72 protein-coding genes (2 of these 72 only partly in view) are annotated in these 115343 nt (G+C 41.3%); 35 read left to right on the forward strand and 37 right to left on the reverse strand.

Annotated features, from left to right (window positions below):
* A protein-coding gene (locus K348_RS0102280) for a hypothetical protein (RefSeq protein WP_029902501.1) crosses the window boundary here: on the forward strand, positions 1–213 show its 3' portion. It extends 69 nt beyond the left edge of the window; only the last 213 of its 282 coding nucleotides appear in the window; the start codon falls outside the window, past its left edge; the stop codon is at positions 211–213.
* A 54-nt stretch (positions 214–267) separates the two neighbouring features.
* On the opposite strand, the gene K348_RS0102285 is transcribed toward K348_RS0102280, so the two are convergent.
* The 3 genes from K348_RS0102285 to K348_RS0102295 form a co-directional block, all read right to left on the reverse strand.
* Entirely contained in the window at positions 268–951 is a 684-nt protein-coding gene (locus K348_RS0102285) for a hypothetical protein (RefSeq protein ID WP_029902503.1), read from the reverse strand.
* A 169-nt stretch (positions 952–1120) separates the two neighbouring features.
* Positions 1121–2680 carry a RagB/SusD family nutrient uptake outer membrane protein gene (locus tag K348_RS0102290; protein WP_029902505.1) on the reverse strand — a complete coding sequence of 520 codons (1560 nt, stop codon included), beginning with the start codon at positions 2678–2680 and terminating at the stop codon, positions 1121–1123.
* A 26-nt stretch (positions 2681–2706) separates the two neighbouring features.
* Entirely contained in the window at positions 2707–5880 is a 3174-nt protein-coding gene (locus K348_RS0102295; RefSeq protein ID WP_156032731.1) for a TonB-dependent receptor, read from the reverse strand.
* 761 nt (positions 5881–6641) lie between these two features.
* On the opposite strand from K348_RS0102295, the gene K348_RS0102305 reads away from it, so the two are divergent.
* Entirely contained in the window at positions 6642–7010 is a 369-nt protein-coding gene (locus K348_RS0102305; protein ID WP_029902511.1) for a DUF6463 family protein, read from the forward strand.
* Positions 7011–7108: 98 nt separating this feature from the next.
* Here the strand turns inward: K348_RS0102305 and K348_RS0102310 are convergent, their stop codons facing one another.
* Positions 7109–7426, reverse strand: coding sequence for a DUF493 family protein (locus tag K348_RS0102310; protein ID WP_029902514.1), 318 nt, complete (start codon positions 7424–7426; stop codon positions 7109–7111).
* A gap of 94 nt (positions 7427–7520) precedes the next feature.
* Positions 7521–9122: a DUF6377 domain-containing protein gene (locus K348_RS0102315; RefSeq protein WP_029902515.1), complete on the reverse strand. Its 1602-nt coding sequence runs from the start codon at positions 9120–9122 to the stop codon at positions 7521–7523.
* Between the two features lie 245 nt (positions 9123–9367).
* On the opposite strand from K348_RS0102315, the gene K348_RS0102320 reads away from it, so the two are divergent.
* Complete coding sequence (locus K348_RS0102320; protein ID WP_029902517.1) at positions 9368–11656, forward strand: TonB-dependent receptor domain-containing protein; 2289 nt, start codon at positions 9368–9370, stop codon at positions 11654–11656.
* Between the two features lie 39 nt (positions 11657–11695).
* Positions 11696–13891, forward strand: a complete 2196-nt coding sequence (locus tag K348_RS0102325; RefSeq protein WP_029902519.1) for an alpha-galactosidase — start codon at positions 11696–11698, stop codon at positions 13889–13891.
* An 81-nt stretch (positions 13892–13972) separates the two neighbouring features.
* On the opposite strand, the gene K348_RS0102330 is transcribed toward K348_RS0102325, so the two are convergent.
* Positions 13973–14536: a YdeI family protein gene (locus K348_RS0102330; protein WP_029902521.1), complete on the reverse strand. Its 564-nt coding sequence runs from the start codon at positions 14534–14536 to the stop codon at positions 13973–13975.
* Between the two features lie 1306 nt (positions 14537–15842).
* Here K348_RS0102330 and K348_RS0102340 point away from each other — a divergent pair.
* Together K348_RS0102340 and K348_RS18695 are read left to right on the forward strand one after the other, a co-directional pair.
* A complete protein-coding gene (locus K348_RS0102340) occupies positions 15843–17699 on the forward strand; it encodes an FISUMP domain-containing protein (protein ID WP_029902525.1) in 1857 nt (618 codons plus the stop codon).
* 1206 nt (positions 17700–18905) lie between these two features.
* Positions 18906–20780 (forward strand): FISUMP domain-containing protein, encoded by a 1875-nt coding sequence (locus K348_RS18695; RefSeq protein ID WP_051697523.1) that lies wholly within the window; start codon positions 18906–18908, stop codon positions 20778–20780.
* 210 nt (positions 20781–20990) lie between these two features.
* On the opposite strand, the gene K348_RS0102355 is transcribed toward K348_RS18695, so the two are convergent.
* From K348_RS0102355 to K348_RS0102375, 5 genes are all read right to left on the reverse strand, one after another.
* A complete protein-coding gene (locus K348_RS0102355; RefSeq protein WP_051697524.1) occupies positions 20991–24278 on the reverse strand; it encodes a glycosyl hydrolase in 3288 nt (1095 codons plus the stop codon).
* Between the two features lie 145 nt (positions 24279–24423).
* Positions 24424–26358: a RagB/SusD family nutrient uptake outer membrane protein gene (locus K348_RS0102360; protein ID WP_029902535.1), complete on the reverse strand. Its 1935-nt coding sequence runs from the start codon at positions 26356–26358 to the stop codon at positions 24424–24426.
* Positions 26359–26369: 11 nt separating this feature from the next.
* Positions 26370–29771 (reverse strand): SusC/RagA family TonB-linked outer membrane protein, encoded by a 3402-nt coding sequence (locus K348_RS0102365; RefSeq protein ID WP_051697526.1) that lies wholly within the window; start codon positions 29769–29771, stop codon positions 26370–26372.
* A 428-nt stretch (positions 29772–30199) separates the two neighbouring features.
* The gene (locus K348_RS0102370; protein ID WP_029902539.1) at positions 30200–31168 is read right to left on the reverse strand and encodes a FecR family protein; all 969 of its coding nucleotides are present in this window, start codon (positions 31166–31168) and stop codon (positions 30200–30202) included.
* Between the two features lie 52 nt (positions 31169–31220).
* Entirely contained in the window at positions 31221–31805 is a 585-nt protein-coding gene (locus K348_RS0102375; RefSeq protein WP_029902540.1) for an RNA polymerase sigma factor, read from the reverse strand.
* 180 nt (positions 31806–31985) lie between these two features.
* On the opposite strand from K348_RS0102375, the gene K348_RS0102380 reads away from it, so the two are divergent.
* On the forward strand, positions 31986–34943 hold the full coding sequence (locus K348_RS0102380) for a hypothetical protein (RefSeq protein WP_029902543.1): 2958 nt from the start codon (positions 31986–31988) through the stop codon (positions 34941–34943).
* Between the two features lie 23 nt (positions 34944–34966).
* The gene (locus K348_RS0102385) at positions 34967–35386 is read left to right on the forward strand and encodes an SMI1/KNR4 family protein (RefSeq protein ID WP_051697528.1); all 420 of its coding nucleotides are present in this window, start codon (positions 34967–34969) and stop codon (positions 35384–35386) included.
* A gap of 13 nt (positions 35387–35399) precedes the next feature.
* On the opposite strand, the gene K348_RS0102390 is transcribed toward K348_RS0102385, so the two are convergent.
* The 14 genes from K348_RS0102390 to K348_RS0102455 all read right to left on the reverse strand — a co-directional run bounded on the left by K348_RS0102390 (position 35400) and on the right by K348_RS0102455 (position 56101).
* Positions 35400–36224, reverse strand: coding sequence for an FAD:protein FMN transferase (locus K348_RS0102390; RefSeq protein ID WP_029902546.1), 825 nt, complete (start codon positions 36222–36224; stop codon positions 35400–35402).
* Positions 36225–36383: 159 nt separating this feature from the next.
* Complete coding sequence (locus K348_RS0102395) at positions 36384–37991, reverse strand: RagB/SusD family nutrient uptake outer membrane protein (protein ID WP_197027616.1); 1608 nt, start codon at positions 37989–37991, stop codon at positions 36384–36386.
* Positions 37992–38002: 11 nt separating this feature from the next.
* Positions 38003–41101, reverse strand: a complete 3099-nt coding sequence (locus K348_RS0102400; RefSeq protein WP_197027617.1) for a TonB-dependent receptor — start codon at positions 41099–41101, stop codon at positions 38003–38005.
* Between the two features lie 469 nt (positions 41102–41570).
* Positions 41571–44300, reverse strand: coding sequence for a heparinase II/III family protein (locus K348_RS0102405; protein WP_051697530.1), 2730 nt, complete (start codon positions 44298–44300; stop codon positions 41571–41573).
* Between the two features lie 43 nt (positions 44301–44343).
* On the reverse strand, positions 44344–45633 hold the full coding sequence (locus K348_RS0102410; RefSeq protein ID WP_029902554.1) for an amidohydrolase: 1290 nt from the start codon (positions 45631–45633) through the stop codon (positions 44344–44346).
* A 6-nt stretch (positions 45634–45639) separates the two neighbouring features.
* Positions 45640–46854, reverse strand: coding sequence for an Nramp family divalent metal transporter (locus K348_RS0102415; protein ID WP_029902556.1), 1215 nt, complete (start codon positions 46852–46854; stop codon positions 45640–45642).
* Positions 46855–46867: 13 nt separating this feature from the next.
* Positions 46868–47923 carry a dihydrodipicolinate synthase family protein gene (locus K348_RS0102420; RefSeq protein WP_029902557.1) on the reverse strand — a complete coding sequence of 352 codons (1056 nt, stop codon included), beginning with the start codon at positions 47921–47923 and terminating at the stop codon, positions 46868–46870.
* 211 nt (positions 47924–48134) lie between these two features.
* The gene (locus K348_RS0102425) at positions 48135–49163 is read right to left on the reverse strand and encodes an NAD(P)-dependent oxidoreductase (RefSeq protein WP_029902560.1); all 1029 of its coding nucleotides are present in this window, start codon (positions 49161–49163) and stop codon (positions 48135–48137) included.
* A gap of 22 nt (positions 49164–49185) precedes the next feature.
* Positions 49186–50361, reverse strand: coding sequence for a hypothetical protein (locus K348_RS0102430; protein WP_029902561.1), 1176 nt, complete (start codon positions 50359–50361; stop codon positions 49186–49188).
* A 12-nt stretch (positions 50362–50373) separates the two neighbouring features.
* Positions 50374–50625, reverse strand: a complete 252-nt coding sequence (locus tag K348_RS0102435) for a hypothetical protein (RefSeq protein ID WP_029902562.1) — start codon at positions 50623–50625, stop codon at positions 50374–50376.
* 11 nt (positions 50626–50636) lie between these two features.
* The gene (locus K348_RS0102440) at positions 50637–51941 is read right to left on the reverse strand and encodes a Gfo/Idh/MocA family protein (protein WP_029902563.1); all 1305 of its coding nucleotides are present in this window, start codon (positions 51939–51941) and stop codon (positions 50637–50639) included.
* A 29-nt stretch (positions 51942–51970) separates the two neighbouring features.
* Positions 51971–53368, reverse strand: coding sequence for a putative oxidoreductase C-terminal domain-containing protein (locus K348_RS0102445; protein WP_029902564.1), 1398 nt, complete (start codon positions 53366–53368; stop codon positions 51971–51973).
* A gap of 19 nt (positions 53369–53387) precedes the next feature.
* A complete protein-coding gene (locus tag K348_RS0102450; protein ID WP_029902565.1) occupies positions 53388–54713 on the reverse strand; it encodes a sugar MFS transporter in 1326 nt (441 codons plus the stop codon).
* 47 nt (positions 54714–54760) lie between these two features.
* Positions 54761–56101 (reverse strand): Gfo/Idh/MocA family protein, encoded by a 1341-nt coding sequence (locus K348_RS0102455; RefSeq protein WP_029902566.1) that lies wholly within the window; start codon positions 56099–56101, stop codon positions 54761–54763.
* 577 nt (positions 56102–56678) lie between these two features.
* On the opposite strand from K348_RS0102455, the gene K348_RS0102460 reads away from it, so the two are divergent.
* The 12 genes from K348_RS0102460 to K348_RS0102515 all read left to right on the forward strand — a co-directional run bounded on the left by K348_RS0102460 (position 56679) and on the right by K348_RS0102515 (position 72016).
* On the forward strand, positions 56679–57833 hold the full coding sequence (locus tag K348_RS0102460; RefSeq protein WP_029902567.1) for a DNA-binding transcriptional regulator: 1155 nt from the start codon (positions 56679–56681) through the stop codon (positions 57831–57833).
* A gap of 292 nt (positions 57834–58125) precedes the next feature.
* A complete protein-coding gene (nagA, locus tag K348_RS0102465) occupies positions 58126–59316 on the forward strand; it encodes an N-acetylglucosamine-6-phosphate deacetylase (protein ID WP_029902569.1) in 1191 nt (396 codons plus the stop codon).
* Between the two features lie 12 nt (positions 59317–59328).
* On the forward strand, positions 59329–60087 hold the full coding sequence (locus K348_RS0102470; protein WP_029902571.1) for a glucosamine-6-phosphate deaminase: 759 nt from the start codon (positions 59329–59331) through the stop codon (positions 60085–60087).
* Between the two features lie 28 nt (positions 60088–60115).
* Positions 60116–61126, forward strand: a complete 1011-nt coding sequence (locus tag K348_RS0102475) for a Gfo/Idh/MocA family protein (protein WP_029902573.1) — start codon at positions 60116–60118, stop codon at positions 61124–61126.
* 165 nt (positions 61127–61291) lie between these two features.
* Positions 61292–62548, forward strand: coding sequence for a Gfo/Idh/MocA family oxidoreductase (locus tag K348_RS0102480; protein WP_029902575.1), 1257 nt, complete (start codon positions 61292–61294; stop codon positions 62546–62548).
* A gap of 42 nt (positions 62549–62590) precedes the next feature.
* On the forward strand, positions 62591–65389 hold the full coding sequence (locus tag K348_RS0102485; RefSeq protein ID WP_029902577.1) for a DUF1080 domain-containing protein: 2799 nt from the start codon (positions 62591–62593) through the stop codon (positions 65387–65389).
* Positions 65390–65578: 189 nt separating this feature from the next.
* Positions 65579–66727, forward strand: coding sequence for a porin (locus K348_RS0102490; RefSeq protein WP_029902578.1), 1149 nt, complete (start codon positions 65579–65581; stop codon positions 66725–66727).
* 30 nt (positions 66728–66757) lie between these two features.
* On the forward strand, positions 66758–67339 hold the full coding sequence (gene nrfH, locus K348_RS0102495; protein WP_029902579.1) for a cytochrome c nitrite reductase small subunit: 582 nt from the start codon (positions 66758–66760) through the stop codon (positions 67337–67339).
* Between the two features lie 22 nt (positions 67340–67361).
* The gene (gene nrfA, locus K348_RS0102500; RefSeq protein WP_029902580.1) at positions 67362–68861 is read left to right on the forward strand and encodes an ammonia-forming cytochrome c nitrite reductase; all 1500 of its coding nucleotides are present in this window, start codon (positions 67362–67364) and stop codon (positions 68859–68861) included.
* A gap of 356 nt (positions 68862–69217) precedes the next feature.
* Positions 69218–70480, forward strand: coding sequence for a cytochrome c biogenesis protein ResB (locus K348_RS0102505; RefSeq protein WP_231496726.1), 1263 nt, complete (start codon positions 69218–69220; stop codon positions 70478–70480).
* Complete coding sequence (gene ccsA / locus K348_RS0102510; RefSeq protein WP_029902583.1) at positions 70467–71249, forward strand: cytochrome c biogenesis protein CcsA; 783 nt, start codon at positions 70467–70469, stop codon at positions 71247–71249. The genes K348_RS0102505 and ccsA (K348_RS0102510) overlap by 14 nt, the downstream gene beginning before the upstream one ends.
* Positions 71250–71329: 80 nt before the next feature.
* A complete protein-coding gene (locus K348_RS0102515) occupies positions 71330–72016 on the forward strand; it encodes a Crp/Fnr family transcriptional regulator (RefSeq protein WP_029902585.1) in 687 nt (228 codons plus the stop codon).
* A gap of 5 nt (positions 72017–72021) precedes the next feature.
* Here the strand turns inward: K348_RS0102515 and K348_RS18275 are convergent, their stop codons facing one another.
* Positions 72022–72585, reverse strand: coding sequence for an RNA polymerase sigma factor (locus tag K348_RS18275; RefSeq protein ID WP_036930037.1), 564 nt, complete (start codon positions 72583–72585; stop codon positions 72022–72024).
* A 255-nt stretch (positions 72586–72840) separates the two neighbouring features.
* Here K348_RS18275 and K348_RS0102525 point away from each other — a divergent pair, with 255 nt between their 5' ends.
* From K348_RS0102525 to bglX, 5 genes are all read left to right on the forward strand, one after another.
* Positions 72841–73824, forward strand: coding sequence for a FecR family protein (locus K348_RS0102525; protein WP_029902587.1), 984 nt, complete (start codon positions 72841–72843; stop codon positions 73822–73824).
* Between the two features lie 111 nt (positions 73825–73935).
* Positions 73936–77172: a TonB-dependent receptor gene (locus tag K348_RS0102530; protein ID WP_081852489.1), complete on the forward strand. Its 3237-nt coding sequence runs from the start codon at positions 73936–73938 to the stop codon at positions 77170–77172.
* Positions 77173–77185: 13 nt separating this feature from the next.
* Positions 77186–78712 carry a RagB/SusD family nutrient uptake outer membrane protein gene (locus K348_RS0102535; RefSeq protein ID WP_029902591.1) on the forward strand — a complete coding sequence of 509 codons (1527 nt, stop codon included), beginning with the start codon at positions 77186–77188 and terminating at the stop codon, positions 78710–78712.
* A 133-nt stretch (positions 78713–78845) separates the two neighbouring features.
* On the forward strand, positions 78846–81251 hold the full coding sequence (locus tag K348_RS0102540; RefSeq protein WP_051697534.1) for a hypothetical protein: 2406 nt from the start codon (positions 78846–78848) through the stop codon (positions 81249–81251).
* 31 nt (positions 81252–81282) lie between these two features.
* Positions 81283–83499, forward strand: a complete 2217-nt coding sequence (gene bglX / locus K348_RS0102545) for a beta-glucosidase BglX (protein WP_029902596.1) — start codon at positions 81283–81285, stop codon at positions 83497–83499.
* 89 nt (positions 83500–83588) lie between these two features.
* On the opposite strand, the gene K348_RS18700 is transcribed toward bglX, so the two are convergent.
* Together K348_RS18700 and K348_RS0102555 are read right to left on the reverse strand one after the other, a co-directional pair.
* Entirely contained in the window at positions 83589–84416 is an 828-nt protein-coding gene (locus K348_RS18700) for a GLPGLI family protein (protein ID WP_197027618.1), read from the reverse strand.
* An 18-nt stretch (positions 84417–84434) separates the two neighbouring features.
* Positions 84435–87095: a hypothetical protein gene (locus tag K348_RS0102555; protein ID WP_156032733.1), complete on the reverse strand. Its 2661-nt coding sequence runs from the start codon at positions 87093–87095 to the stop codon at positions 84435–84437.
* A 348-nt stretch (positions 87096–87443) separates the two neighbouring features.
* Here K348_RS0102555 and K348_RS0102560 point away from each other — a divergent pair, with 348 nt between their 5' ends.
* The 9 genes from K348_RS0102560 (at position 87444) to K348_RS0102600 (ending at position 99821) form a co-directional block, all read left to right on the forward strand.
* Entirely contained in the window at positions 87444–88517 is a 1074-nt protein-coding gene (locus K348_RS0102560) for a mechanosensitive ion channel family protein (protein WP_029902602.1), read from the forward strand.
* A 93-nt stretch (positions 88518–88610) separates the two neighbouring features.
* On the forward strand, positions 88611–89153 hold the full coding sequence (locus K348_RS0102565) for a GNAT family N-acetyltransferase (protein WP_029902603.1): 543 nt from the start codon (positions 88611–88613) through the stop codon (positions 89151–89153).
* A gap of 10 nt (positions 89154–89163) precedes the next feature.
* A complete protein-coding gene (locus K348_RS0102570; RefSeq protein WP_029902605.1) occupies positions 89164–89703 on the forward strand; it encodes a GNAT family N-acetyltransferase in 540 nt (179 codons plus the stop codon).
* A gap of 290 nt (positions 89704–89993) precedes the next feature.
* A complete protein-coding gene (locus K348_RS0102575) occupies positions 89994–92282 on the forward strand; it encodes a TonB-dependent receptor (protein ID WP_029902607.1) in 2289 nt (762 codons plus the stop codon).
* A gap of 22 nt (positions 92283–92304) precedes the next feature.
* Entirely contained in the window at positions 92305–93723 is a 1419-nt protein-coding gene (locus K348_RS0102580; protein ID WP_029902609.1) for an HmuY family protein, read from the forward strand.
* 90 nt (positions 93724–93813) lie between these two features.
* Positions 93814–98100, forward strand: coding sequence for a cobaltochelatase subunit CobN (locus tag K348_RS0102585; RefSeq protein ID WP_029902611.1), 4287 nt, complete (start codon positions 93814–93816; stop codon positions 98098–98100).
* 69 nt (positions 98101–98169) lie between these two features.
* Positions 98170–98874: a hypothetical protein gene (locus K348_RS0102590; protein ID WP_029902614.1), complete on the forward strand. Its 705-nt coding sequence runs from the start codon at positions 98170–98172 to the stop codon at positions 98872–98874.
* A gap of 9 nt (positions 98875–98883) precedes the next feature.
* Complete coding sequence (locus K348_RS0102595; protein WP_029902616.1) at positions 98884–99486, forward strand: MotA/TolQ/ExbB proton channel family protein; 603 nt, start codon at positions 98884–98886, stop codon at positions 99484–99486.
* Positions 99483–99821, forward strand: a complete 339-nt coding sequence (locus tag K348_RS0102600) for a DUF2149 domain-containing protein (protein ID WP_029902618.1) — start codon at positions 99483–99485, stop codon at positions 99819–99821. The genes K348_RS0102595 and K348_RS0102600 overlap by 4 nt, the downstream gene beginning before the upstream one ends.
* A 69-nt stretch (positions 99822–99890) precedes the next feature.
* On the opposite strand, the gene K348_RS0102605 is transcribed toward K348_RS0102600, so the two are convergent.
* Complete coding sequence (locus K348_RS0102605) at positions 99891–101936, reverse strand: beta-L-arabinofuranosidase domain-containing protein (RefSeq protein WP_029902621.1); 2046 nt, start codon at positions 101934–101936, stop codon at positions 99891–99893.
* 218 nt (positions 101937–102154) lie between these two features.
* Between K348_RS0102605 and K348_RS0102610 the strand changes: the two genes are divergently transcribed.
* Positions 102155–102640, forward strand: a complete 486-nt coding sequence (locus tag K348_RS0102610) for a Dps family protein (RefSeq protein WP_029902623.1) — start codon at positions 102155–102157, stop codon at positions 102638–102640.
* A gap of 81 nt (positions 102641–102721) precedes the next feature.
* Here K348_RS0102610 and K348_RS0102615 read toward each other — a convergent pair whose 3' ends face one another.
* The 8 genes from K348_RS0102615 to ccsA (K348_RS0102650) form a co-directional block, all read right to left on the reverse strand.
* The gene (locus K348_RS0102615; RefSeq protein WP_029902625.1) at positions 102722–105088 is read right to left on the reverse strand and encodes a TonB-dependent receptor; all 2367 of its coding nucleotides are present in this window, start codon (positions 105086–105088) and stop codon (positions 102722–102724) included.
* Positions 105089–105183: 95 nt separating this feature from the next.
* Positions 105184–105540 carry a hypothetical protein gene (locus tag K348_RS18950; protein ID WP_081852490.1) on the reverse strand — a complete coding sequence of 119 codons (357 nt, stop codon included), beginning with the start codon at positions 105538–105540 and terminating at the stop codon, positions 105184–105186.
* 166 nt (positions 105541–105706) lie between these two features.
* Positions 105707–107980 carry a glycosyl hydrolase gene (locus K348_RS0102625; protein ID WP_029902627.1) on the reverse strand — a complete coding sequence of 758 codons (2274 nt, stop codon included), beginning with the start codon at positions 107978–107980 and terminating at the stop codon, positions 105707–105709.
* A 223-nt stretch (positions 107981–108203) separates the two neighbouring features.
* Complete coding sequence (locus tag K348_RS0102630; RefSeq protein WP_029902629.1) at positions 108204–109271, reverse strand: sensor histidine kinase; 1068 nt, start codon at positions 109269–109271, stop codon at positions 108204–108206.
* Positions 109272–109273: 2 nt separating this feature from the next.
* The gene (locus K348_RS0102635) at positions 109274–110311 is read right to left on the reverse strand and encodes a histidine kinase (protein ID WP_051697538.1); all 1038 of its coding nucleotides are present in this window, start codon (positions 110309–110311) and stop codon (positions 109274–109276) included.
* 33 nt (positions 110312–110344) lie between these two features.
* Entirely contained in the window at positions 110345–112702 is a 2358-nt protein-coding gene (locus K348_RS0102640) for a carboxypeptidase-like regulatory domain-containing protein (protein ID WP_029902633.1), read from the reverse strand.
* A gap of 108 nt (positions 112703–112810) precedes the next feature.
* Positions 112811–113674 (reverse strand): CPBP family intramembrane glutamic endopeptidase, encoded by an 864-nt coding sequence (locus K348_RS0102645; RefSeq protein WP_029902635.1) that lies wholly within the window; start codon positions 113672–113674, stop codon positions 112811–112813.
* 191 nt (positions 113675–113865) lie between these two features.
* Positions 113866–115343 carry the 3' portion of a cytochrome c biogenesis protein CcsA gene (ccsA, locus tag K348_RS0102650; RefSeq protein ID WP_369793883.1) on the reverse strand. Its footprint extends 883 nt past the window's final position, so the window shows 1478 of its 2361 coding nt (coding positions 884–2361); its start codon lies off the right edge, out of view — the gene reads right to left on this strand; the stop codon is at positions 113866–113868.

The raw sequence follows: 115343 nt of genomic DNA on the forward strand, positions 1-115343 counted from the left end.
AAATACGCGGAAGAAGATCTGCAGAAAGTAAAAGACAGGCTTAATGAAATAGACAGCCATATTGAATTAGAGGAAATCGGAAACTGCCCCGATTGCAATAACCCTAAAATAAAGGTCACATATCTTGAGGAAGAAGACAAGAACGAGCTGGAACGAACGATAGTGGATACGTTTCAGTTTTCGAAATTGTGGAGAGAATGCATATCAGAATAATGTGCCTTATACGGTATTATTCTGATATACTGCATTTTCAGGAACTACGATAGTTTACACATCGTATATTTCGTTATTCGAATCGGTGTGCCGTCTTATAGTATCTGACAACTGGCTTTTTACATAAGCCTCGATTTCGTTTCTCAGGAATACATTCCAATCAAGTGTTTTGCCTGTCCTTTCCAATATGGCAGGAAACAGGTTGAACAGTTCCGCCTCGTCCGGAAAGTCTTCGAGTTGCGACTGCAGTTTCTGATCGTTGAGGCTAGTTATGAAATCATCGATCCTGTTCATCATATCATCCCTGCTGAAAGGTTCGAAACGGATATAGTTGTCCCACTGGGTATAGTTGAGCCCAAACTCGTCGATCATATCATCGTTTTGCTCGGCATATTCAGAATCGGACATGCCGAGAGTGCCCTCATCGGCAACCTGTTCTATTTCCAGCGTTTCGGGGTTAAGGAAGCATACGTATCCGTTGAAAACAGATTCTGTTATTTGCTCCACTATACTCTCGTATTCAAACGGTATCTCCAAAGCTTCATTGCGGTTCTCATTTATGCTGAGTGAATCATCCAGATCATCCAAGTCGTCTGTATTATCCTGTGGAAGCTCCCCGTAATACTGGTCTACCTTTCTGTCGGTAATGCTCTGTGCCCCTGCTTGAGTATTATCTACTGTGTCGGGTGAAGTCGTACCCGGCATATTCTCCGGGGTTTTATCTTTATCTGCTGACATAATCCTGAGTTTAATTATTAATACTATAATAACTGTAAACCAAGATGACTACGTAAAAGTTTTAAAATCGAATGTTAATAAAAGATGATAATTACAATAAATAAGCAGAGGGGGAAGAACCCTCTTTTGCGAAGATCTTCCCCCTACTCCCAGTATAAACCCTTCTTTATTAATAACCCGGATTTTGTGTCAAATCTTTATTTATATTCATTTCCCTGTAAGGTATTGGGAACAACAGATAAATATTTTTGAAAGCATTTGCCGGAAGTTCAAATCTATCCGACGGAGCATAGTTTGCAATATCATTTTTCAGTTCCACTGCATATGCTTTGATCGTTTCTTCTGCATTGCCGTATCTCAACAGATCGTACCAGCGATGATTTTCAAATGCCAGTTCGCGGCGGCGCTCGGCAGCTACCGATTCTGCAGTAGGTGCAACCGGATCCAGACCTGCTCTGGCACGTACTTTATTCATGTGAGGTTGTGCCTCTCCGGCTTTGCCTTGTTCAACCAGACATTCCGACAATAACAATAGCGCATCGGCATAGCGATAAACCGGCCAGTTGTCGTTGTTGTTGAATTCCTTCAATTGCTTATGCAGATACTTTCTGATGAACGGCCTTGCAATTTCGCCTGCATTAAGCGGATCTCCCAGATTACCAACTCTGTCGTATACCATAGCATCGTTGGCATCTACCGGCGTACCTATAATAATTCCGATAGTCGCGTTGAGGCGCTTGTCGGCCGGATCATATGTTCTTATCAATGACTGAGTAGGGGTATTCCATCCACCTCTTTCTTTGATATCTCCTTTGTCAGGGATATTAGTTGCAATAGATGAATTGCTGGTTCTTGGCAGGAATTCGTAAATGATATCATTTTGCAGGCTAACATCACCGGCCAGATATTGTACTTCGAATATAGACTCTATACCGTTTTTCTTATCCGGATCGAATGCATCTGCATATTCAGGCATCAGGTCGTAACCCATAGTAAGGATGTCTTTCAGTTGCTTTTCGGCTTCAGCGTAGTCACGCGTAGGTTTTGTCATCAGCACATAAGCGTAAAGCATCTTGGCTGCACCTTTTGTAGCATGCCCCGATTGTTGTTTGATGTCGTTGAATTTAACTACCGGCAAATAATCTACTGCAGTTTTAACGTCATCGATAATCGCTGCATATACGTCGTCCACAGATGCGCGGCCTCTGAAAGCATTTGTTGAACTGGTAACCTGTGTAAGCTGTAATGGAACACCACCGTAAAGCTGTACCAGATGGAAATAATAGAAAGCCCTTAGAAACTTAGCCTGACCTATTATCGATTTTTTAAACCCATCAGATAATGCGGCTCCGTCGATATAGTCCAGAATAGCATTTGTACGGGCGATACCTTCATAGCATCTTGTCCACATAGTAGCAACCCTATCATTTGCATCATTCAGCATAAAGTCGGCTATTTCTTTGCGATAGAAGTTTGCATGTCCCTGATCAGTGGCGTAGTACATATAATGAGCATTATCGGAATGCATTTCCAACATTACATAAGCTTTGTTGTCAGATCCGTACAACGGGCGCAATGTAGAATAAGCTCCGTTGATGGCCTGCGTAAAATCAGATTCGGTTTTGTAAAATGATGAGCCTGTTATAGAATCTTCGGGAAATTTATCCAAAAAATCAGAGCACGAACCGAATATGAGTGAAATAATAAATATTGTGATTATTTTTTTCATGTTCAAAATATTATTGATTTATACACTTAAAACGTAATATTACAACCCAGACTGAATGTACGCGGCACAGGATACGTAGTTCTGTCTACCCCCATTCCGTTCCACTTCAAATCGTTATTGGTGCTTATTTCAGGATTGGTACCCGGATAATCGGTAAAGATAGCTACTTGCTGAGCTGAGAAATAAAGACGCGCTTTGCTGATATATTTATTAGGCTTTAGAGGCACATTGTATCCGAATGTGATATTCTTAATAGCCAGATGTGAGGCGCTGTATACCCAGTCGGATTGATTTGCTCTGGACAGTTCTGTAGTGTTTTTTTGAGTGCTCGGTATTTTGCCGTTACCCGGATTCTCAGGAGAACGCCAGCGGTCTTTCACTACTTTCAATACATTGAATACCCCGTCGAGATTGAGTGTATTCTGATATGCAGCAAGGAAAATATCACCACCGATTTGTCCTGTCAATAATACGCTAAGATCAAAATTTTTCCATTTGAATTCATTAGTTATACCAAAAGTCACATCCGGGTTAGGATCACCTATTACCGTCATGTCATTCTTGTCTATTATTCCGTCAGGCACACCGTTAGGTCCACTGATATCTTTCATACGCGCAGTACCCACTTTCGATTTACTGTGTTTTGGCTGGCTGTCGAATTCCGCCTGATTCATATATACACCATCGGATATATAACCCATAAATACTCCTATAGGACGACCAACTTCCAATCTGTTGAACTGACCCCATTCATCATATCCGCCAATAGGCGTATTGTTTGTACTTAGTTCTAATACCTCATTTTTAGGTATTGTTACATTCAAATTCGTTTTCCATGTGAAATCGCCTACAAGATTGCGTGATTCCAAAGTAAGTTCATGTCCCCATGCTTTGAATTTTCCCAGATTCGCTTTTATCTGACCAAATCCGGATGACCACGGAATATCGATCTGATAAAGCATACCGTCTGTTGTCTTAGTATAATAGTCGTACATGAAGAACAGGCGGTCGTTGAAGAATCCGAAATCCAGACCTAAGTCGAATTGTTTAGTTTCTTCCCATGTCAGTTCACGGTTTCCAATATTAGTAGGAACCTTACCCGAAGCAATGGCGCCGTTGAAAACATAATTGCTGTTACCTATCTGGGTTATATGTTCGTAGTTTCCGAATTCATAGTTACCGGTGATACCGTAACTGGCCCTGATTTTAAAATAGTTCATTGTTCTGCTCAACGGTTTCATAAACGATTCTTCTGAAACGAGCCATCCTGCCGATGCAGACGGGAAGTTTGCCCACTTACTTCCGGCACCGAATCTCGAACTACCGTCGCGTCTGATATTACCCTGAATCATATAGCGGTCTTTGAAGCTATAGTCTACACGGCCGGTCAATGAAGATACTGTCCATGCAGTTACACCTGTGTCACCTGTTCGGGTAGCTGCGGCATGTACCCATTTTACAGCATCGTCCGGATAATCGCTACCACTCAGTGCTCCTCTTTCCCAATGATATTCCTGTGCAGAATAACCGGCCAACAGGCTCAGGCTATGGTCGCCGAATGTTTTATCATAAGTTAAAAGGTTTTCCATATTCCAGTTGTAGTAAAACTCAGTGTTGTACTGTCCGCCGGGTTTTCCCGGAGGTGCTGAATTCCACCCCCCTGCCGAAGTAGAAGGTGTCCATACGTTTTGCTGTCTGTTGCCCAAATCGATACCTATCTGAAATTTATACTTAATACCGTTCCAGATATCTACATCGGCAAAAGCATTAGTAAGTAAAGTAAATACCCTGTATTTGTCTTCATATTCGTTTACTCTTCTTAGCCAGTTCACCTGGTCGAACATTCCCGGAGAATATAGCGCTATTTTAAGATCGCCGTTATCATCGTAAGGAGTCTGGCAAGGGTCGGCTATAAGGGCACCACTCAGGATATTTCGGTCACCATCGGTATTCCCATTGCGATAGAGTTGCAGCATAGGAGCTACATTCAGTCCTATCTTAATTTTATCATTTACTTTATAGTCGTTATTTGAACGAAGTGTAATACGTTGGAATTGTGAGTTCTTAACAATTCCTTTCTGATTGAAATATCCAATTGTAGACATGCTGGTAAACTTGTCTGTACCTCCGGTTATACCTACACTGTATGACTGTATAGTTCCGGTTCGCGTCATCAGCTTATACCAGTTAGTACCTTCGCCATATTCCTCGGGATTCTGATACATTTCAGGAATTCCGTCACTAGCCGGCCTGTCTCCCCACTTTATTGCATCTTCGTAATATTCTTTTTTGAATTGTGCAAATTCGCGTGCATTCATTACATCCATTTCCTTAGTGCCTGACAATGACTGAATACCATAGCTGGCATTTAAAGTCACAGTTGTTTTCCCTACCTTACCTCTTTTGGTTGTGATCAGGATAACACCGTTAGCCGCACGTGAACCGTAAAGTGATGTTGCAGCGGCATCTTTCAATACAGAGAAGCTTTCGATTTCATCAGGGTTGATGTTATTCAATCCTGTAGAGAAAGGCATTCCGTCGAGAACAATCAAAGGCTGGCTACCACTACCCAAGGAAGCAGCACCACGAACCCTGAAAGCCATTCCCTGACCGGGTATACCCGAAGCCTGGCTTACCTGCACTCCGGCAATCTGTCCTTGTAGCTTTTGTGCAACCTGTCCTACAGGCAAATCAGCCAAAGCATCAGCTTTGATATTTGTTATAGCGCCTGTTACTTTACTTTTCTTCTGTGTACCATAACTCACCACAATTACTTCATCGAGCAGTTGCGCGTCTTCAGCTAATGTAACATCAATTGTAGTTTGTGATCCCACAACAATTTCCTGAGTCTTAAACCCAATAAATGAGAAAACCAATATGGCATTATCATTCGGAACTGTTATTCTATACTGTCCGTCTACATCGGTAAGAACACCTGTTGTAGTGCCTTTTACAGTAACGGCCACACCGATTACGGGCTCTCTGTTACCATCGACAACTACACCGGTAATTGTTTTCTCTTGCTGTTCTGATTTTTCACCGGAAGCAGTCGTCACATCGTTGGTATTATTAGAATACGCAGCGACCGGAATGCCCATTAAACCGATAAAAACAAGTATACATGCGATTCTCATAGGTAAAAAGAGTCGTCCTGTTCTCTTTCTGATGAAAGAGAAAAAATTAAGTGAAATAATTCTCATACTTTTGATTTTAGGGTTAAAAGATTTTTTGTTCGTTAGTTTGAATTTTCATTGTGATTTGATTTTCATTTGGTAGTACGATTTTTCATAGAGATTGTTTAGTTTAAAAAATAAAAAAAGCCGCATAGGCATTTACGTCGTGTAAATACCTATGCGGCTTTTTTTTCTTAATTATTATATCTAATTTAGCGCGCTCTTTGCCCGGCCTGTTTTTGGGGGTCTTATTTAATGGATAGTATAGCTGTCGGTTGTGTGTGTTCTCTCTCTCTCTCTCTCTCTCTCTCTCTCTCTCTCTCTCTCTCTCTCTCTCTAGCAAAATAAGTCTAACTGCCAAATTTTCAGAAGAAAAAGAAGCGAAAAAGTTAAAATTATTTTGTGCAAATGTGAACATTAAATACGTGTTATTTAAGATTAAAATACATTAACAAAAGTAAGTGATAATATTTAGTACGGATTGTAAAAAATGATATTAAAGTTTAAATATTTGATAGTAATTTCAGATAACTCCTTTTTCTCAGAAAGAACATAACTATTTACATACCAATACATTAAATTAATTTTCAAGAATAAAAATTATAAAAAACACTACTTTTAAATCATTGATTGACAAATCAATGCGTCAATTTGAACCCTATAATTTAGGGCATGTATATTAACAGTATTTTCCATAAACAGTATAATTTTCTTAATTATTGTAATGAAAAAGTTCCGAATTTTTGTAGCTTTAGAGAATTGGTTACATACCTATTATTATATACAATATGAAAATCTGGAAATACAGCGGAATATTTTTGATTATCACAGGGATAATCCACACGGCAGTGGCTATCCTTTTAGGAAAGGACAGCTATACTGAGATGATAAAGGGAGGATTATATAACAGTGTAAACGATGATTTTACACGGGGTTTTGCTTTCTGGTTCTTTATCTGCGGCCTGTTGGTTATGATGCTCGGATATCTGGCTCATATATTTATCAGGGAAACAGGGAAGCCGTTACCTGCGTTTTTAGGTTACTTCCTGCTTGTTGCATCTATTATCGGTTGCATTATCGAGCCGGTTTCAGGCTTCTGGCTGTTCTTACCGCAGGCATTAATTATAATCATAGCTGCAAGAAAACGGGCAAACTAGAATATCTGTTTTATATAAAGACACAAACGCTTCCGGATATAAATTCGGAAGCGTTCATTGTTTATTAATTAAAATAAATAATTAATAGCGGTAATATTTTAAAGCATCATAACTCCGTTGATAGAAGAAACCTGCCTGTAATAAATTACAACATCGTCGGCATCGTTTACCGGAGTCTTTATCGTAACGCTGGTATACTTGCCATTCCTGCTGTCTTTTAATGAAAAGCTGGCGTTTGCATTATCAAATATTGAATACAGTTTTGCGATATTCTTTTCTTCCGAAGATAGAATAAATTTAAAAATGTAGTCACTGGGAAATGTATGTATTTCCTGTAATTTTTCCTTAAAGTTCAGATAAAAATCATCTACATGCTGATTCTTATCATTTTCTATAATTTCAATTTTTCCATTCATGACTTATCTAAAGCAAATAACGAACCATAATTATACTGATGCCAATCTGTCATAAAAAGCCTAGTCTTTAGGCATTGAAGAATAATCGAAAATATCATATACCTATATCCATCACATTCTTCTCGAAATTATCCCTGTCCTTTGCTTTATTTCTGACTTTCGTGCGGTTGTTATAAACAGTTTGCGCCGAGTAGCGCATAAAGGAGGCTATACGCGAACTATCGTCTATGCCCAGCCTGATGAGGGCGAATATGCGTAGCTCCCTGTTCAGCAGTTCATTCTTTTTAGGCAGAACCTTTTCGTCGGGCAGAAGCAGTTCGTTAAACTCGTCTATAAAAGTCGGGTATAATTTGAGGAAAGCATTATCGAAGCTGTCGAAGAAATCGTCGAGTTCCATCTCGATATTGCGCGTCGAATTCACCATCTTATACAGGTCATAGATCTGTTTGGCAATCAACTTGCGCTTCACCATTTCGCGATATTTATCCAGCTTGTCGATGTAGGAAGAGCAAAGGTCGATAAAGAGGCTTACATATTCTTCTTTCGTATGGTTTGCCTCATTCAGCTTATTATTCATCTGGCTAAGTTCCTTATTGAGCAACTCTACTTCTTTTCTGTTTCTCTTTACCAGTTTCATCTGTTTGTATACCCATGCCAGCAAGGCGATCGTAATAAGGGACAATAGGCTGATAGCAACAAGTGCGAAAGTAATTTTCGATTTCTCCCTTTCGATTTTTGCCTGATAAGCCTCTACAATGATAGGCAGCTTTTCGGATATCTGCACAATACGCAGGCGGTTGTTATAAAAGCGGGCGTCTTCCATCGAGCATTGTATATAACGGTATGCCCTGTCGAGGTCGTCCGGCTTGTTGCGGAAAAGATACAAGGCGAGTTCCTGTCCTGCAAGATTTTCTTTCAACGGGTTCACCTGATCGGATATAGCGGCCATTATCAGGAATTTCTCGTATAAATCCTGACTACCGAAACGGTTGTAAATATTGGCTATATCATAGGTAATGATGGCATACAAACGGCTGTCTTTTCTCATTGTAGGATAAGTCGAAAGAAATATATTCAGTGCATCTTCGAGTTTTCCTTCCTGCAATAGCTTTTTACCTTTATAATAATTATATCTTTCCGTACCTTTTTCGAGTACCGAAAAAACAGAATCGGTATACATCCTTTCTACTCTCCTGTACTCTGGTGCATAGAGGCTGTCGTTGCTGTACTCTCCGGCTTCGTAATACGTCCATTCCGATATATAGTAGTATTCGTGGAGCAGTGAACTATCGAGACGGCTACGGTCGATCTTCCGCAAGTTATCTATAGACTCCCTATACATGCCTGTAGTAGAGAGCAGCATGGACATATTTATGGCGGTTTCGTCCTTATATTTTTGTATACCCGTTTTGTCTGCTAGCTCCTTGTTGTAGAAAACGTAACGCATGGCCGAGTCGCAGCGGTAAGTATTATATTCCTTATATATCTGGTTATTGATAAGATACCGTTCTTCCATGGATAAACCGGAATTGAGCAGGCTGCGCAAGCTGTCGATACGGTTTTCTTTCTTATCCATATAGAACCGGCGCATTTCTATCGCTTTATCAAGTTCTTTCAGCAAATCGTCGCGTTCATTCCCGAAACAGTAAGCGGTAAATAATAAGTGAAGTATGATAAATGAAATAAGTGCTTTCATAGTCGTCGTAATTCTATTGCCCGTTCTTCTTGTCCCGAATATACAAATAATTTTCTACTTACCAACAAAGAGCATCTACCTGACAGCTAAAAACGCATAATTTTAACTCACTTATATACAGACCAATACAAATAGCTACTATTTCTCAAAGTCTACCTGATTACTACCTGACAAAAAATAGGCCTCATATTGCCCGTAGTTTTGCACAGAACCAACGATCATCCATTGAAATACTTTTTTGAACCATGAAAACAATACTTACATCAATCGTTATATTCCTGATGCTTACATTATCACTTATTGTAAACGCACAAGAAACACATCCGGCAGACACCACCAAAACCAAACCTGCCGAAAGTGACCGCAATGTAATGCTGAACGCATCGAATGCAAACGGACCGCGCCAGATATCTATCGGCTTGCCGAGTGAAGACGTGAGCGTATACGAAAACGGATTGCCCGTAGTCTATTCATCTGCCGTACAGGGATTATCGACTCACTGGCGCAGCGATGCCAGTCTGCGGCGCGTAGGGCTGATGCAAATAAACGAAACGGCAATTGCTACCGGAAATATTGCTTATGCCGTCAATTCATTCTCCAATATGGGAACGGAAACCTTTCAGGGAATACTGAACTATAATACGAATCACTTCGGCTTGCAACGTTTCGATCTGGGTATGTCGGGCGCTGTGAATAAGGACTGGCAATTCGCAGGAAGCATCTACCAGAATTTCGATCCGGGTAGTTTCAAACTGCGTTATACAAATTATGTGGATAAAACCCAACTGTATAAAGCTGCCATTACCCGCAAGCTGGGCGAGCGCGGCACCATCAGCCTGCAATATAAATACTCCAATTCACGCCGTCTGGAACAAATCGTGGAAATGGCACCGTTTATCTATGTAGGCGACGGCAGCGTGCAGGAAGTTCCGGGATTCTCACTTGGAACGAGTTCTTATTCTCCCATAGGCGGACGATATACAACTATGGATATGCGAAACGGGCATGTAAAAGAATCAGGCTTGAATGACGAATCACAAAACCATGGCAATGAACTGATGCTGAATATGGACTATACTTTCGACAACGGTCTGCAATGGAAACTCAATGCCAAAGCTATGAAATCATTCAATAGCTATGTATGGATAGGCGCTCCGTCCATTAATATGGTAAATAACGGTATCGAAGAAGGAACGGAAGACGACCCGGATGCAGCGGTTTATTATATCGACGGCACTGACGAGCGTTTCACCGGAATGAAGCAAAACCGTATTGCCAGTTTCCACTACGGGAATATAAAATCAGCTATGCTTACATCCGAATTATTCAAAAAGATATCCGATCATAAGCTACGTTTAGGTCTGAACCAATGGTATTACAATGCAGAATACTGGTCGAACACCATACGCTTCGACCATGATGTAACGGATTATCCGACCATGCTTTCACACACCGTAAATGGAAAAACACTGACAAACTACGCCTTTAATTACGGTGGCTCAGAATACTACGACGGCAACGAAAACAAACTGGCTCTATATATGACCGACAACTGGGATATTACAGACAAACTGAATGTCTATCTTGGAGTGCGCGCCGAATATTACCGCTACAGAGGTAAAAGCCTGCCTTTCGCCCGATTCGACAATTTCCATGTGGGTGCAACCATTCCCGGTACAGACGAGAAAGTTACTCCGGTAGATTTTAAAGGAGATTACTTTAACTACGCGCTTGCAGCAACAGCCACCTATAGGTTGACCGACAAACTTGGATTAAGCGTAGACGGCACAATGGTAACCCGCCGCCCGCGCCTCGAAGACTATGCCACACCCGATTATCCGTCCACAGCGCAAACAATGATTAAACTGGGACGTGCCGGAATATTCTTCAATAACGACTGGATAAATCTTACTTCGCTGGTTTCGTATATCGGCAAAACAAACAACCGCACCGTAGTGAATATCAGCCACCCCACACCCGGCAACAGTGAAACAATGGCCTCGGCTTTCAATTACGATATAAAAACAATCGGTTGGACTACAGATGCGGTGATAAGACCATTTAAAGACTTTAATATTCATTTTTTATTCACATATCAGAAGCCAACCTATGAAAAGTTCGAAACAACTGTTACTTTTACAGACGGAATGAGCAAGAGTATTAATGCCACAGGAAATAATGTTACCGAAATACCTGAAATGCTGATTGAAATAGACCCGAGCTATACGATTGCAAACCGCCTGAATATATGGACTAGTTTCCGTTATTTCAGCAAGACGTATGCTAATCTGAGCAATGCCTTATATTTCAACGGGCATTGGGAAACATTTGGGGGTGTCAACTTTAAGGTGAATGAAAAACTGTCTGTCGGCGCTACCGTCATCAACTTCTTCAACCAGTCGGGTGCAACCGGAACGATTGCAGGCTCGGAACTGATACAGAAGGACGAAGCCGGACGATTCAAAAATACATGGATGGCGGGTAAATACCTGCGTCCGTTTACAATGGAGTTCAGCGCTTCGATTAAATTTTAAATCAATATCAAATACAAATCATAAATAAACCATGTAATCATGAAAAACGTTTCGATTTTATTTTTATTAATCATTGCATCTTTTATGAATGTAAGTGCGCAGCAGACTGTGATAAAGGTCTCTACAAATGAAACTGACCTCGTTCTGAAAACCTCCCCTCTCGGCAGGATTTATCAGGCCTACTTCGGTGAAAAACTGCTCAACGAAAGTGAAATTCAGGCACTCTCCCACTTCATTGCACGTCCGTCATCCGACGGTTCGGTAACGCCGCGCGGATGGGAAGTATATCCCGCATCGGGCAACGAAGACTATTTCGAACCGGCATTTGCCATACAGCACAACGACGGCAACATGACTTCGTACCTGTATTATAAATCTCATGAAGTAAAGAATATAGACAGCAACGTAAAAGAAACGATTATACGTCTGGCCGACGATAAATATCCGGTTGAGGTAACGTTGCACTACATGTCTTTTGCTAAAGAAAACATTATCAAGACATGGACAGAGATAAAGCACAATGAAAAGAAACCCGTAAACATCAGCAAGTACGCTTCTGCGATGCTTTATTTCGAAAGTCCGGCCTATTATCTGAATGAATACAGTGGCGACTGGTCGAAAGAAGCACAACTAAGCACACAGGAACTGAAGTTCGGCAAAAAGATGATAGACACCAAACTCGGTTCACGTGCAGCTATGCATGCCTATCCGTTTTTTCAGATAGGATTGGGAGAAGAAGTAAAGGAAGATAAGGGTAAAGTATTTGTAGGTACTATCGGCTGGACAGGTAACTTTCGCTTTACATTCGAAGTGGACAACGTTAATAACCTGCGCGTCATTTCGGGTATAAATCCGTATGCTTCGACTTACGAACTGAAACCGAATGAAATATTCACAACACCAGAATTCATCTTTACCTTATCATACAACGGAGTTGGAAAAGCAAGCCGCGACCTGCATGCATGGGCACGCAACTACCAACTGAAAGACGGTAAAGGCGACCGCCTGACATTACTCAACAACTGGGAAGCAACAGGCCCCAACTTCAACGAGGAAATATTAGGCGAATGGATGCACGAAGCCAAGAAACTGGGCGTAGATATGTTCCTACTCGATGACGGCTGGTTCGGCAATAAATATCCCAGATTCGACGATAAAAGAGCATTAGGCGACTGGGAACCTACCCGCGAAAAGCTGCCGAACGGCGTACAGGGACTTGTAAAGAAAGCTAAAGAAGCCGGCGTGAAATTCGGGCTTTGGGTAGAGCCGGAAATGGTAAATCCGAAAAGTGAACTGTTTGAAAAGCATCCCGACTGGGCGATAAAACTACCAAACCGCGAAACCTATTATTACCGCAGCCAGCTGGTGCTGGACCTTAGCAATCCGCAAGTGCAGGATTATTCTTTCGGCGTAGTGGATAAGATATTAAGCGAGAATCCCGATCTGGCTTATTTGAAATGGGATTGCAACAGCCCGATAACAAATATATACTCGCCATACCTGAAAGAAAAGCAGAACCACTTGTATATCGACCATGTACGCGGATTCTATAATGTAATAAAACGTGTAACGGATAAGTACCCGCATGTGGAAATAATGATGTGTTCGGGCGGCGGGGCAAGATGCGATTACGAAGGGCTTAAATATTTCAGTGAGTTCTGGTGCAGCGACAATACCGATCCAGTAGACCGCCTTTATATCCAGTGGAATTTTTCTCAGTTCTTCCCGATTAAGGCAATGGCTGCGCATGTGACAAGCTGGAACAAGGCTGCTAGTATCAAATTCCGTACCGATGTAGCTATGATGTGTAAATTCGGATTCGATATCAGCCTGAAAGAAATGAATGCCGACGAACAGAAATTCTGCACCGAAGCCGTTGCCAATTACAACAGGTTGAAAAGGGTAATCCTCGATGGGAATTTCTTCCGCCTTGTTTCTCCTTACGACGGTAATCATACATCGGTAATGCATGTAGGCGAAAGCAAAGACAAAGCCGTACTCTTTACCTACGATATCAATCCGCTGTATAAAGAAAAGTATTACCCTATCAAACTGCAGGGCTTAGACCCGATGAAGAAATACCGTATCAGGGAAATCAACCTGATGCCGGGTGCAACTTCGCGACTGGCAGAAAACGATAAGGTATATTCGGGCGATTACCTGATGAAGATCGGTATAGACGCATTTACTGCTACACGCTTGAACAGCAGGGTAATTGAATTGACAGCCGAATAATAATACATGATATATTTAACGATAAAAGACTACCTCTTGGGGTAGTCTTTTGTCTTATATATTTATATGAATTCTATATAGTTACCCCATTAGCTTTCTATTTTCCTCGAGCAGGCGGACTATTTTCTCTAGCCTTTTCTGACGTGTTTCTTCTCTTTTTGCTTCGAAATAGAATCCTGTAAATTGCTTTTGTGTAGACGGGGACATCGCGCAATAGTTCTTAAATGCCTTGTCGTAGATTGCTAGTTTGCTTTCGAACTCAGACTTTTGTGTTTCAGAAATACTTCTGTCGTGTACTTTATGCCATTGCCCGTTCTTTTTCGCTTCTTCGATCACCTGCAGGCCGAATTCGGTCATTTTGTTTTCGGCAATGAGTTTTTCGGCAAGTTTCCTGTTCTTATCCGACCAGTTGCTGACTTTTATTCTTCGTGAAAAATATTTCCTGTACCTATCCTTGTCTATGGAAACAATCAGGCCGTCGATCCAGCCGAAACATAATGCTTCTTCCAATGCTTCATGTGCCGATAATGTCTTTAACACATCGGTTTTACCGAATATCAGCCAGATGCCTTCACTGGTTTGTCCGTTGTTTACCAGCCATTTACGGAAGCTATCCCTTGTTTCGAAAAATAGTTCTTTATTCATAGTCTGTGCCTTTAATATATTAGGTGCTATTATTTGTAATTTGAGCAGCAATTAAGTTAAATAATAAATATAAGAAATAATAAAAATTCGATAAATAATAGTATAAAAATTATTGAATGAATTAAATATTGCTTATTCAAAATATCAATAATGTGATATTTATAAACTCAATACATAGATTTAAAACCCAAAATTATCATTTAACGTATATTTTTTAAAATTATGAATTCAAGCCCATTTATTCCATATTCGTGTAAATGTCACTTTTCCGTTTTTATATTACCGAAATTTAATTATAAATTTGTACCCAAACAAATTCCCAGAACTAACAGTGCAAACACAACAAAAAATATCAACTTTCTACTCAACTTTTCTCCCTGAAAATTTGGAAGTTAGCTGCGCTTTGTTAGAGAGAGAGAGAGAGAGAGAGAGAGAGAGAGAGAGAGAGAGAGACTCATAAACTAACCCCAAATCTTTCATTTGCATTTATTTGCTTATGCGCATACTCAGGCGCATACCCCTGCATACATGCCTGTACATGCGTAGGAGATAACCATATCTTAAAAAAAATACAAGTCCTGTCTGTTTTTTTCAAAAAAAAATCGGACAGCATCCTTTTATGGCTTACAGCCTGCAATTCCGCATTGTTTTATTTGCTTTCAGCAACTTTACATCTAAAAGAATCAGCACTTCATATATGCACCCCGCTCAGGCCGGTATACCGGCTAATGGACTCACTGTTTTCGCACAAATATATCAATCAACAAACAACCGCAATTTGTATGAAACTAAGAATTAACCCAACGTATGTTTATAACCTGAAAATTAATAACCCGGATGTGCCGGAATATTACGACAGAATATCAAACCCAAATATTGTTGCAATGAGAGTATAAAAAAGACTTTCTGTCCTTACACACCAAACTTTATTGAGACGAGTGTTTTTCTATGAGATCAGATTAACGGAAAACGATGAAACTTGTCAGCAGTATAGCTTTCCAGCCTTAATATAAACGACAAACTACCCTGTTACAAAACTTAACAGATGAACCCCAAAATATATATGATCTTTTTACTGACAAACGAAACAAACAGATTGTACAAATTCATTAAAAATAAAGCAAAGCCATTGAGTGTAAAACTCATAAGTAGGGAATATCCGATTTGTCTTTATTTGTCTTCATCTTTATTATTCTGTTTGGGAAAATAGATAATAATACGCATAACTAGGTATTCCCTACGGCTTTACATTATAGAAGACAAGCAAATAAAGGATTTTAAAGAAACATTAAAGTAATATACAATTATGAAGACTAACAAACAAGCAAAACGAAAATTAATCGGTATCACACTCGCCCTGCTGCTGGTCATCGGCGCCCATGCACAGGTGACGATAGGAATGGGCAAGGAACCCAATCAGGGAAGCCTGCTAGACCTGAAAGAAAATGACCCTGACGGCAATAACGTAACGGCAAAAAAAGGACTGCTGCTTCCTCGTGTCAATCTGACTAAAAAATATACACTGGAAGACATCGATCCGTCCAATAGCGTCCGCCCCAATGAAGAAGCGCATACGGGGCTGACTGTGTACAGCATCAACAAGTGCGACCTCGATGGCGACGGGGTATATGTGTGGATGGGAGACCAGTGGCAAAAACTGTCTTCGGCGAGTACAGTGCCGTCAGTAAATGCTGACAAAACATTCTTCGATTTCCCCAGCGGACGAGACCTGCGTACACTTTCTGCCCAGACGCTGAATATGACATGGGGCAATGGAATGTCGCCCAATCCGCCTACATGGAAGATAATAGCGGGAGAATTAGGTAATAACTTAAGCCTTTCTCAACCGTCAGGCAGTACAGGAACGCTCACCACAAGTCCGCAGGCTATCAATCTTTTACCGCCTGCAATGACGGCTGGCGAGATAGCTGCTAATCCATATTTGGCAAAAGACCTCAAAATCCTGTTCGAATATGATATGACAGGGTGTAAGAAAACGGAATCGGTGCATGTAAGACAGGTTAATAAAGCGCTGCTGATTGATGGGAAAACGACTATCCCTCAACGAACTTATAATACTTCCGCCAATGGTCTGGAGCTGAATGTAGCCAGTAATGCCGAATGGAAACTAATTATTAGTCCGGCTACAAATACTGCTATCAACGGGCTATCTCCTGCTGCCGGAACCATACAGGGAGAAGAAAAAAATGACGGAAATTCTGCTGATGTCAAGCAAAAATACAATGTGGCCTCTGACGGTTACAAGCAACGCTATAATTTTCTGACCTTTACGGATGCACAGACTCCTAAACGTTTCGAAGACATTACACAGACTATTATCCAATGTTCCATCGAGCAGGAAATGACCCTCGCAGAATGGAAAGATATATGGGAACAGTTCTACGGTCTCGATCCTAATAGCGACGAACCGGATTCGGACGGCGACATTTCAAAAAATAAAAACAGGGTACAATGGCACCGCGATCAAAGCAACGGAATCTTCTTCTCCGCGATGTTCGGTAACCAGCGTTGGATGATCAACAATCTGGCAGCAACGAATTATGCAAGTAATACACCCGTGAAACCAAACCTGATATTTTCATATGCATCAACGTCTACTGCTGCCCACTGCGGATATCCAAATCTAAGCAATTCAAATGAAAGCCCCACCTCTAAAACCATGTTTAATAAAAGGGAACGAATAGGGATGCTTTATAACTGGTATGCGGCTACGGGCAATCAAAACACTGCGTCCACTCCTGATCAGTCTACTCTGGATCTAAAAATACAGGGAATTTGTCCTAACGGCTGGCATCTGCCAAGTCAGAAAGAATATATGGAACTGAAAGACGAATTAATTGCTCACTATTACAAATATTCGGACAATACTGACGGAAATCATTACTGTAATACAACCAAAGACATATGTGAAGGAAATAAAGAGGGCAAATCTTTCGACCCGCTTGCCGGTGGATTCAATATCCTGTATGCAGGCGTTTCATACGGAGAACCCGGACTTTTCGGTACAGATGCCTTTATCTGGATGTCCACTAACCTCTCGGCCAATAAAGCACGCTTGCGGGTGAGCGGTAGCCATCCGGCATGGAATATAGAAGGGAACGCCCCATCGGGCATGTTCTCGGTAAGGTGTAAGAAAGACTGAGAATGCATACAAAAGCGTAACAGTTAAATATCATATTATCAGCAGGCTGTGCGATTATTCGTATAGCCTATCTGTGTTTCTCCAATAACATATTCCAACCTTTTTATTACGGATTTGTGGAAATGTTAATATTCCATTTTTATATTACCGAAATTTAATTATAAATTTGTACCCAAACAAATTCCCAGAACTAACAGTGCAAACACAACAAAAAATATCAACTTTCTACTCAACTTTTCTCCCTGAAAATTTGGAAGTTAGCTGCGCTTTGTTAGAGAGAGAGAGAGAGAGAGAGAGAGAGAGAGAGAGAGAGAGAGAGAGAGAGAGAGAGACTCATAAACTAACCCCAAATCTTTCATTTGCATTTATTTGCTTATGCGCATGTCCGAGCGCATACCCCTGCATACATGCCTGTATATGCGTAGGAGATAATCATATCTTTAATAAAATACAAGTCCTGTCTGTTTTTTTTCAAAAAAAATCAGATAAAGTTTATTTATGGCTTCCGGCCAGCCATATCCCATTACTTTATCTGCTATTAACAATCTCGCTGCTAAAAAAAATAGCGCGACAAATATACTCTTTGAGTAAGCTGATATCAAAGTTTAAGGATTTACTTCTTCCGAAAAAACATATCAATCGACAAACACACAAAATTGGAATCATGAAATTTAGAACCGACCAAACGGAGGCTTTCGATTTGAAAATTAAAAGTAAAGCTTCCTCTAAAAAACTGTTCGTGCCGGAATATTACGACAGATCATCAAACCCAAATATTGTTGCAATGAGAGTATAAAAAAGACTTTCTGTCCTTACACACCAAACTTTATTGAGACGAGTGTTTTTCTATGAGATCAGATTAACGGAAAACGATGAAACTTGTCAGCAGTATAGCTTTCCAGCCTTAATATAAACGACAAACTACCCTGTTACAAAACTTAACAGATGAACCCCAAAATATATATGATCTTTTTACTGACAAATGAAACAAACAGATTGTACAAATTCATTAAAAATAAAGCAAAGCCATTGAGTGTAAAACTCATAAGTAGGGAATATCCGATTTGTCTTTATTTGTCTTCATCTTTATTATTCTGTTTGGGAAAATAGATAATAATACGCATAACTAGGTATTCCCTACGGCTTTACATTAAAGAAGACAAGCAAATAAAGGATTTTAAAGAAACATTAAAGTAATATACAATTATGAAGACTAACAAACAAGCAAAACGAAAATTACTCGGTATCACACTCGCCCTGCTGCTGGTCATCGGCGCCCATGCACAGGTGACGATAGGAATGGGCAAGGAACCCAATCAGGGAAGCCTGCTAGACCTGAAAGAAAATGACCCTGACGGCAATAACGTAACGGCAAAAAAAGGACTGCTGCTTCCCCGTGTCAACCTGACTAAAAAATACACACTCGAAGACATCGATCCGTCCAATAGTGTGCGTCCCAATGAAGAAGCGCATACGGGGCTGACTGTGTACAGCATCAACAAGTGCGACCTCGATGGCGACGGGGTATATGTATGGATGGGAGACCAGTGGCAAAAACTGTCTTCGGCGAGTACAGTGCCGTCAGTAAATGCTGACAAAACATTCTTCGATTTCCCCAGTGGGCGCGACTTGCGTACCCTTTCCGAGCAGACACTGAATATGACATGGGCTAACGGAATGTCACCTACACCGCCTACATGGTCCTTAGCGCCGGGTGACCTGGCGAGTAATAACCTCAGTTTTTCAAAACCTTCGGGTACTACAGGGTCGCTGGCTACAAGTCCGCAGGCTATACAACTATTACCGCCTGCGATGAGTGTCTCGGAGATAGCTAATAATCCTTTTCTGGCAAAGGATATAAAGATATTATTCCAATATGATATGGGTGCCAATGGCTGTAAGAAATCGACATCGGTGCAGGTAAGGCAAACAAATAAGGCGCTACTTATAAACGGCAGCACTTTTATTCCGCAAAAAAGCTATACTACGACGACCAATGGAGAAACGTTTTCTGTTACAAGCAACGCCCAATGGAAACTTTCTATTTATCCTGCAGCCAACTCAGCCGTAAGCGGCCTGGTACCTGCTTTGGGGAGCGTACAGGGAAAAGAACTTTACGACGGTACTGCCGACACTCCTGTCACACAAACATTCAATGTAGCTTCCGACGGCACCAAGAAACGTTACAACTTCCTGATATTTTCGGATGTACAGACTCCTAAACGCTTTGTGGACGTTACCCAGAGTATTATCCAATGTTCTGTGGAGCAGGAAATGACAATGGAAGAGTGGAAAGACATGTGGGAAGAGTTTTATGGTCTCGATCCTGCTCAAGAGGAACCTAATTCGGATGGTGATATATCTAAAAATAAAAACAGGGTGCAGTGGCACCGCGACCAGGACGGAAATGCATTCTTCTCGGCAATGTTCGGTAACCAACGCTGGATGACGACTAACCTTGCAGCGACCAGCTATGCGCCGGATAGCCCGAACAAACCGCCATTGACCATTACATACGATGAATCTTACAACGATGCCCACATAGGCTATCCGAACCCTGTGAATACGCCTTCTGCACTCGCCGGTTCGAAGACGTTCTATAATAAGAGACAACGTTTGGGGATGCTTTATAACTGGACTGCTGCTTCAGGTATTTCGAACGCTGCTAATATCGATCAGGGGAATATTAATCATACTCCTCTACAAGGTATCTGCCCTACGGGCTGGCATCTGCCGACTCATTGGGAATGGCTTCAATTAATAGAAGAATTAAAGGATAATCCCACTAAATACTCAGACAATGCAGATTATGAAAAAACCGGCATTACTGCAAAAGATATATGTGAACCGGGCCTTCAAGGCAAATCCCTGGATCCGCTCGCCGGAGGTTTTAACGCCATGCTTATCGGCGCTGCCGGGGATGGAAAAATGATTCAAGAAGGACAGATCTCCTTTTTCTGGTCATGCAGTATCAATTTGCCAAACAGATACTACTGTCGCCTGGATGCGTACTCTAACAAACTTGTTATGAATTCTAATTCGCCAGCAACTATGTTTACCGTAAAGTGTGTAAAAGACTAATTATGAATACAAAAACGTAGTAGTTAAATATCATATTATCAGCAGGCTTTGCGAAAATAATCGCACAGCCTGTTAACATAAATAAAAGCATTTTTAATCCTGTACTGCGCACAATCAAAATTATTTACGTCCTTTTTAGCCAAAACAAAAAATACCTGAGAGCCAAAAATCAGCCCTCAGGTATCTAATCAAAAACCCTTTTATCAATAATTATTCAATTATCTTCAAATTCACTGCGCCCCATATTCCTGACGGGCTTAATTCATCGCTACCGCTATAGAACATATAAGAAATCTCACGTTCCTCAGCAGGCTTTTTATTCTGTTCTATAATCTTATTACGCCACGAAGTGCTCACATTTACTTCCACTTGGTTCTTCCCCTGTCTTAGATAAGGAGTGACATCTATCCTGTATGGTTTACACCATACTTCCCGATCAAGTTTCTTCCCGTTAATCGAAACAGAAGCTGTTTCATACAAATTTTCGAAAGAGAGGAAAACATTTTCTTTCGGCAGAGAACCGGATATCTCGAAATCATTCGTATAAGTTATTATTCCGGAGAAGTGGCGCATGCGGCTGTCATCCGATTTCGCCCAGTTTTCCAGTCCGTGCTGCTTCAGTTCTATCTTTTCTTTTATCCATTTATTGAAGAAAACAATATCCCATGTATTGTCGAGGGTGGCAATCGTTCTTTCCTGTGGCACTTTTCCGTCGCCCGGTACTGTAGTCTTTTCACTGAATACGATGAAACAACTTTCAAAACCGTCAAAGGTTACAGGAATAATTGTCTTTCCATCTTTAAATGTATAGTTATCAATCTTACGCCGTGTACCGTCTACAGGATTCCACAATTCCGGGCGGTAGCCTGTCGTGTTGAATGTAACGTCTACGGTCATCAACGAATCCTTCTGGTTTGTAAGGAAAAAGATATTCCCGTCATTCAAGGCGCGCTGTTTCCATAATAGCGGTGCAGACTGGTCGTAGCTGACAGCTTCCGATGTACCGATTTTCTCCAATACAGTATTTATATGTATATTACAGAAAACATTACCTTTGCCAAACTTCTTTTCTATCTTCTCCTTTATATTATAATCCGCACTCCCCCATATTTCCTTAGATAAGTTCTGCACCTCGCGGTCACACTGCGGATAGCCAACCATACTCGGTGATCTCTCCAGTGGGCTACCCAGTATATTTGCACCCTGACTGATAAGTTCTTTAATGCTTTTCAATACTTCGGGACGTATGGTATTCAGCGGCGGGAGAACCAAAAGCGAGTAACTAACACCGGACGGGAGAACTAAGCGTCCGTCTTTCACCTTAATAACATTCTGTATAACATCCGAATTGATAAAGTCATAATCATATCCTTTCCGCAGGCTCTCGTCAATCCAGCCGCTCATCTTCGGAGATTCTTCACTGATAAAATAGCATACATCGGCATGATGCCTGCCCTGTTGCAGCATATAGCAGCAACGGCGCTGGTAATCTATCCATGCTTTCGACTGGTCGAACCATGTATTATGCCTGTTATACTCTATGCCGAACCATGAATTTACACCGGGCACGCGGTCTTCGTAAGGCTGATGAATACACAAGTGCATGATACACTGATTGATTCCTTCGGCGTAACTTTTATCCCCGAATTCCTTCAAATTTCCGGGATAATACGTAAAACTATGGTTAATCGTAGTATACGATTCGGCATATACCACATTCTTACCATACATATGCGCCCCCGACGAAGCCAGACGGCACTCGATATTATCGCCATGGTTTGTCCAAAACTCGCCACCAATAGCAGGTGAATATTTACTGTAAAGTATAAACTCGGAAGGGAAACCATCCCAGCCATAGTTTTCGAGCCAGAGCGAAACACCGTTCTTCTCGCTTATCTCCCGCATTCCACCTACAAATTCGGAGGCAACACGTTCGGCTATTAAACGGCGCATATCCCACAAAAAGCGGTTCGATTCGTCTGCCGAGCCAACAATCTGTCCGGTCAGTACAGCCATCCACGGGTAAGGGTCGTAACCGTATCTGTTGACAAAAACAGTATCGAATCCGTCTGTCCAATTCTCAGGGCCTGTTTCGTAACTGTCGGCTATGATACGGTTGAATGATTTAAGGTCGCTTTTGGACATGCCATTTACAATGCGGCCAACATACGAATTATAGTGGTTTTGAATAGGGCGCCTGTTCATTTTATCTATTTCCAGTCCGCGGGCTACAGGCGCAGCAGGCTGGTTAGTCGTATTGGTAGTAGTCATACCTATGCGGAGTACTTTCCATTTGCCTTTTGGTACTTTCCAGTAGAGGGTATCGCCTTTCAGATGCTTGGAGATATTTTGTATTTGTTTTTCCGTTACCACTCCGACAGTACTTATCTGCTCCTGATTAGGCCATATATGAGCGAACCAGTCGGGCGTTGCCTTGCTCGGTATTTTAATGAGCCACTTTTCGGGATAGTTTTCCAGTATTGGTTTTGCCGATAAGTCCAATTCGCGTATTTCAAATCCTTCCGGCACATCTTTCATTATAATCCTGAATTCGTCCGAAGTAACTTCACCGAGTGATAAAGCCAAAGGCGCCGAGGGGTCTGCCCCCATGCGTACCTCCCTGTTTATACGGTCGAAAGAATGCGATTTGACAGTCACAAATTGTCCGTTTTTTTTCATCAATACTTCGCAATTCATCTGGAAAGACTGATCGCCGGGCTTCATGTAGAGGCTTCTTTTGGTTTCGGGCTTCCGGTATTTAATATCTATTTGTACAGGCTCATCTCTCTTATTGGTAAATTTACAGATCGTACCAAGGTCTGAGTCTGTGAGATTATTTAAAGCAGATGTTTCCGGCATCGATTTGATTGTCGCTGTCTTCGAAGATTTATCTTCCAGCAATACGGGATAAGCAATTACGGAAACATCCTGAAAAAAATCTTTAGGCTTACCTATATATTGACTGATTGTTTTAGGACCTTCAACTTCTACTTCGGAATATACCAGATAGCGCATCGCATCTTCGGGTTTTACCCACGGGCCGCCCGACTGGCTCCAGCCCGGACAATTGAAAAGACTCACATTTATCCCGATACGGCTTCCTTCGCGTATAGCATGGCGCATGCATTCGAGCCATTCATCGCTGAGAGTCTTAACGGTTCCTTCTCCCCCGCCCCAATAGATATTGCCGATATATACCTCTCCCATTCCCTTGCTGTGCAGGGCTTCGAGGTCTTTAGTAATTCCTTCTTTCGATACGTTTTCGTTGAGCCAGTACCAGTAAGTGCCAAGCTTGGTAGAATCGGGAAGATTTACAAAGCCTTCATACATCTTATCTATATTGTTGCTGCGTAGAGGATTGTCTTTTATATTTTTATCTGTCCTTAAAGCGAAAAGAAGTACCGGCGCACTAAGTAAGAGGCATACTATCCCCCACCGGACAAGCTTTTGCGAAAACAATCTGGGCATGTTTTCAAGAATATTATTATACTTTTTCATATGTATTTGTTAAAATATCGATACGGTTAAGCACGACAAAGGTATAAAGAGTGTGATACTCAATTATATTGATTTTTGATTTTATAGATTTAAAAAATGACAGAATGTGGCAATTTACATTTACCACATTCTGTTAAACAGTCAATTACTGATCAGCAGCTGCCAATTCGTCGAATGTACTGATCGGCGGCTGGTTGTTTCCATAACCGGAATATCCGTAATTCTGGTTTATCCGTCCATTCAGGTTAGCATCGATATAGCTTTGCGTGATCGGCCAGAAAATATTATGTTTCCCCATCCTGTACTCGTCGCCATGCAGTGTCTGCACACCTTTATTATAATAATTATTATACTTGGTAATACGGTGCCACCAATAGCTATTGCTACTTTCGTCAGCCAGACTCTTAGGCGACTGGTATGTGCCTTCCTCATTTGCCTTAATAAATGAAACGCGCACGAGTTCTATGTGGCGGAATTCTTCATATAAGAGTTCGCGCCCTCTTTCATCCATAATCACATCGAGTCCGTCAAGTCCGCTAAGATCGGAAGCATTGAAAAAAGTAGTACATTTTGCACGCTTCCTTATTGTATTCACATCTTCGGCTGCTTTCGCGTAATTCTTCGCCCAGTAATAGGCCTCTGCCCTTAAAAGATAGGCTTCTGCCAGACGATAGAGGTACATATCGCCGGGGCCACCTATATATTGTGTACCTGTATATCCGTTGGATACTTTACGGTCGATATCTTCCACCCACAATTTATAATAAGGAAAATCGAACCAGCAGCGGATAGAATCCCTGCACAACAATGTACCGTCATCCGCAAACTTCTGTATCGGTTTCATATAGTATTGTTCATCGGCAGTGCCGACAAGGTCTACATTATTATATTTGAGGTTTTCCATTACAAACCAGTTGCCCGTTTCTTTGCTGTGGCGAAGATCATTCTTATCCGTCCACATGCCATTTTCGGTGAAATAAGTAGGGCGGGCAAATGCTTCCCCTGTTCCGAATATTTCCCTGTAATCCATATAACCGGGATATTGCGTCATCATTTCCGGTGTGCCGGCACGCTTACTCATTCCCAGATTCGATTTACTAGGCGTGAGGATACCGCGGTTAGCATCGGCCATACTCCAGAATGGGGTAAAGTTGTTAAGCAAGAGAGTATTCATACGGCTTTCTTCGTTATCGTAACGATTGACCATGGTCATAATACTTTCCTTGTTAGGGGGAATGGACTTATTTACAGGGCGGTGCAAATCCCAAATCACATTGCGTGTAACAGGATTGTCGTCAGGAAATGGGTTGTCGAATGTGCCGAACGGTTCTTCCATCAATTCATAGCCACAGTCATTGATAAGGATATTAGCCGCATTTATTGCCTTATCGAATTGCCCGTCAGCAATATAGAATTTGATTAACAGCATCAGACATGCGCCTTTATTTTCTTTTCCGTAATCGTCACGCAAAGCGATATGATCAACGGCATACTCAAGGTCTTTCACCATCTGATCTACGATCAGTTCCATTTTTGTGGAACGGAAGTCAAGCTTAGGCGATGTCACTTCTTTAGAAACCAGCGGGATATCACCGAACTGGAACATAAGATGATAATAACGCCATGCACGCTGGAAATAGGCACGCGAAAGCATCTGTTCTTTAACGGACTGATCCATTTCCAGATCGGGAAGACGCGAAATCACGGTATTTGCAAAGGCAATCCCCTGATAACCTATATTGTAAAACCAACCGGACATATTAGAACCGAACCAGTAATTATTTGATATCGGAGTGAGTTGTGTTACCCAGTCCTGCGCACCGCTGAGGTCGGAAATAGCCGTTACAAACATATCCGAGAAAATCATCTCTGAGGAAAATCCAGAGCCCTGTTCAAACCAGTAATAACGTATCTGACGTGTGCAGGTGGTAAGGCTGGCCTCGAGTCCTTCCCGCGTGGTAAAGGTTATATCCGGTTCGTAAAAAGAAAGTGGTTCCGGATCCAGCCAACTCTCGGAACAGGAAGATAACAGGCAAACGGCTGCTGTGATATATAATGATTTAAATAAATTCTTTTTCATGATAGTAAAAATTAAAAAGTTATAGTTGCACCTAATGTGAATATACGCGGAATGCTTCCTCCGGTTTCCGGATCCCAGTAATCCCAGTCTTTAGCAAATGTGAGTACTGCTACATTACGGATAGTTCCGTATACCCTGATATCCTGTGCCTGCAACATATTTGTAATTTTTTTAGGGACTTTGTATCCGACAGAGATATTTTCGAGACGAATAAAGTCTTTGCGTATTACTTTCTTAGGCTGGGCATTCGATACCAATGTGGATTTTAATCGTGCATACGAATTCGATTTATTTTCAGGCGTCCAGTAGCCACGCACATACGTATTCCTGTAATCTCCTTCGTGATTGAAAAAGTTCAGATATTCGGTAGTAGCCTGTTTATGCCCTGTTTGAGCATACAGGTTGAATGAAATATCCCAGTTTTTGAATACTGTAAAATCATTACGCAACGACCATCTGAATTTAGGCCTTTCCTGTCCTAAAAATACTTTATCTTCCTGCCCTATTTTATAGTCGTTATTCACATCCCTTGCGCGTGCATCTCCAGGCTTTTGTCCGTATTTTGCAGCCTGTTCGGCTTCATCTTCCTGCCATATGCCGACGAATTCGAAATCCCATATTGTAGATATGTCTTTGCCTACAAACCAGCCTTTGCCAACGTCATCCTTTTCTTTCGAACCTATCACGTTTCCATTTTCGTCTATTACATCTTCATAGGTATAGTATAGATGTTTGATACGGTTCCTGTTGTGCGACAGGCCGAAAGTAGTAGACCAACTGAAATTTTCCTTATCTATATTCCTTGAATTTATAGATATTTCAAAACCGTCGTTTGTAACCCTACCCAGATTTGTTACTACTTTATCATATCCGGAGACATTCGGCAGTGTACGATCCATCAAAAGGTCTGTAGTAGGCATATAATACCACTCGACACTACCGTTAATACGATTATCCAGGAATCCGAAGTCAAGCGCTGCATTCCATGAGGCGGTACTTTCCCACTTCAAGCCTTTATTAGACATGCGCTCAATTTGTAAAGAGCCGATTTCATACAGGTTTCCTGTCTGGGTAAGATAGGAATATTTTCCTGACGTACCTCCGTACAATTGCGACAACGCCTGATAGATACCGATATCCCTGTTCCCGTTTTTACCCCATGAAAGGCGCACTTTACCGTTACTCATCGGTTCCCAATTGAAGAACTTTTCGTTGGAGAAGTTCCATGCTCCTGCCAGAGCGGGAAAAGTTGCGCGCGGGTTTGAACGTCCGAAAGCTGAATATCCGTCGCGACGTATAGATGCCGTAAGCATATAGCGGTTGTCATACGAGTAGAACAGACGCGCCATAAGTGCATCACCTGTATATTTTTCATCATTCGAACTGATTTTCTTATCGGTCGCAACTTCCATATAATGCCATTGCAGTACATCGGACGGAGAGAAATGAGAACCGGTCATGCTTTCGCTCCAGTATTCAAATTTCTCGGCGCTTTGTAATAAGGTCACATCAAAGAGGTGTTTCTGGGCAAATGTATAATTCCATTTTATCATATTATCCAATGTCCATACAATGGAACGGGCAGTACTTCTTGATGCTGTGCCTTTCTCTGTATCGAACACGCTTTGCGAACTGTTCCAGTCCCTGTTCTGCACCCAGCTGTAACGCGGGGCGATAGTAAACTGATAAGAAATATTATAGGGCAATTTCAGTTTTGCATACAGGCTGCTGGTAACGTTCTGCGTGCCGGAACTTTTCGACTTCATGGAATTGTTATACCTGCTGTTTACTCCGCTCACCGTACGTTGCTCTCCCATAGGCCACGGGTTCAGGGAACCGTCTTCATTATATGGTGTCGAAAATGGAGAATTAGCCGATTGCCCACCTGTATCTACTCCTATAAAACCTTCATCGCGACTCTGTAAGAAGAGGTTTATACCCGCTTCGAGGAAATTGGTTGCACTGGCTTCGAGTCGCACGCTTGTACGGTAATTTTTGAAACGGTCTCCTACCGTATTTCCTTCATTGTCCATATAGCCTAACGACCAAAAATAGTTCATATTGGAAGTCTGCCCGGAAAGGCTTAGGTTATAATTCTGCTGTACTCCTGTCTGCCACGAATCATCGTACCAGTCGAAGGTATTTCCCGCAAAGTAATTCTTCTTTTCCAAATCTCCCAAGCCGATGCGTTCTACCCATACCTCTTCCGACCCTTTCGAACTTTGACCGATTGCATCATAATTGCGCCATTGCTCTTCGGTGAGATTGTATTTCTGCAGGTTTTCAGCAGTAGGCTTTACGTAATAGCCTTGGTTTTGGAAACCGTTACTGCTTGCCGCATAGTCTGAGCGGTATTGCAGATAACCCTCAGGGTTGTATACTTTGCGGTTTGCGCCCATAGTGGCGAAGGCAATACTGCCGTCGAACTGGATAAGCGGCTTGTTGCTCTTTCCTTTCTTAGTGGTAATAATCACTACCCCATTTGCAGACTTGGCACCGTAAATAGCTGCAGATGAAGCATCCTTCAATACATCGATAGATTCGATATCTACCGGATTGATTTCCGAAAGGTCTCCGTTGAAGAGTATTCCGTTTAATACAATCAATGGACTATTATCGGCTCTCAGAGAACGGTCTCCCCGGACAGTTAATTTGGCATTATTCTTAGCACTACTCGAAGACGGTTCAACGATCAGTCCCGGAGCGGTGCTTCGCAAGAGATCCTGCACAGTGGTCGGCCTTTCGTAAGCTAATTTTTCAGCATCGATATGGCTGATCGATCCGGTAAGGTCTTTCTTCTTCATTGTACCGTATCCCACCACAATTACCTCATCTAGCAGGCTGGTATTTTCCCGAAGCGTAATATTGTATACATCCTGATCAGAAGCATTAAATACTTCTTCGGTATAGCCGATATAGGTTATCTGAATGACACTGTTAAATGTAATAGATAAGCTGAAGCTACCATTTGCATCTGTCATTACACCATTTGTCGTTCCTTTTTCGACTACACTGGCTCCGACAATAGGCTCTCCGTATATATCCGTCACGACACCGGAGATTTTCTTCGTCCTGATATTATCTGTATTTACTACAACTGGTTTATCCGAAATAACGATAGACTTCGGCGAAACAATGCTGTAATTCAGATTTTTCCCGACAAGTACGTCATCCAATATGGAAGAAACTGTTGTGTTCTTTTTTTCAATCGTGATATTTTTCGTATCGTCTATCACAAGATCACGATAAGAAAAGCGGTAAGTAGTTTGTTTTTCGATAGCACGGAAGACTTCTTTTAATGAAGCATTTTTGAGATTAACCGTTATCAATTTTTCCTGCGCATATATAAATGAGGAAAAAAAGAATAGCAACGAAATCAATGTGAGCAGCTTAAGCCGGGCATGTTTGTTCATTTTACTATAATTTTTAATTAGACTTAAAGTAGCCCTCTTGGGCAGTTTAGAAGTAATGACAAGTATATTTAAAGAAAGTACCGATAGAAAAATGTGTTGTAAAACATAAAACTTATATAATTGAATTTAAATGCTCAATTATTTAATAAACTTTTTTCTTGATAAAAAAGTTACATAAAATCAAGGCTGCAACCCTCGCAGACCCACCAACGACTTGCCGGCTGAAAGTGACAAACGGGCTATTGCCCCCGTCCTTTTCTTCGCCGTCTTCGCCGGACAGGAACCCGCCTTGGGTACTAATGCACGGAGGGCTGACGCACTAATAAGGCAATGAAAAAAATATCATATTTCTCTACTGATCAAAAGATGTAATAAAAAACTGCTTTCCTAACGGATGCGGTTTGATATTTGTTATAATAATATATTTTTTACCTCATTATTATCTTCTTACCGTTCAGTGTAGCTTTCAGGTGATATGATTGTTCTAGTACTTCGAGTACTTCATTCAGGTCATTTATCGGCAATGTCCCGGTAAAGCTATCTTTAAGGCAGTCTTTGCATTCTACTGTCATCGCTACATCATAACTTTCTTCGATAGTGCGTATAACTTCCGATAATTCAGTATTACGGAATATCATATCGCCACGCCGCCAGGCCGACATCTCATTCACATTTTCATCGTCGAAGACTGTTATCTGGCCTGTAGCCTGATCCAGTATGGCTTTCTGGTTCTTTTTCAGAATTACTTTCTGGTTGTTTTGTACCGATAGTAACGACACACTGCCCTCTTCGAGCGTCAGTATAGCCTGATTATCGGTATCGCGCACATAGAGATTGAAAGTAGTGCCGAGTACTTCTATATGCAATCCCCGTGCATCGATAAGGAAAGGAACATGCTGATCGCGATGTACCTGAAAATACCCTTCGCCATTGAAATCGATCTTCCTTTCTTTCTTATTATAGTCTTTAGGCATATATTTCAATGCCGATTCGGCATTCAGCGACACTATCGTTCCGTCGGGCAGGGTAATGGTTGCACGCTCGGCCTTCCCGGTTGTTACCAGCATTTCGTTGGAGAGGATCAGGCTGTTTTCATGATACAGATAGATTGAGAATGCAATGAACACAGGCAATAAAATTGCTGCTGCAATCTGCGCCCAACGGGCAAATGAAGATAAGTTAATCCGCTTTTTGCCGATAGCCTGATCGCAATTGGTCTTGATCCTCTTTATCATTTCCTCATCTACGGCAGAAGTATCTATATCTTCACCCAGCCAGATATTGCGCATTTCTTCCTCAATCTCCGTATCAGATTTTGAGTTCACATTATCTTTGAGTTCCGTCAATTCCGGCGGAGTCAATTTATCTTTTCTATATTTATTTAATAATTCATTCATTATTTTATATATAGTGACGGATTATCCTTCTTTTAGTACCGTCAATCTTAATCTAATTAATAAATAATAACATATACAGAATGAACAGGCTTCCCAGTTTCTGTCGTAATATTTTCAGTCCGGCAGAAAGCTGATTCTTTACAGTTTGTTCGCTCAATGAAAGCTGTTCGGAAATCTCTTTATTCGAAAGCTGCTCTATCCTCGACAGTCTGATAACGTTCTGCTGAGTAGTGGAAAGTGATTGCATAGCTGCATCAAACTTTTTCTGAAAATCCTGATATTCCAATTGATATTCCGTATTATCCGAAGACAATGCGTCTTTGTAATTTACGAATTCTTCATATACAGGATCATTAAGTTTTGATCGGAAAGCATTTATCAACTGATGTTTAGCCATAATAAAAAGCAGCGAGCGAAGCGTATCTTCCTGTACTATCTTTTCGCGGTTAGTCCAAAGCTTAATAAATACATCCTGCACGATTTCTTCCGATTCTTCGGCCGACTTATTGAATTGCAAGCTATAGGCATACAGACGACGGGCATACATCTGATACAGTTTATCAAATGCCTTATGCGACCCGTTCTTTAGTGAGCGGATTAGTGAAGCTTCGTTGTTTTCGTCTGTATATTTATTCAAAGTATCAGAAATAATGATAGGGCAAATATAATTATTTTAGTTATTCGGGGATATTGGGGAGGGAAATTGTTTTGTTAAAAAGGGGCATGTAAATGTATTTGGTTTGATTTTTTTATTAGCTTCGCATTTTAACTTAGTACTGGAAAACAGGCAATATATACAAATTCACATCTATATACTATGAAAAAAACATTATTGATTGTGTTGTCCTGTATGTGGACATGTCTATATCTATCAGCACAGGCAACAGATAATAATGTTGTTGTCAAAGAAGATTCTTTGATCTCTTTACAATCGGCAACAGTCTTAAAGAATGATATATTTGATCCTCCGAAGCCGTTGGTTTTGCCGCCATCTCCACAAGCAAAACAATTTATGAGATATGGTGAAGTACCTGTTGACTTAAGCTCAGGAGTACCTGAAATCAGTATACCTATATACACTATCAATGTAAATAATCTACAAGTACCTATTAGCATATCTTATCATGCCGGTGGAAATAAGGTATCGGATATTGCAAGCGTAGTAGGATTAGGTTGGACCCTGAATGCGGGTGGAATGATAACCCAGACCGTAAACGGCATGCCTGATGATGAAGGAAGCTATATCTTCCTTTCGGCTAGGGAAGCAAACGATCAATTTCTAATAGATAAGCAATCTGTTTTGTCTGTAGCTAATAAGCCTGTGACACCTACCTGGTATTTCAGGCTAAAAGGTTGTCCTTTTCATAACTGTACAAAAACAGTTTCAGATAGATTTTTCTATAGCTTCAATGGCAATATAGGTGTATTCAGAGAAGATATAACAACAAGAGAATTAAAAACGATTCCTTATTCTCCTTTAAAAATCAACCGGATAAAAGATAGTAAAGGATTTGTCACCGATATAGAAGTAATCGATACAGAAGGACGATCATGGATTTTTAAACGTTTCTCTGTGATGCAAAATATGAATTATAGTTTTGCTTCAGGATATGAGTATCATTTATCAAAGATTAAATTCCCCGATTCGAAAGAAGAGATAAACTTTACATATAATTACGGGCAGAAATATCTTACGACAGAAGTTTCGAGAAATATAAATTGGATGTTATTACCTACACGTAGTTTTAGTGATCGCTATGGACCTCCGGGACTTCCTGCTTATGATATATTAAAGGTAGATTCAAAAGGCGAAACAGTTTCTAATATACAAAAAGAAACTTTGGTCTGCACACCCGTTCTGTTATCAATGATCGAATGGTCTGGGGGCAAAGTTGAGTTCAGCTATAAAAGCGACCGGAAAGATATTATGAAAGAGCGTTTGGAAAAAATTACTATAAGAAATAGTACTTTAGATATAAGGAGTATTACTCTATCAAATAAAGACAATTACCTGGGGAGTAAAATTGAAGATTGGAGAATGTTGTTGGATGCTATCGACGTTCATGGGGAAAAATATAATTTCCAATATAACAAATCTTTAAAATTACCTCCTTTTGATGATACAAAATGTTCTGAAGATTTTTGGGGATATTATAATGGTGCAAATAGTGAAAATTGGACACCATATAAATTCAAATATATTAATAGCAGTTCGAATGATATTGAATACAATTCTGTACGGGAGTCAAACCCTTCTTATACACAGGCAGGCATACTAACTAAAATAACATATCCTACCGGAGGGCATACCTTTTTTACATATGAACAAAATGAAGGAAAAAACATTATACAGGACAAACCCAGTGTTAAATATTTTGGCGGATTACGAATCAAAGAAATAGTTAATTACGACGGAGAAAATATTATATCAAAAAAAACATATGAATACGAAGGAGGACCTGTTATTCAAATACAAAGATGGAATTATTATGATGAAAAGACTTACATGGAGTACGCGATAGTCCCTGATGAAAGAGCGTCATATTTCTGTAGGGGAGATATATGGAATAACCTTATCTCTTCTTGTCTGGCATATAGTCAGATATCCAAAACAATATACTCAAAACCGATATATCCAATACAGAATCCTTGGGGAACTTCTGTTTTTTATAATAAAGTAACAGAAAAAAACTCTACAGAAGGAAAAACAGAATATTATTTTCAACTAAGTAAGGGAGATAGTCGCTCAGCCTCAGAATGGGGGCACAGGAAACCTCTTTTAAAAGAAGAACGTGTATATCAATTGAAAAATAATGAATATAAACAAAAGAGGTGGACAAAAAATGAATTCAAGAATATAAGTATGGCTTCCTATACTACCGGAGTAAAACTCGAAGATAATAACAGGATATTCTTATACGACCCTACTATTACCAATAATTACATGAGAGTTGGCGATATATTTATGCATACACAAGAATTTTATTACGACGCATTTGGCTTCACCGATGTATATGCTTACAGAGATATAGATATTTTGGAAAGTAAAGAAGTGAGAGAATATGAAAATAAAGATTCTATAATCACTACGACTAATTACTCCTACGATCCAAATTATAAAATACTCACACCGATAGAAGAGAAGGTAAAGGATAGTACTGGAAATTTATATACAACATCTATCACTTACCCATTCAATTACTCCGGTACATTATATAATAAAATGATAACCAAAAACATGTTATCTGTTCCTGTTGAAAAAATATTAAAACATGACAGTAAGGAAATAAAACGGTCGAAAATAAATTATACAGAAATGTCGGAAATGATCGTACCCGGTTCTTTCCTGACATCTTCGGGAGGTGGTTTGCTTACCACTATTACTTACGACCAATATGATAAAAAAGGTAATATTCTCCAATATACCACATTAGACGGAATTAGCACAGTCTGTATCTGGGGATATAATTACCAGTACCTTATAGCAGAAATTAAGAATATAAAATACAGTGAGATTGAGAAACTGTTGAATATTGAAGCCATCTCATCCTCAAAAGAACCGGACATGCAGGCTGTAAACGCTTTACGAACTAAATTACCGGCTTCGTTTGTTACTACTTATACATACAATCCATTAGTAGGTATAATCAGTATGACTGATCCGCGGGGTTACACTGTAAAGTATGAATATGACGAATTGGGGCATTTGAAATATAAAAAAGATGATCAGGGTAATCTTATCGAAGAATACAAATACAACTACCGGATTAAATAAAGGACACTATGAAAATATAATATATGAAAAGCCTGAATATACAATTACCGGACGACTATGCATCTTTTTTACAAAAGAATGACTGTTCCGTATTTTGTGCAGGCTATTTCTATATTGAAGATTTAGATGAATACATCTTAATGGATGTCTTTTATGGGATTAAAGAACCAGAAGAATCTGTAAACCTTATAGAAGTAAATAATGAATATAAAGAAGATATCACTGTCAACAGTATCCTTATAGGCGAAGACGCGGGAGGTGCATTTATTCTTTTAGTGAATAATCCGGATAATGAGGAAAAGAATGAGTTTGATAACGGAATTTATTATTATGACCATGCATATTTCTTTGAGTGTTCTGATGACAGAAGCAACACATATTTTATATGCAAAAGCTTTACTGAATTCATTCAACTTTTAGAAACGACTGAATTACCGGAATAATATTCCTTTCTGCCTACTCCAAATCAAAAGACAAATATTCATCTACAATAAAATTAGATAGGACAGAGCTAACCAACTCATCGGGAATTATCATCAATGTAGTAGAAAGTACTTCAGCATCGATAGCATTCGCTGTCTTTACCGATACTATTTTACGGCTTTCATTGCTAATACCGGTATGAGGGTCTACGATGTGTTTTGTATGGCTGGGCATATTTCCGGATGTAGACATAGTATTGTCCTTCAGCTCTATTATCCCTAATGTATTCTGAGGGTTATAGGGGTCTTCGATTCCGATAGGCCAATACTCGCCGTGAGGGTGTGATCCTATAGCTAAAACGGAGCTGTTGCCAAAGTTAATTAATGCACATTCTACATTTTTTGATATCAATATCTCCCTTATCTTTTCCAGTGCATAACCTTTGGCATAAGCACCTAAATCCAGTTCAATTTCTTTATCATTGAAATATACAGTCTGCTTCTTACCATCCAAAACAACCTGACTATAGTCTTTCATACTGATATCGAAATATCCGGATGTCATACTATGATATTGTTTACAGTCGGCCAGTACTCGCCACAACTCATCACTTACCCGAAAAGGTGATTCGGCGGATTTTCTGTTTACAGCATATAACTCACTCTTTTCATCAAACTTATTGAACAACTTCGATAAACGCAGTACTTCTTTCTCAATCTTCTCCCAGCATATAAGCGAAGCATTTTTATCCGGGCCTACTATTATTACATCGAGCCGGGTACCCATTGCATGCATCATGGAACCGTGAAAAAGATTGGAAGATTCGTAGAAGTCGAAGTGAGAACTTGTCGTATTCATTTTATATTGCTTTATTCAGTCTAAATATAATAAAAATCTGCATTTCCTAATAGTGTCAAAAATAATAAAAGAGGAACAGGCAAACGCCACTATTTCCTCTCTTATTATCTTTCTACCCTGTACGGGTAATACTAATCTAAATAATAAAACACTATATATTTATTTCCATCCCGGATTTTGTACCAGATTAGGATTGCGATCCATCTCATTTTGCGGTATAGGCCACAGGTAATAATGATCAGGGAATCCTCTCTGACGGATATTCACTCCTGTAAATTCGGTCATCCATACGCCGTCTACAACATCTTTTCCTATTCTCCATCTGCGGATATCTGAATAGCGTTGTCCTTCGCCGCAGAGTTCTATCATTCTTTCATGGTATATCCTTTCACGCATCTGTTCTTTGCTCAATCCCGAAGGAAGCGCAGGCATACCTACCCTGTCCCTCACATCATTAACGGCATCGTATACCGATTTATCAGGAGCAGAAAGGGCTTCATTCTTAGCTTCGGCATACATCAGCATTACATCCGCCAGACGAATAAGAGGGAAATTTTGAGGCATATTAGAAGCCAGTGTATATACAGAACCTGTTTCTACAAATTTTCTCCATGCATAACTTCCATTTTCCCAGATAGGCACATATGTATTAGGTGTAACCTTATCCACAGGGAATCTATAGAGTAATGGCGCACCCGTTTTACCTACAAATTCAGACCATGGAACTATTATTGCCGCATTCATACGCGGATCTCTGTTTTCGAACAACTTTCTTACAGATGCTTCGTCTTTCCAGTCTTCCGGATTATTAGGGTCGAATGTAGCTCCTGACGCATTTGTATAATTCTTGAAGTCGAACGCAGTGCCGTCTTTCATTTCGTATGAGTTCACCAGCTTTGGAGTAGGGCGTGTGCGTTGCGAACCTTTTGTAACTCCCGACTGATTTCCATAATTGAGGTCGGTAGCAATACCGTGTCCCGATTCGGCAACATATTGTACATCGAAAATAACTTCACTGTTGTTATTACCTGCTACGCGGAACAGTGTATGATAATCAGGGAGTAGCTTCCTGTCGCTTTTTTCCATTATTTCCTTAAAGTCATCAGCTGCTTTATCATATTGCTTTGCCCACAGGTGTGCTTTTCCGCGCATGGCTAATGCGGCCCATTTTGTAGCACGGCCTTTGTCCGATTGTCCGTAGCTTTCTTCCAACAAGGAATAAGCGTCGGTCATGTCCTGTACGATAAATTTATAGACCTCTTCTTCGGTATTGCGTGGTTCATATCCTTCATCTATGTTCATCGGATAATCATAGATAGGAACACCTCCGAAATAATCCCATAGTTTGAAATAGAAATACCCTCTGAAGAACTTAGCCTCACCCAGACAACGGTTCTTTATCTTCTCGTCCATTTCTATTCCCGGAATATATTTCAAGGCTGTATTTGCCCTGTAGATTCCTTTATAGAATATTCCCCACGAAGTTTCATATATTCCTGCATTGGCAGGGTTAACGCCTGTTGTGAGGCCTGTTGCCCACGACTGGTAAGAAATATCGGTAAAGTCGTCCATCATACCGTATACCACAATGCTGTTTACAAACTCACGGTTGGCATGATAGAGCGGATTTACGCCCTGTATGGCATCCTGCTGTGATTTCCAGAAATCCCCTTCCGATAATCCGACTAATGAGTTACGGTCAAGAAAATCGCTGCAAGAAGACAGAAGACAAACAGATAGTACGAGTAATATTATTTTGTTTTTCATATCTCTTTTATTTAAAATGTTAGATTTAAGCCAACAACCCATTGTTTCATCAGAGGATAAGCCATGCTTGGATTTTCAGGATTATATCCGTCGAAGCTGGTGAATGTGAAATAGTTTTCAAGATTTGTATACACCCTCAACCTCTCTACCATAAACTTGGACGTCAGACTCTTTGGTAAAGTATACCCTAACTGTATGGATTTGATACGGAAATAAGACGTATTATATAACCAATAATCGCTGTTTACAGTATTGATTGCCGAGGCTGATGTACGCAGGCGTGGATATTTGGTCGACTTATTATCCTCTGTCCAACGGTTAAGTATTTCGGCTCTTTGAAGGAAGCCTTCATTTATATTGAATGTGTTGAATCCGTCGTTGCCCCAATAACCTTTAGCGCCGCTTACGCCTTGTCCGGTAATATTCAGGTCTATCCCTTTATATGCCATACTGATATTAATACCATATGTCATCTTAGGCAGTGAAGAATAATCTTTTACTACGCGGTCTTTATCGTCAAATATTTTATCCCCGTTTGTATCTTTATATAACATATCCCCCGGGCTGGGTTTTCCTCCCACATAAGTACCAAATGTATATCCGTCAGCCAGTAACTGATCTATTTCAGCCTGATCCTGGATAATACGGTCGAATTCCAGTACATAGAAGCTTTGGTAAGGTATACCCTCTTTTGTTATTACGGCACCCGATTTCGATTCATCACCATTAAATTTGACAACCTTATTGCTTACTGTAGATAAATTTCCACTGATGCTGTAAGAAAAGTCTTTTCCAACATTTCCATGATAAGTAGCATTGAATTCTACACCTTTATTATCCATTTCTGCTATATTCTGATAAGGAGGCGTGAAATTTCCAAGGACGAATGGAATTGGTATCTGGTGTAACAAATCACTAGTCTTTTTATTATAGTATTCTGCAGTAAATGCTAATCTGCTATTTAATAAAACCAGATCGATTCCAATATTAGTCATAGTAGTCGTTTCCCATTTGATCTTACTGTTTGCCAGTTCTCTAGGAGCTACACCTTGCTGGAGTTGTCCTCCGAATGGATAAAGTAATGAACCGTATACAACCTGATAACCATAGTCACCGATCCTGTTGTTACCGAGTTTACCCCATGAACCTCTTAACTTTACATCATCGAAAATACTCTTCAGTGGCTGGGCAAATGCCTCATCCGATATTCTCCATCCTGCCGAGAATGAAGGGAAGAAACCCCATCTGTTGCCTTTTGCAAATCTTGAGGAACCGTCATAGCGGGCACTCGCTCCGAACAGGTATCGTCCTTTGTAATCATATTTGAAATCTGCTAAGTATGACCTGAGAGCATCATCTGTACCATTACCTGATATGGCTTCATTTTCTACTCCGGCATCCATTATATAGATGGCATCGTCACCAAGAATATCTCCTTTTCTTGCGTCGAACTTGTCCATACGATTATATTGCTGGTCGAAGCCAAGCAGAGCTGAGAAATTATGTGATTGATTTATTGAATGATTGAAGCGTAAGATAGTGCTCAGTATAGTCGAGTAATCTCTTCTTGTTCCGTTAAACAGTTTATCGATATTACTGCTTGGCTGATACTCATACCCTGACTGGAAATTCCATAAAGAATAAGGCCGTGTATATTCCCAGTTGTGACGGTTGTCGTAATTGAAGCCAAAGCTGCTTTCCCATTCAAAATATTTCAGGAATTTAACTTTTCCGTAGAATTTCAATCCCAGTTTTTGTCTTTCATAGTTGCCACGTATATTATCTATATACGCACGCGGATTGCCTACACGCGGGAAGTTCTCGAACATAGAGCCTCCATAACGGCCATCGTCATGTTTTGGCACAACGCCCGGAGTAGTATTACGGATATTATCGAAGAAAGTTGTTGTATTGATCGGATCCCTGTCAGACCAAGAGCCATAAATATTTCCTCCCATTTCGAGCCATTTGGTCACTCTGGAATCAGCATTCATACGGAAAGAATATTTTTTATAGCCCGAATTGTCTATAATACCTTTATTATCGAGGTAGCCGAGTGTCATAGAGAAATTAGTTCTCTCTCCACCACCTCTTACAGTCAGATTATGCTCGGTAATGACTGATGTATTCAGCATTTCGTCGTACCAGTCGGTATTAGGATATAAGGCATTGCCTGCAGCAGATTCCTTTCTCCATTCATCGATCAGATTGACAGGATATTTCTCGCGTCCTTCCGATTCATTGATCATATCCATATGAGTAGCCATATCGTTTATGAAATCGATCTTCTTGGAAGCATTTTGCCAACCTACATATCCACTGTAGGTAACTTTTACTCTGCCTTCGGTTCCTCTCTTAGTCGTAACCAGTATGACACCGTTGGCCGCACGAGAACCATAAATAGCGGATGATGCTGCATCCTTAAGTATCGATACGCTTTCTACATCATTCGGATTCACATCGTTGAGAGCGCCGGGCACACCATCAATAATAACCAAAGGTGAAGGATCTCTCATAGTACCCCTGCCTCGTATCATGATATTGACATCTTCCGCACCGGGTGTTCCCGATAACTGAGAGATATTCAACCCCGCACTTAATCCTGTCAATGCAGAAGAAAGGGTCATTGTAGGACGGCTGGCCAATGCTTCATTAAAATTAACGGACGATACAGCCCCTGTAAGGTTCTGTTTCTTCATTGTGCCGTAACCGACAACCACGATATCATCCATTACGTGGGAATTTTCAACTAATACAATATCGTAATTGTTTCCCGAGCCTATAGTCGCCTCCTTGGTGTGATAGCCGACATATGTCACTACTATTACAGATCCGGCATTCACCGATAGGGAGTAATTTCCGTCAGCATCTGTCATAGTAGCATTGGTAGTGCCCTTTACGGTAACAGTGGCTCCTATAAGGGGCTCACCCGACTCATCCTTGACACTACCTTGTATTCTTTTCTGTTGTGTCGGGGTAGTTGACAACACTCCTGTACTGCTGCCGTCTTCCGCTATCTCGAGCGTGTATGCATATGCAGTAACATTGGATAGTCCCAACATTACGGAGCAAATCAATGCCCCAAAAAATAGTTTCTTGCAGTTTTTCATATCGTTAGATTTTACAATTATACGTTGGATTTCAGATTTATAAGATTCTTTACTACAAACCGCCCGGCGAAGTTTTACACGGCTTGCATTCAGCATTTCACTAAGTTTTACTCAGATCTGCTATCCGGTTCAGACATTTTTCTTTGTTTCATTCATATTATCAGAGGTTTTTGGTATCGTTCACATAATCAATAGTTCTGAATAATATTAATGTGAGTTCGACATACGATCTATCATGGTAACTTTTTTGTACATCTACACTCACATTAATATCTCAAAGTGTATTCATCCATGAATATCAAAATTTTTTCAAATAGCGGCTATTGTGTTTCTCCTTTGCTCTTAAACAAAAATATCGATTCTTTTACCTCTTTAGTAGTACATTCAAGCTAAAGAATCCTCATATTCCGTCATTTTGGTTTATATATGTTTTTTGTACGAAAATTCTGTATAATTTGTATGTATATATTTATTTTACAGCTTCATAAGACCGTCCGCGGCTGATAAAATATTCTCCTTTTCCACCTTTAAAGAATATCGTATTTTTTCCGGCCTCCACTTTTATATTCAAATCGATGTTGTTCGCTTTATCCTTTACATTCCAGAATCCCGGTTTCAGGTCGGTTATCAGAATTTGAGATTCACCCGCTTTATCGAATGTGAGAATAAATGCCTGCTGTATCTGGTCGCTACTTGCACTCATACAGACAATACGGTCATGTAATGAAATGATGTATTTATTGTCTTTCTCTTGAAAATCAACGGGCAAAGGCTTAGTGTCACCTGCAGCCATCTGGAAGACAGTCAGGAAACGGTTGTGCTTTTTCTTTTCCTTCGGATAAACAACCACCTGATATGCATTGGTCTCCGGTAATGTCGATTTTATCTGATATTGAGGGCCAAGAATACTGGTAGAATCTTTCAGGCTCGAAATCTCGATTTCTCTATCTTCGGGTAACGGCAGTAGCATATTTATATGTGTCCTGCCCGTCAAGCCGCCGCTAGTAGTGTTATAAAGAACCACGTTCTGCTGCGAACGGACAGGCTCGTTTAATGTATTTATCTTCCAGAATTTATCAAAATCTGCCTTCGATGTCGTAAGATCATCAGCCAATATAATTGCCGCAGGAATATCTTCCCTGTCCAGATTGAGGAAGCAGAAACTGCGCGTATAGTTGCTTATCTTGCTGTAATAGGCAGCTGTAAGGTCGGCTTTGAAATAACTGTATGACGGTTTTTGAGTACCGGACTCAAAATCTGCCGAAAGCACAGTACCATAATCGAACCACGGGTCTGTTTGAGTTTCGTGAGGTGTTTTCGGAGTTCTTTGATTGAACCTGCTTCCACCGTCATTCAATTTTGTACGCGGCATTAGTCTTTCGTCCGGATCTTTCACCAGTATGGTATTGTGAGCCACCGATCTTTTATAGAAATTGAAATCGTAAGGTGTGCCGTATGCCCTGTATATTCCCGCCTCTATTACCTGCTCACCACGATAGTATATCTGGAAAGAGCCCGCATTGCTATGCTGATGATTCCCAAAATGGTATCCCCCACCCCGTATTTCCGCTGCTACATCGTTACTTTCTTTACTCATATCCCAACCCGTCCGTGCAGACAGACCACCGAGGACAGTGCCATAATTTATAGTCAATGGAAGTTCATCGAGGCTTGGATTTGCTTTCATATCCGGATTATTTACCAGCAAGAAGAGAACAGGATTTTTCTTAGCCCTCTCTAATCCACCGATTCTTTCAAACTCGCCTTTCAGTATCGGGTCGTTAGCATAAGCATAGTCAAGCAACAATGTTTCGGAAAACGACACATGTGTCTTTGCGAACCTGTCGCCATCGGAAAAGCGCCGTCCGTCGGGAAGCTGCATATACAGCCAGTATTTGCTCAGGGCGGTAATGTTATCATCGAATATGCGCATTCCCGTCATCCGGTAAAACATCCACGCAGCATGCATTTCCCAACCGTGGCGGTACGCTCCGTAATCGAATCCTTGGTTATGTCGTGGCGACTGGTATTCGAATGCTCTCATCGGAAGCAGTCTCTCAAGCATGAGATAAGAGGTATAACGGTACGGCTCGTTATCTTTATCATATATGGCAATGCTCATAGCCAGTAAATCGCGGTTAACCTGTGCCTCGCTGGCATGGCCGTTTACTATATTCTCTTTGAAAGGCGGCCATCCGATCTCCATATCGGGAGCCAGCCGCATCATATTATCATAGAGCGACTGTTTATCTTTTTCATTCAGCAGACTATAGCACCAATCGTAAGTAAGGGCAGCGCTATAGATAGATTTGCCTATCTCGCGTGTAATATCGCCATGCCTTACATTGCCGTATTCGAGTACCGAAAGATAATCGGACATCAGGCGTACGGCTTCGTTTCCTACCGTGCGGTCGCCCGTCATCAGGTAATAGAATGCTTTGATGATTACCACATCTTCCAGTTCCTTATTGTAGAATATTTCTTTACGTATATTGAATTCAAAGGCGAAAGGTTCTTTTGCCTTTTTCTCCACTTCCCGCCATATAGCTAAGTTTTCGCCTTTTGTCAATCGTTCTCTTACTTCTTCTAAATTATTTTTATTTACCCAAAGGCGTGGCCTTTCCGAAGGAGGTGTTACAGCAGGGATATAATTTGCAGCTTCGGCAGGTACTTCTTCGGGAATATATTTTTCTATTCTTAGCGATTCGAATGAGATTTTCTCCGGTAGCCATATTTTTATTTCCTGCTCTGCATTTAAATTGAAAATACCCAGATCGTGCCCCGAATATTCATGCAGATTAGAAACTATGCGTCTTGTTATCCGCTGCTGTCCTATCTTTAGTTTGGCCAAATGTGTTTCTACCTGTACGCCGGGTTCTATTTTATCTTGCCTTACCACGTCGGCAAATATCCGGTACTTGCCTGCTGCGGGTAGTTTCACATTGTATATTATATCCGCATTATTTTCAGTATCATCACTTACTCTTTCATTTACATTGCCTTTGAGTGTAACAAGCTTAACTTTCTGTACGCCGGATTTATATATTGTTTTTGTTGTTTTCTTGTTTATACCTGCTTTATCTACAGGCAGCGTGATGCTATGTTTTTCATTCTGTGCGAATGCCGGAGCAACAAATAACGGCAACGCACAGATGAAAAACAAGATTAAGTATGATATGTAATTTTTATATTTATCCATAGTATGTTTTTTGAAAAGCTGAACAATAATACTCTGGCGAGGACTAGTCCTTATCCATCATTCCGAAGTACTCCTTTTTGGTCAATGCCGGTTTATAGTTTTTCAATACAGACTCCATCCTTTTATTGCTTAAAAGTTCGATAAGCGTATTTGCTACAATCTTGGCGGGAGTGACAATTGCCGCATTATAATCCGTGACTTCAAAATCGGGAGAATGCAGCCCACCTTTTATGCCACCCATCATCGGCTGAATAACAGGCATGATATGGGATAAGTCGCCTAAATCGGTTGACGCCATAAAGTGTCCTTCATGATATACATTCGTTTCCGGCAGATATTTCCTTGCATTTGCTTCAAAGGCTTCATTCAATGCCTTATTGCAGATTAATGGCAAATATCCGGGGGATGTATTTACCGACATTTCAGCCCTAAAATTATCTCCGGCACTGTAAAATGCCCTGTCGAACCGTACCGAAAGATTATCCATAGATTCGATAGAGGAAGAGCGCACATATGCCTGCAATTCGGTACAGGAAGGCACACTATTCACATTATCACCGCCGTTGGTGATGATGTAATGTATACGGCTATGCTCCTCGTCCCGGAATGTATCGCGTATCGCATTTATATTGTTTATTCCCTGAATCAAAGCGTGCAGGGCATTGATGCCATCGTGAGGCGCATTGGCGGCATGGGCTGATTTGCCTTTGCAGACAACATCTTTGAATAAGAAGCCATTGCCCGTCTCATATATATGAATGGACGGCTCTTCGCTATCCGGCTGGGCATGCAGCATGATAGCTGCATCTATATCGTCGAACAATCCGAGGTGGATAAATTCCTGCTTCCCGCTCAGGTATTTTATCTTCTTTTCTTTGCGTAATTGTCTTCTGTATTCCAATTGGATATATTCTTCTGCAGGCACTGCAATAAAAGAGACATTTCCGTCAAGATTATCTGCGATATTTGCTTCTTTCAATGCCTTTGCTACCAGCATCAGTATACCCAATTGCAGGTTGTGCCCGCAGGTATGGGTAGCGCCGTCCGCAGCAGATGCTTTCGGACTGTCCTTACAGATAATACCGTCCAGTTCGCCGATAAAGGCTATTGTATATTTTTTCTTTGCAGGGCTTAAGTATGTCTTCAGACCTGTCAAAGCTAAGTTATCCTGTAAATCATACGAGCATGAGCGTAGGTAATCGGCCACAATCTTCGAAGTGCGGAATTCCTGGAAACCGAGTTCGGGATGCAGTTCGATATCTTTCACTATCTCAATAACCTTTTCCGAGTTGCGGTCTATAATTTTGTCAACCGTATCTTTTATCGCTTCCATGATTTCTTAGTTTTGAATTAAAGCTATAAGCTGATTTACAGAGATAAAAATCGCCCATACTGTAGCAATGGTCAGTATCGCATTCAGTGCATGAGAGTTTTTATATTCCCCCACTACCTTTTTATTGTTCGATAGAAACAGGATAGCTACGGCAACTATCGGCGCACCCAGTATAGTCATCGACTGTGCAAAGACTATCAGCTGAATAGGATTGGAACCGAAAATAATTGCTATTACTGTACCCAAAACCAATATACCCGAAGCAAAAACTTTCACCCAGCGGTCGTTAATAGATTTTCCCAGATGCAAAGCCTCGCATAAAAACATTCCACCGAGAGCAGCATTGGAAACATAGGACGAAAAAGATGTTGCAAACAATCCTATCAGGAAAAGCCATTTGCCTAAAGAACCGAGAAACGGCTCCAGTTGCAATCCCATATCCACAGCATTCTTAATGGTTATACCTTGTGGATGAAGAATCGCAGCAGAGGTGATCACGATAATAATACCTAATCCGCTGAGGATAAGAATGCCGAAAGTAGCATCCCGCAATCCTTTTTTCAGGTCTTCCACTTTCCACTTCTTGCCTTGTACCATATAGGCCTGTCCGGCTGCACCCGCCACGCTGAAAGAGGTAGATGCTACCGCTATCCACAGAACTTTATTAGAAGGTACGGACGGAATAAGTCCTTTAAGCATATTGCCCCCGTCTATATCGATAAAGAAAAGATTGCCTACGAAGGCGACTATCATTATCAGGACAAGGAATATCATTGTCTTTTCCAATAAGGAATAAAAGTTGTTCGACGTCCAGATGAAAATAAGGGTGACAATAAGGAAAATACTTGTCCACATAGCGATATTCCCTCCGAAGAGTTCATTCATCGATATGCCTACACCGATCGTATTGCCTGTCTGGAAACCGGAACAGCTGAAACAAACACTGAATCCGACAAGTATGGCAACTATACGCCCGTAATTATTTTCTATATTGGTCAAAAGAGATAAAGGAGAAACACATCCCATCTTCGCAGCAACTCTCGTCATACTGATCATAAATAAACAGGAAACCACCATAACCCATAACATGGAATAGCCTGTAGTCGCTCCGACATTACTACATACAGTGATAGTACCGGGCCCCAAAACTAATGCCGCCGTTATGAGCCCCGGACCAAATGACGATGTGAGCTGCTGCAAATAGGGAAGTTTTATTTTCATCTTACAGAGAGTTTTACGTTAACCATTTATTGAGATTGGAACGGACAAAATCATCATCGTTCAGGTGCGGATATGCATCGTAAACCCTTGTGATTTCTTCGTTCTGCCCCTCGGACAATACTTCATCCGGATTCAGGCATAAGGTATTAGCCATAAGTCCCTGCCTGAATAATACTTCATGAAGTCCGGGAATGCATCCTGCGAATTTGTTTTTCGGGTCGAAGAAGGCAGCGTTCGAATCGGTTATCTGACCGGCACGGGTCAGTAATTCTGCAGGTATATTTTTTCCCGATTCAATTATCGAATGAATCTCATTGAGAAGTTCCACCGCTTTTTTTGTCCATACGCACCAGTGACCGAGCAAGCCGCCTTTTATTCTCATTGTTTTTGCACCTATCTTATATTCAGATAATAAATCGGCTACGATGTTATCATCATTACCTGTATAGAGTGTTATATCGTTTTCTTTTCCTGCATCACAAATCGCTCTTACCACGTCGAACGTTTTGTATCTGTCGAATGGCGCTATTTTTATACCCAGCACATTGGGGATCGTGGCAAACTCTTTCCAGAATTCATATGGCAAATCGATGCCGCCGACAGATGTCTGCATATAGAAGCCGATAATAGGCATGATTCCGGCAACTTCCCTGCAATGGGCAATCAGTTCGTCCAAACTGCTACCTTTCATAGCCGAAAGGCTCACCAATGCTGCATGATAACCTGCCGAAACGGCAAAAGACGCTTCTCTTGATGCCTGTTCCGTTTTACCGCAAACACCTGCAATTTTCAGTATTTTTTTGCCCTGCCGTGCCGACCATTCGTCAATCTCTCTCGATACAAGGCGAAGCAGAGGCTCGAACAAACCGCAGTCGCGTATTTCGAACTGGGTGGAATGTACTCCTATAGCTATACCGCCGACACCGCAATCGATGTAATACCGCACAAGAGCTTTCTGATGCTTCTCATCCACTGCGCCTGATTCAGTCAGAGCCAAGGGAGTAGCGGGAATTACAGCGCCTTGCCGAAATGTTTGTAATATGCCGGTATCTATATCTGATATTTTCATAAAAGGGAATTATTAAGAGTCTGATTGAATTTTATTGATATTCTTCTTCGAGCTATTTTGAGATAGATTTTTAGATTTTTGCTTGCTGGTTTAGCGGGCTAAACCGAGAGAAAAAAACTAAAAATATGCTTGAAAGAGCCGAAAAGAGAATATCAAAGAAGTGAAAATGTTCATAAGAAATAATTTCGGTAAAATTTGAACAGGCTCTAGGTTAAAACTTGCCGTCGCCTACTTCGAAATGCGTGGGGATGTTCAGTTCCTTGCCGCCCTGCATTATCCATTCTGCCTGCATTCGGATAAGTTCTTTTGCCGTGACCAACGGTTTACCGAAAAGCCGGAACGATTTGTCTGCATTGTTCAGATACGATTTATCGGTTGCAGTACATTCTATTATGGCTTTTTTGCCCATTATAGCAGCCATTTCTTTTGCGGCTTCAGCTACCGAAAGTATTTCCGGTCCTGTGATATTCAGGTAAGAGGCAGGAGAAGCGCATTGCCCCAACGACAACAGGGTATAATTATTTACATCTCCCTGCCACGATATATTGAAATAGGCGCAATCCGTTACTACAGGCTCGTCATTCCATATCTTTTTCGCTATATCGCATAATACACCGTACCGGAGGTCTGTAGAGTAGTTCAATCGGAATAACAGTACAGGAGTTTTATTTATCAGGGAATAATATTCAAAAACACGCTCCCTCCCCAGACAAGATTGCGAATACTCGCCGATCGGTTCCGGATGGTCTGTCTCTACCGAACCGCCCGTATCTTTCGATACCAACGGATAAACACATCCTGTAGAAAAGGCAACAATCCGGGAATCTTTATAATGCTCGGCACAAACGGCAGGCATCAGCACATTCATCGCCCATGTATAAGGTTCCGAACCTTCCGTACCGAATTTGCGTCCGGCCATAAAGATTACATTTTCTGTCTTCGGCAGAGCCTTTACCTGTTCCCTGTCGTTGAGGTCGCAGGCAATAGTGCTGATTCCGTGACCTTCGAGCAATTGCCGTCCTTCTTCTGACGAAAATCTGGATATGGCGTAGACCTTCTTCTCCACATTCGCCATTTCAATGGCTCTTTTTGCCATAAGCGACAGCGATAAGCCGATTTTTCCGTTAGCGCCCAGTATCGAAATGTCGCCCGAAAGACTTCTCATGAAATCTACCAGCTGTTCCGATGGCTGAGAAATCATATTGTTCAGTTCCTGCTCGTTTCGTGGTGTGTTTATCATCGTAGTACAGTTTTATGCCAGATTATTTTTTTACAGAATTGGTGATTTTCACGTTCTTGTTCTCGGGATTCAGTTGAACGGCCTTCCCTTTCGGGTTGAGCTGTGTTATCTTGTTGAAATGCGAATCGTAAACAGGAGCAAGGAATTCGAGTGCAAAGTCAGCCTTATAAGAGCGGATATCGTTCATATAAATGTTATACATATTGCCCGGTTTGAATCCCTGACCGTATTGCCCGTTACCATATATGCGCACCACTTTCCGCTTGCCGCCTTTCGGCCCGTCGCTGATATTCGAACAGTAAATATTATATATCTTCGGTTGCGACGGAAGCAATATCATCACGTGATGAATACCTGATGTTTCGATATTGCGGCAGGTAATGTCATATATATCGCTGCCGAAAGAATAATCGGAATACCTGACAGGCAATAGCGGGAATACATATTTATTATTGCTCCAGCGGCTTTCGTCGAAAGCAGCGAGAATAATGGTATCGTCGGAAGTTTCACCGGTTATATTTTCAATAACGATATCCGATCCTCCCTGAATGATACTCACTCCGTCCCCGTTTTTTACAGTGGTATGCAGGTCGAGATTGTTTACATGGCCGTTTTTGCATCCGTTTGTCAGTACGATGCCCCAACTATGTGTTTTCTGCACTTTCAGACCTGATATTTCGAAGCCGTCGACATACGAAAACAGGATAGTGAAGTTGCGCCAGCCCCAATAGTCACCCAGCCATTTCTCTCTAACGCCTGTCTTTGGATTCACTCCTTCGTAAAAGTTTTCCGCCCCTTCTATTATAGCGCCGTTCATACCCTTTACTTTGATATTTTCGGCAGGCAGTAGTTGTTTTACATAGCTGTTCGGATTTTTTTCGTCGATAACCATATTACCCGAACGGATGATATTGTCGAATATCTGGTCTGCAAGCTTTATTTTGCAACCGTCGACTATCATCGTTGTATTCGACGGCAGGGTTATAGCTTCCGAAATAAGGTAAACGGGCGAATCCTTGAAAAGAATAGTACCGCCCTTACATTCTTTTAAGAAATCAAGGGCATTGTTAATCTTTTCCGAAACAGTCTTTCCTTCAAAGTCTTCCGGTTTCACCGTAATAGACTTATCATTATTCCCGGCAAATAATACAGCGGACTGAAAAGCGAAAATCAGAAAAGCGAATAATATTTGTCTCATTTTTTATTAGTTTTATTTTTTTGTTTTCTTACCGAATGCGTAGCGGATAAGCCAGTACACAAGCCGTAAGAACAGAATAAGAAAATAGAACCCTACACTTAAGCTAAGTACCCAAAGCAACTGTGTGTACAGTTCTTTCCATTCGGTTTCGAATGCTATAATGGAATAAACATTCAGCAGGAAAGCGAACAGGAAGCAGGCCGCAAATATGATAAGTTCGGTCTTTTGCCTCTTTGCTGTTATATTGAATTTTATATCTTTCATATCGTTATATTTTATAGGTAAGGTATCACATATTCTTGCGGGAACTCAATCACTGCACGTTCTTCCATTGCCCTATTACCCAATAATGCGAGTACGGAAGAATAATAAGCTTCTTCTACCAGCATCGGCATGGATTCTCCTGTTATTACCGCCGTGCAGAATGAAGAGACAAGCGCCAGTGAACCGTCGTCGACAGCCGCACCCGTAGTATTGGAGCCGTCGTGTGTCTGCAAATTATCCAGAATAGGTTCTCCCAACGTATTGGAAGCTGTTTCAGGCACCCAGCTAGGGCCTGCAAACGGAATGCTGTCGAATACTTTATGCTCGATCTGGTTTATCAGTTGCTGGATACCCGGTGCAGGCTTAGGATTCTCCATGTAGAGTAATCCCTGAGCCAGTTCGAGTGTACCCTTATGCCCGAGTACCTGCTCGTCCATTCCGTAACGTTTGTTAGAGATAATAGATTCGAAAGTCATACGCAAGCCGTTCGAATAGTGGTAAATAACGCTTACGCTGTCGTAAACTTCGCGGCCGTCTTTCCAATAAATAATATCGCCGAAGCCGGTAATATAATCAGGAAGCGATTTGTTTACCCATGTGCCCATTTGTAATTGGTGTGAAGCCAGTTCGGTCATCAGACCGCCGGAGTAATCTTTATATAGACGCCAGTTGATCTGCCTCTCAAGTGACGGATCGGGAACAGGACGGCGCCAGTCGTTGTTACGGTACCAGAAGTTTCGCAACCCCACTATTTTACCTATCGTACCGTTTTCGATCAGTTCGATAGCTTTCAGGTATTTAGGATCAAAGAGTCGTTGCATACCTATGTAAAGCACTTTGCCTGATTCCTTGTATGTTTCATACATCTGCTTACATTCGTCAGGTGTACGCGCCATCGATTTTTCGCAGAATACATGCTTGCCTGCTTTCAGCCCTGCAATGGAAATAGGGGCATGCTCGTGTAATGGCGCTGCAATCAGTATCCCGTCTACATTGGTATCGGCAATCGCATCGTTATAGTTTTTATATTGCTTGGCCTTAGGGCACAGCTTGGCTGCATTGTCGAGATGCGGCTGATAAATGTCGCATATGGCAACAATTTCGGCATGAGGTATCTGCAACAAATGGTTTATATGATACATACCTCTCGAGCCTGTGCCGATAATGGCCAGTCTGGCTTTACTGCCTTTTACTTCCTTCTCTTTCTCCTGAGCGTATATGTGCATCAGCGGCAGGGAAGACAACATGAGTCCGCCGCCTCCGATAACACCCATATTTTTAAGGAAATCTCTGCGAGATAAATTTTGTGTTTTCATGTTTTATATTGTTTTTATTGTATGGTATTTCAGAATATCGGTTGTTTTTCTTTTGCCATTTCCAACGCTGTAGTCGTTATGTAATATTTGACAAGCATATTCGGAACTTCCCAGTCGGGCATCTCGCGGCTAACGAGGAAATTAAGGTACTTCTCAGCTACTTTCGAGAAATGAGCCTCGTGCCCGTCGTCCATACTCGGCGATATTTCTATTTCGAGCATGCCGTCGTATGCCTCTTTGAGGGATATAGGGTAAATATTCTTCAGTTCGTTGATAGCGCGCTCTATATTTTTTCTGAAATCGGCTTCTGTGCTTTGTTCTCCTTTTTTCACATACAGCTTCGATTTATAGCCTTGTTTTTCACCCTGTAATACAAGCAATTCGGCTTTAGTACCTTTGATTACAGTGCGGTGCGTGTCTCCTGTTCCTTCCGGTGCCTGATAATCCCAGATCACCTTTATACTTACATTTACATCTTTCACCTGATAATTGATAGTGCCGTTTGCATAGACATTCAGTACAGAATCCTTTACATACTTTTTCAGATAATCAGGATATCCCTCGACCTTTGTTGAAAGGCGGAACTGCTCAGCTGATATCGGCGTCGGCCAATGGCTGGCATCTACAACTTTTACATCTTTCTTATAATCGAGCGCCACTTCCGGAAAACATTTCCAGTTGACGATATCTATCAGGTGCGTGGTAACATCCACAATGCCCTCGCCCTGTTGCTCCACATCGTAATACCATGCCGGACGCGTCAATGGATTGCCCGATACGATTTTATAAAAATGATGCACGCTTTCCATTTCCACAGCCGGATTTTCGGGTGTGCCTTTTGTAAGTGTTCCAAAGAGTTCTTTGTCCTGCATCAGCACACGGTTTAGGATATTTATAAAGCTGTAGCGTTCGGTCATGATGTCGTATAACAGGACATCGTTCTTCGCCGAAAGTACAAAAGCATTCTTCAACTGCTCGAAAGAAGCCTTGTCTATTGCCATCGGCTTATCAGCCAGTACATTTAAGCCTGACTCTACAGATTCGAGGATATAATCGGTTTTCAGCTGGTTGTTTCCTGCTAGTACGACTACATTACCATTTTTATCGGAAAGCATTTTCTGAAAGAAGTCATTTCCTTTATACACATTCAGATTCCAGTATGTAGGATTATGTTCGCGTGTATTATAGGATTCTATAAGTCCTAGATAGTTATCCAGCTCTGGCCCTTCGGGTGCATACACCTGTACATTGTAGTTCAAAGGTTTCAGCATCGACTTTTGCACCAATGCGGCATGGAAATGTCCGGGTGCTACGATAATCAGCCGTACTTCACCTTCCGAACCGTTGAATTTCTTTTTTCCGGTTTGCATACTACAAGCTATCATCAGAACAGGCAGAAAACAGAATAGATATTTTATATATTTCATATGTCAGTGAGTTTTAGCCTTAGATTTTTTTGAATGACCATGTTTGAACCTTATGTCCGTATACGGCAAAGAATATCAGATAGAGGTAGCACGGGATAAGAACCATATATGCATTCTGCAAATCCCATACATCAGCTACATAGCCATAGACTATCGGCATGATTGCATTCCCGCTCAACCCCATGATCATCAGGGAAGAGCCTATTTTGGTGAATCGTCCGAGCCCTTTTATCGAAAGCGGCCATATTCCGGCATATACCAATGCATTAGGCAAGCCAAGCGCACAAAGGAACCAGATAGACAGATTGCTTTCGTGTCCGAGAATTATAACTTCCTTGCTGACAAGGATAATCGCTATAGAGAGCAAAAGCCCTAAGACGCAGCAGAACTGCAAAGCCCTTGTCTGCGATACATATTTGGGTATCAGCACAATCCCTATCATATATCCGATTATAGTTGCCGTGAGTGTATACGAGGGGAATGCCTTTGCTTCGAGCAGGTTCATACCCATCGAACCGGCATAACTGATAATGGTATCGATAGCTATAATCTGCGTCCCCACATGGATAAAGAGGGCTACCGCTCCCAGAATCAGATAAGGGAACTGGAAGATAGACGTCCGCTTGTGCGTACAGTTTTCCTCTTCCTTATTATTTTCTGCGGGGTCTATTTCGGGCAGCACCGAGTAACGGACAAATATGCCGAACACAAGCAATATGACCGACAGGATTGCATAAGGTTTTATAACCCTGCGGATCAGATCGTCGAGCATCATATTCTTAGACGCTTCGTCCAGTGTTCCCGATTCGAGTAATGTAAACAGGTTGCTGTCTGTCACCTTCAATACTACGGCAGCAAATATGAGAGGGGAAACTATTCCGGCGAATTTATTGAATATACCCATCATACTGATCCTCTTCGCCGCACTCTCAATAGGCCCTACAATTGTGATATAGGGGTTTGCTGCCGATTGAAGTATTGTCAGCCCGGCACCTATTACAAACAGTCCTGTAAGAAAGATGCCGTATGTGCGTGTAAGAGCTGCAGGTATGAACAATGCAGCTCCGACAGCCATACAGAAAAAACCATACATTATCCCGCGTTTATAGCCTACTTTATTTAATATATGAGCAGAGGGAATCGACAGGCAGAAATATGCTATGTAAAATGCAAATGCCACAAAGTACGATTCGAAATGTGTCAACTCACATGCAATCTTGAAGTATGGAATCAGGATTGCATTGACCCATGAAACCAAACCGAAGATAAAGAACATTGCTCCCACAATGACGATTGCAATGGTCGTATTACGTTTGTTCAGTTGCTGGTCTTTTACTTGTTCCATGAGTATTTTTAATTTAGGTTATTCTATGGTATTTATACGTCTATATATTACAGTTTCATTTCCCATCCCGGCTGGTAATCGCGTGTCCAGTATTTCATGGCTTCCGCATCCTTCATTATGCGTCCGTTGGCTGAATCTATATCGAGCGAACGTCCTAGGCGCTGGGAAATATTTCCTAACTGCATCACTAATGTGCTCTTATGTCCCGAAACGATGTCGGAATTCAGTTTCGAGCTCTTCCTGATGCCGTCGAAGAAATTGTTGATATGCAGGGCATCGAGGCTTTCGGCAGGATTCATCAGGTTGCGAGGGTCAATTTCGATTTTGCTGTACTGTTGTTTTACAACCTTGTTATCCATATCGAAAATGCGGTAACCGTCGCTTCCGGTAATCAGCATGCTGCCTTTGTCTCCGTAGAACATAGAGCCTACACTGCTACCTTCGATTGTTCGTCCGTTGCAACTGCGGCCTTCCCATGTCATGGACTTGTTATTACCGAACTCCATATTAATCACTTGTGTATCCGGAGTTTCCCAATCATCTTTGAAAAAATAGCGGCCGCCTGAAGAACTAACCATTGTAGGATATTCGGCTTCCATTCCCCAACGCAAAATATCCACCATATGTGTACCGTTGTTCAGAGATTCGGCTGTACCCCATCTCCAGAACCAGTGCCAGTTGTAGTGAACAATATTATCCTTATATGCTACGCGCGGAGCAGGCCCCTGCCACAAGTCCCAGTCGAGCCATGTCGGCACGGCAACTTCATTACCGATGCCTATCGACGGACGGTTGTTTGTATACCATGCTTTACCGAAATGCACGTTACCGATGATACCTTCTTTCAGCGCCTGTATACCTTCTTTTACATTCGGCCATGAACGCCTTTGGTTACCCATCTGCAATACGCGGTTGTATTTCGCCACACCGTTTATCAGTATTTCACCTTCTTCGGGGCAGTAGCTGCAAGGTTTTTCCAGATATACATCTTTGCCTGCCTGCATAGCCATCAAAGCCGCCGGAGCGTGCCAGTGGTCGGGAGTTGCTATGATAACGGCATCCACATCCTTCGATTCGAGGACTTTGCGTAAATCTTTTTCCCCTTTCGGTTTTTTATTCTGTATTTTCGCTACCGCTTCCGAGCATTTGGCAATGGCGCGGCTGTCTACATCGCATATATAAGTAATTTCGCAACCCTGCTGTTTTGCGAAGTTGGCGGCCAGTGCACCCCCGCGCGAATTGACACCTATAGCGGCAACCCTGATTTTGTCGTTTGCACCCTGAATGTTAGAGTAGCTTTTGGCGCTTACTCCGTTTAAAATGCCCCCGAATGACAGGGCTGAAGTTCCAAGAACTGCTTTCTTTAAAAAATCACGTCGTGTACTCATGATATTGTTTTTTATAGTGGTTAAATTTAAATCTGCTCAGCTATTACAAAGAAACTCTTAATTGAACCAAAACCGAACTCAAATGACGCCTTACTATTCTCAAAAAACGTCAACATCTACAAGCTATATTACAGAAGCAGAAATCCTCCACACAGCATACTGCTTCGTGTATAATATATACCTTTAACTCAAAACCAATGATAATGATACCGGACAAGATATGGATAATATACCTTATTTATAAAAGGTCGGGGGCGTGTTTCTCCGGCTGTATGAAATTGTAAATAAATATTTAATTTCTTTAATTACGTGTGTTTATATTTATAATCTATCTGCTAAAATCGATTTCTTTTATAAATATTGCTTACTTTTAATCATTAATAGTTTTGGTGTAGCTAAAGTGATACAATTCTTACATCAGGTTTATTTTTCTATCGGAAATATATAAATTAAATTTCGAAATTTCGAAGAATAAACATTCATTTAGATTATTTTTAAGATTTGACTGCTGATTTTTCACATTACACATACTATATTAGCCATAAATTGTAATTCCCTAAACTAATCCATATAAACTATGCTAAAGATATTGGTATTAACTGACTTTTCGAGCGGATACAGCCGTCGTCTGCTGGAAGGAATTATCCGTTATTCGAGGGAAGCCGGTCCGTGGTCGTTCCTGCGCATGCCGATGTATTACCAGATGATGTACGGAGAAACAGGCGTTGTGAATTTCGCAAAACGATGGAAGGCCGATGCTATTATCGCACAGCTGCGCGATGTGAACTTCGATTTGTTCAAGGAACTGGATATCCCTATTATTGTACAGAATTACCGCGACAGGAAGGATTATATATCGAATCTTACGGGCGACTATTACGAAACGGGAGTGATGGCTGCCGAGTTCTATATAGGAAAAGGATACCGCAATTTTGCTTTCTACGGATATAAAAATGCCATATGGTCGAGAGAAAGATGTCAGGGATACAAGGAAACAGTGGAAAAACACGGCTACGAATGCATGATACTGGAAAATAAGAACCCCGACAATAAAGAATGGCTTTACAACACCGAGCATACGGGCAAATGGCTGCAATCGCTGCCCAAGCCGACTGCTTTGTTTGCCTGCGACGATTACTATGCGCTGCAGATTTCGGAGACATGCAATATAAACAATATTTCAATTCCCGACGAGATAGCTATTCTGGGTGTAGACAACGACACCTTATTATGTAACCTGTCCACTCCTACCCTGTCGTCGATAGTCCTCGATGTGGAGAACGGCGGATATCAGGCGGCAAAACTGCTGGATCAGTATATAAAAAATGAGATAAACGAGGCCTTTAATATTGTTGTAAAGCCATTGTATATCGAAAACAGGCCTTCGACTGATAAGTATGCGGTATCCGATCCGCATATCCGGTTCATTCTCGATTATATAAATAATAATTACAGCAATAAGATATCGGTCAGCGATCTGGTCGATCTGGTACCACTATCGAGAAGGGTACTCGAGAAGAAATTCAAGGACATTATAGGCACCTCTATATATCAATGTGTACTCGACCACCGAATCAATCATTTTATAAGGTTGCTGCTTACTACCGACCTGCATCTGCCCGATGCTGCCATTCAGGCGGGATTTGATGACTATAAAAACGTATCGCGTATATTCAGAAAATATAAATCCATATCGCCGGCGGAATACCGGAAATTATATAAGAACGAATAAATTAATATTTAAACTCTCGCAAAGTCGCAAAAAATATAACTAACCCATCCCGCGTCTTTGCGCCTTTGCGAGAGTCATTTATTACATTAAAATAAAGGAGAAAAACACATATAAATAATTCGCACCGAATCTATACTATTTCATAAACACAATCTGTGAATGCGGCAGATGAAATTTTGACGCCTTATGACAACAGTCATTCGCATTACATTCCTTATTCTGAAAATTTAAAAGATTAATTTTGAGCATTACATAATCGATGTTCTGACAAACACCTAAAACTGAAACTGAGATGAGAACCATTATAAAAAATGCGGCTCTTATCCTACCTGACAGGATACTGACCAAAGGCTTTATTGTATATAGCGACGGAATTATTACTCAAATCGGCGAAGGAAATTTCGAAGCTTATAAAGAATCCGACAACGTAATAGACGCAAAAGGAAATTACGTATCGGCAGGCTTTATCGACATGCATACGCATGGTGCCGGAGGTCACGACTTTATGGATAATACGGTGGAAGCTTACCTCGGGGCTGCGGCCACGCATGCAAGGTACGGAACGACAAGCCTCGTGCCTACTACGCTGACAAGCACTACCGAGGAGTTGCTGCATACGTTCTCCGTTTATAAGCAGGCGAACGGGCAGAACGACAATGGCGCCGCTTTTTTAGGATTGCATCTCGAAGGACCTTATTTCGCGTATAGCCAGCGGGGAGCGCAAGACCCTAAATATCTGCGAAATCCCGAACCGGAAGAATATAACAGAATCCTCGCGGAAAGCAACGGCAATATCATTCGCTGGAGCATGGCTCCCGAACTTGACGGCGCGCTGGCGTTAGGAGATCTGCTTAAATCGAAAGGAATACTGGCTTCTCTGGGTCATACGGATGCGCTGTATGATGAAGTTGTGGAAGCGTACAAACACGGGTTTACGCACGTAACGCATCTCTATTCCTGCATGTCTACCGTTACACGGCGCAATGCCTACCGCTATGCGGGTGCTATCGAAGCCGCGTATATGATAGACGATATGAGTGTTGAAATCATAGCCGACGGAATTCATTTGCCAAAGGCTTTATTACAATATGTATGTAAGTTTAAGGCTACCGACAAGATTGTTTTGTGTACAGATTCGATGAGGGCAGCTGGGATGCCCGATGGAGAATACATTTTGGGTAGTAAAGAAAAGGGCCAGAAAGTGATTGTAGAAGATGGTGTAGCTAAACTGCCCGACCGTTCGGCTTTTGCGGGCAGTGTAGCTACCGCCGACAGGCTCGTACGTACAATGGTAGAGATAGCGGAAGTTCCGCTGCACGATGCTGTAAAAATGATTACGCAGAATGCAGCCGAAGTTCTTGGCGTGAGCAAAGCAAAAGGTTCCTTAGAGGTAGGTAAAGACGCAGATATTGTCATATTCGATTCGAAAATTTCAGTTCAGACAACGATAGTGAAAGGTAAAATTATTTATACTCAAAATTAACAACACGCAATCATGAATTTAAAGAAGGATAAACTCACGGTAAAAATATATACTACCACTAAAGAAATGTCTGTCGACGCTGCAAAGGATGTATCGAACCAGATAAAGGAGCTTCTGGCCAAGAATGAATATATCAATATGATTTTTGCCGCAGCACCTTCACAATCGGACTTTCTGAAAGAACTGGTAAAGTATAAGGAAATAGACTGGGGACGAATCAATGCGTTTCATCTCGATGAATATATCAATCTGAGCGAAGATGCGCCCCAGCGGTTCGGTAATTTTCTCAGAAAAGAGATATTCGAGTTGCTGCCTTTCCGAAAAGTTTATTATCTTGACGGCAATAAACCGACGGATGAAGAATGTAAGCGCTATACAGATTTGCTGACGGAATTCCCGCCACACATCGTATGTCTGGGCATAGGAGAAAACGGGCATATTGCATTCAACGATCCTCATGTAGCCAATTTCAACGATACGGAAATGGTTAAAGTGGTAGTTTTGGACGAAATGTGCAGGCAACAGCAGGTGAACGACAAATGTTTCGGGAAAATCGAAGATGTGCCTAAAGAGGCGCTGACACTTACAATTCCGGCATTGCTACTCGCTCAGTATCTATTCTGTATCGTACCGTTCAAGACGAAGGCACAGGCAGTTAACAATACAATAAACGGAGAGATTTCCGAAGCCTGCCCTGCGTCTGCTTTACGGATGAAAGACAATACTATCCTGTATCTGGATAAAGACAGTTCTTCTTTATTGAATGTTTAAACAATTAGAAAAACGTAAATCTGATATTATGAAAATACGAATTATTCTTACCGCACTTATCGCCTCAGTTATATCTATAGCTGCCTATTCTCAGCAAGTCATCAAATTAGGAATAATAGGACTGGACACTTCTCATTCTCCGGCATTTATAAAATTGTTGAATGATGAGAATGCCCCCGACCAATATAAAGGTTTCAAAATTGTGGCTGCCTATCCTTACGGGTCTAAAACAATAGAAAGCAGTTATAAACGCATTCCGGGCTATATAGAAGAAGCTAAAAAGCATGGTGTAAAAATAACCGCATCGATAGCTGAAATGCTGAAACAGGTAGACTGTGTTTTCCTTGAAACGAATGACGGCAATCTTCATCTGGAACAGGCAATCGAAGTCTTCAAAGCGGGGAAGCCTGTATTTATCGATAAGCCGGTTGCCGCAAATCTGGCAGAAGCTATAGCAATTTTTAAGCTTGCTAAAAAATATAATGTGCCTATCTTTTCTTCTTCCGTTCTCCGTTACTCTCCTATCAATCAGGAAATACGGAACGGGGCGCACGGCAAAGTACTGGGTGCAGACTGTTATTCTCCCGATGCTTACGAACCGAGCCATGCCGATTTCACATGGTACGGAATACACGGTGTAGAAACACTTTATACAGTAATGGGAAGGGGCTGCACACAGGTTAGCCGCTCTTCAACAAAAGATTATACTGTGACTACAGGCGTATGGGCCGACGGAAGAATCGGAACATTCCGCGGCATCCGCACAGGGCACAACTATTTCGGCGGCAGTGTATTCTGCAGCAGCAAAGTAGTGCAGGCAGGAGGATACGACGGATATAAAGTTCTGCTGGATCAGATTCTTAAATTCTTCAAGACAAAGGAAGTACCTATCGATCCGGAAGAAACTATCGAAATATTCACATTTATGGAAGCATCTAACGAAAGTAAACGTCAGAACGGCGCACCTGTACTCATGGAAGCTATTCTGGAAAAAGGGAGACTGGATGCCGAACTTATACTGCGAAACCTAAAAGATTAACTAATTACAGCTTAACTTCATAGTACCAACACCGGATTAATTAAAAAACCGGGTTAACGTAATTTATATTAGGAATAGGGAAATTTCATTATCATAATGGCTTCATACTATTCCTAATAGATTATCTTTGTCTTTGTGAAGTAAGTTAACCTCAAAATTATAATCATGAGTCTTAATAGAAGAAAATTCCTCAAAACATTGGGCGGATCTCTTGCCCTTACGATCATCCCCCGCCATGTCATGGGCAACGGGTTCATACCGCCCAGCGACCAGCTGACAAAAGGCATCATCGGTACAGGCGGCATGGGACGCGGACACCTAAATTATGCAGGAACCCGCCTTGTAGCAGTCTGCGATGTGGATAAGAAGCATCTCGAACTGGGCAGGCAGCTTGTCTCCGAACGTATTGCGGCTTATCATGACTTCCGCGAACTGATACTGGACAAAAACGTGGATATCGTGCATATTGCCACTCCGCCGCACTGGCACGGAATCATGTCCGTAGAAGCGGCTAAGGCGGGCAAGGATATATGGTGTGAGAAACCGATGACACGTACCATCGGTGAGGGTAAAAGAGTGATGGAAGCGGTAAAGCAGTACGGGGTCAAGTTCCGCCTGAATACATGGTTCCGATTCGCTGACAGCTTCTACGGGCTGGGTACGCCTGTGCGACCTCTCAAGAAACTGGTACAGAGCGGAATGCTCGGATGGCCGCTGAAGGTTACTATAAGCAAGCATACGGGCTTCGACTGGAAGTTTTTCTGGGTGGGGAAGGAAAACCTAGCACCGGAAACGGTACCGGCGGAACTGGATTATGATATGTGGCTCGGGCCTGCGCCTTACAAGCCTTACAACAGCCACCGCGTACACCAGACGTTCCGGGGATACTGGGATTACGACGGCGGTGGTTTAGGGGATATGGGGCAGCATTATATAGACCCTGTACAGTATCTGTTGGGGAAAGACAATACCAGCCCTGTGAAGGTGGAGGTGGATGCTCCGCAGCAGCATCCGGATGCGATCGGCACATGGCGTTCGATTACATATACTTATGACGACGGGTGCCAGATCGTCCTCTGGGGAGGTGACTACGGCAATCCGGATACGCCGTATATATCGGGACCGAACGGCAATGTATACAAGAACTTCGTCTGTGATATCCCGGACTGGGAAAAGAAGCTGGCTGCTTATCCGGAACCGGAGGAGCAGGTGACTGACTTTATCGAGAGTGTGAAGACGCGCAAGCCTTTTGCACTGAACGAGCAGAACGGCTTCCGTTCGTCTACTATTGTCAACATGGGAGTGGTAGCCCTCAGGCTGAACCGTACCTTGCATTTTGATCCTGTCAAACTGGAGTTTAAGAACGATGAGGCGGCAAACAGGTTGTTGGACCAGCCGATCAGAAGCCCGTGGAATATTTAACCTGTTTACTGATTTGAAATGAATAAGATAATACAAGCAAGCATGAAAAAAATATATATACTGTCGGCTGTACTGATGTGTTGCTCACTGGTATACGGGCAGTTCCCGGCCAACAGGACGGCTAAGACCATTGTAGCGGATGTGCTGGCACAGATGCCCGCCCAGCAGCCCCAACAATACAACAACCAGATGAAGGACCTTGCCTCTACAGGGGAGGAAGGGGTATTGCAGCTGGTAAAGATGATGAACCTGCAGGATGGTAATGCGGCGGTGGAGTATGCTTTGAGCGGGCTGTCGCACTATGTATCGGCGGAAGGTATGGAAGGGCAGAGGCTGGTAACGGCTAATGCTTATATCAAGGCCCTGGATATGGTCAGCGACCGGGAGGTGAAAGCTTTTATTATACGTCAACTGGAGGTTATGGGAAAAGGGGAAGCGGTGGAGAAGCTTTCGTCTTTTCTGGATAACGAATCATTGGGCGGACCTGCGGCGGCGGCCTTGTCGGCTATCGATACGCCGGAATCGAGAAAGGCGTTGTTGTATGCTTTGAATGCAGCGACAAGTGACAAGACTGCGCAGCCTGTTATACTGGCTATGGCCAAGCTTAAAATGAGTGAGGCGGAGAATGCATTGATTCTGTTGGCGGATTCGCCGGATGCCAATAAGAGGAAAGTGGTATTGTATGCTCTCAGTCAGCTGGGTTCCAAGTTGTCTTTACCTGTCTTGGCTGAGGCGGCTGAAAGGGATAATTACTCCATGCTCAAAGAGGGTGGCAATGAGGCGTATATCGCACTTATCAAAAGGCTCTTAGTTCAGGGTGAGGTAAAGGAGGCGGAAAAGGCGGCTAACAGCCTGATGAAGAAAGCGCAGAAAGCAGGACAAACCCAGACTCGTGAGGCGGCCCTCGAAATAATGATGAAGGCTAAACCGGAGAGTGCAGGCAAATTACTACAGAATGCCCTCAAGGATAACAACCGCAATTACAGGATGGCGGCACTGATATTGGCTTCTGAGTATGCGGACGGTAAAATGTATGCGGAGGTAATCAAAAATCTCAAAAAGCAAAAGCCGGAAGTGCAAACGGATATTATGAACTGGTTGAATATAGAGTGTGAAAACAAGGAGAAAAGGAAGATGATTACTCCACTTGTCACTCCAATTGCCATTAATATGCTTACCGGAAGCAGCTTCGATATACAAACGGCGGCAGCTAACTTGCTGGCAAAAGACGGAAGTACACAGGCGGTTGCTGCAGTTGCACATCTTCTGAATGATGCTAATCCGCAGACGGTAACTATGGCTAAAAATGCTCTGGAGACTGTCAACGGTAGTATTGCCAATGCGGTTATTCCGGTTATTGCTACGGCTAATTCTGCCGGAAAAATTGCCGGACTGGAGTTACTGGCACAACGCAGATATACAGAGGCTACAGCTATCGTTCTGAAACAGTTGAATGCGGATGCTCCGGATGTAAGAACAGCAGCATTTAAAGCATTGAAAGATGTTGTTTCCATTAATGATTTGGATAAATTATATTCCCTTCTGGAAACAGCAGAGCCTGAAAATACAACATTGGTACAACAGGCAATCGCCCGCTCCATACAATCCTATCCGAAAGAAAAACAATATGAAACCGTGCTGGCACGCATGAACCAGACCGCGAAAGCCAAGCAATATCTTTATTATCCGGTACTGGGTGCTACAGGCGATGCCAAAGCACTGACTATCATTGTAGAGCGTTTCAATACGGAAGAGGGTGCAGCCAAAGATGCAGCTTTTCAGGCATTATATAACTGGAAGGATATAGATGCAGCAGATAAGTTACTGGTTATCTGTAAGAATAAGTCCGACATCTTATATTTCGACCGTGCCATTAACAGATATGTACAACTGGTTTCCAATCCCGAACTTTCGGGAGAGAAAAGGGCATCACTATTGGGCAACGTATTGGATATAGCCCATACCGATGCGCAGAAAAAGGCTATTCTTTCGCAGATAGGTAATACGGGCTCTTATCCTGCCATGCTCAGAGCAGGACAATATCTCGACAATGAACCGCTACAGCAGGCTGCTGCGCACGCGGTGATGAATATTGCACTATCGAACAAACAATATACAGGTAAGAATGTAGAAGAGCTACTGAACAAAGTAATCGAAGTACTCGACAACCCCGATGCCGATTATCAACGGCAGGCTATCCGCAAGCATCTGAATGAAATGGTTATTCCCGAGCCATTCCAACTGACTGCAAAAGAAAAGGCCGAAGGCTATAAAATCTTGTTCGACGGTACAAATATGGATAGCTGGACAGGAAATACAGTCGATTACATTATCGAAAACGGCTGTATATCCCTACATCCGAGCAACGGGCACGGAGGAAATCTATATACGAAAGATGAGTACGGAAACTTCATTTTCCGCTTCGAATTCCAACTAACACCTGCCGCCAACAACGGTCTGGGTATCCGCACCCCTATGCAGGGAGATGCCGCCTATGTAGGTATGGAACTGCAGATATTGGATAATGATGCTCCGGTTTACAGCGATCTGGCTATATATCAGTATCATGGCTCTGTCTATGGCATTATTCCGGCCAAACGGGGATATTTGAAACCTACAGGGGAATGGAATTATCAGGAAGTCATCGCTAACGGTGATAATATAAAGGTGATTCTCAACGGTACGGTTATCCTCGACGGAAATATACGGCAAGCGACTAAGAACGGAACTGCTGACAAGCGGAATCATCCGGGACTGTTCAATAAGAAAGGACATATAGCTTTCCTCGGTCATGGCTCGCCTGTGAAGTTTAAAAATATAAGGATTAAAGTTTTGAAGTGATGCTATAAGATTTTTTAATCTTCAAGCCTGTGTAAGTAAAACATTTACACAGGCTTTTTAATTTCACCCAAATACAGAAACCGTTTTTTTAAGAATAAATCCATTCAAAGTGTAATATTTATTACACCTTTTTTGAATAATATTCACATATTTTGTATTATAATTCTATGATCTAATATATGTTATAATATGAAAAAGCTTCTTATTCTTACATTACTCTGTTTTTTATTCGGTGCGGTTTCGGCACAGGATTCAAATGAGTTGATTAAAAAGCTGGTTGAAAAGAATATTCTGACCCAATCAGAAGCCGACGAACTTAAAAGCTCGGTCAATGAAGAAAAGAAAAGTAAGACTACCCAGACAGTAGAAAAAGTACGCAACATATTTAATTCGCCTTATATCCAGCTCGGAGGAAACGGACAGCTGATGTACCAATACTCGGATGTGAATAAGACACACCACGACTTTAAGGCAAAAAACCTGTTCCTTTCACTCAACGGTAAACTGAACGAATCGTTCCGTTACGGTTTCCTCTTGGAAATGGTAAACCCGTCTGTACAGGAGTTTTGGGGAGAATGGACAGCCGCCAAAGAATTCAACCTGAAAGTAGGGCAATTTAAAAGCCCTTTCACGCTGGAAAGCCAGCTTGTACCGGCTACCCTCGAAACGGCCGCTTATTCGCGTACTATTTCCAATCTGGTCGGTTATGCCGGAGACGATGATGTGTTGAAAAAACAGAACAATAAGAACAACTTTGGACGCGATGCAGGCGTTATGATATCAGGAGAACTTCTTCCGCTGGCAACACACAACCTGCTGCAATATTCGGCAGGGTTGTTTCAGGGAACAGGAGTAACTACGGGAGAAACAAACAACGGGAAAGATTTTGCCGGAATGTTGCTGCTCCAACCCCTTAAAGGGCTGAGAGTAGGCGGTGGCGTCTATTTCGGGCAGGCATCCTACTTCAAAGCCGGAGAAGCAGAATCTGCCGACCATGTACGCGACAGGTGGTATGTGAGTGCAGACTACAAATCGGACAGGGTGTATGCGCGTACCGAATGGATACATGCTAACGACGGCGGAATAGATAAGGAAGGGATTTACGGCCTCGGGTTATTCTATCTTATCCCCCAGAAGCTGAATGTACTGGGAAAAGTAGATTATTATAACAGCAATAAAGATATTAACAGAGAAGCAATTGATTATACTTTGGGAATAAATTATTATTTTTATCCTATGTGCAGGGTGCAGCTCAACTATACCTATTCCGATTATTCGAATAAATGGGATGCACCGAACTCAAATGTAGTGGTAGCTCAATTGCAGGTAGCATTTTAACTAAAGAAACTGAATCTAAACTTATTAACCATGATAAAAAAACTCCTGAGCCATATACCCAGCCAGTTTATCCTGCCCTTATTCGTGGTGGGAGGACTTATTGCAGGATTGGGAGGATATACGGTATATATGTCGAGGGCGCACTCCTACCTTTCGGACGACCCGTCGGCCTGTGTCAACTGCCATATCATGACTCCTTACTACCAGTCGTGGAACCATAGTTCGCATGCCCAATGGGCGACATGCAACGATTGCCATGTTCCGCAGGATAATGTGCTGAGCAAATACGCATTCAAGGCAAAAGACGGACTGTACCATGCAGCAGTTTTCACTGTAAAGGGAGAACCGAACGTTATCCGCCCGCGCGAAGAAAGCTATGAGGTGATAATGAATAACTGTATCCGCTGTCATCTGGAACTCAATACCGAGTTTGTAAAAACAGGGATGATAGACTATTGCGAAGTGAAAGAAGGAAAAGGAAAGGCTTGCTGGGATTGCCATACACAGGTTCCGCACAGTAAAGTGAGCAACCTGTCGTCCTCTCCCAACGCAATCGTACCATTACCAAAATCGCCCGTTCCCGAATGGCTGAAAAGAAGAATGAAGAAATAAACAACTAAAAAAACGATAGATTATGTTCAAGAAACTAGCTGAAGCAATCAAGCGCAGGCCAATCATAGGCTGGGGAATATTTGCCGTGGTCATGGTGGCTGTATTCCTGTTAGGGCTAATGGCTGCATCGGTAACCGAACGCCGTGCCGAAATAGCTACTCTGTTCAACAACAAGAAAATTGAGATTACCGGTATTAACCCGCATAGCGAAGAATGGGGAATAAACTATCCGCGCGAATACAATACTTGGAAAATGACGCAGAATATGGACTTCAAAAGTAAGCATCTGGGTAATGTTTTTCAGGATGTACTCGAAGACCGTCCTGCAATGGTGGTACTATGGGCAGGATATGCATTCTCCCGCGACTATTCTGCACCGCGCGGACATATGCATGCGATAGAAGACATGCAGAACACACTGCGTACGGGCACTCCTGTGAACGGAGAAGGCGACCTGCAACCGGGAACATGCTGGACATGTAAAAGCCCCGATGTACCCCGCCTGATGCACGAAAAAGGCATTGAAAACTATTATAAGGCAAAATGGAGCGAATGGGGTGCAGAAGTAGTAAACCCTATCGGTTGTGCCGACTGCCACGACCCGCAGACCATGAACCTTACAATTACCCGTCCGGCGCTTATTGAAGCATTCCAGCGTCAGGGCAAAGACATTACACAGGCTACACCGCAGGAAATGCGTTCACTGGTATGTGCGCAATGCCATGTTGAATATTATTTCAAAGGTGACGATAAATACCTCACATTCCCTTGGGACGGAGGTATGACGGTAGAAACTATGGAAGAATATTATGATAATGCGCAGTTCTCAGACTGGACGCATGCATTAAGCAAGGCTCCGATGCTGAAAGCGCAGCATCCCGACTATGAAATATTCCTGCTTGGGCCTCACTCACAGCGCGGACTGGGTTGTGCCGACTGCCACATGCCTTACATGTCGGAAGGTGGCATCAAATATTCGAATCATCAGATAATGAGCCCGCTGGCAAATGTGTCGAACACCTGCCAGACTTGCCACCGCGATACGGAAGAAAACCTGAAAAACTATGTGTATCAGTATCAGGACAAAGCGCTTGAAATACGCGACCGCATAGAAAAGGAATTGTCTAAAGCACATATCATGGCAAAAACAGCATGGGATAACGGTGCTAACGAAAGTGAAATGGCGGCTTCTCTGAAACTGCTTCGTCAGGCACAATGGCGCTGGGATTTTGCAGTGGCATCGCATGGTGCATCTTTCCACGCTCCGGTAGAAACACAACGAATACTGGCGCACAGCCTCGACAAATCGTTACTGGCACAGCTGGAACTTCAGAAGGTACTTTTCAAACATGGTGTGAATGACGTGCAGCTACCTGATATTTCTACAAAAGATAAAGCGCAAGCATACATCGGTCTGGATATGAAAACACTGAAAGAAAAGAAGGAAAACTGGATAAAAACGGTTGTTCCCGAATGGATAAAAAAAGCGAAAGAAGAAGGAAAACTGACAGCTAATATTTAAGCGGTAATAATGTGAAAAAGAAGTGTCGGAAATATCTCAAGGCACTTCTTTCTTCGTTAAGGCAACCGTTTTAATTTATCTATACAGAGGAATTAATTAATAATGAACAATGAATAATTAATAACTTTTAGATGGAAATAGTAACAAAATTGAAAATAGGTAAAATGCGTTACTTTTGTTACCTTTTAACAATATATAGTTAATAAATGTGATTAATGAAGTATAAGTTATTATTTGTTGTTTGCGCCATTGGCACATTGAAATATTTACTCATTGGCACATTGATTTCTGTTAGTTTCGTTACTTTTTTAATAACTGATTGTAACTCGTAACCTGTAACTTGTAACTAAAAAAGAATGGAGAAAACCAAGCGCAGAATGTGGCAGTTTCCGTGGCGATACAGGGAAAGTATTGCCTTTGTAGGGGGAATTATACTTATAGGCTTTATATTGCAGCTGTTAGTCGGAAATTTCAGTTTCTATCTACTGCAAGCACCTGTCAATCTGATAGTAGGAGGGATTATCATACTTTTGCTTATACTGTTCTCTTTTGCCCGCAAAAGCTTCCTGTATAAGTGGCTGTCGGGCGTACCGTTTTCGGTGACGTTGATAGGCGCGATAATGGTTCTCTCACTTATAATGGGATTAACACCGCAAGTAGTACGAATCAATCCGCACGACAGCGATATCTTTACCATACTCGGTTTTCGTCAGGTAACAAGTTCATGGCCCTTCGTATTGATGTATCTTTTGTTACTTTTTTCGCTCGGTGCATTGATTATAAGGCGGCTTCAGGCTTTCCGCAAACAGGATTATGCATTTTATTTCAATCATATCGGACTTTGGGTGTTACTTTTTGCCGCCGGACTCGGTGCTGCCGACATGAAAAGATACGTGATGCATGTGCAGGAAGGCGAAGTAGAATGGCGCGTGTACAGCGAAAACAAGGATGTGCTGGAACTGTCGATTGCCATACAGCTCAACGATTTCGATATGGAGGAATATGCTCCGAAACTGACTGTTATCGACAGGGAATCGGGCGAACCGCAACCTATGTCGAAACCCGATTATTATCAAATAGATGAAAAGCGTCGTGAAGGTCGTCTGAACGGCTGGGATATAGAACTGAAAGAATATATTCATCAGGCTATACGTAATAGCGACAGTACTTATCAGGAAGTACCGATGCCCGGCTCAAGCCCTGCGGCTAAGGTTTTGGCTAAGAACATTGCGACAGGAGATATCCGCGAAGGCTGGGTATGCGGGGGAAACAAGGCACAGTTATATATGACGTTGCCCCTAGATTCGCAGTATTGTATTGTTATGACGCAACCCGAGCCGAAAAGGTTCCTGTCGGACATAAAAGTATTTATGGAAGACGGCAATGAAACCGAAACCATATTGGAAGTGAATAAGCCACTGCGTATCGGCAGCTGGACTATTTACCAGTACGGGTACGACAATCAGGCGGGGCGGATGTCGGCATACAGTAGTATGGAACTGGTATACGACCCATGGCTTTATCCTGCCTATGCGGGTATAGCTCTGCTTGCTATCGGGTCGGTTTGTTTGTTATGGTCGGGAAACAGAAAAAATAAGAAAGAAGATGACTTGGGATGAATTTCTTTGGTTTGCCATACCGGCAATGATATGCTGGATAAGCGCAGGAGTGCTGGTTTATAAATGTAAAAAGGCATTAGTAACGGAAGGATTGATGATGGCAGGCATAGTCATTTTCGCCGCCTTTATAGTCGGCCTTTGGATTGGTCAGGAACGCCCGCCGTTGCGCACTATCGGCGAAACGCGGCTGTGGTATTCGTTCTTCCTTGCTACCGTAGGCTATATTACGTACAGGCACTGGAAATACAATTGGCTCCTTTCGTTCTCGTCGCTTGTAGCCTGCGTATTTGTATGCATCAATATTTTCAAACCCGAGATACATTCTACCAACCTGATGCCTGCCTTGCAAAGCTACTGGTTTGTACCGCACGTTACGGTTTACATCCTTTCGTATGCGATGCTGGGCGCGGCAACGATAGCCGCTATTATCCAGCTTGTGAATGTAAAGAAAAACAAACCTGATGAAAACCTGTACCGACTGATGGACAACGTTGTATACATCGGATTCGGCTTCCTCATACTGGGTATGCTGATGGGCGCCGTATGGGCAAAGGAAGCGTGGGGGCATTACTGGTCGTGGGATCCGAAGGAGACTTGGGCGTTTATCACATCGGCCGCTTATCTTATATATATACATATGCGCCTGCAGAAGTATCATCCGAGGTTTGTGCTGTGGATGCTGCCTGTTGCATTTATCCTGTTGATGATAACATGGATAGGTGTAAATTATCTACCTGCGGCACAGGGCAGTATACATGTGTATTCGTAAAAGTGAGGAAATAAAATAATCTTCGCCCTTTCATATGTGGACAGATAAATATAACTTTGATAGCGTTTTAATCTGTTCCTATGGAGAATATACAACTGACCGATCAGCAAAAGAACATCATTAATAAGATTCCCTTATTCAGAGGAGTGAGCGAGGAATTCAAAAAGAGCATGTTCGATAAGTTGGAATATACCGTCACCCGTATAAAGAAAGGCGAGATAATAATACATCAGAACAGTGTGTGCAATCATTTGCATATTTTGCTGGAAGGCAATCTGGAAGTAAATATTATCGATGCATCGGCCAATAATGTAAAGGTAGAGAATATTGTAGCCCCGCGGTCGTTCGGTACGCCTCATCTGTTCGACGGCAATAATATATTCCCTGCTACCTTTACTGTTGTAGAAGACGGCATCCTGATGAAAGCTACCAGAGAATCTATTTTCAGGATAATAAGCTCCGAACCGGAACTGCTGAAGAATTTCCTGCGCCTGACAGGCAACTGTAATGCCTGCACTGTAAAGCGACTGAAGATATTGTCGCACAAAAGTATAAGGAGCCGTTTTGTACGCTACGTCCTTGATCATAAGCAGAGCGAATCATTGTCTGTAATGGAACATAACCAGACACAGCTTGCAGAATATCTGGGGGTCACAAGGCCTGCCTTGGCAAATGAGATTAAGAAGATGACGGATGAAGGACTGATAAGTATAGAGGGCAAGAATGTGGAGATACTCTCCTACTCCTCTTTTCTTCAGTATATATAATGCAGCTAGACAAACAGTAAGAGAACAATCAGCAAAGCATTGTCTTTTATCTTCTTCTTTAGGAATTCAAGGGCTTTGCGTATATGTATATCCACCGTGACAATAGAGATACCCATTTGTTCGGCTATTTCCTTACGCGACTTTCCTTCCACCCACCTCAGCTTAAATACTTCGAGACGCTTTTCGGGCATTTCCTGCGAATATTTCATCAGTTCATTCAGCAGGTCTTTGTCGTCCGCGTCATAATCGGTGAGTTCGATATGGCTGTAATTGGTAAGCTCTTCGAATATGCGCTGGTTTATTTTCCGCCTCACATAGTCGATAAAAGTATTGCGGGCAATAATAAAGAGGTAGTTTTTGAGGGAGTCTACATTCGAGAGGTTATGGCGGGTCTTCCATAGTTTGAGGAATACATCCTGAGTCAGGTCTTTCGTATCCTCTACCGAACGGCATTCCTTGCCAATAAAAGCATAGATCAATGAAAAATACTTTTCATAAATCAGCTTTAAGGCAAGTTCTTCATTAGTAAAGAATAAGTCAACCAGCTTACTATCGTCGTTCTTATCCAATCTCCTCAATGTTTAATGAAACAAATTACACTAAATTAAACAAAATATCAAAGAAAACGGCTATCAAATTTATTTCTTCATATTGTTAAGAAAAAAACAGAGAAAAAATCTGATATAGAATCAATGAAATAAAACGCTAAATATCAATTAATTATAACACAATAAAATAAAAATTAATATATTTATTAAAAATAATTGAATGAGCAATAATAGTTTTCTCTATATTATACGTCTTAATAAATAGATAACAAACCGATGAAAAACGAAAACGAAAAGACTGCGGAACTATTGAAGAAATTCATGTCGGAAAATTACACCGAAGATGAACTACTCGATTTATTTGAAAAGGCGAATACAAATGAGCTGGACGAATCGCTCACAGCTTTACTTCCCGATAGCCTCGATCAGGTAAATGCAGACAATACGTTCACCAAAAGAGAAATCCGCGAAAACTTCCTTGAACTAAGCAGACGCATCGGGCTAAGAAACACTATAAAATACACTTTATCCCAAAAGATACTAAAATATGCCGCTATAATTGCCATACCGTTGATACTGGGTATTGCCGGAACATATTTCCTTACCGGAGACTTTAATACCGAAGATACCAAACTAACTTTTGCCGTATCGAAAGGAAATAAAGGCTATATGGAACTGGCAGACGGAAGTAAAGTGTGGCTCAACAGCGCCAGTAAATTATTATACGGATCGTACAATCCAAGGGAAGTTTTACTCGACGGGGAAGCATATTTTGAGATCGCAAAGGATCTTAAAAATAAATTTAAGGTAAAAACCAGCTTTTTCGATATAGTTGTATACGGTACTTCCTTTAATGTTTCCACTTATGAGTCGGACGATACAATCGAAATCGACCTGCTGGAAGGCAGTATAGGAATCGTGGATAACGATAAAGATCTCTTCAAACTGAAACCGGGACAGACCGTAATATACGATAAGCAGACACGTCATTATAATATCCTCGAAAAAAATATGACGGACGTTTCTCTGTGGACAAAACCTGAACTGGTAATACGCGACCTTAATGCCGAAGAACTATTCAAGAAACTCAGTGCTTGGTACAGAGTAGATATCGACCTTAAAAACAGTGACCCGAATAACAGATTATATAACCTTGTAATTACAAACGAACCGTTGGACCGCATACTGAGTCTGGTAGGTAAACTATCACCAATGGAATATAACATAGAAGGAAAGGAGGTGACCATAAAGTACAAGTAATGGATTTTGAGAAAGCTAACCCTATATAAACTATTAAAAAATTGAAAAACCAAAAGCTAATATCAATAACAAAACAAGATACCTTTGATTAGATACTAATCCCAAAACATTATGAACAAAAAAACAAATTGCATCTGGCGGATGTTTCTCATTTGCGCCATGGTACTGTCTTGTGCTGCCTTAAATGCGCAGGGTACCAAGAAAATAGACGTGGTTCTTAATCAGGCGAATTTTAAGAATTTCCTTGAAACTATAGAATCCAAGACCGATTACCGCTTCATCTACGACGGTGTAGATATAGGTAGTCTGCCAAAAGTTACGGTGAATTACAAAAACACCGAAGTACAAACAATTCTCTCGACCGAATTACCTAAATACAACATAAATCATCAGATAAACGGAAATCAGATAGTCCTTATACGTAAATCGGCCTCTCAACAACAAGACGGTCCGCTAACGGTAAAAGGTGTTATAACCGATAAAGCAGGAAACCCAATTATCGGAGCTACCGTTTCGCTCAAAAACAGTTCTGTAGGCACAATGGCCGATGTGGACGGTAATTATACATTGCCTATTCCTGCCGGAACCGAAAATCCCGTGCTTAGTTTCTCCCTTGTAGGTTTCGTTACCGTAGAGGAAAATGTGAACCGGCGCAGTACCATAAACATGACCATGTACGAAGACGATTATTTACTATCGGAAGTGGTTGTCGTAGGTTACGGTATGGTAAAGAAATCGGACGCAACGGGCGCTCTCGATGTTATCAAAAGTAAAGACTTCAACAACGGGATTGTTTCATCTCCCGAAATGCTCCTCAACGGGCATGTAGCCGGTGTGCAGATCACTCCGGGCAGCGGTCAGCCGGGTGCTAATACAAGTGTGCGTATTCGTGGTGTTAACTCAATATCAGCATCCAGCGAACCGTTGTATGTTATAGACGGTGTGCCAATCGATAATACCCGTACTGCAACCTCCGTAAGCGGAGATGCCGCGCTGAGCAATATGCCGCTCAATCCGCTGTCGATGATTGCTGCAGCCGATATAGAATCGATGACTATCCTCAAGGATGCTTCTGCAACAGCTATCTACGGATCACGCGGGGCAAACGGGGTAATCATCATTACTACCAAAGGTGGAAAAGACGGTGTACTTTCTCTCAACTATTCGAGCACGATCGGTATAGCCAATGTATCGAAGAAACTAGATGTATTGAGCGCTGATGAATTCCGTCAGTATGTACCGTCTGCAAACAAAGGCGTTTCTACAGACTGGCAGGACGAAATATTCCGTACGGCTTTCACGCAGGATCATAATGTGACATTCAGCAACGGTACAAAGAATACTTCTTACCGGGCATCCGTGAGCATGTCTGACCAACCGGGCACAATACTTGAAACAGGCCTCAGACGCTATTCGCTTCGCCTGAATGCCATTCATAAAATGTTTGACGAAAGACTGGTACTTTCCGTAAATGCAAGTAATACTCGTTACGAACTGAACAACTTCCTCGAACAACAATCAAGCGGTGCTTCGGGCGGTATGATCAATAATGCACTGAAAGGTGATCCTACACAGCCTGTTCACAACAGCGACGGCAGCTACAATGAATATTCGGAAGAAAACTTCAGAAACCCTGTAGCGCTTGCAAAACAGATTACTGACAAAACTGTGGGTGACCGTTTCATCGGAAATATTGATGCTGAATTCTTCTTTATACCAAAAGAGCTCTCGATCAAGGCCAATATAGGATACGATGTGGATAACTCGGAACGTAAAGCATATCAGCCGCGTACTTCTATTATTACTAAAAATATACAGGGACGCTCTGTTATCGACAACAACAGATATGCCAGCTTCCTGTCCGAAACATACGGTACATACAACAAAGTCTTTGAAGAAAAACATGCGCTGAATGTAGTAGCCGGATATTCATGGCAGGAATTCGAATCAAGTCTTCTTTCTGCGGTAGGTGAAGGATATACGACTGATCTTCTGGGTGCCAATAATCTGGAAGGCGCAAGAAGCCTTGTTCGTCGTTCGACCAATAAAGAGATTAACAGGCTTATATCGTTTTACGGACGTGTAAATTATAGTCTGAACAACAAATATATGCTTACTGCTACAGTTCGCCGCGACGGTTCTTCACGATTCGGAGCCAATAACAAATGGGGTGTATTCCCGTCGGCTGCCGTTGCATGGAAGATTAAAGAAGAAAACTTCATGAAGGATGTAAACTTCGTAAGCGATCTGAAACTACGCGCAGGATTCGGTATCACAGGTAATCAGGATATAGGTAACTTCAGATATGACAAGACATATAATGTTAACAGCCTGAAAGGGGCGATGTGGAACCAACAGCAAATCACGGCTTATGAAATTTCGGGTATCAGTAATCCTGATCTGAAATGGGAAGAAACATCACAGTTCAATATCGGTCTGGATTATGGTATTCTGGGCAACCGTTTCCGTGGGGCAATCGATTTTTACCGCAAGACTACATCCAACCTGTTGCTGGAAGTAGATGCTATACAGCCGGCTGTTGCCTCTAAATTCTTGGATAATGTAGGCGAGATGACCAATACAGGTATCGAGTTCTCTATAAATGCAAACATAATCGACACGAAAGATTTCTCATGGAATTCCAGTTTCAACATTGCTTACAATAAAAACAATGTGACTAAGCTGAACAACGACCGCGATATCTATTACGGTTCGGTTAGCGGAAAAGGAGCTACAGGAAATCTTCAGATACTAAGAGTCGGTGAAGCGTTCGGTACATTCTACGGAAAGAAGTTCAAAGGACTTAAAGAAGTAACCAACGGCGACGGATCGAAAGGTTATGTTGAAGAATTCGAAGACGGAGAACACATCATCGGTAATGCATTGCCGGATGTTACTCTCGGTCTTACAAACAGCTTCCAGTACAAGAACTTCGATATGTCATTCGTACTTCGCAGCTCTCTCGGAGCCGATGTTTACAACAATACAAGGGCAGAACTCGAAAACAGCCGTCTACCGAATATGAATACCAACTTGTCGGGAGCAGACTTTTACCAGAAAGGCGGAACAGGTATCACATATACTTCGTCGCGCTGGATAGAGAATGCTTCATTTCTCAGACTGGATAATATGACTATCGGATACAAACTGGATATTCTGCCTTCGGTTTTCAAATCGGCCAGAATATTTGCAACGGCACAAAACCTCTTTGTTATAACTTCTTATTCGGGATACGATCCGGAAGTGAACAACCGTACAGTAAGCGGCGGTATCAACTCTACAGGGGTAGACTATTGCAGTTACCCGCAATCAAGAACATTCCTATTCGGATTAAATCTTAATTTCTAAAATTTACCAGAAAATGAAAAAGACATTAATTATATTGACAGCGATTTGTTTTGCTCTTTATTCGTGTACCGATCTGGATGTCAATCCGGATAGTAAACTGACCGACTCACAGGCATACAACGAAAAACAAGAATTTGAATACGGGCTTTCAGGGCTTTACGGACATCTGCAAGTGTGGGTAGAATCGATCTATAAAGCCAGCTGCCCGTCTACGGACGAAATGTTGTCGCCGAATCGAAGCGGCGACTGGAAAGGCGACATGCAGCTACTCTACAAACATACATGGGATGCCAATACGAATGAACTGAAAGGGCTGTATGAGCAGTATTCTGTTTTGATAGCAACGGCAAACGACCTGATAGGCAAAGTGGATAAAAGTGATTTCAAGAGCGATCAGGATGTATTGAATGTAAAGAACGAAGCGCGCTTTTTACGCTCATTCGCCTATTTCATGATGATGGATATGTTTGCTAACGTACCGTTGAAAACAGACCCTGACTACGATCATAAAAATCCGCCTAAACAGGCTACCCGTGCCCAATTGTTTACTTTCGTCGAAAGTGAACTTAAAGATTTGTCAAGCAGCCTTCCTAAAGCAGAAGATGCTGTATACGGAAGAGCATGCCGCAATACTGCTAAATCTTTACTGGTAAAACTTTACCTGAATGCAGAAGTGTATCTGGGAACAGGAAATGCCAAATGGAGCGAGGTCGTAACCCTGACAAAGGAAATCATGGATGACCACCAGTACGTTCTGGAAGATAACTTTAAGGATGTTTTCAAATGGGATAATTATACTAGTAAAGAAATGATTTTCCCGCTTGTATGCGACAGTCGTAGTACTAAGACCGAAAATATCACGTTCTTGTTTTCTATAGGCGACCTCCGTGCTAAATACGGGCCGTTTGCTGCAGGCTGGGGTGGTTCATCCGTTCCTCCCACCTTCTTCCGCACATACGATGAAGAAGATGTTCGCCGCGATGCATTTATCTTTGGGCCTCAGTTCGGAAGCGACGGTAAACCGATCATGGCTACCGACGACAATAAAGTAGAACGTCAGCTGGATTATACGATAGACTTCACGACCAGTGACCCTATCGACGGAGCAGACCATTGGGACGGTGCCCGTGGCGGAAAATACCTGATGGACGGAATCGGCGGTGATATGGTTAACCGTGGAATAAACAACGATATTCCAATCATCCGCTACGCTGATATTCTTCTTATGCGTGCAGAAGCGTTGTTCAGAATAAGCAATACTAGCACAGAAGCTTTGCAGCTTGTAAATCAGGTGAGGACACGTAATGGTAACAATCCTATTCCTGCATTTACCGTACTTACTGAAGAAAACCTTTTAGCTGAGCGCGGACGCGAATTTGCATGGGAAGGCTGGAGAAGAAACGATTTGATCCGCTTCGACAAATTCAACGATGTGAGGGATTTCATCACACAGAAGACAGACCCGAAATATAAGATTTTCCCTATTCCGACTGTTCATCTGAAAGCTAATCCGAATATGCAACAGAATCCGGGTTATTAAAATAACTTCCGGTTCATTACCTGATATATTTCCGGCATCATCCTTTTGATGCCGGAATATTATAATGACTTTCTAAAATAAAGATCGATAAACAAATAAGGATAGCATTCATTCCTTCAAACTCTAAAAATTAATGATAAATCTACGAAATACGATTGCCGGCTTAAGCGCTATATTACTTATGGCATGCAATACTGCCAAGGAAGAACCTTTCTCTCTCCACAAAGGACTGGAAGGTATTACAAACATACAAGGCAAAAGCGATAATGGCAATTATCTTTACGTCACTGCAGGCGACAAATTATATTCTATCGGGAATCAGGCAGGAGAATTTCCCGAAATCGGTTTCCATGTTCCCGGCGAAATGGGCGGAGTATGGCAACATCCTATCAAACTACTGGATGGCTACAAGATAAACATCAGCGACCTGACATCCAATTTTACACAGGAATTCGATCATTGCGACAAGTATATTTGCTTCCCTTTCGCAAATCAGTTCTATTACAATATGTCCGAACAAGGCTATTCTGTTGTAAGGACAGACTTTGTGCCCGACCAACTTGCGGCATTAGCCGTCGAATACGAGATTACCAACGAAGCAAACACAGAACGCAAAATGGAGATTATTTTCGATGTCGACACTGATCTTAGTCCTGTATGGCTGGGAGAAAAAGCAAACATGATAGATACGAAAGATATCCTGATAAAAAGCGATTTCAATAATACTTTCCTTGCTAAAGATAGCCTAAACAACTGGTTTGCAGGAATAACATCCGATGCCGACAGTTTGCAATTTATATCGGAAAGCGATAACGACCTGAAAGGAAAAGGGATCAACCTGAAAATAAAAACACGCTCGGTACTGCTGGGTGCGAACGAAAAATATACAGTCCGTTTTTATATAAGCGGTTCAAGTAAGGATACTAAAGAAGTAAATGATAATCTGACAGAAATCAGAAATAATATAGAAACGTTGTTCAATAACAAAAAGCAACGCTATGCAGAGATAGATAATACGGCAGCCATTACTATACCCGACACGTTGCTGATGAAAGCCTATCAATGGAGTAAGTATAACACCGACTGGCTTATCCGCGATGTATCGGGAATGGGGCGCGGTATCAACGCCGGATTGCCTGACTATCCATGGTTCTTCAGTAACGATCAGGCTGCGGCATTTTCCGCCCTGTACGGAACTATAGACCCGCAGATATTCTACGACTCATGGGATATGATGCGCCGCATATCGAATAAAACGAATAACAATTCGGGACAGATAGTACACGAAGCATCTACAAACGGCGTGGTATATGATAAAGGTCGTATGGAAGAGTCGCAGGAGTTCATTATTGCCGCCCTCGAGATTTTCCATTGGACGGGCGATAAGGAATTCCTCAAAACATATTACGAACAAGGTAAAAGAGTATGGGATTTCCTCAAACAACACGATAAGAACAATAACCTCTTCATCGAGGGATACGGGGGAACCGAAATAGAAGGACTGAACGATGAGATGCTCGATGTAGCCGTATGGACACAGGCTTTCTTCAAAGCCATGGCTGAAATGGCTACTCTATTCGACGAAAAAGATGTAGCAGCAGACTTTACAGATAAAGCCAATACGCTGAAAGAAAAAATAAATGAGAACTGGTGGATAGAATCGGAAAACCGCTATGCAGACTTCCTTTCCAATAAAGAAAAGGCGATTCAGCTTATCGATATGGTACTGGAAAAAAGGGTATTCGACGACAGGAACCTTTGGGCTAAGAAGAAACTGACCGAACTGAAACAGCAGATAAAAAGCGGACAGTATAAAGATAAAGGTTATGTTGTATTCTACAATCCCTCCACCCTACTGCCGCTGCACGAAGATATTGCAACAGAAGAAAGGGCAAAAGCAGTGCTTAGCGGCATGGAATATTTCACGAATAAGTACGGCTTATATATTACAGGTATTGCGCGTCCAGACGATATAACGATGGAAGAAAGTTCTGTTGCCCACAGGCTCAAAGGCGAGTTCAACTACAATGAAGCGATAATGACCATTGCAACATCGGGTCTTGCCATTTCCGAAACCAAGTATAACGGAGCCGACAGCGGCATGAAATACATCAAACAGATACTGAATAATTTCAGTTATGCTACTCCGGGAACGACATATGAAGTGAATCCCGATTACGGTATGTTTGTGCAGGCGTGGAATGTGCAGGGTATTAATATTCCCCTTATCCGTTACATGTTCGGCGTTCATCCTTATGCCTATACAAAGAATATCAGTATCAAACCGGATATGCCTACAGACTGGAATTTTGCCAAGCTGGACAATCTGCTTGTAGGTAATACGAAACTGAGTATCGATTTTAAAAGAGAGAATAACAAGCAAGTCTATAAAATCACCATATTAGAAGATGCATGGACGATAGATTTCTTTTTGCCGCGAAACGGTAAATCGATAAAGGTAAACGGAAAAGAAGCTAGTATCGAGGACGGAAAAGTTGTACTTAGCGGAAAAGAAAACACCGTAGAAGTATCCGAGTAAGAACGTCATTATTATAAAAAACAAACGAATAATGCAGAAAATAATATACATCCTGACCCTGTTAAGCCTCAGCTTCACTATATCTGCCCAGAATAGCGACAAAATAAAAATGAATAAGTTTGTCGATGACCTGCTAAACAAAATGACACTGGAGGAAAAAATCGGGCAAACCGTATTATACACCAGTGGATATGATGTTATTACAGGTCCTACTGTAGACCCAAATTACAAAGAATACCTGAAAAAAGGAATGGTGGGCGGCATATTCAACGGTGTAGGTGCAGACTATACACGCAGCTTACAGAAAATCGCCGTAGAGGAAACGCGCTTAGGCATCCCCTTGCTTTTTGGATACGATGTTATTCACGGTTATAAAACAATCTTCCCGATGCCGCTTGCCGAATCGTGCAGCTGGGACTTGGATGCAATAGAGAATTCTGCGCGCATAGCATCAAAGGAGGCTACAGCAGAAGGTATTAACTGGATATTTGCACCTATGGTAGATATTGCCCGGGATGCGCGCTGGGGACGTATAGTGGAAGGTGCCGGAGAAGATGTATACTGGGGTTCGCTGGTAGCCGCTGCGAGAATCCGCGGTATTCAGGGAAAAGACTTGAAAGACAGGGAAAGGGCAATGGCCTGTGTAAAGCACTTTGCTGCCTATGGCGCCAGTATGGCCGGACGCGATTACAATACAGTGGATGTTTCGCTCGTCGAGCTATGGAACACATATCTGCCGCCTTTCAAAGCTGCGTTGTATGCAGGTTCGGCAACGATTATGACAGCATTCAACGACCTGAACGGTATTCCGGCCACAGCAAATAAATACCTGTTGAAAGACATTCTGATCGATAAATGGAAATTCGACGGGTTTGTTGTTTCCGATTATACTTCCGTCAACGAAATGATACCGCACGGATATGCAAGGGATGAAAAACATTCGGCCGAATTGTCGATGAATGCCGGACTGGATATGGATATGCAGGGAGGCGTATTTATGAAGTATCTGAAGGAACTTATCGCAGAGGGTAAAGTGTTGGAAAAGGACGTGACGTTAGCTGCTCGTAAGATATTGATAAAGAAATACGAACTGGGATTGTTTGAAGACCCTTACAGATATTCGGACAGCAAAAGGGAAAAGACCGATATAATGACAGCCGAGCATAAAGAAGCGGCACGCGATATGGCTCGTAAATCTTTTGTATTGCTTAAAAACGACAATCAGGTATTACCGCTTACCTCTGGAAAGAAAATCGCTCTGATAGGCCCTATGATAAAGGACAAACGCGAGATTATCGGTTCATGGTCTGCAATGGGCGACCGCACCAATGTGCCTGTAAGCATATACGAAGGAATGGTGGAAGCCGTTGGAGAGCATAACCTGCTGTATGCCAAAGGATGTGATATAGAAAGTGACGATACATCCGGTTTTGAAGAGGCGGTGAAAACAGCATCGCAAGCCGATATAGTTGTTGTCTCAGTCGGAGAATTTCATAATATGACAGGAGAGAATAACAGTCGGGCAGGCCTCGATCTGCCGGGAGTTCAATTACAGCTTCTCAAGAAACTGAAAGAAACAGGTAAACCTATCGTAATGGTGCTGATGTCGGGCAGACCGATGACAATCACTTGGGAAAATGCACATCTGGATGCTATACTGGATGTCTGGTTCCCGGGAACAATGGGCGGTGCTGCTATCGCCGATGTGCTGACAGGCAAGTACAATCCGTCGGGGAAACTGACAGTAACTTTCCCGCAGGTAGTAGGACAGATTCCTTTGTTTTACAATCATAAGAGCACCGGACGTCCGTTTGATGCCAGTACGAATTACGGTTCCAGATACTGGGATGTTTCTAATGACCCACTATACCCTTTCGGTTACGGGCTGAGCTATACAACATTTGAGTACGCCGATATGAAACTTTCTTCGGAAACAATTACAAAGAACTCTCCTCTTAAGATATCAGTAAAAGTCTCCAATACCGGAAAATATGACGGGGAAGAAGTAGTGCAGCTTTATACACGTGACGTCATAGGCAGCATAACACGTCCTGTAAAAGAACTGAAAGGATACAGCAAGATATTTCTTAAAGCAGGAGAAAGCAGAATTGTCGATTTCACGCTGACAGTAGATGACCTGCGTTTTTACAATGCTGATTTGGAGTATGTGTATGAAATTGGGGATTTCTCGGTATTCGTGGGAGGAAACTCTCAAAAGACATTGGAAGGAAAATTTACATTGAAGTAAAATCTGACCTAGATACAATCCAATATTTTAAAAGCCTCTGTAAACAATGATTTGCAGAGGCTTTTCCCAATAATATCCAATAAAAATGATTAATCCCTTTCCAATGGATTATAAGGCTTGGCGGGAATAGGCTTATCCCCTATATATGTCAGTCCGAAACCTTCATATGTCTGCACCGGATGAACATGAAGGTTTCGCACCAGCTTGTTTACATCTTTCCGCGAAGAAGCGACATATTTAGCATCATATTTTACAATAGGTTCTTTCGTTTTCAATTTTTCAATACCGATGCAGTTAAATGTAAAAAAGTTACGGCTGTCCGAGGCTTTAAGTATCAGCCCGGGGAGCCCTCCAAGTTTCCATGGACCGTTGTTTATAGGAATAGATGTTGTAAACCATGCTTCGTAAGTTCGTCCTCGGAATGTTGTATAAGCTTTAGTGCAGGGATATGATAAGATAGTCGCTGTCTGATTGGTTATTGTCCATTTCAGTTTGGGAATATCTTCCTGATAGGAATATATGTCGTTCGTTCCGGACAGGCGTGTAGTAACGGTTTGCTTTCCTGTCTTTTTATTTTTAAAAACTTCTGTTGCATTCAAACCGTGGCCGGGCAACATTTTTATTGGTGTATCACGGGTCTTATTTACTTTTGCCGAAGGATCAGCCCTGAAACATTCTGCACTGTAAAACCGTGATATATTATCGCCTATTAATAATACAAGCTGGTTTTTCAATGTCGAATTTATCTTGGTTGAATCCGGCACATGCGTAAATTCGTATACAAACTTGTAATCGGCAGAATCCAACACATGGTATTTATCCATATCCGGAGGATAGATTCCTGAATCCGGCGGAGTCTGAGAGCAGAGGTAGTAGGCAAAAAGCACGCACACACCTAATAGAATTGCTTTTTTCATTTTCATATCATTTTTAAATTACATTATCTTCATTCTCACTTTCAGCAATACATTACTCCCCCTGATATCATAATTCTGATAGTAAGAATTTATACTACTGTAATATGCTGAAATATATTTACGGGTATCGAAAATATTATTCCATGTCAGGGAGATATTGTATGTTTTCCAGTTATACTTCAAACCCAGATCGGTAAAAGAAAGATAGCGATTACCGATTGCCCCGCTATTATAATAATGCTCATAATTTGCATAGAGGCTGATATCAGCAGGAAGCTTTATATCCCCGGAAATATTGTTTGTGAAAATCCTTATCGGAGAGAATACTTCATGCGATTCTATTTCGCTGCGGCTGCGGTTCCATTTTGCATTGTAAGCAAGTATCAGCCATGAGAACGGAGTTGCATTGAGTGTTCCGGAGAGATTGAGTCCGTTATTCTTATATTTTACCAATGCGCCCTGCCTCAACTGTTCGGAAGAATAAGCGCCATACGAACCTTGTAGCGCCACAGTAATACCCATAAAGTAAAAGCCTTTGCTGATACGTCCGTCTACAGACATTCCGTGCATAGAGTTATCCTGTTCGATAGCGGAAGTAAGGGTTAGTATATCGCGGAACTCCTGCCCGTACATCATATCACTTTTTGTATAGTTATAGGATATACCTCCGCTGGCAAAGAGCATTTTTATGACATCCTTATAGCTAAGAGTAAGATTGCCTGTATGCCCTTTCGATTCGGAAAAATGACTGTTGTAAAGGTTTATACTCCGGTAATTCTGCATGATGTATCCTGTATATAATGTATTGATATTGCCCGTATAACTATAAAACCGATACATACCTGAAACATCCGTTTTGCCTGTCAGTTGATACTTCAGGCTGACGAAAGGCTCGAACCTTATCCGGTTTTTCGTCTTATTCTCATCGGTTATTTTATTATCTAGCCGCAGATGATTGTAATGCAGCGGTAGTTGTGCATTAAATTTCAGACCGTTCCTATCATATCGCAATGCAATGGATATATTGCTGTTAAACTTACTCCAGTTTAAATTATTCCGCAGGCTGTCCGCCTCTAAAAGGGCAATATTGCTGCCGCCTGCAGTATAGATATCAGAGTTAAGGTCCTTCGTTTCCACGCCAAAACCGAATTTAGGATCGACCGATACATTCCCTATACGAAAAGGCGACAGCAGAGTTACATTGTTGTCTATATATAAGCTGTTTATCCGAGCCTTCTGTCTCAGCAAAGAAAAATCCTTACCGTTATTGAAAATATCGGCATAGAGTCCCGGCTGTATCGTTAATGTTTGCGGCGAAGATTTGAATCCTATCATAGACTGAACTTCAAATCCCCTGTCTTCTTCTTTTTTCTTTACCCAATGGAGTGAATTTGTCAGAGAAAATGACGGTTCTTTGAGCCTCTGCTCAATATTTTGCTGATTGACAATACCTGCCAGATTATTCACCCACGAACCATTTAGGTTCAAATAGTTGTTGAAATAATTATTTGCTTTATTTACATTGTATCTGAACTCGGCTTCCAGCCTGTCGGTATTTTTTGCCAGTCTCATATCCTCATTCATTATAAGTGTGCTGTCGGCAGAGAGGAAATAGGATGTTACAGAGTTGCTCTCCCTATTTTCGTGGTCATTGAGGTATATCAGATTAAAGTTAAGCTGGCTTTCTTCATCTGTCTTAAATAGATTATTCACCGTCACAGCATTCAAGTTATTAAACAGATATCGCTGTTCTTTTATCGATGGTGGCGTCGGTATCACAACTCCCAGCATATCATTACTGCCGAATCGGTTATTAGTAGTAAAAGACGTTAGTTCCTGCGACAAGTCCAATCCCGAATTATTTGCTTTATATGTAGATATATTTTGCTTTTTCTTTGTAAAATACATTCCGTTCAGTTCGTTCTCCCAGATAAAAGGCGAGCCTCCTACCCTAAGTTGCGCCATAATGCTGAATGCACCTTTTGCACCTTCCTTAAGTTTTAAGTTGATTGCCGCATCGTTCGATATTTTTATGCCGTCGAGAGCCTTCACCGGCTGATGATTTTCCAATACCTGTACTGTTGATACATCTTTTGCCGAAATATTATTAGCAGCTATGCCATAACGTCCACCAAGCAAATCCAGATTTTCGATATAAAAATTATTAATCGGCTTCCCCTGATAAGTGATCGCACCACTTTCGGAAACATCTATGCCCGGCATTTTCCTTAGTACATCTCCTATTACAATATCGTTACGTTCGCTAAACTCGGATACAAGGTAATTAACCGTATCCTTCGCCCCCCACATTTTTGTTGACTTTATAACGATTTCTTTCAATTGCACATCCTCTTCCTCAACTGTGAAATTTACCGTTTGCGTCTTATTTTCGATATTTTTCGATTGAGGTGTTATCTGCATACCCGATATGGATATTTCGAGCATCTCTGCTTTCCCGTCATAAGATATATTGAAATTTCCGTGCTCGTTACTAAAATCATATCCGATAATAGTACTGTCGGGTAAAGCTTTCAGCACCACAGTGCACCCCACATAAGGCTCTTTCTGCTTATCGGAAATATGTCCTTTTATAGTTATCTGTGCCTGTAGATCAGAGAACAGGAAAAGGATGAAGCCTGTTATTAAGATTATTCTATTTATCGATAGTTTTCGATTCATGTAGTTTGCTATATAATTAAACATCTTAAACATACCTTTAATTCGTATATTTACTATTTATTCGTAAATCTATAAAAATTAAGTACAACTGCAAAAAATTAAAGCTTAAAAATTATTCCTGAGACCCAAACCAACGAGAATCAACCAATCCGGCATTTTAACATTACTAGAGAAACAATTAACTTGTTTATTTGTTAAAAATATGTCTTATCGAACAAAGAATATCCGTTTATCTGTTCTGATAAATATCAAAAGGATAATCAATTATAGACAACTTGCGAAAATTATGCGGAAAATTCTATTGAAGAAAAACCGCTACAATATACACTGAACAAAAACATTTTCATTATGCTGGAAAAAGAAATTTGGGGAAATTCACTCGAAAACTGGGGTATATCCATCCTTATCATCATAGGAGCATTTGTAGTAGCGAAGCTGGTCGCTCTATTCTTTAAGAGAGTAGTAAGTAATTTAACCAAGAAAACTAACACCCGTCTGGATGATATTATATACGAGTCTGTAGAATCACCTATCCTGTTCGGTATTATGCTGATAGGGATATGGATAGCCATACATCGCCTTGTATATCCCGATGGATTTGTAAGGGCTGTAGACAGTGCTTATAAAATACTTATCGTCCTGAATATTACGTGGCTTGTCGGCCGATTAGCCGGTAATCTGCTGGATGTATACTGGGGAAGCAAAAGCCATACGCAAAGGATGATGCCTGTTGTAAAACGTACCTTATTGGTACTGGTATGGATTGTCGGTTTAGTTATGGCGCTAAGCAATGTAGGCGTAAATATAGGTGCATTGCTCGGTACTCTGGGTATTGGTGGTATTGCATTTGCACTGGCTGCACAGGATACTGTAAAGAATATTTTCGGGGCATTTACTATACTTACAGATAAACCTTTCAGCATAGGCGATACAATAAGGATTGACAATTTTGAAGGGTCAATAGTCGATATAGGTGTCAGGAGCACTAAAATGAGGGATTATGACAACAGGATCGTCACCTTTCCGAATTATAAAATAGCAGACGCTTCTATCATAAATATAACAGTAGAACCGATGAGGCGGGTAGTAATGAAAGTAGGACTTACTTATGATACAACTGCCGAAAAGATGAAAGAAGCCATGAACTTATTAAAAGATGTCCCGTCTAAAGTACAATATATTTCACCTGACAATGTGGTAGTTAATTTCTCGGATTATACCGATTCTGCCCTTGTTATTACTTTCATTTACTTTATCCAGAAAGAAGGTGATATAGGCAAAGCTACATCGGATGTGAATATGGAGGTACTGACTTCGTTCAATAATGCAGGACTCAATTTTGCATTCCCTAGCCAGACTATCTATATTGAAAGCAATAACGAAGAGGAGAAGGAAGAAAAACCTGCAGAACAGCCGAATTAATTTTTATATAATTCATTAATTCGCTTTTTTATCAATTTAAGCCGTACTTCTGATTATTTTACTTAATTTGCAATGGTATAATAACTGTATCATATGGAATTGGAATCAAAAAGGTTGCGGCTTAAAGAAGTTACATGGGATGATATCGAAAGCATCCATATGCTTTATTCTTTGCCCGAAGTAGATGAATTTAATACGCTCGGCATCCCCAAAAGCATTGAAGAAACCATAGAAAATATCCGTCCGATGATTGAGGATATCAACTCGGAAAACAGAAAATCTTATTTCTGGAAAATTATACGGAAAGACTCGGGTGAATTTATCGGTTCGGCAGGACTTACCCTATCAGCAAATAGATTTAAACTCGGGGAAATATTCTATGAACTTCTTCCATCGCAATGGGGACAGGGATTTGCTACGGAGACAGCAAGAACTATAATAAGAGCCGGATTCGATCATTTCCATCTCCATAAGGTTGAAGCAGGTGTTGCAACCCAAAACGCCCGGTCCATTCGCGTCTTGGAAAAGTCAGGAATGACAAGGGAAGGGCTGAGAAGAAAAATACTCCCGATAAGAGGTGAATGGAAAGACAATTACCATTATGCAATTGTTGAAGACGATCCTGTAGATTATTAAAAATAAAAAAATGCCAGCAACCGGATTCCCGATAATAAAAACCCAGAGGCTTTTACTCCGTCAGTTTACTGATAACGATCTTGAAAATGTATTCAACGGCCTTTCTCATCCCGATGTGATAAAATATTATGGCGTAAGCTATACGACTTTGGAATCTACTAAAGAGCAGATGCAATTCTTTTACAATCTCGAAAAAAACGGCACGGGTATCTGGTGGGCAATCTGTTCGCCTGACAATAAAACTTTTTACGGGGCAGGCGGCCTCAATGATCTGCACAAAGAATTCAGAAAAGCAGAAGCAGGCTTTTGGTTATTGCCGGAGTTCTGGAATAATGGAATAATGACCGAAGCTCTGCCGTTAATCTGCAATTATGGATTTAATGATCTCGACCTTCACCGAATAGAGGCTTTTGTGGACACCCAAAATACTAATTGCAAAAAAGCAATGGCTAAACTTGGCTTCAATCCGGAAGGAACGATGAAAGACTGTGAATATAAAAACGGAGAATATATCAGCCTCGATATTTATGCTAAAATAAGAGCGTATTAACAACCGGATCTCTTTATCAAATACTTGTTATTCGTCAACTTTCCGTGTGACGAATAGCACCTGCATTCTCCCGTTTATCAAGTTGATATATTACATCTATAACATAGAGAGAAAATCTATCATCACAAATAGGTATCGTTAACTATTCTTTTCATTATTTATGGTGATTGCAATTTTTGCGCAATACCGATACTTTTGTTGTCATGAAAAAAGTATAAAACGAATTTATGAAATAAGCATAATATTTAAATTTACAGATAAAATCTTAAAACGATAAACTAACAGCTAATATGTTGAAACATATATACATTGCGATTGCATTATTTGCAGTCGCCGGGTGTTGTTTTGCCCAAAAAACACCAAAAGAGATAGTCAAAGGAAATGTAAAAACTACAGATGGAAAACCTGCCGAGTTCATTTCCGTATCATTAAAAGGAACTATTTTCGGGGGAATAACCGACGAACACGGAAATTTTGAATTTGAAGCTCCCGCCGGAGATTACACACTTGTCGCTTATTCGATATCAGCACATAAAAAAGAATATCCCGCAAATATTAAGCGAGGCGTCTCTAATTATTTTTCCGACCTTACTATTATAGAAAATAAAAACCAGCTCGAAGAGGTGGTTGTTACAGGCCAGTTCTCGCCTCAATCACTACGTAATTCACTCTATAAAGTCAGAGTTATCAACAATCAGACGATTCAGCAAAAAGCTTCTACCGATATCAAATCCTTACTTAATACTGAAGTTGGTATCCGCATCTCAAACGATATGACATTGGGCGAAAGTAATTTCGAAATGATGGGTATGAGCGGCAATAATGTAAAAGTGCTCCTAGACGGTGTTCCACTGGTCGACAGAGGCGCCACAAAGCAAAGCTTAAGCCAGATAGATATAAATACTATCGAGCAGATTGAAATCGTAGAAGGCCCCATGTCCGTAATATATGGTACCGATGCGCTGGCAGGCGTTATCAATATTATCACAAAAAAAGCACGGGTATTATCGGATAGGAACACATACTCTGTATCGGCGCGCATTCAGGAAGAATCTGTCGGAGATGAATATGAATTCTTCGACGGAAAAGGAATACATAACGAGAATATAAATATAGCACTGGCATCAAAAACAGGACTATACGTAAACGGTGGATATACCCGTAACGTTACCGACGGATGGAAAGGCGATAAAACAGGAAGAGAAAAGACATGGCCACCGAAAGACCAGTTTTATTATGAAGGCATGCTTGGTTTTAAAAAGAAAGGTTTTCATGCGTGGTACAGGCTTAACTATCTGGATGAAAGCATTTTCACACCTATAAACCCAAATCCCGAAAACGTAATGTCAGATAGAAATTTCCTGACAGACAGATATACTCATAATTTTCAGGCAGACTGGAAATTAAACAACAGGCTAGGACTGAATGTAGTTTCATCATACCAGGATTATAAACGTAAAACACGGACAATAATAACCGACCTGAACACCGGACAGAAATCACTTTCGACAGAAGAATCGGCACAGGACGTATCAAAGTATAAAGCTATATTTGCCAGAGCCACGGCAGCATGGACTTTCTCTCCCGAACTCAGTTTCCAGCCGGGAATAGAATACAACAAAGATGAGGGATCAGGGAGCCGGATTAAGAATAACTCTGAAATTTCTACTTTCGCTGCATTTCTTTCTGCAGAGTGGAAGCCTTATGAATGGTTCAGTGTACGTCCAGGCGTGCGCACCATTATAGATGCCGACTACGATGCTCCGGTTGCTATTCCTTCTGTAGGCACAAAGTTCTCGCTTAATCACGATATGGATTTGCGTCTGTCCTATGCCTATGGTTTCAGGGCACCGACTTTACAGGAATTATTTTTCTCGTTCAATAACGCAAACCACGATGTAGAAGGTAACCCTGACCTTAAAGCAGAATACTCCACCAATTTTACAGGATCGTATACATGGCGGATACTGCACAATGAAAATATACGCGTTACATCTACGCTATCAGCATTCTACAATGATTTTCGCGACCGCATAGTTTTGGCTCAGGGCAACAGAAGCGCAATACACAGAATTTACAGTAATGTAGATAAATATAAGACTACAGGAGGAACATTCGAAAATTCCATGATATGGAAAAACCTGCAGGCGAATGTTAGTTTCTCTTTGGTCGGCCGCTACAACAGCCTGACAGAAAACGACGAATTGAAAAATGAGAATCTCCCTACTTTCCGATTCTCTCCCGAACTCAGCACCAGCATTTCTTACCAGATTGTAAAAACAGGAACCAACCTAAACTTCTATTATAAGTTCACCGGTAAACGGAATGAATATAGTTATGACACAGATACTAAAGAACTGTACCTGACCGGCTTGGATGCCTACCATATGGCCGACTTTACAGCCAGCCAGAATTTAGGGAAATACCTGATACTAAATGCCGGAGTAAAAAATCTGTTCGACCTCACTACTGTAGACAATACAGCGACAAGCGGCGGACATACATCCAGTGGCTCGTCTACACTTATGGGATGCGGGCGCTCATTCTTTATAGGAATCAACTTCTTACTAAATAACTAATTATATTTTAAATATTATCGAAATGAAAAAATTATTGTATTTACTTGTTATGGTAGCCATATTTGGCTTTAGCTCTTGTGGTGATGACGATGATGATATAACATTTGCTGATATCGCAGTGAATTTTGCATCAACTGAACTTGGTATAGACGAAGAAAATACTTCTGCCGATGTAACTGTGAATCTCAGCCGCACAGCAGATGTTAATATCGATGTTACCGTGAAATTTACACCTACAGATGTTGTATATGGTACTGATTTCACTACCGAGCCTGCCTCAACGGATAATACGGCTAAAATAACAATCCCTGCCGGAAGCACTTCTGCATCGTTTAAAGTAAAGAAAGCAGAAAATGTATTGTTCGACGGTGACGAAAGCATCAAGTTCAACATTTCTGCAATCTCGGTAACAAACGGTGTAGTCATCGGGGAGAAAAAGGACATGACACTCAACTTCAAAGCTATTATTTCCGAAGGGCAGACAATGATACTTGAAGGCAAAACTGCGGAATCGAATTATGCAAACAGTGTGTATGTAGATTTTAGTACAAACACTCAATACGCTGTAGACCGCACAAGCTGGTCTTTAGGCTTCTATAGTGGTAAAGATTTTCATGTAATACTTAGTACCGGAAACAGTGTATCAGCAACATCATCTGGTAAAACCGACATTAATGCCGTTACATTAGCTGATGCTACGACATGCCCAATCAACATCAGTGCTACAGGTATGATGGATCCGCTCGTTAAAGAAGCAATCGATAATATAGATGGAACTTTAGAAGGTTCCGTATTTGGTGAAGTATCGGCAACCGAAACTGAGAACATGGTTTATTTTGTTAGCGATGGTGGCGAAAAGGGTGCCGACCGCAGTCTATGGTATAAAGTAAAAGTAAACCGTAAAGGTGAAGGATACACAGTACAGTATGCTAGAGTAGGTGATACTGATATCCAAACGATAGATATAGAGAAAGATGCCGCATATAATCTGGTAGGATTCAATCTGGCAACAAAAGAAGTTGTAAAAGAAGAGCCTCAAGCTGCCAAATGGGATATTATGTGGGGATACAATACAGGTCTTACTATAATGAGCGGTAATAATGAGGTTTACGGATACATGCAGGATAATGTATTGAGCAATAACTTAGGAGGTACTGAAGTTGCCGAAATAGCAGTTACTGCAACAATGACATACGATAGTTTCAAAAAAGCTGATCTCGATGGATTGACATTTTCTAAAGACCGCTCTACAATCGGTACTAATTGGAGAAATACTGCCGGAGGTATGGAAGGCGGCGCTACCGGAATCAATTATAACAAATTCTATATAGTGAAAGATGCTGCCGGAAATTACTATAAGCTTAAGTTCAGCAAAATGGGACTCGGCAGTGATAAAGGTGAACGCGGACGTCCTGAAATAGCATATGCTTTGATCAAATAATATTTGGGTATAATAATTATCAACAGGTTGGCAGACCGGATTTTCCGGTTTGCCAGTTTGTGTATAAAGAACGAGGGAATACATAACTATATGACTAAAAGCAAAATAATAATTTCCGTTGTGGCTATTCTGCTTATTACAGCGGGAATAATAGCATGGAATAAGCTGGCTTCGACAACTAAAATTGCCCTTGTCAATTTCCAGCAGTTTCAGGCTACCAGCCTCATAAAGGCCAATAATGATAACTTCATCAAGTATGAAGAAGTATCTGTCGATCAACTGGATAAACTAAAAAACTATGACTTTGTGCTCGCATTTGGGATGGGACTGAGTGTCTCTGCCGATCAACGGGCAATAATACAAGCTGCTGCCGATAAAGGAACTCCCGTATATATCTACGCAGCCACCAATCCTGAAAATAACATATGTAATCTCGACAGCATTCAGAAAAGTGCCGTATCTGATTACCTGCAAAACGGAAACAAAAAGAATTATCAGAATCTGGCGCGCTATATCCGCCAGCATATCGATAAGAAATCGCTATTTGTCACTCCTGCCGATTCGGTAGTCGAAAGCGCTTCAGATGTACTTTATCATCTGGATGAAAACCTGTCTTTTAAGACCGTTACAGAATACGAAGATTACCTTAAACAAAATAATTTCTATAAAGAGAATGCACCAAAAGTCGCTATTGTAGGCGGACTGAACGACCCTTTCAGCGGTAACAGGGAAAATATCGACAGCATGATTGTTTCTTTCCAGAATGCAGGCATGAATGTCTATCCTGTATCTTCGGCTATGAAACGTATGCAATTTCTGAAAGAGATATTACCCGATGCCGTAGTTTATTACGCTCATGGGCGACTTGCAATGGGACAGGCCGATGCTGCCGTAACTTGGCTCAAAGAAAGGAATATCCCCGTATTTTCACCATTGACAATCTTACAGACAAAAGAAGACTGGATGAAAGACCCTATGGGAATGTTCGGAGGATTCATGTCGCAGAGTGTCGTCATGCCCGAACTGGACGGCGCTATTTATCCATATGTAGTCAATGCACAGGAGATAGACGGAGACGGACTGTATATGTTCAAAGCAATACCCGACAGGCTCAACAACTTTACACAGATAATAAATAATTTCATATCACTGAAAAAGAAAAATAATGCCGATAAGAAAATAGCTATCTATTATTTTAAGGGAGCAGGACAGGAAACACTTACCGCTCAGGGAATGGAAACTGTTCCGTCATTATACAACCTGTTGAAACGATTGAAATCGGAAGGCTATAAAGTGGATAATCTGCCTGCCACCGAACAGGAATTTGAAAAACTGCTGATGACACAGGGCGCCGTATTGAGTACCTATGCCGAAGGAGCTTTCGACGATTATCTGAAAAACGGCAAACCTGCACTGATTGAAAAATCGGAATACGAATCGTGGATAAACCGTTCTTTATCCAAAGAACTATATGCCGACGTAACCAACACATACGGTGAAGCTCCCGGCGCATACATGAGCGTACATAAAGACAATAAAGATTATCTGGCTGTTGCCCGCATCGAATTGGGAAATATCGCTCTCCTACCCCAGCCTATGGCCGGACTCGGCGCTGATGCATTTGCTATAGTTCACGGGGCGAAATCCGCTCCTCCGCATACGTATATCGGAGCATATCTATGGTCGCAATATGCTTTCAAAGCAGATGCTATGCTGCATTTCGGTACGCATGGCAGCCTTGAATTCACACCGCAGAAGCAGGTGGCTTTAAGCAGTAACGACTGGCCCGACAGGCTTGTGGGAACCGTTCCTCACTTCTATTATTATACCATCGGCAACATTGGCGAAAGCATGATGGCAAAACGACGTTCGTATGCTACGACTATCTCTTACCTCACTCCTCCGTTTATGGAAAGCGAAACACGTTCGCAGTTCAAAGCCTTGCAGGATAAGATACGTGACTATTACAAAACGGAAGAGAAGGCACAATCCAAAGCATCGCTAGCTGTTAAGAAAATAGCTGTTGAAATGGGTCTGCATCGCGAATTGCGTCTCGATAGTATCCTGACTAATCCGTACACAACGGAAGACATCGAACGGATAGAGAATTTTGCCGAAGAGATTGCCAACGAAAAAATGACAGGTCAGCTCTACACTACCGGAGTATCTTACGATGCTGAGAAAATCCGTTCGTCTGTACTTGCCATGAGTGCCGACCCTATAGCTTACAGTCTGGCTGCACTGGATAAACAGCGGGGAAAGATTACGGACAAGCAATTAAAAAGCAAGACGTTTTTCACTCAATATTATCTCGAACCGGCCAAGGTATTGATAAATCAGGTATTGAGCGGTAAAACAGTTGACAGCACACTTATATGTACTGTTGCCGGAATAGCAACAAAAGACCTTGCTGAAGCTAAAAACATACTCACTCCTCCAAGACGGGGAATGGGCACCATGTCTTCAAGTTCAGCCGCGGGCAGTAAACCGGCTAGCAGAAAACCAGAAGCCAAACCGGGCGGACATCCTGCGGGAATGCCTAAATACGGAAATAAACCGGACACAGGCAAAGAACTTTCGGAAGGAATGGGCAAACCCCAAAAAAGAGGACAACCTTATGCAATGGATACTTCCAAGGCTGAGAAACCGAAATCGGGTGGTATGGAAAAACCGAAGAAGCCGGAATATACCAAAGAACAAAAAGACAGGGCGCGTGCTATCACAGAAGTAGAGCGCACGATAAACAATATAGTAAATTATAAAAATGCTTTATTGCAAAGTCCGGAAATGGAAATAAAATCCATACTGAATGCTTTTTCGGGAGGATATATCGCACCATCCTCGGGAGGTGATGCTGTGGCTAATCCGACTGCCGTACCTACAGGCCGCAACCTTTATGCTATCAACGCAGAAGCTACACCGTCGGAAGTGGCATGGGACAAAGGCGTATCGCTTGCGAAAGCTACATTGGAACAATATCTGAAACAACACGGAGAATATCCGAAGAAGGTCAGTTATACTTTCTGGAGCAGCGAATTTATCGAAAGCGAAGGAGCAACGATTGCACAAGTACTTTATATGTTGGGTATAGAACCTGTTCGCGATGCTTTCGGGCGCGTATCCGATATACAGTTGATTTCATCAGAAACATTAGGCCGTCCGCGTATCGATGTGGTTGTACAGACATCCGGCCAGTTCCGCGACCTTGCAGCATCTCGCCTCGCTTTAATAACCAGAGCGGTAGAAATGGCTGCAACAGCAAAAGACGATAAACACGAGAACTTTGTATCGGCCAGTACGACCGAAATAGAGCGCCAGCTTGTAGAGCAGGGTATTCCACCAAAAAGCGCGCGCGAAATGTCTTCGCAGCGTGTATTCGGCGGGATAAACGGCATGTACGGAACAGGCATTCAGGGAATGGTAAAAAGCGGCGACAAATGGGAAAACGAAAAAGAAATTGCCGAAGCTTACATCAACAATATGGGAGCCGTTTACGGTGGTGATAAAGACTGGGGTGAATTCAAGGCAGGACTGCTCCGCGCCGTACTCCATAATACGGATGTAGTTGTTCAGCCGCGGCAGAGTAATACATGGGGAGCATTGAGCCTCGACCACGTATTTGAGTTTATGGGAGGAATGAATCTTGCCGTACGCGATGTAACGGGAAAAGACCCGGATGCTTATTTTGCCGACTACCGCAACAGGAACAATGTGAAGATGCAGGAACTGAAAGAAGCTATAGGTGTGGAATCACGTTCAACAGTTTTCAATCCGGCATATATCAAGGAAGTAATGAAAGGCAAGGCATCCAGTGCATCGCAAATCACAGAGGTAGTTACCAACACCTATGCATGGAATGTGATGAAGCCCGATGTTATAGACAATGAGATGTGGAATCAACTATACGACGTATATGTAAAAGATTCGCACAACCTCGGTGTACAGAACTTCTTCAAACAGCAGAATCCGGCAGCTATGCAGGAAATCACTGCCGTAATGATGGAAACTGCGCGCAAAGGCATGTGGAAAGCTTCGGATCAGCAATTGGCCGATATAGCTAGGCTTCATACCGATTTGGTTAAGGAGTTCGGTGCAAGCGGTTCCGGATTCTCGGGTTCGAATGTGAAATTACAGGATTTCATTTCGCAGAAAACCTCACCGGAAAGTGCTACAGAATACAAGCAACAACTGCAGAAGATGAAAACTGCGGATGCTTCGTCCGAAATCAACAAAAACGGTACCGTACTGAAAAAAGAAGGAGTTACCCAGATGCAAGACGGGGAAGAGAATTCGTTGAACGGCTTTATTGTTGTTTCAGTGGTACTTGTAGCCTTCATTATCCTGCTGGTTGTCCTGCGTAAGAAAAGAAAGAAATAATTATAACCAATGATTTGCCGGTGCGTTACATCAATTGACAGGCGCATTGGCAAATCAATATATCGACTAATGGAACTTATCATCCAAATACTGATGTTGTTTATCCTGATCAACTGTATCCTGAAACTCAGTTTCTGGAAGCCGTGGCAGGCGGCAATATTCGGCTTTATCTGTGCTGTCTTCATTCTATGGACATGCCAGTATGCGATTCTACAATCAAAGACACAATTGGCAGATTACCTTAAGAATAGCTATATTATGCAGGATGCTGCCGTACTTATTACTATCGAGTCCGCTATATGTTTTGCTTTTTGCTTTGCAGCCCTACGGGAGATGTTCGGCAAAAAGACTAAAAGGTGGATACAGCCATTGTACTGGTATCCTAGTCTGCTCATTTTTCCGGTACTGTTTTATCTGCTGACACAGATAATATTTGCCATGCCGGGAACAGATTTCACACTCATTTCGTACCTACTTGCCGGAGGTGTCCTTATCGGATTGCCAGCATTGAGCTATCTGGTGAAATACCTTTATCCGGAAAGAGAATTAAGGCTCGAAGTATATTTTCTGGTGAGTCTTTTTGTATGCATCATAGGACTTATTACTACCGTTAACGGGAATGTAACTTATGCTGCGGTGGAAGAGCCAATTAATATAAAGGCACTTGCATTATCCTTCATACTTTTTGCAGTCGCTTTTCTCCTCGGTATGGTGTGGAACAAAGTAAAATGGACATTCAGACAGAAAAAAGAATCTAAAAATCAACTAAAATAAAACTATAAAATGGAAGTTATTTCTAAAGTATTATTCTGGGTGGCTAACAGCCTGTTAATACCCGATATCATCATTTTGTTATTCCTTTTTGCGCGTTCATTACTTCTTATCGGTAGTTTTTACAACCAGTTTATGGTCAAAAGGAAAAACGATAAAGAATTGAATGAAAAGATAAAGAACCTCAATCTATCTACTATCGAATCTTTAAAAACGGCATTACCCGAAAAAGATAATTCTTTATTTATCAGATATATGAGAGATCTTTTGTCCACTCCTGCAAGTGAGGCTTATTCAGACTTTCTTATCTCTAACTTCGAAAATGAAGCGGAAAAAGATACCTCTTTATCGAAATTACTGGCAAAAATGGGACCTGTACTCGGACTTATAGGTACACTGATAGCGATGAGCCCTGCCCTGGTAGGATTATCTACAGGTGATATTTCGGGCATGGCATATAACATGCAGGTAGTATTTGCGACTACAGTTGTCGGCCTTGTAGTAAGTGCAGTGGGGCTGGTTACATTGCAGTTTAAACAACGTTGGTATGCACGCGATGTAAATAATCTGGACTATGTAGCAAGAATACTGACCGAAAAAGAAGAACAGCCATGAGAAGAAGACAAAGAAGAATCAGCAAGTTTTCGAAAGAAGAAGATACCGACCCGTTGAGCGTTATAGTTAACCTCTTCGATGTAGCTATGGTTTTTGCCGTGGCACTGATGGTAGCGATGGTTATGCATATGAATATGACGGAAGTATTCACGCAGGAAGATTATACCATTGTAAAGAATCCGGGGAAAGATAATATGGAAATTATCACGAAAGAGGGAAATAAGATAAATAAGTATACACCCTCGAAAGATCAGTCATCATCACAGCAGAAAGGACGTAAAGTAGGTATTGCTTATGAACTGGAAAACGGGGAAATTATCTATGTACCGGAATAAGGTATAGTGATAAAAATAGAAAACCCGGCAAATAATCTTTGCCGGGTTTTCTATTCTATCTAATGATTATTACCTCACTATAGGAAATTGCGAAATACGCAATGTAGTACAGCCGTAAGGAATGAGTGTAATCTCTTTTTCCGGTTCGTCCGCCCATCTGTGAACTGAAAACGGAACAGGCCCGGCCATTTCATTATATAAATTCCAGCTTGGTATTTGCTTGGCTTTTACTTTTAGTTCTATAGGCGCACCGTCAAGGTTCCAGAAGTAGTTGCTTTTCATCTTTTGTTCATTAATGCTGACTTTGAAATTCTCATCCGCTTTCTTCTTATCGAACTGGATTATACCATAGTTCCAAGGCGATTTCGGTTTGATTTCCCAGTAAGAATCGCCGAACTGTATCTTGTCTTTACCTTCGAATTCTTTCTTTGTCCATTCTTCCTCAATCTTCAGTGCATAAACAAGCGGCCCTCTCTGTACAGTCATCGATTTTTCATACCATGTATCGTCTGTCTGTATTCCCATAGGTAGATGTAATTCTACAACATCCCCGCTATTCCACGTACGGTTGATAATTTCTATTTTCCCGCCTTCCACAGTTTTGTATGCCTGTCCATTAATGGTTATCGAAGCTTCTTTACACCATGAAGGAATACGGACATGGAAAGGAAATGCTACCAACTTTGTCTTCTTCGTTTGGATATCCAGTGTAAAGCGTATTTTATCATCCATCGGATAATAGGTATCTTCGGTCATCTTCACTTCTATACCATTAGCTACCTTTGCCGTAACCTGTGACGGAGAATAAGCAAGTGCTGCCAACCCATTGTCAGCTGTAGCATACCACAGGTTCTGTACGAATTTAGGCCATCCCTGATGCATATTCGAATAACAGCACGGATATCCCGAGAATGTGCCGTAAACAATATCCGTAGCCCCGTGGTTTCCATCTTCATAGAAATTACGGTGATGACGGGTCACCATTACCTGATTGGCCTGCTGGAAGTATTGTTTATGCATAAAATCGTCCGTTACCTGTGTCGGTAATGCATTGAATGCTACTTTTTCCAGATGCTCTATAAAGTCTATATCGCCTGTTATCTCGGCCAGTTTCTCCAGTGAGAACATCATCTCCACTACCGAACACAGTTCTACTCCCTGTGTAGGATTATTTCCATGTAGTCCTTCATCTCCGCCATACATACCTTGTGCCTGACCGTTGTAAGTCTTAATATCCGAAAATCCTTTCTTTACGGCATCCAGATACTTTTTGTCGCCTGTCTGCTGATAATAGATGCCGGGTTCCTTTATCCCCTGTGCCAGATTTACACAGTGGATTGTATTCAGTTTTTTCAGGTCGTCGGAAGCAGTAAACATTTTTGTAAAATCGTGAGCCTGACTGTGAATGAGATCACCGAGATCAATAAGAAAAGATTCTCCTGTTATATTATATAACCAATGTATTACCTGCAGGTTATCTCCGGCACGATAATTCGCCCAGAAAGTCCAGTTGCCGAGTGGTTTTGACGGAAGGGTCTCCAATTGATATTTAAAGTATTTGCTCATAAAGTCTATAACGCGTTCATCATTTGTCGCCGAATAATATTGCTGAAGTATTTTCAGTACTACCATACGGGGCCACCAGTCGTGGGCGTTATCGCGCTGTACTCCTGCTTCGTACGGATAATCTTTATCGGGGCCGAAAAAACCGTCAGGTTTCTGGCTCTTCAACGCCCATTCTACCCAAGGCTGTACTTTCTTTTGCAGTTCTTTGTCGTCAAGAAGATAGGCTAACGGCAGAAGTCCGTCTATCCAATAAGGGCCTCTCTCCCACTGGTCACCGTCACCGCCCAGCCAGCCGTTACGCTCACCCATAACCTGTGGATAAAGGGTATCCATATGGCCGCTGGCTCCCGTACGCTGACGTTCGAGCATTTCCTGCAGCCAACCTTTAGCCTTTATATTGCCTAACGGTAGTTCTATATAAGGTTTTTGTACTAATGGGTATCGGTTGTTACGGTAATTGGGCATATTGATACCATTTTGTGCGAATGTGGATAAAGAAAATAAAATAAGTGTTAGTCCCAGAAAATGGGCAGATAGGTTCTTTTTCATTTTTAATATTTTATGTGTTTATATACATGTTTCGGACTTTAGCCGGGCTGTTTACTGTTAACAAATCAAGGCATAAAGATAATTATTTTTTCATTATTTTCTCTGAGTTCAGTGCTTTGGTTCAACTTCGGATAACTCTTGTTTTGAACCGATATAAATAAGTTGTATATTTGTTAAAATTCATATTTTGTTTAACAAGTAAAAAAGATTTTATCATTATGAAGACTTTAGACTACATTAATCTCGATGCGGATAAAGCAAATGGTATTGTAAATTCACTTCAGCAACTGCTGGCCGACTTTCAGGTGTTTTATACAAACCTGAGAGGATTCCATTGGAATATCCAAGGTAAGAGTTTCTTCACTCTTCACAGCAAGTTTGAAGAAATGTATGACGATACGGCTGAAAAAGTGGATGAAATAGCTGAACGCATACTTATGCTCGGAGGTACCCCTGCCAATAAGTTCAGTGAATACCTGAAAACTACAAAAGTAAAAGAAGTTTCGGATGTTGTTTGCGGCAAAGAAGCTATCCAAAATATACTCGATACATATAAAATTATAATTGCTGCCGAAAGAGAGCTTTTATCTCAGGCTTCGGAAGCAGAGGACGAATCAACAGTAGCATTAATGAGCGACTACCTGAAAGAACAGGAAAAAACAGTGTGGATGCTGGTAGCATATTGCTCATGTGACGAAAAATAAAATCTACAACTGCATAAATTATATGATAAAAGGATACCTCATCGGGTATCCTTTTCTTATTAAACTATTCTATTTCCTTGATTAAAAACTAAGTTTTGCACCTGCAAAATAACTTCTCGGCAGAGCAGGGCCGTAAATATAACTTGAAACCCTGTCAGGGCCTTTATCGAAATCATCCTGATAAGAATTGAATATATTCTGTATTCCGGCATTAATTTCAATATTAGTGCCTTTATAGAAAGGAATTTCATAGGCAACCTTCCAACCCAGTTCAAAGAAAGATGATGTTTTTTGCGTTCTGTTTCTAATTCCGCCTCCTTCGTAAGGAACAAGCATGTTTCCCGTGTATTTACCGGAGAGATTCGTACTAAATCTTTTTACAGGAGTTACAGTAGCCACAAAATAGCCGTATACATCCGGTGTTCTCAACATTCTTTTTTCCGGCTCGACTCCGTCATCATCTTCATCCGACCATTTACGGGCTTCATCGTAAAGGCTTTTCTGGACGGTTGCACCAAGCTGTAATTGCAATAATGTGCTGTAAGCAATTCTTACTTCGAAATTAAGCCCATACACTTTTGCCCCGGATGCATTTATTATCGTTTTTATGGTAGAACCATCTTCCTGCAGGGAAGATACGGATGTAAACGGATCTTTCAACTTTGTGTAAAAACCTTCTACGAGAAAATTAAGTTCGGCACTGCCTGTTTGGTAATACCAATCTACAGAACCGCTTATACTATGCGACTTTTCTTCTTTCAGATCCGGTGAAAGTTGTCTGATAATCTGTTCACCACCTGCAAGATCGACATGCAAATCTTCATCGAAAAGCTGTGGTGCGCGAAACCCCTGTCCGTAACTAAGCCGTATATTTATGTTCTCCTCAGGATTGTAACGGATGTTTGCACGTGGACTGAAAATAACATTTTTGAGCAGCTTATGTTTATCTAGACGTCCTCCTAATAAGAAACTCCATTTCGCGTCCTTCCATTCATTCTGGGCAAAAGCACTTTTTGTATCTACTTTCTGTTCTATAGTATTTTCCCTGTATCCGCTCTTATCTTCGAGATCATCAGATGTATATTCGAGCCCGGCTGTCAATGAAGAAGGCATAAACAGCAATTTATCAAAGTCATATGAATACTGGCCTCCTATCGAATAAGTAAAATCTTTTGTCCTTCCGTAAGAATTCATCCTGCCTTCTATAGCTTCCAGTTTCTCGGCATCCGACAGATTATCATCGGTCATAATAGTAGAAACCGGTTCTCCTCCTCCGTAATAACTTTTTCTTTTGGTATCCTGTGCTGCGGTATATATGCTGAAGCGATGTTTAGTGTCGGATGAAAATATATCATACTTAAGACTTCCTCCGTTGATATCGGAGTCTATTTGTTCGGCTATATAAGCATTGTGAGGTTCTTCTCTTATCCTGTCGCCTCCCCGCCTGAATTCGTTCATATTGTGATATTCAAATGTAATTTTCGAATATGGCCCTGTTTTGATAAAAGAACGGAAGCCCAATGTACGGCTGTTGAGATGCGGAACTTCGGAGAAACCATCGCCGTCGTCGTCATAGGCAGAACGGTATCTCTTCTGTCCGAAAACCATAACGCCCATCCTGTGGTCGTCGGATACGAGCGAAGCGTTGAAGTTGGTATTGTTATCGAAATCGCTTTTTCCTCCTATCGACATTATATTGTGTGACAGCTGGGCTGAATTGCGCAAAGGCTCTTTGGTAATAATATTAATTGTTCCGGCTATAGCTGACGAACCGAACAGAGCCGAACCTCCACCACGCACAATTTCTATCCGTTCTACCATGGTTGCGGGAATTTGCTCCAGTCCGTATACTCCGGCAAGGGAACTGAATACAGGTCGCGAATCGATAAGTATCTGCGAATACGCCCCTTCCAGACCATTCATCCTGACTTGTGTAAATCCACAGTTCTGACAGTTGTTTTCAACTCTGAGTCCGGGCTGAAATCCTAATCCGTCTGCAATGGTATATGAATTGGTTTTTTCAAATGTTTTTACATCCAGAATGCTCACCAATGTAGGTGCAAGACGACGGGATGTCTCATTCCTGTTAGCCGAGACAACAACTTCGTTCAATGAAATATTGCTTTCTTCCAGTTCGAAATTGATTTCAAGTGTATTGCCTTTTTTTAATTCAACTTCTTTAGAAACTGTCTGATAACCGACAAACCGTGCCTCTATTGTAAATTTACCTTCCGGAAGATTCTTCAAAAAATAATGTCCGGTTGCATCAGTTGTTGTTCCTATCGTGGTACCTTTCAAAGCAACTGTTATATAAGGAAGATGTTCTCCCGTTTTCTTATCTATTACATGACCAATGATATTGGCATCTGTTTTTTTCAATACGGGTGAATCTGCCATAGTATTCAGCATGAATAAATGGCAAATGAAAAAGAATATATATTTTTTCATTCTTAATTTGTTTTATAATTGATACAATAATTGTATACACCAAAATGATCCTATCGGGTCAGATAGAACTAATGGTATAAAGGAAATATGTATAATTATAAAACCGGGGGTGCACGCAGCCTGAAAAGACTGTTTACAGATATAACAGGAATGGAAAAGAGTATTCTGGTACAGAGTATCTGTTTTCTTACTCTGAATATACCGAATACAACGGCTAATATAATTAAGCCTGCAATATAAAATGTGGATAATGTGTGTATTAATTGTATCTCTGCGCCTGAGTGTTCATGGGCAGGCTTTCCCTCATCGTCAGTTGAATATGGATGCGAATGGACAATAGTTACCCCGTTTACGATATGAGTATGCGTAAAGAAAGTGATAGAGCATGCATAAGTAATAAAGAGTACCGGAAGGGCAATCCTTAATAGAGCTTTTATCTTTTCGTTTAACATACTAAGAATCTGATATACGAGTGATATATGACGGCAAAGATATGGATTTTATCCGAATTAGATTTGATATCTCCTAGTATTGAATAAAAATTTATCTTAAACTTAACAATGTAAAATGAGTCTTCACGGATAAAACCGCAAAGACTCATTATATTTTAAATGGGATTCATTTAGTACCTATAATAAAGAGAGAACGTACTGCTGGCAAATTTATTTTTACGATAGTATTCTCATCATTCTTTTCCACCTCTGCTTTTGTCATAGTGCCTTTATGAGGATTCCATATTTCTATATCATTTAATATTCCTCTTAAGCTGACAGATGATCTGATGTCTTTATCGGTCGTATTTGTTATATAATAGATATCCAGACCGTCTCGTTGCTTATGAGTATAGTTTACATATCCGATATTGTGAGCCGGAATTGTTTCTTCATTAAACTGAATATCGGCTTCCAATCCCATTTTTTCAAACGTTTTGTTCAAATTGTCTTTTGTGGTTGAACGTATAAAAGCAAATTGCCCGCCTTTTTCGTTTTCCTTAAACATATCTTGCGAAACAATTCCTTTTTCATCGACAAAAGCCGAACCGAATATCCCGGCTATTATATCCTGTACCTCCTTATCTTTACCGAATTCCGCCGAACAATAAGGTAAAGAAGCGGTTGCAATCACTTTACCTCCATTGTCATAATAAACCTTTATAGCCTTTAAAGTAGCGGCTGAAATAACCTCCCCACCCGGCATAATCAGAACTTTATAATTCTGGATATTTTCCTTATTATTCAAAATCAATTCACTACCCGCAGGCGTTATTCTACCGTTCGTCAAATCCTCAGGATGAATAAATGTAAAATCCCTCCTTACCTGATTTGTCAGTAAATCACTCAATACATGATGATTAACATTCTCAGGCAACCAGTTAGCCACCGGAAGACCCGAATGGGCATCACGGTTTATATACGACTCAGCCTGAACTGCATTTACCGGCCACAGCAAAGCCACATCGCAAACCCGTCTACCACCTTGGAGCAACATACATGACCGCCCCGTGAATAAGCTATAGTGAGGAAGACAATCTTTCAGCAACGGATTTTCGGGAGAGATAAGCGGCGGTATGCGTATTGCCTCTTTCTTTGTATCGTACCACATGCCGTGAGGCACAACAAAGTTTACCCCTCTTGCCATAGACTCCAATACTACACGGTAAAGCGTCAACGAATCCATATCTGCAGGGAACGCACCACACAATTCAGCCCCGACTGTAGGCCTGTCATAAAGATCGGCTGCCGAACTGATCTGTTTGTATCCGTGCAATCCGCGTCCGTAGAAGAAAATAGCATCCAGCAACGGGATATCTACATGCCTGTAATATTTCAATATATCGCCGTGTGCAACAACTGAGTTAGGACTGTAATTTTCAGGCGGATGCCCCATACTTCTCAGGTTACGTTTTTGTGACCATTCCGATACTTGTTTTACATAACCTTCGGCCATGAGTTCGGAACGAATATCGTAAAAGGCAACTCTTGCCTGCCGGGTTTCCGGCCCTATATCGTAATACAAAGCCGGGTAATATAAGGCCGGATTTTTCCCGGATTTTTCTTTGAATATATCGGTGATGGCCGGTGTCCAGGTCTCTTCCTGATGGACAAAGCCTACATCGTCGAAAAAAGTTTTAGTTATCACATTACCGAAATACTTACTGAAATGTTTGCCATATTCATCATAAGTCATTTCAATAACTTTGCTTACTGCTTCGGGCTGCATATAGTCGACCAACATGTCATGATCATTTCCCGTTCCATATTCACACTTGAAGAACATTATCCGCCATTCGCCTGCAGGAACATCCCAATTCAATACATTATCTTTCATAAACGACTGAAGATCTACCACTTCGAGAGAAGTAGTATTCATTGCCGATACAGCCATTAATACTCCTTTCGTCGGAAGCGTATATTCTTTTCGGAAATGGCTGTTACCCTTTACCATGAATTCATCTTTTATCATGAACTTCCGTCCATATTGCGGATACTCGCGCTGCAACCTTCCGCCGGCAGTACCGCTGGGAAAGTCCACATCATCGTAAAGAACTACCTCAGTACCCAGTTCTTTGGAAATATCGAGCATATCGACATAACGCTCGAAATATTCATCCGAGAGGAATTCGGGTGACATTCCCGGAGTAACAAAGTTTGTTCCCCACTGATGACCGGGAGAAATGGGCAATACTGTTATTCCACCAAATCCGGCAAGTTCTTTTGCTTCTGTAATATGCTTCCTTAGACCTTCGGGTGTCATAGTACCATTCATGTGCAGAAACGGCATCGGACGAAATTCATTGGGCGGATTCCTGAAATCTTCTCTCAACTGATCCCTTTCATCAGCACAACTAAACAACAGGAACAGCAATCCTGTCAGCAATAATAAATTTCTCATAAGTATTTATTTTAGTTCCACTTCCTAATAAAGTGATCAGGCCATATCAGGTTCAAAAAAGATTACTTTCCTCCGGGCTGGAAAGTATATCTTTGCGTACTCTAAAAATAAAAAACGTTAGATTTAATTCACAAATATAAAAGCCTGCCTTCAGAATCAATTAATCAAATTGATATATAGATTTGAAAAAATGATATAAAGCTTTATTTATACAGATTTCGGGCTATAGTGTAAGTTGTAGAATAACAGAATATTTATTGTCTGTGAGATTTTGTTGCAATGAATAATTGTTTTCGAAAAGTAAATCAAGGCGGCGTTTGATATTAGTCAGTCCCAATCCGCCGATCTTTTTCTTATTGGTTAACGGAGTTTTGGTCGCAGAATTTTCACATGTAAAAGTCAGGATGTTTTCCTGTATATTGAAGGACAAACTGACATATGGTATACCGATTGTATCGCTATTATGCTTCACCGCATTCTCTACAAATGGTATAAAGAGCAAGGGAGGTACTTGTATAATGCTGATATCACCTTTTATATCTATTTCATATTCGAAACTGTCTTTACGTATCTTTTCCAATTCAAGGAAATTTGTAAGAAATTCGATATCAGCCTTTAGGAATACTTTGTCCTGTACGCTGTCATTTAGTTGATAACGAAGTAGATCATCCAATTTTACCAATATAAATGAAGCCATATCGGGGTCTTCTTCTACCAATATATTTGCATTATTGAGCATATTGAAAAGAAAGTGCGGATTTATCTGGCTTTTCAGGAAACTAAGTTCTGATTGCGATGTTGCAGAACGGAGATCATTGATTCTACGGCTACTGATCATCCAATGCTTAAACAATAATAAGGCCGATATTCCACCCAGGAAAAGCAGGAAAACAAGTAATGAAGAGGCTATGCTAAGGAATATTGCAATAGCGCTGGGCTCGTGATGAATAACAGCTATATCGTAAAAATATTCCTGCAATATCATCATTATAAACATTGAAAACAATGTAAATACAATAACTGCTATGATGTATAAGAATATTTTATTCTTTGCCAGTAAACGCGGATACAACACATATGCATTAAAATAAACCATGACATTCATAAGCATGTAAAAACCGAGCCAGCCGTAAAACCTGTTCCACGACAGATTGAGTTTATCAGGAGCATCGAAGAAATTGCCGATCGTTATCATCAGAATAACAAACTGCAATACTACATGCCGCCATATCCTGTATTTGTCATCGAACAGGAAAGAGGCTACATTGCTTATTGAAAATCGTGATCCCATAACTATTCTGATATGTTTAATACCAGTTCGATTACTCCGGCTTTCGCCGATAAAGTATATTTTTCCGGATATAAGAGTTCCAGTCTCTTTTCTATCGAATTAATATCTTCATACATCAGTTGCTTCTGATTATCCGACTGACAAGTGAAATTAAGTGTATATTCTTCTATCTGAAAAGTCAGCATCAAAGATCTACTATCATTTATCATATTTTGCACAAGCGTGATAAATAACAATGGTGACACAAATACATTTTCGAAAATACCATTCGCCTGAATGGTGTACTCGAAATCGCTTCTATTCAATTTTTCGAGATCGAGGAAATTAGTAAGGAAAGTTATCTCCGATTTGAGCAGGACTTTATCCCTGTTGCAATCATACAACTGATAACGAATCAATTGTCCTAGTTTCATCAGCATCTTTGTTGTTTTCTTCGGACTTGATTTTACCAATGCAGAAGTGTTTGTCAGGGTTTTAGATAAGAAACCAGGGGTTATCTGTCCTTTCAGTTTATTTACTTCCGATTGCAGGTGTTCATATTCCATGAGGCTCACACGTTCGTTACGGCTTGTCCATTGGCGCAGCATGACAATTACCGAAGCTCCCCAAAAACAGATAAAAGTAATCATAAACAAAGCTGCATTGTCGACCAATATCAGCGGGTTTGTATAAGAGGTAATCCTATGAGGTAGTTCTAAAGCGTTGCGTACCAAATATTCCTGTAGAACAGACATGACTGGTAATAGAAATACAATTGCAGAGAGTATGATTGTATATGCCATGTATTTACCTTTCAGCAGCAACCGCGGAAGTAAAAAATAATAATTGAAATACATAGCCGCTGCATACATTAAAAATGAGGAAAAACAAATAAGATAAATCCTGTTGCCTAAAATACCCTGACAATCCTGATAGGCTACAAATATCTGGTTGAAAGTAATTATGATTCCTGCCACGATACATGCCATATGCCTCCAGATACGATATTTAGAATCGGTCAGAAAAGAAGGTAATTTATAACTTTCTTGTATCTTATTCATTTTTCCCCTCGGTATGAGTTTAACAAAGATACATTAAAAATCAAGTCTGTATACTACATTGAAAATAGAATTCTTTATACGTTTCGGCTCTATAACATGTGTTTGAAGGTTGTATTCATGCCCGAAATATTCTTTATAACCTAAAGCATTTGCTCCTTTGACAGCTATTTCGTGCGAAACTTTCTTGCGGTTCATCCTGTAGCTGACCGTATAGCTTCCGAGAAACATAGTTGACAGCTGTTTTGAATAAGCCTGAGTTTCGTCATATTGTGTTTCTTTGTCAGGATGAGCAAGTGAAGCTTTTTCATCTACAGGTGAATATCTGTCGCCTCCCTGCAGGGTAAGTTTTACATTCACGCCGAATACATTTTGCTTGCTACGGCCAATCATCCATTCTTTTCCAAACAATCCGTTGATAATGTAGTTGCGGTTATATTTCGTACTGTGCCATACACCGTCACCTCCACGATATTTCGAACTGAATATGGATGCATTTATCATATAATACATTCCTTTTGTCATATACTTTTCGAAAGTAAGGTCTATCCCGAAATTACGTCCGTTGCCTTTATTTACCAATGCATCTTCTACATAATACTTGCTGCGGTTAAGTATGGAAAATGAACTGTCGGCAATCACCGGAACATCGTACAGATATTGGAAATAAGGCTCTATCCTCAGGTTCATATCGTCTGCAATTTTATAGCTGTACGATAATGAGAAATGATGTGTTTTTGTAAAATCTAAATCCTTGTTTACAAGTTCATCTCCTGTGACCTTAGTCTTCACAAAATATACATCCATTTTTTCCATACGGCTGTGTAACCCGTAAGCCAGCCCGAAAGTGCTTTTAGCTGATGCCTGCCATTTGAGAGCGGCACGGGGTTCAATAGTCCAACTGTTGTTCAATGTCAGTAATTGACCATTGATACCCAGTGTAGCCGATAATTTATCATTAAAGTTGAACAGTGAACTTGTATAAGCAGTCAGAAGATTCGTATTTCCTTTCCCTTCCATGATAGTTTCAAGCGGTTCGGTAAAAAAAGGAGCAAGTTGCATGTTCATATCATACCTCATATTGGTTACAGTGAAGCCTGTCTTATTCGTATGCTTGCTGCTGTACTTTTTGTTGAAATAAGAGGTGAAGACAAGATTTGTATATTTACTGTTGAAGTCATTTGACGGCGTTGAATTCATATCCACATCGAACACGTCTTCCCATGCCTTTATATCGGAATAAGTGGCAGCTATAGTTGTCTTCAACTGAGCATTGTTGTTGAAAAAATAGCGGTGGCTCAAACCTACTGCGGCTGATGTCTGTTTCATTCTCGAATCTTTTGCATCATCCTGATACTCCCATTCTTCGGGTGATTTGATTTCCGGTTTTATATTATCCTTCAACGCTGTTCCCCACAGAGAGAATACGCCGGCGTTTTTAGTCGGGAAATTAAGTTTGAAATTTAAATCCTGATAGTCCAGTACTTGCTCCAAATCTCCCGCAGGATTTATCTTACTCATTAGTCCGGTAGTAGAATAGCGATAGTTAAAGATGTAAGAAGAATTATGCTTTTTGCTTATCGGCCCCTCCGAGGCAAAATCAAGCCCCATGATTCCCGCTTGAAATGTATGCTGGAATTTCTGATTATTACCGTTACGCAACTTCATATCGAATACACCCGAAACGGCATTGCTATACTCGGCTGGGAAAGCGCTGGTAAAAAAGTCAGAGTTACCCAATACATTGCTACTCAGCGATGATAATATACCTCCGCCCAAAGATGACACATCTGCAAAGTGGTTAGGATTCGGAATTTCTATATCTTCCAGTCTCCACTGAAGCAGGCTCGGCGCATTTCCATGCACAGAAATTCCATTGTTTGCCACCCCCGGCGACACTCCGGCAAATGCACTTACAAGTCTTGCAGGGTCATCGAGGCTTCCGGCATAACGGGCAGCTTCTTCTACATTCAGCATATGCCCGCCGAACAAAGCCATTTTATTAAGCGGCTCGTTTTTCTCAGCCTGCGCTGTGATAACGACTTCCCCAAGTTGTTGTACATTTTCTTTTAACTGGATTTCAAGATATACTTCTTTTGCTGATGTCAGCATGATTTCACGTACGATGTTAGTTTCGTATCCTACCGATGAAGCCTGTATATCGTGACGTCCTACAGGAACGTTTTCCAAGATGAATGAACCGTCATCATTTGTCATTGTACCCTTTTCGGGCATATCTGTAAGCCCAACAGTTATGAAAGGTAGTGGAGCACCCGACGAACGGTCAACAACGATACCTTTAATGTTCTGAACCAATTGCTTGTTTTGTGCAAGGACACTTACCGAAGTAAGCAGGCAAACCGCCAGTAGTAGTGAATGTGTTACTTTTTTCATAATAGCTTTTATATTTTAATTTATTTGTTTCGGTGTAAAAGTAGAATATGCTTGTTCGCTCTTTGGATTTAGTAGACGAACCTGAGTTTTTTGTAGACGAGATTCGATTTATTGTATACGGGGTTGTAGAGAATCGTTATTGAAAAAGAGATTTTTGTCTTTGATAACGATAACTACTGCCAGTATAAGAAGAAGAACTGTCTGAATTATCTTCGTATCGGGATGAGGGGCAAAAAGTTCATTAAAGAAACCTGCTGTGATATGGAATATAATGGTTATGATGATATTGCGTCCGGTCTTATAATAAAGCCAGTTCATAATCAAAACATAAGGAACGATACTCACCAAAAAGTTTACACCGTATATCCAGCCTGATTCTACAATATTGCTCTGATAATAATCTCTGATAGAAGAGAGCGGCATATGCCACACTCCCCAATATATACCGAATATCAGCGATGTCTTAAACAGATTGAACCTACGGCGTAAACTGTCTGTTCCATACGAGTGCCATGCCAATTCTTCGAAAACCGGAGCCATAATTAACAGAAACCACACAGGGAAAATACCGGAAGAAAAAGTAAAGTTACCGGTGATAATAAACTGCGAAGGGCTATATCCGAAAAGCAATGAAATAGCCTGCGCCGTCATGATACTTATGGGCATAATCAAACAAGCCAAAGCAAAGTAACGAAGTTTAACATCTTTGAAATTGAAGAAACGCCCCATTACGTCTTTGCGCAAAGCCGAATCTTTAGAAATCAGGAAAAACGATATTGCCACAGGAGCCAGTAATCCTATAAAAGACAATACACTAGCAATGTTAAGGAATATATCCTGATGCGGTTCTATCCAACTTACATATCCGGCTACAAACCAGAACAGCCAAGGAATAAGTGTAGATAATAGATAAAATGTCTTTACTTTTTTGTAATTGTAAATAACGGAAGGTGAAGATTCTGTAGTTTTCATATCCAATGTATTTTTAGTGATTGATTAGTATTTCTAATGTTTCACTTCAAAAGTACACCGGAACTTCACCCTGTTTTGGAATAGAAGACGGAAGAGTTTATTTAGTAGACGAAAGCTTATCTAAAATATACAAACAAAAATTACAGACCTGTTTTGAGCTAACAAGTAAAATAATAAACAGTATTTTTAAATTAATTATATGAATGCATTCCGCTAAGGAAATGGTTGACCCCGAAATAAGTCATCAAAACGGAAAGAAATGCTAAAATTGAAAGAATATTAAACAGCAATGGATTGTCCCACTTTTTTACAAGCCGCAGGTGCGTAGCAATAGTATAAACGATAATAGTAACCAAGGCCCACGTCTCTTTTGGATCCCATCCCCAATACCGTCCCCATGATTCATTAGCCCATACCGCACCGCAGAATGTACCGACAGTCATCAGCGCAAGTCCTACCAGCATTGACATCTCGTTTATGATATTCAATTTTTGTGTAGCGACTGAGATAAGGTTATTCTTTTTTGAGACAGAGAATAACGATAAATTAGTGATTCCCAACAGTAAACTAATACCGAAAAATCCATATGCGGCAACAATTACAGCCACATGAATCATCAACCACGGCGACTTTAGTACCGGCACAAGAGTCCCTATCTGCGGGTCCATCCAGTTAAGACCTGCAACAAAAAGAATCACTCCTCCGAATAATGTAGCCAATGCAAAAGTAATATGGCTCTGTCGTACAAAAAGCAAACTCGCCAATACTGATATAAAGGATATATATATCATTGTCTCATATGAATTACTCCACGGTGCATAACCCGCGATATACCATCGCAATGCTATACCAAATAAATGGAATAATAGACCGAGAACGACTACGACAGTTAGAGAGTGCATTACCTTTATCTGCCATTTTTTTTCTTTGAAAAGAGCCAAAAGAGATAAGACTAATAAAATGCCCCCTAAAATGAGGTAAAGCTTTTTACAGGTTCTGAAAATATCCAGCTTGTTAGACAGTAACTCTGCTTTTATTTTTTTAGGCTTAAGATCGAGTGTATTTTTTGTCTGCTGAAATATATCTATCATCCTCAATACTTCATCAGATTTTTCCCAATCCTGCGACTTCATTGCATTTTGCACACTGTTGAGATATCGCGGCATAATACGGGATACAAATAAAGAATCGGCAGACGGAAGACCTGAAAAATCATCTCCGTAAGCATACCATTTATGCTCCGGATCGTTTTCTTTCGGGAAGATATTGAGCATCCTGAGATTTATGATCTGATGAAAAATATTTACTTGCTCATCCAGCTTCAAAATATCTTTTTCCCGTTTATTCCGCTCAGATGCTGGTTTGTTGTATATTTCACCTACAACTTTCTGAAGCTTATAATTACCGACACTATCAAAAATATTGACATAGGCGCATTCTTCTCCCATAACTCCAAGAGTAGAAGCCATATCTTCGTTAGGCACCTTAAATAAAGGCACACGCATCCACATTTCGGAAAGGGTAATAACACTTAATAGGAACTGATCGGAATTCAGGTCACCAATTTTATGGGATTTATGCAGTTTCCTCAACACTTCCGAAGAGAAAGTATTTATAGGCTCAATACGCCCGTCCGATGTCTGCATCGGTAAAGAACCAAATTTTGCAG

This window comes from Prevotella sp. 10(H), assembly GCF_000711235.1.
Taxonomy (GTDB): Bacteria; Bacteroidota; Bacteroidia; order Bacteroidales; family Dysgonomonadaceae; genus Dysgonomonas.

Coding starts and splice junctions, on each gene's coding strand:
- K348_RS0102380 (WP_029902543.1), top strand. CDS start 31,986: ATGAAAAAAACATTATTGATTGTGTTGTCCTGTATGTGGACATGTCTA.
- K348_RS0102475 (WP_029902573.1), top strand. CDS start 60,116: ATGAAAATACGAATTATTCTTACCGCACTTATCGCCTCAGTTATATCT.
- K348_RS0102330 (WP_029902521.1), bottom strand. CDS start 14,536: ATGAATAAAGAACTATTTTTCGAAACAAGGGATAGCTTCCGTAAATGG.
- K348_RS0102615 (WP_029902625.1), bottom strand. CDS start 105,088: ATGAAAAAATATATATTCTTTTTCATTTGCCATTTATTCATGCTGAAT.
- K348_RS0102625 (WP_029902627.1), bottom strand. CDS start 107,980: ATGAGAAATTTATTATTGCTGACAGGATTGCTGTTCCTGTTGTTTAGT.
- K348_RS0102635 (WP_051697538.1), bottom strand. CDS start 110,311: ATGAATAAGATACAAGAAAGTTATAAATTACCTTCTTTTCTGACCGAT.
- K348_RS0102355 (WP_051697524.1), bottom strand. CDS start 24,278: ATGAAAAAGTATAATAATATTCTTGAAAACATGCCCAGATTGTTTTCG.
- K348_RS0102430 (WP_029902561.1), bottom strand. CDS start 50,361: ATGAGACAAATATTATTCGCTTTTCTGATTTTCGCTTTTCAGTCCGCT.
- K348_RS0102600 (WP_029902618.1), top strand. CDS start 99,483: ATGAGAAGAAGACAAAGAAGAATCAGCAAGTTTTCGAAAGAAGAAGAT.
- K348_RS0102290 (WP_029902505.1), bottom strand. CDS start 2,680: ATGAAAAAAATAATCACAATATTTATTATTTCACTCATATTCGGTTCG.
- K348_RS0102285 (WP_029902503.1), bottom strand. CDS start 951: ATGTCAGCAGATAAAGATAAAACCCCGGAGAATATGCCGGGTACGACT.
- K348_RS0102555 (WP_156032733.1), bottom strand. CDS start 87,095: ATGAATCGAAAACTATCGATAAATAGAATAATCTTAATAACAGGCTTC.
- K348_RS0102575 (WP_029902607.1), top strand. CDS start 89,994: ATGTTGAAACATATATACATTGCGATTGCATTATTTGCAGTCGCCGGG.
- K348_RS0102415 (WP_029902556.1), bottom strand. CDS start 46,854: ATGAAAATAAAACTTCCCTATTTGCAGCAGCTCACATCGTCATTTGGT.
- K348_RS0102455 (WP_029902566.1), bottom strand. CDS start 56,101: ATGAGTACACGACGTGATTTTTTAAAGAAAGCAGTTCTTGGAACTTCA.
- K348_RS0102325 (WP_029902519.1), top strand. CDS start 11,696: ATGAAAAACGTTTCGATTTTATTTTTATTAATCATTGCATCTTTTATG.
- K348_RS0102460 (WP_029902567.1), top strand. CDS start 56,679: ATGCTAAAGATATTGGTATTAACTGACTTTTCGAGCGGATACAGCCGT.
- K348_RS0102440 (WP_029902563.1), bottom strand. CDS start 51,941: ATGAAAACACAAAATTTATCTCGCAGAGATTTCCTTAAAAATATGGGT.
- K348_RS0102490 (WP_029902578.1), top strand. CDS start 65,579: ATGAAAAAGCTTCTTATTCTTACATTACTCTGTTTTTTATTCGGTGCG.
- nrfH (WP_029902579.1), top strand. CDS start 66,758: ATGATAAAAAAACTCCTGAGCCATATACCCAGCCAGTTTATCCTGCCC.
- K348_RS0102400 (WP_197027617.1), bottom strand. CDS start 41,101: ATGAAAAACTGCAAGAAACTATTTTTTGGGGCATTGATTTGCTCCGTA.
- K348_RS0102305 (WP_029902511.1), top strand. CDS start 6,642: ATGAAAATCTGGAAATACAGCGGAATATTTTTGATTATCACAGGGATA.
- K348_RS0102640 (WP_029902633.1), bottom strand. CDS start 112,702: ATGAAAAAAGTAACACATTCACTACTACTGGCGGTTTGCCTGCTTACT.
- K348_RS0102595 (WP_029902616.1), top strand. CDS start 98,884: ATGGAAGTTATTTCTAAAGTATTATTCTGGGTGGCTAACAGCCTGTTA.
- K348_RS0102340 (WP_029902525.1), top strand. CDS start 15,843: ATGAAGACTAACAAACAAGCAAAACGAAAATTAATCGGTATCACACTC.
- K348_RS0102295 (WP_156032731.1), bottom strand. CDS start 5,880: ATGAGAATTATTTCACTTAATTTTTTCTCTTTCATCAGAAAGAGAACA.
- nrfA (WP_029902580.1), top strand. CDS start 67,362: ATGTTCAAGAAACTAGCTGAAGCAATCAAGCGCAGGCCAATCATAGGC.
- K348_RS18950 (WP_081852490.1), bottom strand. CDS start 105,540: ATGTTAAACGAAAAGATAAAAGCTCTATTAAGGATTGCCCTTCCGGTA.
- K348_RS0102410 (WP_029902554.1), bottom strand. CDS start 45,633: ATGGAAGCGATAAAAGATACGGTTGACAAAATTATAGACCGCAACTCG.
- nagA (WP_029902569.1), top strand. CDS start 58,126: ATGAGAACCATTATAAAAAATGCGGCTCTTATCCTACCTGACAGGATA.
- K348_RS0102315 (WP_029902515.1), bottom strand. CDS start 9,122: ATGAAAGCACTTATTTCATTTATCATACTTCACTTATTATTTACCGCT.
- K348_RS0102445 (WP_029902564.1), bottom strand. CDS start 53,368: ATGAAATATATAAAATATCTATTCTGTTTTCTGCCTGTTCTGATGATA.
- K348_RS0102390 (WP_029902546.1), bottom strand. CDS start 36,224: ATGAATACGACAAGTTCTCACTTCGACTTCTACGAATCTTCCAATCTT.
- K348_RS0102385 (WP_051697528.1), top strand. CDS start 34,967: ATGAAAAGCCTGAATATACAATTACCGGACGACTATGCATCTTTTTTA.
- ccsA (WP_029902583.1), top strand. CDS start 70,467: ATGACTTGGGATGAATTTCTTTGGTTTGCCATACCGGCAATGATATGC.
- K348_RS0102420 (WP_029902557.1), bottom strand. CDS start 47,923: ATGAAAATATCAGATATAGATACCGGCATATTACAAACATTTCGGCAA.
- K348_RS0102605 (WP_029902621.1), bottom strand. CDS start 101,936: ATGAAAAAGAACCTATCTGCCCATTTTCTGGGACTAACACTTATTTTA.
- K348_RS0102565 (WP_029902603.1), top strand. CDS start 88,611: ATGGAATTGGAATCAAAAAGGTTGCGGCTTAAAGAAGTTACATGGGAT.
- K348_RS0102570 (WP_029902605.1), top strand. CDS start 89,164: ATGCCAGCAACCGGATTCCCGATAATAAAAACCCAGAGGCTTTTACTC.
- K348_RS0102360 (WP_029902535.1), bottom strand. CDS start 26,358: ATGAAAAAGAATTTATTTAAATCATTATATATCACAGCAGCCGTTTGC.
- K348_RS0102395 (WP_197027616.1), bottom strand. CDS start 37,991: ATGAAAAACAAAATAATATTACTCGTACTATCTGTTTGTCTTCTGTCT.
- K348_RS0102585 (WP_029902611.1), top strand. CDS start 93,814: ATGACTAAAAGCAAAATAATAATTTCCGTTGTGGCTATTCTGCTTATT.
- K348_RS0102515 (WP_029902585.1), top strand. CDS start 71,330: ATGGAGAATATACAACTGACCGATCAGCAAAAGAACATCATTAATAAG.
- K348_RS0102630 (WP_029902629.1), bottom strand. CDS start 109,271: ATGGGATCACGATTTTCAATAAGCAATGTAGCCTCTTTCCTGTTCGAT.
- K348_RS0102580 (WP_029902609.1), top strand. CDS start 92,305: ATGAAAAAATTATTGTATTTACTTGTTATGGTAGCCATATTTGGCTTT.
- bglX (WP_029902596.1), top strand. CDS start 81,283: ATGCAGAAAATAATATACATCCTGACCCTGTTAAGCCTCAGCTTCACT.
- K348_RS0102435 (WP_029902562.1), bottom strand. CDS start 50,625: ATGAAAGATATAAAATTCAATATAACAGCAAAGAGGCAAAAGACCGAA.
- K348_RS0102450 (WP_029902565.1), bottom strand. CDS start 54,713: ATGGAACAAGTAAAAGACCAGCAACTGAACAAACGTAATACGACCATT.
- K348_RS0102535 (WP_029902591.1), top strand. CDS start 77,186: ATGAAAAAGACATTAATTATATTGACAGCGATTTGTTTTGCTCTTTAT.
- K348_RS0102560 (WP_029902602.1), top strand. CDS start 87,444: ATGCTGGAAAAAGAAATTTGGGGAAATTCACTCGAAAACTGGGGTATA.
- K348_RS0102370 (WP_029902539.1), bottom strand. CDS start 31,168: ATGAATGAATTATTAAATAAATATAGAAAAGATAAATTGACTCCGCCG.
- K348_RS0102590 (WP_029902614.1), top strand. CDS start 98,170: ATGGAACTTATCATCCAAATACTGATGTTGTTTATCCTGATCAACTGT.
- K348_RS0102480 (WP_029902575.1), top strand. CDS start 61,292: ATGAGTCTTAATAGAAGAAAATTCCTCAAAACATTGGGCGGATCTCTT.
- K348_RS0102485 (WP_029902577.1), top strand. CDS start 62,591: ATGAAAAAAATATATATACTGTCGGCTGTACTGATGTGTTGCTCACTG.
- K348_RS0102320 (WP_029902517.1), top strand. CDS start 9,368: ATGAAAACAATACTTACATCAATCGTTATATTCCTGATGCTTACATTA.
- K348_RS0102365 (WP_051697526.1), bottom strand. CDS start 29,771: ATGAACAAACATGCCCGGCTTAAGCTGCTCACATTGATTTCGTTGCTA.
- K348_RS0102310 (WP_029902514.1), bottom strand. CDS start 7,426: ATGAATGGAAAAATTGAAATTATAGAAAATGATAAGAATCAGCATGTA.
- K348_RS0102405 (WP_051697530.1), bottom strand. CDS start 44,300: ATGGATAAATATAAAAATTACATATCATACTTAATCTTGTTTTTCATC.
- K348_RS0102645 (WP_029902635.1), bottom strand. CDS start 113,674: ATGAAAACTACAGAATCTTCACCTTCCGTTATTTACAATTACAAAAAA.
- K348_RS0102525 (WP_029902587.1), top strand. CDS start 72,841: ATGAAAAACGAAAACGAAAAGACTGCGGAACTATTGAAGAAATTCATG.
- K348_RS0102505 (WP_231496726.1), top strand. CDS start 69,218: ATGGAGAAAACCAAGCGCAGAATGTGGCAGTTTCCGTGGCGATACAGG.
- K348_RS0102425 (WP_029902560.1), bottom strand. CDS start 49,163: ATGATAAACACACCACGAAACGAGCAGGAACTGAACAATATGATTTCT.
- K348_RS0102610 (WP_029902623.1), top strand. CDS start 102,155: ATGAAGACTTTAGACTACATTAATCTCGATGCGGATAAAGCAAATGGT.
- K348_RS0102540 (WP_051697534.1), top strand. CDS start 78,846: ATGATAAATCTACGAAATACGATTGCCGGCTTAAGCGCTATATTACTT.
- K348_RS0102470 (WP_029902571.1), top strand. CDS start 59,329: ATGAATTTAAAGAAGGATAAACTCACGGTAAAAATATATACTACCACT.
- K348_RS18695 (WP_051697523.1), top strand. CDS start 18,906: ATGAAGACTAACAAACAAGCAAAACGAAAATTACTCGGTATCACACTC.
- K348_RS0102530 (WP_081852489.1), top strand. CDS start 73,936: ATGAACAAAAAAACAAATTGCATCTGGCGGATGTTTCTCATTTGCGCC.
- K348_RS18700 (WP_197027618.1), bottom strand. CDS start 84,416: ATGAAAAAAGCAATTCTATTAGGTGTGTGCGTGCTTTTTGCCTACTAC.